We start from the raw sequence: 115,343 nt of genomic DNA on the forward strand, positions 1-115,343 counted from the left end.
CATCCACCGTCAGCTCGGTGATGGGCTCGCGGCCCAGGGCGGACTCGAACCAGGCGAAGAACGCGCACAGCGCCGCGCCGTCCTGCTCCATGGCGTCGCGGAAGTGCGCGAGCTCCGCGTCCGTCTTGCGCGACTTGGCCACGGTGGACGGGTTGAGCCCCTCCACCACGGTCACGCCCTTGGGCACCGCCTGCCGCAGGCCGTGGGTGATGCGCCGGGGGTCCACCAGGAGCCGCGCCCCGTCCGCCAACGCCCCCAGCGCGCGGGCCGCTTCGCCATACGGATGGAGGGTGATGCCATCCGCCTCCAGCGCCGTTCGCAGCGCGTCCGGCACCTTCCCCTCCCCGATGAACAGCCGGGCCCCACTGGGATCCACCAGCAGGTGCGCGAGGAACAGCGGGAGGTGATCCACATCCGCGCCGCGCAGGTTCATCAGCCACGCGACGTCATCCAGCGTGGAGATGAAGTGATGCGTCGCGCCCAGCACGCCCATCTCCGCGCGCACGGCCCGCAGCTTGTCGGTCCGCGGCACGGGTGACAGCGCGTGGGCGAACACAGGCGCGGAGGGAAGGGGCGGCCGGTCCGCCCACGCCTCCGCCACCACGTCCAGGTCCGTGCGCAGCACCAACCCCGCCGCGGACAGCTGCGAGGCCGCCGAGCGCGCCACGCCCAGGCCCAGCACCGCCCCATCCACCGCCACCGTCTGCCCCGGCGGCACGTTCGCGGCCAGCCAGTCCAGGTGTGACTGCCCGGGCGCATTCGTCGTCCGCACCGTCGCGATGCCGCTGCCCTTCAACTGGGCGTCCGCCTGATCCCAATAGCGGCTGTCCACCCAGAGGCCGGCGTAATCCGCCGTCACCACCAGCGTGGCCAGCGAGCCGGTGAAGCCAGACGCCCACTCCCGCCCCTTCCAGCGGGCCGGCACGTAGGTGGACAGGTGCGGGTCGCTCGTCGGGACCCAGACCGCCGCCACACCACGCTCCCGCATCACCTGCCGCACCCGCGCGATTCGCTCGCGCGCCGCGGCCCCCTGCGTCTGCTCAAGGCCCATGGCTTCCTCCGTCGTTGCGCCGTGCGTCCTCATGCCGGAAACAGCGCGCCTTTTCGAGGCCCCTCACGGGCAGGGGCACACCCGCCGGGTCAAGACCGCCGGGAATACGGCTGTTGCTCGGAAGACGCGATGCAGCATCCCGTTACGTCGCGGATGGACGATGTGTTGTCCATTGACGGGAAAGCGCCGCGTGGACCTGGGCCCATGGAACGAGGGTGCTTACCAAGCCGGTGGCCGTGGTGAGGAGCACGCGGCCGGGCTTCACCCGTCTCCTGAAGCAGGCCTGGATTCCCACCGTGCGACGCGTACTCGCCATCCTTCCCTATGTTCCGCTGCCTTCGGATACGGGCGGCACCCTGCGCACACTCGAGCTGGTGCGTGCCCTTGCCTCGCGCTTCACGTTGGACGTGTTCGCGGTGCACCGGACGGGCAACGACGCCGAGGGCTTCAAGCGCTGGCTGGGAGAGCTGGGCGTGCCGGCATCGAGGCTGCACCTGGTGGACCTGCCGCGCGTGGCCCCCGAGGAGACGTTGAACAGCACGAGGGCCTTCCTGCGGGGCACGCCGCTCACCTACGTCCGCTTCGCGCGCCAGGGCGTGCAGGACGCCTTGCGCCGGGTGCTGGCGGAGCGAGGCCCCTTCGACATCATCCACTTCGACCACCTGCACATGGCGCAGCTATTGCCGCTGGCGCGGCAGCTCAACCCGTCCGCGCACCTGGTCATCGACGAGCACAACGTGGAGAGCCAGCTGCTCGCGCGGATGGCGCCGCTGAGCCCGCCGCCGATGCGTCCATTCCTGAACTGGCAGTTCAAGCGGGTGGAGCGGTTGGAGCGAGAGTGCGTGAGTCAGGCGGACACCGTGCTGGCGTGTTCGTCCGTGGACGCGGAGCAGCTGCGCGCCATGGGAGCGAAGCGGGTGCAGGTGGTGCCCAACGGCGTGAAGCTGCCGGACTTCGAGCCACGCGAGAGCAAGGGCGACGACCTGGTCTTCGTGGGCTCCATGGACTGGTGGCCCAATGAAGACGCGGTGCTGCTGCTGGCGCGCGAGGTGTGGCCGCTGGTGTCGTCGGAGCTGTCGACCAGCAAGCTGATGGTGGTGGGCCGAAGTCCGCCCGCGTCCGTTCGAGCCCTGGAGAACGAGCGGCTGGTGGTGACGGGCTCGGTGCCGTCGGTAGCGCCGTACCTGGCGCGCGCGTTGGCGACGGCCATTCCGCTGCGAGCGGGCAGCGGGACGCGCCTGAAGGTGCTGGAGGCCGCGGCGGCGGGCGTGCCCGTGGTGGCCACGCGCCTGGCGGTGGAGGGGTTGCCGGTGGTGGAGGGGCAGCACGTCCTCCTGGCGGAGTCCCCCGAGGAGTTCGCCATCGCGCTGCGCCGGCTGCGCAAGGATCCGGACCTCTGCAGCCGGCTGGCGCAGAACGCCCGGCGCATGGCGGAGTCCTTCGCGTGGGACGGCATCGGGGCCGGGCTGGGCGAGCTCTACCTGAACGCGGTGTCCGTGAGCGGCGAAGGGAAGAAGCTCTCCGGAGCGGAAGCCAACTGAGCCTCCGGCCCGGTGCGGTGGGCCGCCACCGCACGTCCAGGCCCGCGGACATGGGTTCCGCGAGGGGCTCGCCCGCCGGGAGAGCACGGCACAAACCTGTCCGACTGTCGGACACGTTCTCGGAGGCCTCGGCCGACGGGGGCCTCCACCCACCCGAGCCGTGGAAACCTGTCCGACTGTCCTACAGGTTTTGAGCGGCCGAAGCAGACGGGGCCTCCACCCAGCCAGACCCTGGAAACCTGTCCGACTGTCCTACAGGTTTTGGGCGGCCGAAGCCGACGGGGGCCTCCTCCCATCCGGACCCTGGAAACCTGTCCGACTGTCCTACAGGTTTTGGGTGGCCGAAGCCGACGGGGCCTCCGCCCATCCGAGCCGTGAAAGCCGGTCCGACTGTCCTACAGCTTCTGGTCAGCCGAAGCCGACGGGGGCCTCCTCCCATCCGGACCCTGGAAACCTGTCCGACTGTCCTACAGGTTTTGGGTGGCCGAACCCGACGGGGGCCTCCGCCCATCCGAGCCGTGAAAGCCGGTCCGACTGTCGGACAGGTTTGGCCCGTCTCGGACAGGAGGGGTGCCGCGGCGATTTCCGGGAAATGAGGCCGTGACGCCTCGGTTGCCCTACCCGGCCGCGACCTGCTCTTCGCGTGGGTCCATCAGGGCGGGCAGGTAGAGGGACTCGATGTAGCGATTCGCCATCCGCTCCGGTGCGTGGTGGGCCACGACGTACTCACGCGCCGCGTGCGCCATCCGCGTGCGCCAGCCGGGCGCATTGAGCAATCCCGCGAGCGCCGAGGCCAGCGTGCCCGCGTCGCCCGGAGGCACCACGAGCCCGCGCCCCGTGCCCAGCACGTGGGGCAACTCCCCTACTCCGGACGCCACCAGCGGCCTTCCCAGCGCCATCGCCTCTAGCGCGACCAGGGGCATGCCTTCGCGCAGGGACGGCATCACCACCACGTCCGCCGCCGCGTACACGCTGCGCACCTCCGAACGGAATCCCAGGAAGCGCACCGGCAGCCCTTGAGCCTGCGCTTCCAGCGACTCGCGCAGCGGGCCATCACCCACCAGCAGCAGCGTGGGCACCGTGGCGCCAGGCGTCCGGGCCAGCCGGTGCATCGCGTCCAGCAGCACCTGAGGACCCTTCTCCACCGAAAGGCGTCCGACCAGCGCGATGACGGAACCCTCCGGCGCGAGCCCCAGTTCCTCACGGGCCAGGAGCCGCTCCTCCTCCGTGCACTCGTCCTCGAGCGGCAGCGCGTTGGGGATGTAGACCACCGGCGAGCGGTGGACGTACCGGCGCAGGCGCGCGGTCAGCTCGCGCGACACCGCCGCCACCGCGCGTGTGCAGTTGCCCAGCACGCGCGCGAATCCCTCATAGGCGATCAGCGCGGGCGTAGCGCCGGTGTCCCCGTGGTACGTGGCCACCAGCGGCACTCCGGCGAGCGCGCTCGCGGCGGCTCCCAGCGTGAGCGACTTGTAGTCATGCGCGTGCAGCACCCCCACGCCGCGCCTGCGCACCTCCGAGGCGAGCGTCGCCACGGCCATCGCACTGAAGCGGCCGGGCACCTCCAGCGTCAGCGCGTCCAGCCCCTGCTCCCGAGCCGCGCCCGACAGCACGTCCACCCGACCGGGCGAAACGAGGCTGCACACCTGCGCGCGCCACGGCGACGGCGTGGACGAGGCCAGTGACAGCAGCGCCCGCTCCGCGCCATACAGGCCGCAGGTGCTGCGCACATGGAGGATGGTGGAGTGCGGCACGCGTGGTCCTCCGTGCCCGCTCACGCCTGGGCGCGAGCCGCGGCACCCCGATAGAGCTTCGCGTACGTATCCACCATCGTGGACAGCGAGTAGCGCTGTGCCTCGCGCTTCGCGGCCTCGCCCAGGCGGGAGCGCAGCTCCGCGTCGTGGGCCAGACGCTTCACCGCGCCACCGAGCGCATCCACGTCTTCGGACTTCACCAGGAGCGCCGTCTGACCATCGCTGTGCACCTCGCGGATGGCCGGAATGGCGTGCGACACCGTGGGCAGCCCCACCGCCATCGCCTCCAGCAGCGACAGCGAGCGGCCCTCACGTCGGGACGGCTGCACGTAGACGTCGAACGCGGGCAGGAGCTTGCTCGCCTCCAGCAGCGCGCCCGTGAAGTGCACCCGTCCTGCCAGCGGAGACGCGGCGGCACGAGCGCGCAGCGAGGCCTCCATCGGGCCGGGGCCAATCATCACCAGGTGCGTGTCCTTCGCGTCCGCGAAGTGGCGCAGGAAGGCATCCACCAGCAGGTCCGGACCCTTCTCCTCGGAGAGGCGGCCCAGGTAGCCCACCACCTTGGCGTCCTGGGGAAGGCCCAGACGCTCACGCGCGGCCCGGCGGGCCTCCTCGCCCGTGGCCACCTCCAGCGGCACGCCGTTCTCGATGGTGACCACGTTGGAGAGCAGCTTCGGGCTCCAGCGCTCCAGGCTGGCGCGCACCTCGCTGCCGCACGCGACCAGGGACTGGGTGAACATGGCGGCGGCCATGGCCGCGGGGCGCAGCTTGCCCTGCGGCTCCACCGTCTGATGGAAGGTGCCCATCACGGGCGTGCGCGGACGCAGCGTCCGGGTGGCGACCGCGTTGAGCCAGGGCCCCACGTCGTGGCCATGGACCACGTCCGCGCCAAAGGCGTCCACCTCCTGGGCCAGTCGGCGGATGGCCGCGGGCGTCATGCCGGCGAGGCCTCCCAACCAGACCGTGGGGACGTTGGCGCGCTGGAGCAGCTCGCGCACCGGGCCGTCCGGCCCCAGGGCCAGCACCACGGAGTCGATGCCCCGCTCGCGGCCATGCTGGGACAGCCGGACCACCAGCTGTTCCAGTCCGCCCATCTCCAGGCCATACATCACGTGAGCCACGCGCGTCGGGCGCGCCGTCGGGTGCATTTCGTTCTTCATGGACGCGGCCAAGCTAGGCACGCGCCCCAGCCCCACAACCCCCCGAGCCCAGCCCGCGCCCCGGCGGATGTCCGACAGTGGAAGATCCTTCGCGGAGCGTGAAGGCGCGGTGCCTCCCAGAGGAGGAACGGCCCGTTTGCCCGGGGCTTCCGTCCTACGCGAGACTCGTGTGCATCCAATGCCTACAGGCCCCCGAGGGGCCCCACCGGAGCCCTTCTTGGGAATCCCCGATCGCGACTTCCAACTGCTCACGACCTGCGGCGATGAATCCGAGGCCGCGCTCGTGCGGGCGCTGCTCGAAGCGAACGGCATCCCCTGCCTCGTCCAGGGCGAGCAGCACCGCTCCATGCTGGGCGTGGCCGGGGCCTTCATCGAGCTGCGGGTGCTGATCCCCTCCGGGGAGCTGGAGCACGCCCGTGAATTGCTCCGGAGCGTGCCGCAGGAGGAGCCCGGCGGGACCGGTCCCACCGCGACGCCGGACCCCGATGCCGAGGAGGCGCACTGCGCGGTGCATGGCCAGCGCGCCACGCGGACCTGTGAGCGGTGCGGCACCTTCCTGTGCGCGAGCTGCGATGGCGCAACCACCGGTGTGTGTGAGGACTGCGCGGACCGCAAGGGTTCGGGCGCTCAGGTCCAGCGCGGCCGGAAGCGCAAGGTCGTCGCATGGCTGATCCTCCTCTTCCTCTTCGGACCGCTTTTCCTCCTCATGCTGGCGAGCACCCTCAACGCCCTGCTGAACTGAACCCAGAAGGTGTCTGGCATTGGGCCCTCGTGTTCGCTTCGCCGCCCTGACCCTGGCCCTGGCCACCGCGTGCGCCTCCGCGCCCCCCGTGCCTCGCACGCCCGGGGTGGCTGTCATGCCGGCGCGGACAGGCGCTCCCGCGAACGGCCTGCCCTACCGCCTCTTCGTCTCCGGAAAGGCCACCCCGGCGCACCCGCACCGGCTGGTGGTGTGGCTGCACCCAACGGGCACGGATGGCCTGGCGCTGGTGGAGCCCCTGGCCGACGCCTTCGCCGCTCGGGGATACGCGCTGCTGACGTTCCCCCGCGAGCACGTGCAGGGCTGGAGCGGCGCGGACGCGAACCGGATGATGCTCGGCACGCTACCGGAGGTGGCTCGCGTCCCCGGCGTGGATGCACAACGGCCCGTGCTGCTGGGATTCAGCGCGGGCGCGCAGATGGCGCTCGAGCTGTGGGCCGCGCGCCCTGACGCCTTTCGCGCGTTGGTGCTGATTGCGGGCGCACCCCGCTTGTCTCGCGGCGATGAATACAATCCGCCCCGGAGCTCCGCGCACGCGAGGATGCCCCTCCTGTCATTCATCGGAGAGCGGGATGGCAGCGCGCCCCTCTGGCGGACGGCGCTCGAATCCTGGCGTGCCGCCGGGCTGAGGTTGGATTCGCGCGAGGTCCCCGGCCAGGGACACACGTGGTTGCTGGTACGACCTGATGAATTAACGGTGTTGTTTCAATTCCTGGCGGAATTGTCTCGGGGACCCTGACCTTTTGTCGTCAGCCACGCGAGAAATGTCAACCACACATGAAACACTTGAATTCCATGTTGACGCCATGAGAAGCCACCGTCGGTTTTCTCATACCAGGAGTCCGACGTGCTTCGACATGCATCACGCTGGGTCACGACATTCGTGCTGGGTTTCACCTGGATTCAGGCGGGCTGTGCTCCCGCGGAGCCGCCCACCCAGGAGACACCGGAGGCAGCATCCGCCGAGCAGCCGCTGCTGGCCGGGGAGCGGTCGCTCCTGGGCACCACGGCGCTTCCGGCCGTGACGGCCGCGGACGACAGCGGCGCGGTGGAGCTGGGCGTTCGCTTCCGCAGCGACGCTCCGGGACGGATCATGGGCGTGCGCTTCTACAAGGGCGCGGGCAACACGGGCACGCACACCGGCAGCCTGTGGACGGCATCCGGTTCGCTGATGGCCACCGCCACCTTCCAGAACGAGACGGCGTCCGGCTGGCAGGAGGTGCGCTTCGCCTCGCCGGTCACCATCGCCGCCGACACGAACTACGTTGTCTCGTATCACGCGCCCGCGGGGCACTACGCCGTGACGGCCAACGGCTTCGCGTCCGCGCTGGATGCGCCGCCCCTGCACGCCGAGGCGTCCAACAACGGCCTCTACCGCTACGGCGCCAGCGGCTTCCCCACCAGCTCGTTCAACGCGAGCAACTACTGGGTGGACGTGGCCTTCCAGGCCAATGACACCACGGCGCCGCGCGCGCCCACCAACGTCACCGCCCTGCCCAGCTCGTCCACCGCCATCGACCTGACCTGGTACGCGTCCGTGGACGGCAGTGGTGAGGTGCAGGGCAACGCCCGCTGGCACCTGGTGTACCGGAACAACGAGCTCATCGCGGAGCTGCCCGGCACCACCGTGCGCTACCGCGACACCGGCCTGACGCCCTCCACCGGGTACAACTACGCCGTGCGCGGCCGTGACGCCGCCGGCAACCTCAGCGCGTCCTCCACGGTCATCAACGCCACCACGCTCCCGAACATGGCCTGCAACCCCTGCAGCCTGTGGAACAGCGTGACGGGCGACCCGCAGTTCGAGAACGCCGACGCCACCCCCACGGAGGTCGGCGTGAAGTTCCGCACCGACGTGGCGGGCACGGTGACGAAGGTCCGTTACTACAAGGGCAGCACCGATACCGGCCCGCACGTGGGCCACCTGTGGAGCGCCTCCGGCACGCTGCTCGCCACCACGGAGACGACGCCCGCGGAGACGGGCTTCGGCTGGCGCGAGCTGGCCTTCTCCACGCCCGTGAGCCTGACCGCGAACACGACCTACGTCGTGTCGTACTTCGCCACTGGCGGGCGCTACGCCATCACCCCGTACTACTTCAGCACCGCGGGCGTGGACATGCCCCCGCTGCACGCGCCCTCCACCCTGGAGGCCAGTGGCAACGGCGTTCGCAACCTCAACGGCAGCGCGTTCCCCACGGAGGCGTGGCTCAACACCAACTTCTGGGTGGACGTGACGTTCGTCCCCTCGGAGCCCAGCGGTCCCGCGACGGTGGACCTGGCCGTGACGCAGTCATTCTCTGACGGCACTGGCGCCAACGGTGACGTGCTCTTCTACGACATCACCGTGACGAACAATGGCCCGGCGACCGCCACCAACGTCGTGCTCGACGTCCCGATCCCCGCGGGCTTGAACTACTTCTTCTACTCGGCGAACGCTCCGCCGGTGAACGGTGGGCACTGCGGGTTCTTCAGTGACCTGCAGTGTGGCGCCCCCACCCTGGCGCCGGGCGCGAGCTTCACCGTCCACGTGGAGGCCATCCCCTTCAGTGCCGGGACGTTCACCAGCCAGGCCACCATCTCCTCTTCGGAGACGGACTTCGTGCCGGGCAACAACACGCACGCGCTGGCCATCCCCGTGGGCCCGTCCACGAACCTCGTCACCTTCGACTCCTTCCCCGGCGCCGACGAGACCTTCAACGGCCCGCACGGTCCCATCCACTTCGGCCTCAACCGCTGGTACATCGCGTCGCCGTGGGGCGGGTTCGACACGAAGAGCATCTCCTTCAACGGAGGTGGTCTCACCCAGGCCAACCTGTCCATCTTCGGCCAGCGCCGCGTCCTGGGCCTGGATGCCTTCACGTGGGACACGGGCGCCACGCTCACCCTGAGCTGCATCGACCTGCCCAGCCTCACCTTCCCGCTGACGGCGGGCCAGGTGACGCATGTGGTGCCCACCTGGACGCAGCCCTGCACGGTCTTCACGCTGACGACGTCCAACGGCTGGGACACGAACTTCGACAACCTGGAGCTGTCGCCCCGGCCCTGAGCACGTGACGCATGGGAGGGCGGGTATGCTTCGCGGATGCCCGCCGCTCCCCTGCTCCTGAGTGCAGCGACGTCCCTGTTCGCCACCACGTGGCTCCTCGCGGCGGCGCCGTTCTCCGTCGCGGTGGAGCCCTCCGGTTTCACCGTCCAATCCGACGGCAAGGCCGTGACCATCACGCAGGTGGAGCCAGGGAGGCCGGCCGACCAGGCGAAGCTGACGCCCGGCACGCGGATCCTGCGAATCGAGTCACCGGAGCGGACGTTCGCGCGGGGTCCCATCGAGAAGCTGGGCCAGACGGACCTGCACGACGCGCTCATCGCCACCTGGGATGAGCCGCTGCTGCTCTTCGTGGGGAACACGCGCGAGGATGGCCGCTACATCGGCCTCAAGCGCGATGAGCCGCGCCCCGACGAGGAGTTCCCCGGCTTCCCCCTCCCCCCGGAGAAGCGCGCCCGTCTGTCTCTCCTCCAGCAGCAACTGCACGAAGCCCGGCGCCTGCGGGAACTGCACCGGACGCCGCGTGAGAAGCCGGGCCTCGAGCTGCGCCACCAGAGCGAGGCCTGGGTGAAGGGGGGCCAGCTGCGGTTCGTTGACGGAGGCGGCTTCACCGGGCTGTGGATCCACCCGGAGCTCACCCTGGACGCGCGGTGCCCCGACCGGCTGGAGAAGGTGGTGCTGAGCGGCCCGAGCAAGGGATTGCCCCGAACGTTCCAGCCCGCCGCGGACTCCGCGTACACCGGGCAGGACTTCACCTTCGACCTGCCGCTGTGGTCCGTCCGCGACGTCACCCGGGCCTGTGCCTCGGGGAAGTCGTCGCTGCCGGTGACGCTGCGCGCGGAGCTGTCGTGCAAGGACGAGCCCGCCTTCCAACAATCCCTCCCGGTGAAGCTGTCTCTGAAGTGCGAGCAGACGCTCCCGGACGAAGACTCGGGCGGCCTCCGGTTGATCGGCCTTCGCGGAGCACCGGAGGAATACGTCACCGGAACAAAGGCCTCGCTGACAGTGGAGGCATCGGGGCTCGACAGCGTCGTCCCCCCGGTGACCTCGGTGACGTTCGTGGAGGTGGATGCACGGGGCAAGGTGAAGAAGCGCTTCCCCACGGTGCCCGTGCCCGCGGGCGCGGCGGAGGTGACGACGGAGCTGACGCTGGACACGTCCACCGCGCGCACCGTGCGGCTGTCCGTGGAGGCTCGCTTCGCGGACGGCAGCACCCGGGGCTCGGACACGCGCGAGGTCACCATCGTCACGCCGGCGTTCGTGGAGGCACGGCGCAAGGGCTACGAGGAGGGCAGCCGCCGGTGGCAGGCGTTGGACCAGCGCTTCACACAGGCGATTCCCACCCCCTGCGCCGACATCGCCGCCACCGTGGCCTGGCTCAGGGCTCAGCCCGAAGTCGAGTCCGCCCACGGCACCGGCCATCACAACTACGACTACCGCGTGAAGGGCTCCGGCATCACCAACCTCGTCAACTGCCACAACCCCTGACGCGCGGGACTACGACGGCTTCTCGCCGGCACACGCGGCGGCACGCGCGCGCAGCAGCGCCTGTTCCTTCGCGTTGCGCGTGAGCGACGCCGCCCGTTCGAACTCCGCCCGCGCCTCCTTGAGACGCCCCAGCTTCTGGAGCAGGTCGCCGCGCACGCTCGGCAGCAGGTGGTAGTGCTTGAGTGACGGCTCGGCCACGAGCTGGTCCACCAGCTCCAACCCCACCGCGGGACCGAACGCCATCGACAGGGCGACAGAGCGGTTCAACTCCACCACCGGTGACGGCGTGAGCCTCGCGAGCACCGCGTAGAGCGCCGCGATGCGCGGCCAGTCCGTTTCCTCCGGCGTGCGCGCCCGCGCGTGGCAGGCGGCGATGGAGGCCTGCAACGTGTACGGCCCCGCTGGCCCCACTTTCTCCGAGCGATCCAGCGCCGCGAGCCCGCGGCGGATGAGGAGCTGATCCCACTGCCCGCGGTTCTGCTCCAGCAGCAGCACAGGCTCACCCGACGGCCCCACCCGCGCCCGGGACCGCGACGCTTGAATCTCCATCAGCGCCACCAGCCCGTGCACCTCCGGCTCGCCCGGCGCCAGCTCCGCGAGGATGCGGCCCAGGCGAAGCGCGTCCTGGCAGAGCTCCGGCCGCATCCAGCCATCGCCCGCGGTCGCGGCATAGCCCTCGTTGAAGATGAGGTAGACGACCTCCAGCACCGACGCGAGCCGCGCCGCCAGCTCGTCGCCGTGGGGGACCTCGAACGGGACGCCCTTCTCCGCCAGCGTGCGCTTGGCCCGCACGATGCGCTGGGCCACCGTGGGCTCTGGCACCAGGAACGCACGGGCGATTTCATCCGTCGTCAGGCCGCCCAACAGCCGCAGCGTGAGCGCCACCCGCGCCTCCGGGGACAGCACCGGGTGGCAGGACGTGAAGATGAGGCGCAACAGGTCGTCGCCGACGTCGTCGTCCAGGGCCGCGTCCAGGTCTGGCACCTCCGCCTCCTCCAGCCCGTGTCCCAGCTCCTCGTGCTTGCGCGCGAGCAGCTTGTGACGGCGCATCTCGTCGATGGCGCGGCGCTTCGCGGTGGCCATGAGCCACGCGCCCGGGTTCTCCGGCACGCCCGACACCGGCCATTTCTCCAGCGCCACGACCAGCGCGTCCTGCGCCAGCTCCTCCGCCTGCCCCACGTCGCGCACCATGCGCGCAAGCCCGGCAATGAGCCGGGCGGACTCGATTCTCCACACCGCGTGCACCGCGGCCTGCGCCTTGGACATCGTCACGGCGCGAACTCAATCAAATGCACGTCGAATGGGCGCCCCGGAAATCGACATGGGGTTCGATTTCCCGCGAAGACAGCACGGCCCCGGGCCTCCCCTCGTCGGGAAGCCCGGGGCCGTCACCTCACGCCCTCGCCTCGGCTGCCAGGCCAGCGGCCGACTCCGGCACCGGCTCGTACGTCCCCAGGCGCATGCTGGCCTGGGCCCGCCCCTGCGTGCGGCCACGCAGCGCCGTCACGTAGCCGAACAGGCGCGCCATGGGCACGCGCGCGGACACGCACCGCGCCGTCCCCTTCGCCTCCATCCCCAGCACCCGTCCCCGCCGCGACGCCAGGTCACCCAGCACGTCGCCCAGGAACTCCTCCGGCGTCACCACCTCCACCTCCATCACCGGCTCCAGCCCCTGCACACCCACGCGCCGCGCGGCCTCCTGGAGCGCCAGCGAACCCGCCACCATGAAGGCCTGCGGCGTGGAGTCCTTCACGTGCGTGTCCCCATCCACCAGCCGCACCTCCACGTCCACCAGCGGCACGCCCTCCCGCATGCCCTTCGCCATGGCGCCTGCCACGCCCTTTTCAATGGCGGGCACCAGCTCGCGGGGGATGGAGCCACCCTTCGTGGCGTCCACGAAGACGAGCCCCGCCCCTCGCGGCGCTGGCCCCACGTCCAGCACCACCCGCGCGTACTGTCCGGGCCCGCCGGACTGGCGGACATGGCGGTACTCCTGGCGCACCGCGCTCCGGAGCGTGTCGCGGTACGCCACCTTCGGCTGTCCCACGCGCGCCTCCACGCCGAACTCCGTCCTCAACCGATCCACGACTACCTCCAGGTGCAGCTCACCCATGCCGGACAGCAGCACCTGGCCGCTCTCCGGATCCACGCCCAGGCGCAGCGACGGGTCCTCCGCCGCCAGCCGTTGCAGGCCCTCTTCCAACTTCGGCAGCTCCGCGGGGGAGCGCGCCTCCACGGCGAGCTGCACCACGGGCTCCATCACGTTCAACGCCTCCAGCACCACCGGCGCCTCCGGGTCGCACAGCGTGTCGCCCGTGCGTACGCCCTTGAGCCCCAGCGCCGCACACAGGTCACCCGCGTGCACCTCCGCCACCTCTTCACGGCGGTTGGCGTGCATGAACATCAGGCGCCCCACCCGCTCCTTCCGTCCGGTGACGGGGTTGAGCAGGACGGTGCCCGCACGCAGCGTGCCCGAGTACACTCGCAGGAACACGATGCCTCCCACGGCCTTGTCGCTCATCAATTTGAACGCCAGCGCGGTGGGCGGCCCCGAGTCGGACACGGGACGGCTGACGCGCTCGCCGGTGACGGGCGCAAAGCCGTCCACGGCGGCCATGTCCGCGGGTGACGGCAGGTAGCTGACGACCGCATCCAAGAGCATCTGCACTCCCTTCTTCTTGAAGGCCGACCCGCACAGCACCGGCACCAGCGTCCGCGCGAGCGTGCCCGAGCGCAGCGCGCGCTCCAGCTCCTCCGCGGTGATGTCCTCCACCCGCCCGTCCACGAACTTCTCCATCACGCCCGCGTCCAGGTCCGCGCACACTTCAATGAGGCGCATGCGGTACGGCAGCACCGCCTCCGCCAGCTCCGGCGGCACGGGCGCATCGTCGTCAAAGCCGCCGTCGTCGCCCTGGAAGCGCACCATCCGCATGCGCACCAGGTCCACGAGCCCCTGGAAGTCCGCGCCGTCGCCCACGGGCCACTGCACGGCCACCGGGCGCACGCCCAGCCGGTCCACCATGGACTGCACGCTCAGGGCGAAGTCCGCGCCCACCTTGTCCATCTTGTTGATGAACGCGATGCGCGGCACGCCGTAGCGGTCCGCCTGACGCCACACTGTCTCCGACTGCGGCTCCACGCCCTGGCTGGCGTCGAACACCGCCACCGCGCCGTCCAGCACGCGCAGCGAGCGCTCCACCTCGATGGTGAAGTCCACGTGGCCCGGCGTGTCCAGGATGTTGATGCGGTGGGGCACGCCCGCCTCCCGCCCGTGCCGGGGCTGCCAGAAGGCCGTCGTCGCCGCGGAGGTGATGGTGATGCCGCGCTTCTTCTCCTGCTCCATCCAGTCCATCTCCGTGGAGCCCGAGTGCACCTCTCCCGTGGAGTGGATGCGGCCGGTGAAGAAGAGGACGCGCTCGGTGAGCGTCGTCTTGCCCGCGTCGATGTGGGCCATGATGCCGATGTTGCGATACCGCTCGATGCGCGTGGTGCGAGGCATGGAAGACTCCCGTTCCCGTCCGGGCAGCGAGGCCCGCGGGTGTGTATTGGATTGAGACGCCGGTTGGATGCGTGGAAGGGACCGGTGGCTGTCTTCAGGCGCGCACGCGCACGAGTGGCCGGAACGGCACGTCAGGCCGCCACGGGAACGCGCGAGGACACACGAAGGCACCCCCAGGGAGGGGACGGGCGGAGACGGAACTCACGGTGCGCGGGCAACCAGCCACGCGCGCACCGGAGGACTCCGGTCCGCCTGCTCAAATATCGAGCAGGACCTCGTGACGGGGGGCGAGGCGCACGTCCGCCGCCGGCGCGAAGGCGCTCAGGACAGGCAGGGCATGGAGAGTGACGGGCCTCATGATGAGATAGGAGTAAGACAGACAGACCCCGCTGTCAACCCGACGGCCTCCCCCGTGTTCCAGGCCCGGAAATAAATCCCCGAAAGAATATCCGCCGCGGGCGCCGTAGATGTGGCGGTTGGCGACAGATGCCAACCCCTGGTTCCTCCGAGGGGGAAGTATGTCCACGTTCTACAAAAGCCTGCTGACGGCCTCCATGGGTCTCGTCGGCTTGAATGGGTGTGTCTACGGTTACATCTACGACTCCGGGACGGGCAGTTCCGTGGAAGGCGTGACGGTCATCGTCGCCTCCGGCACCTGCAGCGGCACCGGCTGCGGCACCGGGCTCGCGACCCAGTCCACGGACTCGTCCGGCCTCTACGTCTTCGACGCCTACGGCAACCGCCACGGCGAGAACAACGTCCAGCTGATCACCGCGGCGTCCGGCGAGGAGGCGGTGCGGCTCGTCTACAGCCGCACGGGCTATCGCTCCGTCACCGTCTACCACCGGCCCAAGTACACGACGATGACGCAGGACGGGAACGAGTACGAGGTCTCCGCCGTGCAGCCCGTGTACCTGTGCGCGCTCAACGCCGTGGACTCCGACGGCGACGGCGTCTGTGACGCGGCCGAGGCCCGTTACGGCACCAACCCCAACAGCTCCGACACGGACGGCGACCGCATCAGCGACTTCGCGGAGCTGTACGGCTACGGCGGCGTGGACCTGCGCTACTGGGGCGCGGATCCGCGCAAGAAGGACGTGTTCGTGGAGGTGGACTACTACGCGGACCGCAAGCCCACGCAGGCGGCGCTGGACCGCGTGACGACGTCCTTCGCCAACGCGCCGGTGTCCAACCCCAACGGCACCACGGGCATCGCGCTGCACCTGGTGCTGGACTCGCAGATCGCCGCCGCGGACGCGGACACGGACCTGACCCCCGTGTGGACGGACTTCGACGTCATCAAGGCCAAGTACTTCAAGTCGCGCCGCGCGCCCTTCTTCCACTACGCCCTGTTCGCGAACACGTACAGCGGCGGCACCTCCAGCGGCATCTCCCGCGGCATCCCCGCGCATGACTTCGTGGTGACGCTGGGCGGCTGGCCCGTGGCGGGCGGCACGGAGCTGCAGCAGGCCGGCACCCTCATGCACGAGCTGGGGCACAACATCGGCCTGCGTCACGGCGGCAACGACGACAGCAACTACAAGGCCAACTACCTGAGCCAGATGAACTACGAGTACCAGATGTTCGGCCTGCGCATGGACGGCGTGGACAACGTGCTGGACTACTCGCGCGTGCGCGTCGCCGCCATCAGCGAGGCGTCCGTCAACGAGGTCTCCGCGTTCGCTCCCGTCGCGCCCACCACGGAGGCGGACCTGGCCCACATCGGCGTGCGCATCAACGGCGTGCAGCGCGCCGGCACCGCGAGCGCGAACCTGGACTTCAACGGTGATGGCGTCATCCAGACCGCGTCCTACGCGTACAGCCTCAACCGCGACGCCGACACCACGGACCTCATCCCGGCGGCGCAGCATGACTGGCTGGCGCTGGTGTACGACGGCGCCGGGCAGATTGGCGACGGCTGGCTTGGCACGTCCCAGGGCCTGAGCCGCCAGCAGCCCTTCTTCGTCCTCCCGGAGAAGACCGAGTCCTGCCTCACGGTGGAGATGTTCCGCGCCCGGTAGTCCCAGGCCGTCCATCCTGGCAAGTCGTCCCCCGCCGGGTTCCTCTTCACGAGGGACCCGGCGGTCGTTTATCGACCGCGTGCCCGCGTAGACTCCGGCGCATGCCGCATGTCGCACTCGTGGGATACGGACGTTTTGGACGCGCGCTGGGAACGCTGCTGGAGGCGGTGGGCGTGGAGCACCGCGCCCTGGACCCGGTGGCGGACATCCCGGAGCCGCTCCGCGCGCACTCGGTACACGAGCTGCTGGAAGGGGCGGAGCTGGTGGTGGTGGCGGTGCCGGTGCCCCAGATGCGGGACGTGCTGCGCTCCCTGCGGCCCCACCTGAAGCCGGAGCACCTGGTGCTGGACGTGGGCAGCGTGAAGGTGAAGCCCGTGGAGGCGCTGACGGAGGTGCTGGGCGAACAGGTGCCCTGGGTAGGCACGCATCCCCTCTTCGGCCCCTTGAGCCTGGCCATGGCCGAGCGACCCATGCGCGTCGTGCTCTGCCCCAACCCGCTGCATCCGGAAGCAGCCCCGCGCGCCCGGCGCTTCTACGAGGGGCTGGGCTGCGAGGTGATTGAGCAGACGCCAGAGGGCCATGACCAGGTGATGGCGCGCACGCATGCGCTCACCTTCTTCGTGGCCAAGGGGATGGTGGACTCCGGCGCGGCGGCGGACGTGCCCTTCGCGCCGGCCAGCTTCAAGGCGCTGTCGCGCACCATCGAGACCGTGCGCGCGGACGCGGGCCACCTCTTCAACGCCATCCAGCAGGAGAATCCCTTCGCCACGCAGGCGCGAGGGCAACTGCTCGCGGCGCTCCAGGACATCCACCGCGACCTGGAAGCAGCCCCCACGGTGACGCAAGCACCGGAAGCTTCGGGCGTCGCCGTGCCCGGGCTGGAACCGGAAGCGCCAGCGCCCCGCGAGCCGCGTGAGCACATCGATGCGCTCGACCGCGAACTGGTGGAGCTGCTCGCCCGTCGCGAGGAACTGGCCCGCCGTCAGCGCCGAACCCAAGAGGCAGGAAACGAGCCCGCTCGCACGGAGACGCTGCTCGCCGTGCGCCGGGCGTGGGCCCGGGAGCTGGGCGTGGACGCGCAGGAGGTGGAGGCCGTCTTCCGCGCCGTACTGGGTAGCGGCCTGCGATGACGCAGCGCCAGGCCCGGAGGACCCAGGCCCAGCAACGTGAGGCCGCGGCGGTGAAGAACATCCTCGAACATGAAGCGCGGCTCGGAGGCACCTATGCGCTGGTGGCCGGTGAGAGTCAGCACTGGTCGCGCATGCCCCGCGACGGCGCGCTCGTGCGGGACTTCATGCTGATGGGTGATGGCCTCTCCATCCGCCTCTCCCATTACCTGAAGCGCCATGGCCGGGCGTACTCCACCCTGGAAGAGGCGGAGTTCGTGTTGTTCGGAGAGGAGTCCAGCGGCGTGCTGGACTGAGCCTCAGAGGTACTCGTCCAGCCAGTCGAACATCCGGTGGTTGGCCACGGCCTGCGCGCCCTCCTGGCAGTGCAAGAGCCCCGTGTCCTGGGTGGTGAAGAGCATGTAGTCCTTCGGGCACTCCAGCGCGTCGAAGAGCAGCCGGGCCTGGCCCTGGGAGAACGCCTCCGCGGTGCCGTCCATCACCAGCGTGCGGCAGCGGATGCGGTGGACGATGGGCTCGTTGTTGAACCGGCGCAGCTCGAAGAGCAGGGCTGACGGCGTGCTGACGCCGTGCTTGGACATCGAGTCCTTCATGTACCAGCGATACAGGAACACCTGCTCCATCAGCTGGGCCATGGCCGCGTCGAAGGCCTGGGGGTTGCTGTCCAGCAGCTGCATCAGCTCCGGGAAGTACATGTTGAACTGCTCGAAGGAGGACTGGCCCCAGTTGAGGACGCCGGGGTTGGGGATGAGGATCTTGATGCGCCGCTCGAACGCGGCGGCGCGCGGCACCAGCGCACCGCCCATGCTCCAGCCCAGGAGCGCGATGCGCCGCGAGTCCACGCCCGCGATGCACAGGGCGAAGTCCACCACCGGGCGGATGACCTGCTCCCAGTCGTGGCGGAAGGGCAGCCCCTGCTCGCGGATGGCCATGCCCTGGCCGGGCGCGTGCACGATGAGGCAGTGGTAGCCCCGCGCGAGCGCCGCGTCGATGACGTACTTGGACTCCTCCGGCCACGCGTCGCGGCCCTGCTGGAAGATGAGCAGTGGCGCGATGCTCCGGGCGCTCGGGGCGCGGAAGAAGTAGCCGGGCAGCGTGGTGCGCTCGTACGGGATGCGCACGGGCGTGCCCGGTATCTTCAACAGGTGGAGCGCCTTGTTGTAGGCGTCCACCGCCTTGCGCCCGGTGGCGACCACGCTCGGATGGGTGGGCTCGGGGTGGTGGATGAGCGCGGCGCGGTAGTAGTTGGCGGCGCGCAGGTAGGCATTGCCCGCGCTGATGGAGTGGCGGTGGGACAGGCTCACGTCGCCCATGGCGCGGATGCGGTCGGCGGTCCCAACCCACTCGTTGGGCCAGCTCCAGTCATCCCCCGCGACGATACGGGCCGCGGTGTCCAGCACCTCGCTGATGTCCGACTGCGCGCTGTAGGTCCCTGCCAGGAAGTGCAGGAGCTGGCTCTCCATGATGGGGTCCGCCATCAGGCCCAGCTCCCACCAGGGCCGGGGCTCGTCGGAGGACGAGGGGGACGACGAGGTCGTGGACGGCCGTCCGGCCGCCGCGGCGGGAGCGCCCCGGAGGAGCGCGAGCCCCCCGGTCAGCCCCAGGCTGGCTTGGATGAGGGAGCGACGGTCCAGTGTGATGCCCATGGTCTCTGGCCTCCAGCGAAGTGCTGGCGCTTCGAACACCGCGGGCCTCCACTTCTGTCACTCACCGCGTCGCCACCAGCGCGAATACGCGGTGCGGCACGGCGAACGGCGCCTGGGGGAACCGCTCCGCGAGGAGCTTCGCGTGTGCGACGTCGAAGCGGGCGGCCTCGTCCTCGGAGAGCACCGGGCCCACCTTGGCGCTGGCGCGCACCCGTCCCATCCAGGCCTCGTGGGAGTAGTGGACGACGGTGTCGAACGAGAAGGACTCCAGGCCGGTGAAGCCCGCGGTGGCGACGTCCTGGAACCAGCGCGGGTAGATGCCGGCGTCGTGTCCGAACTCGACGTAGGGCGCGACCTGCGAGGAATTGAAGGTGTCGATGAGCGTGTGGACCACCTGCACGACATTGCCCGGCAAAGGCAGCCAGTCGAAGTGCGCGATGACCAGCCGTCCTCCCAGCGCCAGCACCCGGAAGGCCTCGCGGGCCGCGGCGGCGCGGTCGAACCAATGCCAGCACGTGCCGGCGGTGACGAGCCCGAAGGACTCCGGCGGCAGACCGGTCCGCTCCGCCGGAGCCACGCGGAAGTCGATGGACAGCCCCTCGTCGCTCGCGAGCCGGCGCGCCGAATCCAGCATGGGCGCAGAGAGGTCCAACGCCGTGACATCGCCCCCGCGCTTCGCCAGTCCCCGCGCGAGCGTCCCCGTGCCCGCGCCCAGGTCGAGCACGCGCTGTCCCGGATGAAAGACGCCATCACGGATGAGTTTCTCGAAGAAGGCCTCCGGAAAGCCGGCGCGGTGCCGGGCGTAGTCCTCCGACGTGCGACCAAAGTCCACCTGCATGGCATGTCCTCCAGGGTTCAGGGCTCCACGCGTCCATCAGGAAAGACACGTCGACAGCGGCCGCGCGCCGCGCCGACACTCCCCTTCCAGGAGGTGGATGGAGCATGGATAGACGCCGCGGTGGACGCTCTCAATCTCGATTCGAACATCGACCTGAGCGCGAGGAAGCCCTGGTGTCGGCGAGCGAGGCCGCGGCGCTGCTCGGCGTGAAGCTCGCGACGCTCTACACCTACGTGAGCCGGGGACTGGTGCGGTGCGTGCCGGTGCAGGGAACGAAGGAGAACCGCTACGCACGCGCGGACCTGGAGCGGCTGAAGGTCCGCCACGACGCGAGGGCGGGACACGCGGCGGTGGCGGCGGGAGCGCTGCGCTGGGGCGAGCCCGTCATCGACTCCGCGGTCTCACGCGTGGAGGCCAGAGGCCTGGCGTACCGGGGAAGCCACTCCGCGGTGGAGCTGGCCACGAAAGGGCGCTCCTTCGAGGACGTGGCGGAGCTGCTCTGGTCCGGCGCGCTGCCGAAACACCGGGACACGACGTGGCCCGCGCCTCGAGCCCCCTTCCCGCCTTCCGCGCTGGCGGCGCTCCTGCCCCAGGGCACGCCTCCCGCGAAGGTGCTGGCGACGCTGGTGTCCCTGCTGGGCGCGAGGGACGCGGTGCGCTTCGCGGCGCCACCGGACCAGGAGCTCGTGCGGGCCCGGGGCCTGCTGCGTCACCTGGCGGCGTGGGTATGCGCGGCCCGGGCGCCGGAGCGCGTGGGCCCCGCGTTGAGGGAGCGGGCGGTGGCGGACTCGCTGGCGCACGCGTGGGACGCCCGCTCAGCGCACGCTGCGGCGTCGTTGAATCAGGCGCTGGTGCTCTGCGCGGACCATGAGCTGAACGTGTCGACGTTCGCCGCCCGGGTGACGGCCTCCTCCGGCGCGGACCTGTACTCGTGCGTGGGCGCGGCGATGGCGGCGCTCTCCGGAGCGAAGCACGGGGGCGCGTGCGATCGCGTGGAGTCACTCCTCACGGAGGTGGGCCGTCCGGAGCGAGCGAAGGAGGTGGTGGACACGTACGTCCTCCGGGGTGAATCGGTGCCGGGCTTCGGCCACCGGCTGTATCCCCAGGGAGACCCGCGCACGCCCCCGCTCATCCTGGCCGCGCGGGAGCTGCGCCCGGATGCGAGAGCGGTGCGAGTGGGCTCCGCGCTGGTGGACGTGATGCGCGACGCGGGACATCCCGCGCCTTCGATGGAGGTAGGGCTGGTGATGCTGGCGGAGGCGCTGGGGCTGCCGAAGGGCGCGGCGGCGACGGTGTTCGCGGTGGGGCGCTCGGCGGGCTGGGTGGCGCACGTGCTGGAACAGCGGGAGCAAGGGCACCTGCTGCGCCCCAGGGCTCGCTACGTCGGCCCCTCTTCACCAGAGACAGATTGAATTCATCGGCCGGGATTCAGGATGGGGGTGGCGATGTTGGTGGACCCATTGCGACTCTTCACCCTTTGGAGCCACTGCATGATGAAGAAGACCGCCCTGCTGACCTGCCTGCTCGGATTGCTGGGAGCTCTCCCGGCCAGCGCCGCTGAACTCAAGGACGTGTTCGGCAAGGAGGTCCCCATCGGGCAGGGCCGGCCCACGCTGGTGCTGTATGCCAACAAGGGCACCAAGGATGAGCTGCGCCAGCGAGCTTCCCAGTTCATCTACGACGTGCGTGAGAAGAAGCCCATCGTCGTCATCCACGTGGATCTGCGCGACGTTTCGGGCCTCTTCAAGGGCATTGCGCGCGGGGAGATCCGCAAGAGCCACAACGAGTCGCTCGCCGCCATGAAGGACCTGTACCGCCAGAAGGGCGAGGCACCGCCCGCCGAGCTGGACTCGTCGCTCTACATGGTCGCGGACTCCAAGGGTGAACCCCACAAGTCCATGGGCCTGGAGAAGGGGTTCGACCACGTGTTCGCCCAGGTGCTCGGCACCTCCGGGCAGGAAATCGCCCGCGGCGCCTTCTCGGAAGGTGCCCGGAAGCTCAGCCAGGCGATGACCGCCGCGCCTGCCGTGGCGTCCCGCACGCCCTGAGTTCACGGGGTGTGTCCCCCACGCTCCTGCACCGCGCGTGGGTGGACGGCAAGGGATGAACAGCCTTACCTTGCTGGCGCGTTAGTCACTGCTCACCTGGAAACCATGTTGATGCATGGGATTCAAACGGTGGGCGGTGGCAGCGCGTCAGGTTCATTTCCCCCGAGACACCCCACATGTTCAAGTTCAAGACGTGCAGCCTCGCCGTGGTGGCCCTTGCGTTCAGCGCCTGTGGCCCCGCGCCGGAAGCGACGGAGCCGGCCCCCTCCGGCAGCGACATCGCGCAGGTCCAGTCCCAGGTGACGAAGGCCATCCCCGGCACGACGTGCGTGGTCGAAGCGACGAAGCCCTACACGTATGACGTGGGGGGGCCCATCAGCGCCCAGGCATCTGCCTGGGATTGCGACCAGGACTACCCCATCATCTACATCTGCTCCACCGTGGAGCAGAAGTCGGTGAGCAGCACGGGCACGGTCACCTGGACGGCCATCCCGGGCAGCCGCAGCTGCTGGCCGGAGACGAACACGGACTTCGGTGGCCAGACGGCCAATCCCACGCCCTACGCGGCGGGCGTCTACCGTCAGCGTTCGCAGGCGGCCATCAAGCTCAACGCCACCACGTGGACCCCGGCGCAGCCGTCCACCTGCGCCACGCTCTCCAGCGACATCCCCTGCAAGTTCACCGAGGTGGTGTCCGGCAACGTGACGCTGTAACGCACGACGTCGTGGCGTGAAGAACCCCGGACCCCAGGTGCGAACCAAGGCAGGCGTTGGCTAGTCTGACGCCCTCCCGTTCCACCTGGAGTCTTTCATGCACAACGAATCGCCGCGCAGCGCCCGTTCCCCGAAGGCCGTGACGTTCCTCCGCATCCCGGTGCTGCTCGCCGTGGGCATGATGACGATGGGCAGCGGCATGGGGAACCCGGGCTGTGGAAGCAGCAGCAGCGGTGACGACGATTCACCTTTCGTCTGTGAAGGCGGCTGCGCCATCGCGGGCACCTATACAGTCCAGTTCGCCGACACATCGCCCCCGGATGCGGCCTGCGAGAAGATGGGGCTGGGCCTGCCCACGGGGCCGCTCATGTTGTCGCTGAGCGGTATCCGCGCCAGGGGCACGTTCGCGGGCGCGGAGCTGGAGGCCAACTACACGGGCGGGGCTTCGCGGGGCCTCGACCTGCTGGGCACGCGGCAGGTCACGGCGACGACCGCGTACAGCGTCCGGATGAACTCGACGGTGGCCGCGCCCGCACCCGAGTCGTCCACCGACCGCTCCGTCATCGAGGGCACGTTCGAGCTGAACGGCAGCACCTCCGACGACGGCGGCTCGACCTGCAAGATCCAGCGGAACTTCACCGCGACCCGATAGTGACTCCTCCGGGTGGGGCCTCGGCCCCACCCGGGGTGCGGTAGGTTCGGGGCCATGCGTACCCCCCTCATGGCCTCACTGCTGTTCCTGATGATGTCCGCGCCAGCCCGGGCCGCCGTACCGGCTGGCTTCGTGGAAACGAACTATTCATCCACCAGCCTGACACCCGCCACCGGCATGGCGTGGGCGCCGGATGGTTCAGGGCGCCTGTTCGTCACGCTGAAGAACGGCGTCGTGCGGACGGTGGCCATGAAGGACGGCGTGCTGGAGACGCAGCCGGGCACCTCCACGCTGGTGACGCGCACGTTCGCCTCGGAGCCCGCGGTCCACACCAACAGCGAGTGCGGACTCATCGGCATCGCGTTCGACCCGAACTACGTGGTCAACCGGTACGTCTACTTCTTCGTCACCGTCTCCGCCTCCGAGCAGCGCATCGTCCGCTACACGGACTCCAACGGCACGGGCATCGCGCGCACGGAGGTCGTCACGAGGCTGCCCACGACGGGCAACAACCATGACGGCGGCGGGCTGGGCTTCGGCCCGGACGGGAAGCTCTACTGGGCCATTGGCGATCTGGGCAACGGCTCCGGCGTGGACGCGGACCTGACGTCGCTGGCGGCCAAGATGAGCCGCGCCAACCTGGACGGCACGCCCGCCAATGACAACCCGTTCAACGACGGCGTGGGCCCCAACAACGAATACATCTGGGCGCGCGGCCTGCGAAACCCGTTCACCTTCACGTTCCAGCCCACCACCGGACTGCTGTGGGTCAACGGAGTGGGCGACCGCTATGAGCAGGTCTTCGTCGTGAGCCGGCGCAGCCACGCCGGATACAACGACTACGAGAACAACCAGCCCGTCGGGAACGACTACCTCACCCCCGTCATCAAGTACCGCACCAACACGATTGATTCGAGCACCGTCACCGCCACGGGCGCGGTGCGCAGCGGGGGCATCACCACCTTCACCACCGCCTCGCCGCACGGCTTCCGCAAAGGGGAGAAGCTCACGCTCGAAGGCGTGGGGGACGCGAGCTTCAACGGAGAGTTCTACGTCGCCAGCGCCAACAACGCGCCCTCGACCACCACCTTCACCGTGGCCCAGCCGGGCCTACCGGACACGACCAGCGGCGGGGGCACCGTCACGACGCAGGCGCTGGGCGGCTCCATCACCGGCGGCGTCTTCTACGACGCCACCCTCTTCCCGCCGGAGTACCGCGGCAACTACTTCTTCGGCGACTACAACAGCGCCCAGGTGACGCGCGCCACGCTGGCGGCGGACAACTCGGTGGCGACGGTGGACGAGTGGGGAACGGGCTTCTCCGCCAACGTGGACATGAGCGTGGGGCCGGACGGCGCGCTCTACGCGCTGGGGTACACCAACGGCGTGGTGCGCCGGGTGACGCCCACGGCCACCGGCCAGAAGCTGGTGGTGTCCGGACTCAACCTGCGCCTGATGGAGGGCGGACGCGCGGCCTTCACCGTGCGGCTGGCCCAGGCGCCCTCCGCGCCCGTGACGGTCAGCGTGGCGCGCGCCATGGGCGGCTCCGAGGATCTGCGCGTGCTGGGCAGTGGCACCCTCACCTTCTCCCCCACGAACTGGAGCGTGCCGCAGGTCGTGGTGCTCGAGGCGGTGGAGGACGCGGACGCGGAGCCGGACGTCGCCACCTTCACCGTGGCCTCCGAGGGGCTCACGACCGAGTCGGTGGTGGCCACCACCATCGACAACAACGCGACCCGGCTGGTGCTGTCCACTCCCCGGCTCGTCGTGCCCGAGGGCGGCACCGCCACCTTCGACGTGTCCCTGTCCCTGCGGCCCTCGTCGAACGTGACCGTCACCGTGGCATCCACCCAGGGGGATCCGGACCTCACCGTGGCCTCCGCGTCCACGCTCAGCTTCACGACGTCCAACTGGAACGCGCCGCAGACCGTCACGCTCCAGGCGTCGCAGGACGCGGACAACGTGGATGGCACGGCCACCATCACGCTCGCCATTCCGGGACTGGACGCGCGCACGCTGGAGGCCGTGGAGGCGGATGATGAACCGCTCCAGCCCACCCTCTCCTCCACGCCTGTCACCACCGCCGTGGTGGGCATCGAGTATCGCTACGACGTGGAGGCGGTGGGCCGGCCGCAGCCCACGTACTCGCTGGAGGGTGCAGTGCCGCAGGGCATGAGCATCGACGCGACCACCGGCCTCATCACCTGGACGCCGTCGGCGGCGGGCACCGTGGACGTGCTCGTGCGGGCGACCAATGGCGTGTCGCCGGACGCGGAGCAGTCCTTCACCATCACCGCGGAGGCGGAAATGGGCGAGCCGGATGCCGGCACCGACGCGGGCACGGAGACCCCGGATGCCGGCACGGGGCTCCTGGATGCCGGCACGGGGACTCCGGACGCGGGCACGAACAATCCCCTGCCCGAGGACGACTCCGGCTGCGGCTGCGGCGCGGCCCCGGTGGCGCCGCTCGCGTGGCTGGCGCTCGTCGCGCTGGCCACCCGTCGCAAGCGGTCGCGCGCGAGCTGAGGCCTCGCTGAAACAGAAACGGGAGGGCTCCCGTGCTGGACGCCCTCCCGTCCTTTTTCGCGTCAGCGCCGCATGAAGGCACTGGCGCGTGTCCGGAAGCGGGACGCGGATTCCCAGCGCCGGTCAGTTCCTCCGCCCTGTCGCATGGGAGTGACTGTGCTCGCTCCGTGGCATGGACCATGCTCAACGGCGTCCACCATGGCTCCCCTCCTCCAGAACCTCCTGCTCGCGCTGCGGCGGCTGCGTCGCAGCCCCACTTTCACGGTCGTGGCGGTGGCCACGCTGGCGCTGGGCATTGGCGCCAACGTCGCCATCTTCAGCGTGGTGCACGCGGTGCTACTGCAGCCGTTGCCCCTGCGCGACGACGCGCGGCTCGTGCGGCTGTTCAGCGTGGGCCTGCAGGGGCCGGGGCCGACGTCGCCGCCGGACCTGATGGACCTGAGCGAACAGACGCGGGCCTTCGAGGGGCTCGCAGGCGTGGCGCCCGCGATGGTGACGCTCGGGGCGGACCGGCTGGAGGCGTCTCCCATGAAGGTGCAGACCGCGATGGTGACGGCCGGGTTCTTCCATGTGCTGGGCCCTCGCGTGCAGTTGGGCCGCGCGCTCCAGGCCGGGGATGACGCACCGGGGGCGCCCCAGGTCGCGGTGCTGTCGCATGCGCTCTGGCAGCGCCGCTTCGGCGGCAGCCCCGACGTGCTGGGGCGCACGGTGAACCTGGGCGGCCCCCTGCCGTGGACGGTGGTGGGCGTGATGGCGCCGGGCTTCGACTTCCCGTCGCGCGCGGAGCTGTGGACGCCCATCGTCCAGGACGAGTCCATGACGAAGCCGGAGGCGCGCGGCGCGCACTGGCTGGAGGTGTATGGGCGGCTGGGGCCCGGCGTGAGCCTTGAGCGGGCGAAGGCCGACGCGGCGGCGGTCGCGCGGAGCCTGGCGGCGAGGTACCCGGCGACGAACGCGGACATGGGCGCGAGCGTGGAGCCCTTGCGCGACGTGCTGCTGGGCCAGGTGCGCCCCTCGTTGCTGTTGCTGCTGGGCGCGGTGGGGCTGGTGCTGCTCATCGCGTGCGCCAACCTCATGCACCTGTTGTTGGCGCGGGCCGCGTCGCGCGAGGCGGAGACATCCGTGCGGCTCGCGCTGGGCGCCAGCCGAGGGCGCATCGCGAGGGAGCTGCTGGTGGAGAGCGCGCTCCTGTCGGCGCTGGGTGGCGGGGCCGGGTTGCTCGTGGCGCTGTGGGCGCTGGATGCGCTGGCGGCGTTCGGGCCCCAGGACATTCCGCGCATCGAAGAGGTGTCGCTCAATGGCACCGTGCTGGCGTTCACGGCGGGCCTGTCGGTGTTCACCACGCTGCTCTTCGGGCTGGTGCCGGCGTGGCAGACGTCGCGGGTGGAGCTGGCGCGCGTGCTGCGAACCGCGGGCGAGGGCGCGGGCGGCGCGGCGCACCACCACCGCACCCGCGCGGCGCTCATCGTGGCGGAGACGGCGTTGGCGGTGCTGCTGCTGGTCAGCGCGGGGCTGCTGCTGCGCAGCTTCGTTCACCTGCGGCAGGTCGACCCGGGCTTCCAGCCGGAGGGCGTATTGACGGTGAAGCTGGAGCTGCCACCCATCCGCTACGCCATGGGCAGCGCGGCGCCCGCGGCCTTCTACGACGGGCTGCTCGAACGGCTGCGGGCCCTGCCCGGAGTGGCCACGGCGGGCGCGGTGAGCGGGCTGCCCATGGAGGGGAAGCGATGGACGATCGCGGTGCGTGACCCTCGGAGGCCGGTGGCGCCGGGCACGGAGCCCTGGCAGGCCAGCATCCGCATCGTCACACCAGGAGCGTTGGAGGCACTGCGGGTGCCCGTGCTGCGCGGCCGGGGGTTGCTGCCGGAGGACCGGGGCGCGGGTGGGCGCGCGGTGTTGATCAACGCGGAGGCGGCACGCCGCTTCTGGCCGGGAGAGGACCCACTGGGCCGCACGGTGGACACGGACATGGACCTGGGCAACGGCGCGTTCGGAGGCCGGGTGGTGGGGGTGGTGGCGAACATGGCCACGGAAGGACTGGCCGCGCCCGCCGCGCCGGAGGTGTACGTGCCCTATGAGCAGACACGGACCACGAGCATGACGCTGGTGCTCCGCACGACCGGAGAGCCGCTCGCGCTGGCCGGGGCGGTGCGGGCGGAGGTCCGGGGGCTGGACGCGAACCTCGCGGTGGGCAGCGTGCGGACGTTGGCATCGGTGGTGGATGGAACAGTGGCGCCGCTGCGCTTCTATCTCCTGCTGGCGAGCCTCTTCGCGGGAGTGGCGCTGGTGCTGGCGGCGGTGGGGCTCTACGGGGTGGTGGCCTACGCGGTGGTGCAGCGCACGCGAGAACTGGGCATCCGCATGGCATTGGGGGCGAGGGCGGGCCAGTTGATGGGCATGGTGCTGAGCCACTACCTGCGGCTCACGTCGGTAGGGCTGGTGTTGGGGCTGGGGCTCGCATGGGGAGCCAGCCGCGCGCTGTCGCACCTGCTCAACGGCGTGCGGCCCACGGATCCGCTCACGTATGGATTGGTGGTGGCGGTGCTCGGCGCGGTGGCGTTCCTCGCGGCGCTATTGCCAGCACGAAGGGCCGCGCACGTGCCCCCGGCGGTCGTGCTCCGGGCGGACTGAGCCCAGGCCTTTCGCTTGGGGTGAGACTGCACAGGCTTCCGGACAACCCGCTATCCTGCGGAACGATGGCCACTCCTCACGTCCTTCTCCTCACGCTCCTGCTGGACGGAGGCACGCCTCCCGCCTCTTCTGGCACAGCCGCGAGGGACGGGGGCAGCGTCGTGTCTCCGCCCGTGGTGACGAATGCCGACGGAGGCACCGCCGCCCGCGCCCCCCTCGTCGCGGAGGGGATTGAATGGCCTGACGAACTGCGTCCCCTGGCAACGCTGGACGGACCGGCGGTTCTCGCCGCCCATGCGGCCTTGCAGCGGCTGCTGGCAGGTTTTCCCAAGGAGTATGCGAAGGACTGCTCGTATACCGCCAAGGCCATGGAGGTCTCCGTGGCCCAACACGGCGGGCTGTACTTCGTGGAGATCAAGCGAAACGTCGCGAAGTGCGGCTGGGCAGCACCTGGATTCAATCCCTCCGCGCACTGGTACGAGCTGTATGCCGTGTCGGCGGACGGGAAGGTCCTGGCGCGCTATCCCTATCATCCCTGAAGGCGTCCCTCCGGCGCGGCCTGTGAACCAATGCATCTCCGCGTCATTCCATGCGCGCTTCGCTCCGACATCCCGCCCTGCCCCTGCGCGCAGTGAGCGTCAGGGCGCGAGGCGCTTGAAGTAGAGGACCGTGGGGTGCAGCTCACCATCGATGTGCCGCGCCCAGTCGGGAATCTCGCCGGCGCGCTGCCACTGGAAGTGCTGGTAGACGGACTCCGCCTTCGAGCCCGCCAGCGTGTCGAGCACCAGCAGCGTGCGCCCCGCACCCCGCGCGTACTGTTCAATCTCCTGGAGCAGCAGCGACGCGAGCCCCTGCCCCCGGGCCCGCGAATGCACGAGCAGCTTCTGCACCTCCGCGCGGTGCAGCCCGTTGGGACGCAGCGACGGCGCGAGCTGCACGGTGCCGTCGATGCGACCGTCCACCTCCGCGACCCAGAGCACCAGCCCCGGCCCCAGCGCCGCGAGCACGCCCCGCCAGTACTCCCCCGCCGCGTCCCGCGAGAGCGGCGGCAGGAAGCCCACCGACGCGCCGCCGTCGACGGAGTCGATGAGCACTTCGGCCAGCGCCTCCCGCTCCTCGGGGGTCGCCTGTTCGAGTCTCCGGATGGAAATCATCCCCACCAGTCTAGCGGCTCACGGCGTGGCGGGCTTCGGGGGCTTCGGCGCGGGGGTGACGCGGGCGCCGGTACAGCGCAGCAGCTCGTCCATGAGCAGGCGGCGGCCCCGCTCCGGCCGCTCCAGGTGCACGAAGTGCGTCGCGCCCGGGAGCACCACGGCCTTCACGCTGGCCGCGTGGTTCAGGTGCTCCTGGAGGCGCGTGACGTCCTCCGGCCGGCTCCAGAAGTCATTCTCCGCGCGCAGGATGAGCACCTTCGCGGTGATGGACGCTCCGTCCCACAGCTGCCGGCCCGTGGCCAGGTAGAAGCTGTCCTCCAGCGCCCCGGACGGCGCCCGGAAGGCGAACGGCGTGCGTGACGGCCCCAGCGGATCACTCGTCACCGCCTCGCGCTGGAACGACGCCGCCACCTCAGGGTCGCGCCATTTCACCCGCTCCTCTTCCGCCTCGGGCAACTGCCGGTCCCACACGGCCATCAGCGACGCACCCGTGTTCCACCGGTAGGAGCCCATGCCCTCCGCGTTGAAGTGCCCCGGCCGCTTCGGGTCCTCGAAGTCCGTGCCCTTCCCCAGCATCTTGTGCTCCGCGCTGCCCGCGTAGAGCGCGTTGAGCATCACCAGGTGGCTGACGTTGTCCGGGTGGAGGCTCGCGTACATGCCCGCCCAGTGCCCTCCCGTGGCCCAGCCCACCAACCCCACGCGGCGCTGCCCCGTGCGCGCCTTCACCCAGCCCACCACCGCGTGCACGTCCTGGACGACCTCGTGCGAGCCCACCAGGGGCCTGCCCTTCGCGGGCGTGCTCATGGCCAGGGGCCGCGTGGATCCGCCATAGCCGCGCGCATCCATGAGGTACACCGCATGCCCCGCGCGGGCGAGCTCCGCCGCGATGGAGCCGCCCTCGACGGGCAGGTCGAACGAGGCCCGCCCCGGCACCCGCGCGCCGTGCAGGAGGATGAGCGGCGGCAGGTTGGCCACCTGCATGCCCGTGTCCTTCACCTCGCGCACGGACACCTCGATGCCCTCCTCCGATGGCACCAGGAACTCCGCGCGCGTCACCTCCGCCCACGCACCGGCCCCGAACAGCGCGCCCAGCACCACCAGCGTCCTGACCACGGCCGCGCCTTCGCGATGCATGACCAACGTGCCCTCCCCGCTCCGTAGACTGATGGCGCGATCCTGCCAGGAGCCCCGCGCGGACACACCTCCCGGCCGCCCCGGTCGTGCAACTCTTGCCGTCCGTGCAAGCCTTGCCGGCCCGCACGCGGCGTGGACACGCAAGGATTGCCGTTCCCCACGCCCTCCCTCGACCCGCTCCCCCAGGACGCGGCGCTGGCATCCCCGTTGCTCATGTCCCGCCACGTTCCCCGCTGGCGACCCGGCCGGGACGAACCCCGGTCAGCGGACGCATCGCTGGCATTTCCAAACGACGAACGGAGAAGCGACATGCACACGAATCACTTCGCGCGGAAGCTGTTCCTGGCGGCCCCCCTTTGCCTCTTCGCGGTGGGCTGTGGCGGCGACCCCATGATGGACGAGACCCTGGCGGGCGAGGCCCCCGCGGGCGAGGCCGTCACCGACACCGCCGCCCCGGCCGCGCCCGACGACGCGGCCCTCGCGACGGCCGAGCAGGGTGTCAACCTGGGCGGGACCTACTGGTGGGGCACCTCCAACAACGGCCTGACCTCCACCTCCATCGGAACCTCCACGGGCCGGACCTGCTTCCTGACCGGCGTCCAGGGCAACCTGAAGGGCACCAGCTGGGCCGGCGCGGGCGTGTACCAGTACGCCGGCAACTGGCAGATCTTCGTCAACCACACCAACAGCAAGGCGCTGGGCACGGGCGTCCAGTGCCTCGACACCGCCACCAACCGCACCCCTGAGATGTCCTGGTACGACGGCCAGGCGGCGAAGCTCCTGGGCGCGGTCACCGCGTCGCGCCGCTGCTTCCTCACGCAGGTGGAGGCCGCGGGTGGCTTCACGGCCAACTCCGACTACGCCCGCGTCTGGAACGACGGCTACAACTGGTACCTGGGCGGCAGCCTGGGCGGCTCCGGCGGCGCGCGCGCCATCTGCGTGGACGTCCCCACGGCCCAGGGCGGCTGGCTGTGGATCGCGGGCAACCCGGGCACCTTCACGCACAACCTGGACTACAACCCGGGCGGCGTGGCCTGCCTGCTGTCCGGCATCGGCGGCAACTTCAACACCAGCAACTTCAATGACGGCGTCTCCATCGACTACAACAGCGGCACCCGCTACTGGGAGATGACGGTCAGCAACAGCAAGCGCGGCTGGAGCAACTGCGTCAAGTAGTCCCGCGGCAACTGTCCGTTTCGCGCGGGGAGGAGGGGGCCCGTCGCGAAACGGATGGCGCATCGCTCGCGCGTGTGGTGTCACCCTCCTGCCGGGCGCATGCACCGCCCGCGCGGGAGGTCACCCACGCCATGCAGGACGTCGACATCAAGACCGCGGATGGAGTGATGGACGCGAAGCTGTTCCAGCCGGAAGGCTCGGGACCGTGGCCCGCGGTCATCATGATTCCGGATGCCTTTGGCATCCGGCCCGTCTTCGAGGACATGGCCCGGCGTCTGTCGAAGTCCGGCTACGTCGTGCTGATGCCCAACGTGTTCTATCGGGACGGACACACCTCGAAGCTGGACCTCCAGGGCTCCTTCGCGGACGAGGCGTTCCGCAAACGCCTCTACGGCCTCATCGGCGCGCTGACGCCGGATCGCCTGAAGCTGGACGCGGGCGCGGAGTTGGACTTCCTCTCCCGGCAGCCCTCCGTGAAGGGCCCGAAGGCGGGCGTGGCCGGCTACTGCTTCAGCGGCGGCATCGCCGTGCGCATGGGCGCGGACTTCCCGGAGCGCATCGGCGCGGTGGCGTCTTCCCATGGCGGGCGCCTGGCCACGGACTCGCCCGACAGCCCCCACCGACTGGTGAACCAGGTGAAGGGCGAGCTGTACTTCGGCCACGCGGACCAGGACAACTCCATGCCCGCGGACGCCATCCGCACGCTGGAGGCGGCGCTGAAGGACGCGGGCGTGAAGTACCGCTCGGAGCTCTACCCCGGCGCGCAGCATGGCTATTCGGTGGCGGGCTCGGCCGCGTTCAACGCGGAGGTCGCGGAGACGCACTGGAAGAGGCTCGAGGACCTGTTCGGCCGCACGCTGAAGGCCTGAGCCCTGAGCCCGATGTCCCCTGTGCGGCAGCGGCTGCTCTCCATCTTCGGCGGCTCGGTGGGCAACCTCATCGAGTGGTACGACTTCTACGTCTACTCGGCGTTCTCGCTGTACTTCGCGCAGGCGTTCTTCCCGGACGCGGATCCGCTGGTGCAGCAGCTCAACACCGCCGGGGTGTTCGCGCTGGGCTTCCTCATCCGGCCGGTGGGCGGCTGGTGGATGGGGCTCTACGCGGACCTCCGGGGCCGCAGGTCCGCGCTGACGTTGTCCGTCACGCTGATGTGCCTGGGCTCGCTGGTCATCGCCGTGTGCCCCACCTACGCGCGCATCGGCGTGGCGGCGCCCGTGGTGCTGATACTCGCGAGGCTGCTCCAGGGCCTCTCCCTGGGCGGCGAGTACGGCACCAGCGCCACCTACCTGAGCGAGGTGGCCACCTCCCGCCACCGCGGCTTCTACAGCTCCTTCCAGTACGTCACGCTCATCATGGGACAGCTCTTGGCCACGCTGACGCTGCTGGTGTTGCAGCGGGGGGTGTTGACGGGCCCGCAGCTGGAGGCCTGGGGCTGGCGCATCCCGTTTGGCATTGGCGCGGCGCTGGCCATCTTCGGCTTCTACATGCGCCGCAACATGGTGGAGACGGAGGCCTTCACCCGCGAGGCCGCGAAGAAGTCCGAGCACCACCCCATGCGGGAGCTCTTGCGCCACCCGAAGGAGATCGCCGTCGTGGTGGGGCTCACCATGGGCGGGACGCTGGCCTTCTACACCTACACCGTCTACATGCAGAAGTTCCTGGTGAGCTCCGTGGGGCTGACGCGGGACGAGGCCACGCTCATCTCCGCGGGCTCGCTGTTCCTCTACATGTTCCTCCAGCCGGTGCTGGGGTTCGTCTCCGACCACGTGGGACGCAGGCCGGTGCTGATGGGGTTCGGCGTGCTGGGTACGCTGGGCACGGTGCCGCTGCTCACGGCGCTGACGCGGACGCGGGACGCCTTCACCGCGTTCCTGCTGGTGCTCGCCGCGCTGGTCATCCTCTCCGGATACACGTCCATCAACGCCGTGGTGAAGGCGGAGCTGTTCCCCGCGCGCATCCGCGCCCTGGGCGTGGGGCTGCCCTACGCGCTGACGGTGTCCCTCTTCGGAGGCACCGCGGAGTACGTGGGCACGCGCCTGAAGCTGGCCGGGCGCGAGGAGTGGTTCTTCTGGTACGTCACGGCCTGCATCTTCTGCTCGCTGCTCGTCTACACGGTGATGCCGGACACGCGGCGCCACAGCCGCATCGACGCGCCGTCCTGAAGCGCCCGGTTGGGCTGCCTACCCGGGGGCGGGACGTGCTAGACGCGCGCGCCCATGACGTCTCCACTGCTGACGCTTCCCCTGCTGCTGTGCCTGGGACAGGCCCCTGAAGCCACCCTCTCCGAACCGCCCTTCCAGGCGCGGCTGTCCTTCCAGGGCCTCGACGAGGACATCGATGCCGATGGCTCGGCCACATATTTCCATGCGGCGCTGGAAGGCCATACGCCGGAGCTCGCGTCGGGCCTGCGCGCGGAAGCCACGCTGTCGTTCTTCCTCTCCACGCCGGCCACCCAGGGCATTGCCTTGCAGGACTTCGGCAGCAACCTGCGGCTGCGCTACCGGCCCTCGGGCTGGGAGTCCGGAGAGGGACTCGCAGTGGCGGTCCACCCCATCACCACGTCGCGGCTGTACATGGGATTCACGTACCCGGTCACCTGGGAACGGCAGGCGTTTCCCCGCCGTTCGGGAAACGAGTCCGCGCTGGAACTGCGCCTGTCCCGGCGGCGATGGGATGCGTTCGTGGCCATCAAATCCGCCAACGTGCTTGATGACCTGAGCCTGGATTTCTCACGCCGTTATGCACTGCTCGCGGGCGGATTCCTGGACGTCACGCCCGAGCTGCGCCTGGCCTTGAAGGGCACGGTGCTCGACCGAGGCCAGGTGCCCGCCGCCGCGAACTTCGGCATCGAGATGCACGTCCCCATGCGCGGCGCCTCGCTGGGTGCAGTCTGGCACCGGGGCGCCCCCATCGGGAACAACGTCGACCTGAAGCTCTACCAGGGCGACCCGACCTTCTTCGAGCGCTTCTTCCAGCCCGAGACCTACCCCGGAGGCTTCGCGGCGTCGGTGTCGCTGGAGGGCAGCATCGTGTCCCAGGGGCTGCTGGATCCGGACGCCATCCTCCAACGGACCACGCAGACGGGAGGCGCGGGGGCCCTGGAGGCGCGGGTGAAGCAGGGCTTCTGGCGCGCGCACGCGCTGGCCTACGTCCGCACGCTCTCCTTCATCCAGGTCGACGCGCCCGGGCTCCCCCCGTTCCAGGCCTTCATGAACGACGCGGAGACGCGCGCGGAGGTGTCCGGCACGCTGAGCAGTGACTACCACCTCCAGGACTGGGGCCTGACGCCCGGGCTGCTCGTGCGCCTCACCCGCCCTGCCTCGCTCCGGAACGCGCCGGTGGGCCTCCCGGGCCGCAACTACACCGCTGTGTTCCAGGGGCCCAACGTCCTCAGCCTCCTGCCCGAAGGCGAGGACCCGGGGCTGGTGGTGACGGCGAAGGCCACGGTGCGCTGGGACCTGGGGACGATTGCCGGCGTGCTGGCGGAAGTCTCCTACACGCACGACCCGAACCGGACCATTTTCGAGGATGACGTCACGGGTGTCTCAGGGCCGGTCTTCCAGCCCGCGAACGCCGTGGGCTTCAACGTGCTGCTCCAGGCCCGCTTCTGACGCTGGGAGTCAGGAGAAGGTGATTGGCGTCCGCGCGCGACCGGGTGCGAGGATGCCGCTCCGCCCACCATGCGCAACGCATCCGCCCGACCCCTCTCCGAGGCCTCCTCGGTCCCCGAGTCCCCCGTCATCCCGCTCGTCCAGCCCGCGGCCCGGCTGATGGCCCACGCCGCGGCGTGGCTGATGCTGGTGGGCCTGCTCACCGGCGGCTACGTCTCCGCGGCGATGACGGGCAAGGTGCCAGCGGATCCGCAGATGGCGCTCGCCGCGCACCTGAACGCGCTGATGGGCACATTCTTCCTCCTGGGCGTCGCGTGGACGCTGCCCATGCTGCGCTACGGCCCCGTGGGACAGCGCCGCCTGGCCTGGGCGGTCATCGTCGCCAACTGGGCCAACTGGGGCATCACCTGCGTGAAGGCGTGGCTGCGCGTGTCCGGCGTGGACTTCATCGGACAGCCCGCCAACGACGCCGTGTTCGGCGCGCTCACGGTGTCGGTGGTGCTGCCCGCGCTTATCGCCGCGGGCGCATGGGTGTACGGCTTCCGGCGCGCAGACGCCCGCTGAAGTCAGAAGGCCGTGCGGGTGAGCGCGAAGTCCGAGCCCGCCCAGGCCGCCTTGAAGCGCTGATTCACGGCGTTGGCCTCCGCCGTGCGCCCCTGCCCCTTCAGCGACTGGGCGAGTCCGAAGAGGGCCCAGCCATTGCCGGGGTTGCGGCGCAGGTCCTCCCGGTAGACAGCCTCCGCGGCCTTGTACTGCTCCGCGTCCAGCAGCGCCGCGCCCTGGAAGTGGCGCACGGGGTAGTACCAGTCACTGGGCTCTGAATAGGCCAGCTGATCCGCGGCGCGCACCGCGTCCTCCCAGCGGGTCAGCGCGTCCGCGCAGCCCTGGCGCTCGGAGATGGAGGCATCGAGCACGCGGGCCGCCACGTCCAGCACGTCCTTCGCCGAATTGTTTCCAGCGGTCATCGTGTCGGGAACGTTCGCGGCCAGCTTCACCAGCTCCGCGTGCTCCGCGCGGGCCTCCTTGAACTCCCCATTCGCCGCGAGCGCCAGCCCGTGCGCGTGCAGCCACAGCCCCGTCAGCACCGGATACTTCGGGTCCGGCCGGGGCTCCGTGAGCAGCGCGTCGTAGCGCCCGAAGCGCACCATCGCGAGCAGGGGTTCTGACGCGAAGAAGTCCATGCCCGGCATCTCCTTCAGCATCTCCGGAGGCAGGACGTTCGCGGACTCGCGCGCGGCGCGGATGGACTCCCCAGCGCGTCCCTCCATGGACGAGGAGAACGACAGGAAGCCCCAGTTGTGGGCCAGGTACATCGGGTAGTACCCGATGGGCTCCACCTGGCGCAGATAGTCATTGTCCGCCTGCACGGCGCGGCGGTTGCTCTCCGAGGCATCCGCGTACCGGCCCACCCGCTGGTAGATGTGCGCCGGCATGTGCACCAGGTGGCCCGCGCCGGGCATCAGCCCTGGCAGCCGCTCCGCGGAGGGCAATGCGCGCTCGGGGTGCTCCGAGGCCTCGATGGTGTGGATGTAATAGTGATTGGCGCCCGGGTGGTTCGGCGCGCGCGCGAGCACCGTCTCCAGCCGCGAGACAATCTCTCCCGTCCCCGGCTCCGGCTTGCCCTCCAGTGTCCACAGCTTCCACGGGTTGAGGTTCATCAGGGACTCGGCGAAGAGCACCTGCACGTCGTTGTCCTCCGGGAAGCGCTTCGCCACGTCGCGCATGGCGTTGGCGTAGGACTGGGAGAAGGGCTTCATCTGTTCGGGCGTGCGGGGCTCCGGCCCACCGTAGCGCCGGGACAGCGCGCCGATGAGCGCCTGCTCCGTGGGGGTCGCCGTGGGGGCGAGCGCCTGGGCCTTCTGCAGGGCCGTCCACGCGGTCGCCGCCCGGTCCGGCAGCATGGGCACGTTGTAGTTGGGCCCGAGCACCAGGGCGACGCCCCAGAAGCAGCTGGCGCAGGAAGGATCCAACTGCGCGGCGCGGGCGAACGAGCGCGCGGCCTCGTCGTGGTTGAAGGCATACGTGAGCCGCATCCCCTGGTCGAAGAAGGCCTGCGCCTCGGGCGACCGGGTCGTCACCTTCCGCTGGAAGGTCCCCAGGTCATCGAAGAGCACCGCGCCCTGGGCGAGCGAGGTGAGGCTCGACAGCGCGGAAGGCTTGCCATGCGCCCCGTGCGCGGCCGCGCCAGCATCCGGCGGGCTGGCGTCCTGCGCTCCGGCATACGTCCCCGGAACAATCAAAGACGGGATGAGGATGAACAGGAGTTGCGCGCGCATGAGGTCCCCCCGGGCCTGCGATCTCCCAGGAACGGTGGGGGGACCTGGCGCATGCGGCAATCGGCTCCGGGCGGGGTGTCAATCCAACCGATGAACCCCTTGCCCGGGACGCGTCCGGCGGAACCGGCGCCAGTCATGACAGACATGCTAATTTGGTGCTCCCAGGAATCCCCATGCAGTGCCGCATGGCATCCCTGGGAGGAAAGAGCCCGCCGCCATGTCGTCCCGTCGAAGCCTGTCCTGGAGCGTCGCTGTCCTGCTGTCCTTCGCGGCCACCGCGGCCTTCGCGGAGCCGTCCGCGCCAGCCCTGGAGATGGCCACGCAGGCGGTATGCGCCTCCGCCGAGGCCATGTCGTCCGAGCCCACGCCCGAGGAGGCTGCGAGCCTGGTCTGTGTCTCCGTCCGGTGCTCCTCCGAGGATGACTGCTGGAACGCGTGTCCCAACGCGCGGTCCGTGACGTGCGCGCGCAACGCCTGCTCCTACCAACTCCCGGGTGGTGGCGGCGGTGGTGGCCCGACGTGCCCGTCCAGCCGCTGCATCGACGACTCGGATTGCGTCTGCGGCACGCGTCAGGGGTATTGCAACAACCGCGCTTGCACCTACTGACCCGGTCAGAAGTTCTCGGCAATGAGGGGGACGGAGGGGCGGGGCTTCAGGCCCCGCAACTCCGCCTCCAGTCGGGTCTTCTCTTCAAACAGATGCGTAATCAGAACACGCGATTCATGGGGATGCTCGTGGCGGCGTTCGCGTTCGTGGGCGCGGGCTGTGGTGGCGGCGCCCATGTGCGGGCAAGCGCCCCCCAGCCCAGCGCCACCGCGGAGTACCTGGCCCAAGCGCAGTGCGGCCCCCAGGATTCCACCGTCAGCTGCTGCGTGAAGAGGCACCCAGGCAATCCTGCTCGCTGTGGGGCCACGGAGTTGGAGGCCGAGGACATCCTCCTGTTCGCGCGGGCCGCCGAGGAACTCTCCCGCGAACTTCCGGAGTGGAAACGCGCCTGCCTGGAGACGCATGTGCAATGCCAGGAGGACCACTGGTCCGGCTCCTGCTACGACTGCTTCCGATACTGCGAAGGGCAGCGGGGCGAATGGCCGGACGACAGGTGCCGTCCGAAGAGGAAGAGGCGCTGAGCATGTCCGAGGACGTCAACTGGGATGAAGTGCGAGCCCTCGCCGCCCGCGTAGAGGCGGGTGAAGCGTTGGTGCTCACTCCGGACGTGCGCGAACTGCTGCTGCGCACGGCATGCGAGGTGGCCATCCCCGAGGCCGACGCCCAGGCAGCCATCCAAGACGTCACCACCGCGACGGCCCTGCTCCGCGAGGAGCGGGGGCGAATCCGAAGCAGCTCCATGCGGATGATGACTGCGAGGTCCGAGGTCCGTCGGCTCCGGCAGACAGGAGACACCGCAGGCGCTCGGAAGGTGATGGAGGACCTGCTCGCGGTAGAGATGGTGCCGCTCTACCGCGAACTGGCGGAGATAGCCCTGGAGGACATGGACTGACGGGTGCTCATCCACGCTTCGGGGCGGTTTAGAAGTTCAGGGCGAGAAGTGGGACGGAGGGGCGGGGCTGCCACTGGCGCGAGCGCAGACCATCGCGGCGGGCCTTGTTCTCCCGCGATGCGCCCTCCCCGGCTGAAGCCCACGAACGACCAGCACCCCCCCCCACGCGAGCCGTGGCACGCGGGCCGCGCTCGCTATAGTCGGACGCCCGATGAAGAAAGCACGCACCGCGAGCCTCACCCTCGATGAGTTCCTCCCCTATCGCCTGTCGGTCGCGGACAACGTCGTGAGCCAGCGCATCGCCCGCGTGTACGCGGCCGAGGACGGCCTCTCCACGCAGGAGTGGCGGCTCATCGCCGTCCTGGGCGAGGACGGGGAGCGCTCACAGCTGGAGCTCGTCCGGCGCACGCGCATGGAGAAGGTCCCGGTGAGCCGCGCCGCACGCTCGCTGGAGGAGCGCGGATTGGTGCGGCGCGCCACGAGCCAGAGCGACGCCCGCTCGCGGCGCCTGACGCTGACCGCCTCGGGGCGGAGGCTCTACCAGCGGATTGCCCCCGCCGCGCTCGAAGCGGAGGCGGAGGTGCTCGCGGAGCTGTCGTCCTCTGAACGCGAGGTGCTGCGCTCGCTGCTGGAGCGCGTGGAGCGCGCCGCCATCCGCGCCCTCAAGCCCGGCCCCTGAGCCTTGCCGGATTGGTTACATCTGTTACTATTTCGGGCGCCATGGAAAACGTCCGCCATCTGACAGGCTTTGGAAACGAGCACGCATCGGAGGCTGTCGCCGGTGCGCTTCCCGTAGGCCAGAACACGCCCCAGCGCGTCGCGTTCGGCCTCTATGCCGAGCAGCTCTCCGGCACCGCGTTCACCGCGCCTCGCGGCGTGAACCGGCGCACGTGGATGTACCGGCTGCGGCCCAGCGCGGGCCACCCAGCGTACCGGCCCGTGGAGGCCCGCACGCTGAAGAGCGGCCCCTTCCGGGAGGTGCCTCCCTCGCCCAACCGGCTGCGCTGGAGCCCGGCGCCCATGCCCACCACGCCCACCACCTTCCTGGAGGGCCTCTTCACGCTGGGCGGCAATGGTTCCCCGGCCGAGAACGCGGGCGCGGCGGTGCACCTCTACGCGGCGACGGCGTCCATGACGGACACGGCGTTCTTCAACGCCGACGGGGAGATGCTCATCGTCCCCCAGTCCGGGACGCTGCGCATCGTCACGGAGCTGGGCGTGCTGGAGGTTCCACCCGGCCACGTCGCGCTCATCCCTCGCGGTATGCGCATGCGGGTGGAACTGCCCGGCGGCCCCGCGCGCGGCTACATCTGCGAGAACTACGGCGCGCAGTTCCGGCTCCCGGAGCTGGGGCCCATCGGGTCCAACGGACTCGCGAACCCGCGCGATTTCGTGGCGCCGCACGCCGCGTATGAAGACGTGGAGCGCCCCACGCGCGTGGTGCAGAAGTTCCAGGGAAACCTCTGGGAGACGACGCTGGACCACTCGCCGTTCAACGTCGTGGCCTGGCACGGCAACAACGTGCCGTACACGTACGACCTGGCGCGCTTCAACACCATCAACACGGTGAGCTACGACCACCCGGATCCGTCCATCTTCACGGTGCTCACGTCGCCCAGTGACACGCCGGGAACGGCGAACTGCGACTTCGTCATCTTCCCGCCCCGGTGGATGGTGGCGGAGAACACCTTCCGGCCGCCCTGGTTCCACCGCAACGTGATGAGCGAGCTGATGGGCCTGGTCCACGGCGTCTACGACGCCAAGGCGGACGCGTTCCTGCCCGGCGGCGCGTCGCTCCACAACTGCATGAGCGCCCACGGCCCGGACCGCAAGACGTACGAAGCCGCCGTCGCCGCGGAGCTGACGCCGAAGAAGATCGACAACACGCTCGCCTTCATGTTCGAGACCCGCTGGGTCATCGCGCCCACGCTCCAGGCCATGGAGAGCCCCGTCCTCCAGAAGGACTACGACGCCTGCTGGGCGGACCTGCCCAAGGCGAAGATGCCCTCCACGGGAGGCGGCCAGTCGTGAAGCTCGCCTCGGTCGACGCAGGACGGGATGGGCGGCTCGTCGTCGTGACGAAGGACCTGTCCCGGCAGGCGGATGCGTCCGCCATCGCGCCCACGCTCCAGGCCGCGCTGGATGACTGGGACCGCCACGCGCCGGCCCTGCGCGCATTGTCGGAGCGGCTGGAGCGCGGAGAGGTTCCGGGAGCACCCTTCGACCCCACCCGGTGCGCGGCCCCCCTGCCCCGCGCCTACCAGTGGGCGGACGGCTCCGCGTACGTGAACCACGTGGAGCTGGTGCGCAAGGCGCGCGGCGCGGAGCTGCCGCCCTCCTTCTGGACCGACCCCTTGATGTACCAGGGCGGCTCGGACGGCTTCCTCGGACCCCGCCAGCCCATCCCGCTCGCCGACGAGGCGTGGGGCTGCGACATGGAAGGCGAGGTCGTGGTGGTGACACGCGACGTGCCGCTGGGTGCCACACGCGAGCAGGCCCTGGGCGCCGTCGTGCTGGTGGGCCTGGTCAACGACGTGTCGCTGCGCAACCTGATTCCGAACGAGCTGGCGAAGGGCTTCGGCTTCTTCCAGTCCAAGCCCGCGTCGGCGTTCTCGCCGGTGTTCGTCACGCCGGACGAGCTGGGCACCGCGTGGCGGGAAGGCAAGCTGCACCGCCGCCTGGAGGTCTTCCTCGACGGCGAGCCCTTCGGCCGCGCGGACGCGGGCGTGGACATGACGTTCGACTTCGGAATGCTGGTGGCCCACGCGGCGAAGACGCGCTCGCTGTGCGCGGGCAGCATCGTGGGCTCCGGCACGGTGTCCAACCGGGGTCCGGACGGCGGTCCCGGTAAGCCGGTGAGTGCGGGTGGGGCGGGCTACTCGTGCATCGCGGAGGTGCGCGTGGTGGAGACGCTCCGGGACGGTGCGCCAAAGACGCCGTTCCTGAAGCGCGGCAACCGGGTGCGCATCGAGATGCGGGACGACTCGGGCGCCAGCATCTTCGGCGCCATCGACCAGTCAGTCGGCGGGTAGGCGGAGAAGAAGGGGCCTCTTCCGTCAGGGCCCCTTGTTCCACCCGTCCGGCGCGCAGCAGGATTCACGCGCGCCCCCCCATGCTCCTGACCCTATCGACGACCCATTCGCCCGCGACAGACCTGGGCTACCTGCTGCACAAGAACCCGGAACGGCCCCAGTCCTTCGAGCTTCCCTTCGGACTGGCGCACGTCTTCTACCCGGAGGCCTCCGCCGGCCGCACCACCGCGGCGCTCCTCCTGGAGGTGGACCCCGTCGCCCTGGTGCGCGGCCGTCCGTCGTCCGGGGGCCAGGGCGGCACGTTGGACCAGTACGTCAACGACCGGCCCTACGTCGCGTCGTCCTTCATGAGCGTGGCGCTGTCCCGCGTCTTCGGCACCGCGCTGTCGGGACGCAGCAAGGACCGGCCGGAGCTGGCCGCGCAACCCCTGCCCTTCTCCGCCCGCCTGTCGGTGCTGCCCTGCCGGGGCGGAGAAACCTTCCTGCGCCGCCTCTTCGAGCCGCTCGGCTACACCGTCACCGCGACCCGCCACGCGCTGGACGAGACGGTGCCCGCGTGGGGTGACAGCCGCTACTTCACCGTGACGCTGGAGGGACAGGTGCGCCTGGGCGACCTGCTCTCGCACCTGTACGTCCTCATCCCGGTGCTCGACGACGACAAGCACTACTGGGTCGGCGACGAGGAGGTGGAGAAGCTGGTGCGCCACGGTGAGGGCTGGCTCGCCACGCACCCGGAGCGCGAACAGATTGCCCGCCGCTACCTGCGCCACCGCCACAGTCTGGCGCGCGAAGCCCTGGAGCGGCTCGCGGGCGACGAGGCCCCCGAGCCCGAGGAACGCCAGGAGGCGCGCAACGCCGAGGAGGCCGTGCTCGAGTCGCGCCTGAGCCTCAACGAACAGCGGCTCCAGACGGTGATGACCGTCCTCCAGGAGCACGGCGCCGCGCGCGTGGTGGACCTGGGCTGCGGCGAGGGCCGGCTGCTCAAGGCCCTGCTGAAGGACCGCCGCTTCACCGAGCTCGTCGGCATGGACGTGTCCTACCGCACGCTGGAGATTGCCCACGACCGGCTCGGCATCGAACGGATGCCGGACCTGCAACGGCAGCGCGTGAAGCTGCTGCACGGCTCGCTCCTGTACCGCGACCAGCGGCTCGCGGGCTTCGACGCCGCCACCGTCATCGAGGTCATCGAGCACCTGGACATGCCGCGCCTCGCGGCCTTCGAGCGCGTGCTCTTCGAGTACACGCGACCGGGCCTCATCCTCCTCACCACCCCCAACGCCGAGTACAACGTGCGCTTCACCTCACTCCCCACCGGTACCTTCCGCCACCGCGACCACCGCTTCGAATGGACCCGCGCCGAGTTCGAGGCGTGGGCGGCAAGCATGTGCGAGCGCTACGGCTACACCGTGAGCTTCCTGCCGGTGGGAGAGAACGACGCGGAGGTCGGCGCGCCGACGCAGATGGCGGTGTTCACGCGATGAACATCCACATTCCAGAGCTGTCACTCGTCGTGCTGATTGGCCCGTCTGGCTCGGGAAAGTCGACCTTCGCGCGCCGGCACTTCAAGCCCACGGAGGTGCTCTCCTCGGACACCTACCGGAGCTTCGTGTCCGACGACGAGAACAACCAGGAGGCGACGAAGGACGCCTTCGAAACACTGCGCTACGTCGCGGCGAAGCGTCTGGCGCGCGGCCTGCTCACCGTGGTGGACGCCACCAACGTGCAGCCGGAGTCCCGCAAGGCCTTCGTCGAACTGGCGCGCGAGTACCACGTGCTGCCCGTGGCGCTGGTGCTGGACGTGCCGGAGCGCACCTGCATCGAGCGCAACCAGCAGCGGCCGGACCGCGCCGCCAGCTTCCGCTTCGTGCGCAACCAGGTCTCGCAGATGCACCGCTCCATGCGCGGCCTGGAGCGCGAGGGCTTCCGCCACCTCCATGTCCTCAAGCCAGACGCCATCGAAAGCGTGGTGCTGGAGCGCCAGCCGCTCTGGTGCAACCTCAAGCGCGAGCGCGGGCCGTTCGACATCATCGGAGACATCCACGGCTGCCGCGAGGAGCTGGAGGCGCTGCTCGCGAAGCTGGGCTACCAGGTGCATCCGCGCGCGGACGGCACGCCGGGTGTCGAAGTGCGCCCGCCGGAGGGCCGCAAGGCCGTCTTCCTGGGCGACCTGGTGGACCGCGGCCCGGACATCCCGGGCGTGCTGCGGCTGGTGATGGACATGGTGGAGGCCGGCACCGCGCTGTGCGTGCCGGGCAACCACGAGATGAAGCTGCTGCGCAAGCTGCGCGGCAGCAAGGTCAACGTGTCCCACGGCATGGCCCAGACGCTGGAGCAACTGGAGAAGGAACCGCCGGAGTTCCACCAGCGCGTGGCGAAGTTCATCGACGACCTGGTCTCTCACTACGTGCTGGACGACGGGCGCCTGGTGGTGGCGCACGCGGGCCTGAAGGAGAGCATGCAGGGCCGGGGCTCCGGCCGCGTGCGCACCTTCGCGCTCTACGGCGAGACGACGGGCGAGACGGACGAGTACGGCTTTCCGGTGCGCTTCAACTGGGCGGCGGAGTACCGGGGCCGCGCGTCGGTGGTGTACGGCCACCAGGCCGTGCTGGAGGCCGAGTGGGTCAACAACACGCTGTGCGTGGACACCGGCTGCGTCTACGGCGGCCAGCTCACCGCCCTGCGCTACCCGGAGCGGGAGCTGGTCTCCGTCCCCGCGCAGCGCGTGTACTGCGAGCCGGTGAAGCCCCTGGCCGCTCCGGCCCCGTCCGGCCTGAGCGCACAGCAACAGGCGGATGACGTGCTGGACCTGGAGGACGTGCGGGGCAAGCGCGTCATCTCCACGCGGCTGGCCGCGAACGTCACCCTGCGCGAGGAGAACACCACCGCCGCGCTGGAGGCGATGAGCCGCTTCGCCATTGATCCGCGCTGGCTCATCTACCTGCCGCCCACCATGTCGCCGTCGGAGACGAGCACCGAGCCCGGCTTCCTGGAGCATCCCCAGCAGGCGTTCGACTACTACCGCAAGGAGGGCGTGGCGCAGGTCGTCTGCGAGGAGAAGCACATGGGCTCGCGCGCCGTCGTCGTCATCGCGCGCGACGCGGACGCCGCCCGCCGCCGCTTTGGCGTCACCTCCGGCGAGACGGGCGTCTGCTACACGCGCACCGGCCGGCGCTTCTTCACCGATGAAGCCCTGGAGGCCGCGTTCCTCGCGCGCGTCCGGGCGGCGCTGGACGCGTCCGGCTTCTGGGAGGAGCTGAAGACGGACTGGGCCTGCCTGGACTGCGAGCTGATGCCCTGGTCGCTCAAGGCCCAGGAGCTGCTGCGCGACCCGTACGCCGCCGTGGGGGCTGCCTCCCGCGCGGCGCTGACGGACGTTGTGTCCGTGCTGGGGCAGGCCACCGCCCGGGGGCTGCCGCTGGGCGAGCTGGCCACGCGCTTCACGGACAAGGCCACCGACGTCCAGCGTTACGTGGAGGCGTACCGGCGCTACTGCTGGCCGGTGACGTCGCTGGACGACGTGCGGCTGGCGCCGTTCCACCTGCTGGCCACGGAGGGCGCGACCCACGTGGACAAGGACCATGTCTGGCACATGGAGACGCTGGCGCGCGTGTGCCGTGCGGACCCGTCGTTCCTCGTGGCCACGCCCTACCGCGTCGTGGCGCTGGAGGACGCGGACGCGGTGGCCGGCGGCGTGCGGTGGTGGGAGGAGCTCACCGCGCGCGGCGGCGAGGGCATGGTGGTGAAGCCCTTCGGCTTCGCGGTGCGCGGACGCAAGGGCGTGGTGCAGCCCGCCATCAAGTCCCGGGGCACGGAGTACCTGCGCATCATCTACGGCCCGGAGTACACCACGCCCGCGAACCTGGACCGGCTGCGCCAGCGCGGCCTGGGCACCAAGCGTTCACTCGCGCTGCGCGAGTTCTCACTGGGTGTCGAAGGACTGGAGCGCTTCACGAGGAAGGAGTCCCTGCGCCGCGTGCACGAGTGCGTCTTCGGCGTGCTCGCCCTGGAGAGCGAGCCCGTCGACCCGCGACTCTGACTCAGTAATTGAACTGGAGCTGGAGGCGCGTCACGTGCCCCTGCTCCTGTTCATACGGGTAGCGCGACGAGGTGCGGTCCGCGATGACGTAGGCGGCCGTCAGCTCCAGCGCCTTCCAGATCTGCCACTCCGCGCCCAGCTCCAGCTCGCGCACGTCGTAGAGGGGGGCGTTGGTCTCGAACTTCTTGCCGCCCTTGTAGAGCGTGCCGCGCACGTAGGGGATGAGCGACACGCCCACCACGCCGTCCAGCTTGTACATGAGCTGCGCATAGCCGCCATGCAGGTTGCGGCTGTCGATGAGCAGCGCCTCGTCCGGGAACGAGCCCAGCGACGGCCCACGCCCGATGTTGTATTCGGCCTGGAAGCCCAGGGGCTGCGGGTAGATCATCAGGCTGACGATGGCGCGCGCATCCACCATGTTGGGGCCACGCGCCAGCGCATAGGCCGCGTCATCGCGAGGGGCCGCGCTGAGGTTGAAGCGGCCGTAGTAGGCGCCGGTGCCGACCTCCACGTACTGGGACCCGAAGAGGAAGGGATAGCTGACGCGCGCGACGGCGTGAGGGCTGTTGTTGCGCTCGGCGCGGTTGGCCGTCTGGCCGTTGTAGACGCCCAGGCCCACCACGCCGTAGTCGCCGGAGCCCTTGAGGCCGCTGTCGACGAGGTACTTGAAGCGCTCGCGGATGTGCGAGGGCGCCCAGTAGAAGAACACGCCCACGTCGCGCTCGTCCTTCAGCGCGCTGTTGATGGCGTCGTTGCGGTCCAGCGCGAGGCGGTTCTGGCTGGACTGGAGGTTCTCGAAGCCGAACGGCACCTTCGACTGGCCCACACGGAAGCGGAACTCCTTCTTCGCGTCCACGAAGATGTCCGCGTACCAGTCCCGCATGACGGCGACGTTGTACTGGTCACCGATGACGGAGGCGAAGTCCGGCTGCAGGTAGATGGACACGTGCGGGTGCACGTCCCCGAAGATGACGAGCCGCGCGCGGCGGATGCCGAAGCCGGTGTCCTTGCCCAGGAAGCGGTCGCCCTGGTCGTTGATGAGCGAGTCGTTCACCCGGAAGCTGGGCAGCCGGTTGTAGCGGACCTGCGTGTAGCCCCGGAGGCGGATGCTCTCGTACCAGGGCTTGCTCTTCTCCTTTTCCTTCTCCTTCTCCTTCTCCTCCGCGGGGGGCGGCAGCGCGGCGGGAGGCACGACCTCGCCCTGGGGTGCGGACTCGGGAGGAGTCTCCTGGGCCAGGGTGGAGGAGGAGAAGAAGAGCGCGGTACCAGCCAGCAGGGCCTGAAGGACGGAGCGGTGGGACGAGGCGAGGGTCATGGGTTCGTGGAAGACGGGCGGGGAGCAGGGAGGGACCCGCCCGGTCCCGTTGTGGCGCTCCCGTTACCGAAGAGCGCGTCCCTCCGCCATGCACCGACCCCTGTTGTTGCCACACCGTTACCGGCGACGCGGTCCTGTCACACGAACGAGCGGCCCGTGTCACACGCCCGTGACATGGCCCGGCCCCCCACCCCTGAACGAGTCATTCCCAGGGGTTGGCCTGGAATCAGCGGACCGAGGCAACCGGCGTCACGCTTTCGCGACAATCCCCTTCGGGCGGCATTCATCCGCTCCCCGGCAGCCGTCCGCCGGACCCGCACCGGGTGTCTCCGTCACCCGCGAGAAGCGACATGACCTCGATTGGCAAGCCTGGTTCGCGCCCCACCTCGTCCCCCGTGAGCACGCAGCCGGTGAAGGCTCCCGTTACGGCGAAGCCCAACGCGGTGAAGGCCGCTGTCGCGCAGCGGATGAAGGACGGCTTCGACTCGGCCCCGCGCTCGGGCGCCGCTTCCCGGCCGGTGCTGTCCGCGGAGATCCGCTCCGGTGAGGGGGCTGGGGGCATCGGGGGCGCCCTGGGCAAGGCCGCGGGCAAGGCGGCCGGTGGCATCGGCGAAGCGCTGGGCAAGATCGCGGGCCGCGTGGGCAGCGCCCTTGCCGGGCCCCAGGTGAGCACGAACGCGGATGGCCGCACCGTGGTGGACCTGGGCGCGGGCAACAACACCGCGACGGTGTCGCAGAACAAGGACGGCGGGCTGACCATCAAGTCCGGCAGCGACACGGTGACGCTGACGGCGGAGCAGGCCAAGGGCGCCATCATCAACGGCGGTGACGGCAACGACTCCATCACCGTGGACGCGAGCGTCACGCAGGACATCACCCTGGACGGCGGCGCGGGCGACGACAAGCTCACCGGTGGCAAGGGCAACGACACCCTCATCGGCGGCGCGGGCAACGACACCCTCATCGGTGGCGAGGGCAAGGACACGCTGAAGGGCCAGGACGGCGACGACTACCTGGAGGGCGGCGCGGGCGATGACCGCATCATGGGTGGCGAGGGCCGCGACGTGATGTACGGCCTGGACGGCAACGACTACATGTCCGGCGGCAAGGGCCGGGACTACATCGACGCGGGCGCGGGCAACGACCGGGCCTACGGCGGCGAGGGCGACGACCAGGTCATCGGCGGGCGCGGCAACGACACGCTGAGCGGTGGCGCGGGCAACGACGCGGTGGCGGGTGGCGAGGGCAAGGACACGGTCCGTGGCGGCACGGGCACGGACAAGCTCTACGTCGAAGAGAACGAGACCACCGCCGACGCGGCCGAGGGCGAGCGCGAAATCGTCGACATGACGAACGCAGACCAGCGCGGCCGCTCGGTGACGGTGTCGGGCAGCGCGGACTTCCAGGCGCGCGTGCAGTCGGACCTGGACGCGATGCGCTCGCTGCCTTCGGGCCAGGACCTGCTGCGCACGCTGGATGACAGCGGCCACACCACGACCATCAAGGAGACGTCCAGCGGCAACTCCGCGTCCGCGCAGAACAAGGACGACGCCTGGTTCAACGCGGACGGCACGCCGGGCAAGGGCACCAACGGCACGGTGAACTACAACACCACGCGCATCTCGCTGGGCAGCGAGGACTGGATGAACCGCCCGCCCGTCGTCGCGCTGTTCCACGAGATGGTGCACGCCTCGGACTACGCCAACGGCACGCTGGCGGTCGGTGAGAAGGACGGCGTGAACAACCGCGAGACGTCCGCGGTGGGCCTGCCCATCGACCTGGACCAGGACCCGTCCACGCCGGACGTGGTGCAGGGCGGCCGCCCCGGAGAGAACGTCCTCCGCGACGACCTGAACCTGCCCACCCGTCCGCGCTACTAGGCCCTGTCCCGGACGGCCTTCTGGATGAGCTCCAGCAGGGAGCGCAGGTGCGGCTCCGTCACGGGCTCCAGCATCTGGACCGAATGCCTCCGCCCGCCATCGTCCTCGATGGTGACGGTGTAGCGCGTCCGGTCCGCCCCCCGCTGGGGCGAAGCCCCCACGGTGGCCGGCTGTTCGAAGAAGCGGGCCTCGCGCACCTCCCGCTGGAGCGCCTCCGCCGTGGCGGGAGGCAGGGCTGCCAGGTCCACGGTGCGGGGCCTGGCGAGGCCCGGGAAGAAGGCGACGCCTCCCTCCCGTTTGAGCTCGATTCGCATTCCGTCGACCCCAGGGCCTAGTGCTTGCGCTGCACCGGCTGCGCGGCCTGCTTCGGCACCTGCGGCGTCCAGGCCGGCGCGCCCGCCCGCTCCTTGGAGACCTTGATGCCCACCTGGTTCCAGGCGTCGCGCACGATCTGCTCCTCGTCACCGCTGCCGTAGAGGCGAACGGCCGCCGTCACGGTGAGCCGGGCGAAGGAGAGGAACGAGGCGTTGGGCTTCAGCCGGGAGTCGCGCAGCGTCTCCAGCCAGATGAGGCCGGCCTTCTCCCACGCGAAGCCCTTCAGGTTGATGGCCGCGAGGCAGAACGCCTTGTTGGGGATGCCGGAGTTGATGTGCACGCCGCCGTTGTCCTCCCACGTGTTCACGAAGTCCTTCATGAGGGCCGGCTGCGGATCCTTGCCGAGCACCGGATCATCGAACGCGGTGCCGGGGTCCTTCATGGAGCGCAGCGACTTGCCCTGGACCTTGTCAGTGAGGAGCCCCGCGCCAATGAGCCAGTCGGCCTGCTCCGCCGTCTGGTTCAACAGGCGCTGCTTCACGAGCGAGCCGAAGCAGTCCGACATGTGCTCGTTGAGCGCGCCCGCCTGGGAGAAGTAGGCAAGAGGGCCCTCGTGTTCCGTCACGCCGTGGGCCAGCTCGTGCCCGATAACGTCCACCGAGATGGTGAAGCGATTGAACAGGTCCTCGTCGCCGTCGCCGAACACCATGCGCTCGCCGTCCCAGAAGGCGTTGTCGTAGCCGCTGCCATAGTGAACGTGCCCGTTCAGCGGCATGCCGTTGCCGTCAATGGAGTTGCGCCCGTAGACGTCCCAGTAGAGGTCGTAGGTCGCGCCCAGGCCGACATAGGCTTCGTCGACCGCCAGGTCGCTGACGTCGTCCGACCCCTCCTTGCGGGCCACCGCGCCCGGAAGGGCTTCGGTGTTGTTCACGTTGTAGATGGTGCGGAGCTTCTGGCTCTCCACGACCATGGGGCCGGGGATGAGACGCTTCGCCGCCTGGGGCGCGCCGCTGGAGGACAGGCGGATGGCGCGCAAGGTGGTGTCGACGGAGAGCGTCCGCAGGGCCCGCGTGCGCTGCTGCGGCGAGCCGTTCTGCGCGATCCGGCGATTCACGTACGGCGGCAGGATGCAGTGGTGGGAATGCCAGATTCGGGTGTTGCAGCACATCACCGTTCTCCTTCTGAAGGGGGTACCAGGAGACGATGGTGATGACGGCGGGCCGTGCTCGGGACACGGGACGGCAAGGGCCTCCCGGTCGCCAGGGGACGCTTGCGGCGACTCGCGCTCAGGCCTGCTCGCGTGGCGTCACGGCGAGCGCCGCCAGCGCGTCGCGCAGCCGGTCGGGCATGGCCACGGCCCTCCGCGTCCGCCGGTCCACGAAGACGTGCACGAAGTGGCCGTGCGCCGCCGCCTGCTCCTCGCCCTCCTTGAAGATGGCGATGCCGTAGGTGACCGAGCGGTTGCCCAGCCTGTCCACGCGCAGGCCCGCCCGCAGGCGGTCCGGATACGCGAGCGGGGCGCGGTAGGCGCACTTCGACTCCACCACCAGCCCGATGACCTCGCCCGTGTGGATGTCCAGGCCGCCCTCGTGGATGAGGTAGTGGTTCGCGACCGTGTCGAAGTAGCTGTAGTAGGTGACGTTGTTGATGTGGCCGTACACGTCGTTGTCCATCCACCGCGTGGTGATGGGCAGGAAGAAGCGGTAGCGGTCGGCCGTCTCTGCGTCGGACACGGGAGAAGCCCTCCAGGTTCGGATTACCAGTAGCGCAGCGCCTGACGGAACAGCTCCGTGAGGACGGGCCGGGTCATTTCCCGGGGCGCGTTCTGGAGCAGGCGCTGCTGCGGGAGGGCGCCCTCCGTGAGCGCATCCACGTCCGCCACCAGGTAGCCCACGCCCGAGAGGCCGTTGGGCACGCCCACCGCGCGCATGAGCTGGACCAGGCGGCCCGCCAGCACCTCGCCCGCGTCCCCGCTGCCCGCGCCGCGCACGTCCGCGCCCAGGAAGCCCGCGGCCTCCAGGTGGCGCTCGGGGTTCGCGGACGCCGTGTAGCGGAACACCGCTGGCGCGTTGACGATGACGGCCAGGCCGTGCGGCACCAGCGGTTCGTCCTGGGGATAGCCGGAGGGACGGAAGTCGCGCACGCGCCCGGCCACCGCGTAGGCCATGCCATGCGGCGCGTGCACACCCGCGTTCCCGAACGCGATGCCCGCGAGCGTGGCGGCCCACATGAGCTGCTCGCGGGCCTCCGTGTCCCGGGCGTCCTTCACGCCCCGCTCCAGGTACAGGCCCATCAGCCGCAAGGCCTCGCGGCAGCCCAGGTCGCTCCAGGGGTTGGCGCCCTGGCTCATGGGCCGGAGGCTGGGACGCGCCGGGGCGGGCCGGTGGACGAACGGCCGCGCCGTATAGGACTCCAGCGCGTGGGACAGCACGTCCAGTCCGCTGGCCGCGACCACTTCACCGGGCAGGGTCGCGGTGCAGTCCGGGTCGATGAGGGCCTCGGTGGGCCGCAGCGCCGGTGACGCGATGCCCGTCTTCGCGGACAGCGACAGCAGGTCGAAGATGGTGATGCCCGTCACCTCGCTGCCGGTCCCGGACGTGGTGGGGCACGCGATGTGCGGCTTGAGGGGCCCGGGCACCGCGCGCCCCTCCCCCACCGGCGCGTTCACATAGGCCAGGAAGTCCGCCGGATGCGTGGCGTAGAGGTTCGCCGCCTTGCAGGTGTCGATGACCGAGCCCCCGCCCAGCGACACGTAGCCATCCGGCCGGGACTCGGAGGCGAAGCGGGCCGCCTCCAGGAAGGACGCGTCCGTGGGCTCCACGTGCACGTCCGTGAAGACGACGACGTCCAGCCCCGCGGCGAGCAACGACTGGCGCACCGTCTCGAAGTGCGGCAGCCGCGCCACGCGCGCGTCGGAGAACAGCGCCACCCGCTTCATCCCGAGCGCCCGCGCCCGGTCGCCCACCTCGGAGAGACAGCCCGGGCCGAACGTGATGCGAGAGGTGTCCACCGTGAAGGCGCTGTCACAGCCTTCCTTCACGGCGGGGTAGTGACAGCAGCCCATGCGCGCTCCTTCCGGACGTGTCCCGCCCCAATCTACAGGACGGGACCGGGATGGGAGTCCCCGCGAAGGGCCGGTGTCAGGGTCTGTGCAGGACGGCCGTGTCCCCCACCAGCCACAGCTCCGACGAGGAAGGCGCCCACACGCCCCGGAGGACGCGGCGGGTACCGGTGGTCTCCGCGTTCCACTTGCCGCCGTCGAAGCGCAGCAGCGTGCCGTTGTCGCCCACCGCCCAGACCTCGTTGGCGGAGCGACCCATCAGCCCGTTGAGCTGGGACGAGGTGCCGCTGGCCACAGGGAGCCAGAGGGAGCCGTTGTAGCGCAGCAGCGTGCCTTCCGCGCCCGCCGCCCAGACGTCCGCCGGCCCGCTGCCCCACACAGCCTTCAGGGCCTTGTTGGTGCCGGAGGTCATGCTGCTCCAGGCGGTGCCATCCCAGCGCAGGATGGTGCCGGAGTCGCCCACCGCGAGGGCCAGCGAGGGCCCCTGCACCCAGATGGCGTTGAGCGTCGCCTGGACCTCCGTGGGCTTCCGCGTCCAGGTGGTGCCGTCGAAATGGACGGCCTGGCCGGACGCGCCCACCGCCCAGATGTCCGCCGCGGATACGCCGTGGATGGCGTTCAGCGCCAGCGACGACTCCGCAGTGTACTGCGTGATGAAGCGGGCCCCGTCGAACCGGTAGATGCGGTCATGGAAGGATGACGTCACCCAGACGTCTGTCGAGGAGGCCGCGTAGACGCCCGTCACGTCGTCGACGGGGGAGAAGTCCAGCTGCGGCTCGATCCAGCCGCCGCCGTTCCAGTGCAGCACGCGGCCCGGGTCTCCCACTGCCCACACGTCCGACGGCCCCGTGCCATGGATGGCCCGCGCGACCCTCAAGTTGCTCAGCGGAGCCTGGGAGGCCCACGCCTGCCCGCTCCACTTCTGCACCTGCCCGCCCGAACCGAAGGACCACACGTTGTCAGGCCCGCTGCCGGTGATGGGCCCCACGGCGTCCTCGTCCGTGTCCGTCCACTTCGTGCCGTTGTAGACGTAGCCGAAGTCCTCTCCGCCCGACAGCACCAGCGAGGGCGACGCGGCGTACACGTAGAACAGCTGATCCGACGAGCGCAGGGACTGCTCGATGCCCGCGGGCGTGGTGCGGAACACCTGGCCGTAGTCGTCACAGAGAATGCAGGGGTCGTCCGAGGCGACGGCCCAGACGTCGTTCGGACCGGTGCCCGTCACCTCGTGGAAGTCGATGGCCGTGGTGCCCGCGTCGATGCCGGAGACCGCGTTGCCGTCGTACCGGCGCAGGGTCCCGGACTGCCCCACCATCCAGACATCCGAAGGCCCGCTGCCCCACACGCCGTTGAGGTCCTTCGTCGTGGACACGTCCACGCCCTGGAAGCCGCTGCCCTGGTCGCGCCGCACGGTGCCGTTGGCGCCCACGGCCCAGATGTCGCCCGGACCGGAGGCCCACACGGAGTTCAGGTCGCGCGTCGTCCCGGAGCTCACGGCAGAGAAGGCCCCGCCCGTCGTGGAGTGGAGCACGGTGCCGCCCGCGCCCACCGTCCACACGTCCGTCGCGGAGAGGGCGTGCACGTCGCTCAGCGACGTCAGCGTCCCGCTGGCCACGCGCGTCCAACGCGTTCCATCCCAGTGCTGGATGAAGCCGTCCTCGCCCACGGCCCAGCCGTCATTTGCCGCGCTGAAGTGCGCACCCTTGAAGCTGTAGCCATGGGGCAGCGGATACTCCCAGCACCAGCCGTCGCTGCACTCGCGGTTCGCGGCGGGGATGCCACACGTCTGCTCCACGCCGCGCCCGCCACACACCTCCGGCGCCGCGCACGTCCCGCAGGAGACGGTGCCACCGCAGCCATCCGGCTCGGTGCCGCACTCGAGCCCGGGGCTGCACGCCGTCTTGATGTCGGGGCAACCACAGACATTGGCCTCGCCACCGCCGCCACAGGTAGCGGGCGCCGCGCAGGTGCCGCAGTCGAGATCGTGGCCACAGCCATCCGTCGTGTCGCCGCAGTTGAAGCCCCGCGACTCGCACGTCCTGGGAACGCAGTTGTCATCATCGTCCCCACAGCCGGCGGCGAAGGTCGCCACGCAGAGGAGCACGAAGGGGAGGGTCACCCTCCCCCACCGATGGGAGCTTGAACGCGGCGCATCCTGCAGGCGCGAAGTCCGCACCGCACCTACCGCGAAGGAGTCGTCACGGAACATGGGCATCTCCAGACCGGAGGCGGGACTGAACCCCGCGAAACCACGTGAAACGTGGCTCCGGTGCGGAAGTAAGGTTGCAAACGGCGGTCCGGTTGGATCGTCCGGACGTCCAAGCCCCCTCCTTTCGCGGCTGCGTCATGCTCGACGTGTGGCGTCAATCAATCCAAAGTCGTGCGTGACCTCGCGAGTGCCGCGCCGGCCACCGCGAGCACGAACAAGCCCAGCGCCAGCAGGTCGTTCCCCATGTCCGCCAGCACCTGGTCCTTGAGCAGCGCGCCCCGGACGATGCGCAGGAAGTGCGTGACGGGGATGATTTCGCCCAGCACCCGGGCCCACGGCGGCAGGCCCAGGAAGGGGAAGGCGAAGCCGGAGAGGAAGATGGACGGAAGCATGTAGAACATGGACATCTGCATCGCCTGGAGCTGGCTGCGCGCCACGGTGGAGATGAGGTAGCCCAGCGACAGGTTGCCCACGATGAACAGCACGATGCCGCACGCCAATGCCAACCATCCCGCGGGCGTGCGCGCCATGGGCACGGAGAACAACCCCCGCGCCATGCCCAGCACGACGACGGTCTGCACCAGCCCCACGACGACGTACGGCGTGAGCTTGCCCACCATGATCTCCGCCGGGGTGGCGGGCGTGGACAGGAGCGTCTCCATGGTGCCGCGCTCGCGCTCGCGGGTGACGGCCATGGCGGTCATCATCACCAGCGTCATGGACAGGATGATGCCCAGCAGGCCCGGCACGATGTGGAACGGGGAGCGGCTCTCCGGGTTGTAGCGCCGGTGCACCACCACCTCGAAGGCGGGCGCGGTGGAGCGCGGCGTCCCCAGCCCCACCCGTTCGTTCCGCAGCGCCTCCGTGGGCAGCACGCTCACCGCGGCGAGCGCCCCCGCCGCGGCCTGCGGGTCGGACGCGTCCGCCTCCGCGAGGATTTGAGCACGCTCGCCCTTGAGCACCCGCCGGCTGAAGTCCGGTGGGATGGTGATGCCGAGCATCACCTGTCCCCGGCGGATGAGCTGATCCAATTCCTCGTCGGAGCGCGGCAGGTAGCGCACGTCCACGTAGCCGGTGCGCTCCAGCGCGGCGACGACGGAGTTCGCCAGCGTGCTGGTGTCGTGGGACAGCACCGCGGCGGGCAGGTGCCGGGGATCCATGTTGATGGCGTAGCCGAAGATGAGCAGTTGCATCACCGGCATGACGAGGATCATCGCGTAGGTGATGCGGTCGCGCCGCAGCTGCGTGAACTCCTTGAGCAGCACGGCCAGGATGCGCGGAAGCGAGCCCGTCATGACGAGTACCGTTCGTCGCGCTCGCGACCCATGAGTTGGATGAAGACGTCCTCCAGGGAGGGCGTCACCTCGCTCCACCGGTAGGGCTCCTTGCGCCAGGTGACGAGCGCGGCCTCCAGGGCGTCACGCTTCAGCCCACTGACGTGCACGGCGGCGCCGAACGCGGAGGCACTGAGCACGCCGTCCACCTGGGCCAGCAGGTGCGCCGCGCGGTCGATGCCCGGCCCCTCCCCCAGGAACGTCACCAGCCCGGAGTCGCGGATGAGCGCGTCCGCCGTGCCCCGCGCGATGAGGCGCCCATACAGGATGTAGCCGATGTCGTGGCAGCGCTCCGCCTCGTCCATGTAGTGCGTGGACACCAGCACCGTGAGCCCGCCCGCGGCGAGCGTGTGGATTTCGTCCCAGAACTCACGGCGGGCCTTGGGGTCCACGCCCGCGGTGGGCTCGTCCAGGAGCAGCAGGCGGGGCTCATGCAGCGTCGCGGCGGCCAGGGCCAGGCGCTGCTTCCAGCCGCCAGAGAGCGCGCCCGCCAGTTGGCCTCTCCGGTCGAAGAGGCCCAGCCGGTGGAGCGTGTCCGCCACCCGCTCGCGCCGTTGGTCCAGACCGTGGACGCGCGCGACGAAGGCCAGGTTCTCCTCCAGCGTCATGTCTTCGTAGAGGGAGAACTTCTGCGTCATGTAGCCCGTCTGGCGCTTGATGGCGTCGCCCCGGGCGCGGAAGTCCAGGCCCAGCACGGTGCCCTCGCCGCTGTCGGGCGTGAGCAATCCACACAGCAGCCGCAGCGTTGTCGTCTTACCGGAGCCGTTGGGGCCCAGGAAGCCGGTGATGCGTCCGGCGTCCACGGCGATGGAGACGTCCCGCACGACGTGCCGGTCGCCAAAGGACTTGTTGAGCCCGCGCACGTCGATGGCCCGCTCGTTCATCGGTCCGCCTCCACGGGTGCCTGCTTCAGCGGTGTCACGTCGATGGGCTGCCCGGGCAAGAGGCGCGTGGGCGCGGAGGGCACCGCCTCCAGCAGGAACACCAGCTTCTGCCGCGTCTCCAGGCTGTAGATGATGGGCGGCGTGTACTCCGGGCGCGGCGCGACGTAGTCCACGCGCGCCGTCATCCCGGTGTCGCAGCCGTCGCAGGCGATGGCCACCGTGGTGCCTGGCGGAAAGGAAGCCACCCTCCCCTGCGGCACGTAGAAGCGCACCTTCAGCTGCGCGTCCGGGATGATGCTGACGACGGGGGCGTTGGGCATGGCCCACTCGCCCTGCTGGAAGAGGACGTCCTCCACCCGCCCCACGACGGGAGACACAGGCGCCAGCTCCACGACCTGCTGCTCCGCTGCGGTGACGCCCGCGCGCCCGCTGGCGAGTTGTGCGCGGACGACCTCCAGCTGCGCGCCCGCCGCCGCCACGTCCGTGCGGGCCGCGTCTCGCTGGGCATGAGCGCGCGTCGCCGTCGCGCGCAACAGGTCCAGTTGCTGGGGCGTCACGGCGCCCTCCACGGTCTTCTCGACGGCGACGAGCCGGGCCAGATCCGCGTCCGCGCGGTCCGCTTCCGCCTGCGCGGCGGCGAGCGAGGCACGCGCCCGGGCCACGTCCGACTGGCGTGCGAGCAACTGTGCTTCGATCTGCCCCACCTGCGCCCGCGCCTGGTCGGCCCGCGCCGTAAGCGACGTGGGCTCCATGCGGAACAGCGGCGTGCCCACCTCCACGCGCTGTCCGCGCACCACCGCCACGGACGCCACCATGCCGGCCACCGGCGAGGACAGGTAGACGTTGTCGCTGACGACGAAGCCGGTGAAGCGTGGCGGCGGTTCCGGGGCCGGCCGCCGCAGCCACAGGATGCCGCTGATGATGACGGCGACCAGCACCGCCCCCGCGACGATGCCCCGCTCCGAATGTTTCCTCTTCCTGCCCGGTCCCGACACCCGTGCCTCCTGGCGCGGCCTCGCCGCGATTGGAGCGCCCCCCAGCGCGGCACTTCCACGCTACGCCTGCCTCGCCTGGGGGTCCGCGTCTGGCTCACGGGCAGGTCCTGAACCCGTGTCCTGGCGTCACCTTGAGCACCCGGCGTGCCAACACTGAACGACAGGGGAGCCCCCGGGGGCAGGGCCTTCACCTGTTCGGAGTTCCGGCGCCGGACGCCGGGTCGCCGGAATGCCAGACGCACAGCGCGTCAAAACATACCATGCGGATTGTCCATGATTTACAGGGGAGTCGTGTAAAGAGCCTTTTCATCCACTGCACATGTTTCGCGGTGTCATGCGGCCATTGGCTGCGAGGGAGAGGTATGCGGAAGCTGTCCATGATGGGCGTGATGCTGTTCGGCGCACTGATGTCAGGGTGTCAGGGTGAGGACTGGGAGCCGCCCGCGCACGAACAGCCCGCCGGGGCGACCACACGGCAGGCGATCGTCTCCCCGGAGCTCGCGGCGTCGCTCGCGTGCGTCGAGACGTATGTCGGCGCGGGGACCTGCGACTGGGCACACTGGAGCGAGCTGTGGGAGACGTGCCAGACCTACGAGCACGCGGAGCTCGAGGACGGCCTCTTCCTGGATGAGGTGCAGGCCGAGAACTGCACGGCGGCCAACTGGACCGCGCTGCGCGAGCAGCTCATCGCCCCACGCGCGCCGCTCGTCCGCGTGCGTGAAAGCTGTAACGGTGTCTCCCAGGTGATTCAGGAAGCCGCATCCAACGGCTGCCACACCCTCCCGCAGGCCGCGGGCGCCTCCTTCGTCGACGTGCCCATCGGCAAGGCCGTGACGCTCCATGCCGCTGGGGACTGCACCGGCGACTCGGTCACGGTCGACACCGACACGAACCTCTGTGAGACCTCGTTCGGGAGCGGCGCGAGCGCGAACGACCAGGTGCGTTCGTTCCGCGTCCAGGACGTCGAGGTGCTCCCTTCGGCGCACCGCTATGACTGCGCTGGCAATGAGTCGACCTGCGTCAGGAACTACAACGGCGTCAGCAGACTGGGCGCCATCAACACGAAGCACACCGTCAAGGTCGTCCGCATCACCCTGGATGGCAGGACGACGCCCGCCCTCAGCACCATCCAGAACACCATCCGGGGTGTGTACCGCGACTTCGCCGTCGCGTCTCGCGGCCAGGTGAGCCTGGAGTTCACTGGCTCCCAGACCGTGCAGGTGACGAGCAGCAACTGCAACACCGCGAAGAACCAGGCCCGCCAGAAGGCCAACTCGAGCGCGTTCCTCACGGTCTTCGTGCTGCCCGGCGGGATGTGCTCCACCTCGAACGCCGGCTCGCGCAGCGTCTTCCTCAAGGGCACCCTGGCGCGGGACTATGCCCACGAGATCGGGCACGTCCTCGGCCTCGCGCACAGCAACGTGCGAGACCCCTCCACCGGCCAGGTCCGCTCGTCCGCGGACTCGAGCAGCTTCATGAGCACCTTCGCGTCGGACAACTACAACCTCCCGCAGCTTCACTGGCTGGGGTGGACGAAGAAGGAGGAGCTCGTCGGCATCAACCCGGCCATCGACAGCAGTGGCTCCACCGAGGTGACCCTCCGTCCGGTGGGCACCAACGACGACAGCACCAGCAGCCTCCCGCTGGGCGCGGTCTGGGAGATTCCTGGCACCGATCAGCGGCTGTTCATCGCCGTCCCGAAGCCGCGCCTCAATGGCACGAATCAAATCGAGGGCGGCACGGTGTTCGCGTACCGGGCCCCCAAGTGCGTGGGCTGCACGGGCATGGCCATGGGCACGATGCAGATGGCGCGGTTCGGTCCCAAGTCCGTCAATGAGCACGAAGCGAGCGGCCTCTTCCTCAAGCCGGTGGGCTACACGAGCAGCTTCGTCCAGGAGGGCGGGAAGAGCGTCGAGGTGTTCACCTCCGTCACGCTGCGCATCCGGAAGTAGCGGCCGTCCTCGGCACCGGGAGTGTTCGGATTTCCGACGCCCGGTGCCGGGTCTCCGAACACGAAGGGGGCGGAGAGGAGGAGGCCCCAGGGCACACGGGCTGGGGCATCCGCCTTGCTTGGGCATAGGGTAGCGCCCACGGTCCAGGAGGACGCGCCTTGCATTCCCTACCCCCGCCCACGTCCGCCGGAGTCGAGCAGGTCCAACGCGAGGCGTTCTCGCGGATGTTCCGGCAGGTGACGAAGGTGCTGTCGTTCCTGAGTCCCCTGCCGGTGGTGTTGGTGTCGCTGGGGCTCATCGGGGACACGTCGGCCTGGCGCCGGTGGTGTGTGGCGTTGGCGTTGGCGCTCGTGGTGGTGGGGGTGGGGGTCGTCGCGGTGTGGCGGCGTCAAGCCGTAGTGTCGCATGAGCCGGGCAGGCTGTTGCCGGTGGTGGCGTTCCCCCTGTTCACGGTGGTGAACCTGTCGCTGGGAGGACTGGAGAGCCCTCTCATTCCGCTGATGCTGCCTGCCTCCCTGGCCACGGCCATCCTCTTCACGCCCGCGCGGGCTCGCAGGTGGGCGGGCTACCTGCTCGCGCTGGTGGGCGTGCAGGCGGCGGTGACTTTGACGGGCGCGGTAGATGACCTGGTGCCCGTGCTCTTCGGTGGAGGCCCGCGCGCGGGACACAACAATGCGCTGCTCCTGACGATGCTCGCGGTGACGGTGTTCCTCGTCATGTGGACGAACTTCATTGGCATCCACCTGCGGCGCACGTTCCGCGGAATGGTGCGCACGGCGCTGGACGCGAGGGATGAGGCACTGAGCGCGCACGAGGAACGGGTGCGCTCGCTCACCACGCTGTCGGGAGAGATTGCCCACGAATTGAAGAACCCGCTGGCGAGCGTGAAGGGCCTGGCCGCGATGATTGCCCGCGAGGTGGAGGGCCGGCCCGCGGAGCGGCTCGCGGTGCTGCGCCGGGAGGTGGACCGGATGCAGGAGATCCTCGAAGGGTTCCTCAACTTCTCCCGGCCGCTGCTCCCGCTCAATGAAGCGCACGTGCCGCTGGATGGCCTGTGCCGGCAGGTGGCGGAGTTGCATGAGGGCATGGCGGGAGAACGGGGCGTGGCATTGAGGGTCGCGGAGGGGCCGCCGGTGGAGGCGTGGTGCGACGCACGCAAGGTGCGCCAGGTGTTGATCGACGTGGTGCAGAACGCGCTGGACGCCGCGCCTCGGGGCACCACGGTGGAGCTCCAGGCCTGGACGGCCCCGGAAGGTGGCGGCCGCGTGGAGGTGAGGGACCGGGGTCCCGGGCTCGCGGCGGAGGTGCGCGAGCGCGTCTTCGAGCCGGGCATCACCACGAAGCCCCACGGCTCCGGCCTGGGCCTGGCCCTGTCGCGAGCCCTGATGCGCCAGCACGGCGGAGAGTTGAGCCTGCGCGCCCGCGAGGGCGGAGGCTGCGTGGCGGAGCTGAGCCTCCCGGCCACGCCCAAGCTGGTCGAAACACCGCGACAGGAGGCCCTGCCATGAAGGCCCGCGTGCTGGTGGCGGATGACGACGCGGGCGTGCGCTACACGCTGCGCGGCTTGCTGGAGGATGACGGGCTCACCGTGGAAGAAGCGGTGGACGGCGAGGCCGCGCTCGCGCGCCTGGAGCAAGAGCCGCCCGTGGACCTGGTGCTCAGCGACCTGCGCATGCCGCGCGTGGATGGCATGGAGCTGCTCCGCCGCGTCGCCGCGCGCCCGAATGCGCCCCGGGTCATCCTCATCACCGCGCACGGCTCGGAACGCCACGCCGTGGAGGCCATGAAGCTGGGCGCGCTGGACTACTTCCGCAAACCCTTCGACGTGGACGACGTGCTGGCCGTCGTGCGCCGGGCGCTCGGGATGGTCCGGCTGGAGGCGGAGAACGAGCGGCTGTCCGGCGAGGTGAACCTGCTGCGCTCGCTGGTCTTCGTGTCACCGTCGATGGCACGGCTGGCCCTGCTCATCCAGCGCGTGGGCCCTCGCGACGTCACCGTGCTCATCACGGGAGAGAGCGGCACCGGCAAGGAACGCGTCGCCGAGGCACTGGTGCGAGCCTCTCCGCGCGCGGACAAGTCCTACGTGCGCTTCAACTGCGCCGCCCTCACGCCTGAGCTCGCGGAGGCGGAGCTCTTCGGCCATGCGAGGGGTGCGTTCACCGGCGCCGTGCGTGCAAGGCCCGGCCTCTTCCGCGAGGCCTCCGGAGGCACCCTGCTCCTGGACGAAGTGGGAGAGCTCGCCCTGCCCCTCCAGGCGAAGCTCCTGCGCGTCTTGCAGGAGGGCGAAGTCCGGCCCGTGGGCGAGGACCGCTCCTTCCCGGTGGATGTCCGCGTCCTGGCCGCCACCCACCGCGACCTGCCCCAGCGCGTGGCGGAGGGCCGCTTCCGCGAGGACCTCTACTACCGCCTCAAGGTCGTGACGCTCCAGGTGCCTCCGCTGCGAAGCCGCCCGGAGGACATCGCCGCGCTCGCAAGGCACTTCCTCGCCCGTCACACCGAGCGCTTCCACATGCCACCGGTGCCCCTGACGCCCGCCCTCCTGGAGCGCCTCACGGCCCACGCCTGGCCCGGCAACGTGCGCGAGTTGGAGAACGCACTGGAGAGCGCCGTGGTGCTGTCCGCCGACGGAACCCTGGACCTGGAGTTGTTGCCCGGGGGCACCAGCGCGGCCACGCCCCAGGCCAACACCGGCGCCACCCTGCGCGAGAAGCTGGATGCACACGAGCGCGAACTCATCCTCGCGGCGCTCGCTGCGTCCAAGGGCCAGCGCACGGAGACCGCGAAGGCGCTGGGCATCGGCCGCGCGACGCTGCACGACAAGCTCCGCAAGCACGGCCTCCTGAATGAAGGCGAGGAGCCGGAGCAATGAAGGCTCACGGCTCTGGCGGTACGGGCTCCGGCGCCGTCTTCACCTCGCAGGAGTAGCTGCCGGAGCGGGCTCCTGCTGTCCGGGGATGGCAGGCGAGGACAGGCAACGGCGGGGCGCCTGATGGAAAGGGGAAGCGGCCTTCGGCCAACTCACATGAGGGTGCGGAGGGGTTGAACCAATCGCACGCCCTGGCCGGCAGACGCTCCATCGGAAACCACTCCGACTTCCGGCTCCGTCGCTCGTCGCAGACCTCCTGTGGCTCGCCAGGGCCGACACAGTGGAAGTCAGACCCCCGAGGCGTCCTCTGACGGAGTTCCAACCTCGCGCACCAGCGGAGCTGGACCCGCCGCTCGCAAGCCCTTCGCTGGAGGGAGCACCCAGGGGCTTCGGTCAACTCGAACGCGCGTCCCTCTCTCGACACCCCGAGCATCACCAGGTGCTCCGAGTACCCCGCTGTGAAGAACGGTTGGCCCGCCTTCCACAGCGCCTCCGCTTCTGGCTGGAAGGCAGGTTGGGCGGGAGGCATCTCGGGAGGAACCAGCAGACGTCCCCCAACCGCATGGATGTCACACACTTCGCAGCTCACGGTCTCACGCTGGAGCGCCACGGGCACCGGCGGAAGGACGCCCGTGCGGAGCCATTTCAGTTCGCTGTCATCCGACGAAAGAACCCTGCGGCTCCGCGTGCACATCCAGACCGCCTCCGGGCTGCTCTTGTCGGCATAGAGCAACCATGTCTGGCCCCCAGGCAGGTTCAGGACGCAGTCACCGCTCCACCCGTAAGAGAGCTGCAACACATCACCCGCCTTGACGCTGCCCTTGAACGCCTCCAGGACGTCCACGGTGGCGAAGCGTTCGGACCGGCCCTCTGAGTCACGGACCCGCCCCAGGTAGATGAACCCGGCCTGTTCCCGAGCCCCCTCTAGCGAACCGGGAAGTCCCTGCGTGATAAAAGTACATGAACAGGCCCACCCGGTTGCCGGAACCGCCAGCCATCCCACGAGCACCGCGATCCACCACGCGTTCCTGACCATGGAAGGGATTCTAGCCACACATTGACCTGCGAGGCTGGAATGACAGTGAATACGCAAGGAGTGTGACGCAGGGAGGAGCGGAGCATGGAGCTCGACAGGTCCGACCACGAGTGCCTGGCCCATTGGGCCGCTGACTGCGCCGAGCGCGTCCTCCCCTTCTTCGAACAGGAGTTCCCGGAGGACCACCGTCCCCGCCAGGCCATCGAAGCAGCACGCGCGTGGCAGCAGGGACACCTGATGCTCACCGACGCAATCGTCGCCGGCTTCGCCGCGCACGCCGCTGCCTCGGATGCCACCTCACACGCCGCCGCATGCGCCGCGGCCCGCGCCGCTGGACACGCCGCAGCCACCGCACACGTCGCCAGCCACGCGGTACAGGCCGCCACCTTCGCGGCTACCGCCGCGGCCCATGACGCGGCCGAAGTTTCGGACGCCTCCGAAGCCACCGCCCGGGAACGCGCCTGGCAGCGCCAGCAGCTGCCGGAGCACCTCCACGCCCTGGCGCTTCCTGCCCGGAACAATCGCTGAACGCACTGCGCGTGCGCGACGCATCCCGCCCATGCCGCCCACCCGGCATTGGCTCGGCCGCGTCATTTGACAAAACCAGCAAAATCCGTTTTCCATTTTTACCATGAACTTCAGAAAGCCAGTGTTGTGCACGGTGGTGCTGGCCTCCGTCGCCTGTGGCGGCGAGGCCTTCGAGGGTGAATCGGTCACGGCGGAGGACCTGTCCACCACGCGGCAGGCGGCCTTCTCCGGCGTGAACGGGACGGTGTGCGAGGAGAGCGCGTACAACTGCAAGCTGCGGCCCTCCGGCGGCAACCGCGTGCAGACCAATGACCCGGACGACAATGACGCCTGGGGCATCACCACGGGCGTGCCCATCCGCGATGGCAACGGCACCGTGGTGGGCACGTCCACCCGGACCAGCTCCCTCTTCAACTACGGCCAGACGCGCACGTTCGCCGGCGAGCTGCACGCGTTCGCGACGTCGACGTCCAACTCCAGCTCCGGCTGGCTGCCCATGTCCGCCATCCTGGGACGCACCTCCTTCGAGGACAAGGTCGGCCACGTCTCCGCGCTGAGCTCCGGGCTGAGCAAGATGGCGTGCTACGCCGTGCGCAACTCGCACGACCCGGCGCTCGAAGTGAAGAAGGTGGTCTACGACACGACGTCGTCCAACGAGCGCGCGGGAGACTACCTGCCGCTCGTGCGGGCCAATGGCCTGCGCTCGGCGAACCTCACCTTCAACGTGCCGGGCTTCGGCCTGGGCGGCGTCGCGGTGGACCACTTCCCCGCGGGCACGAAGTTCCAGCGGCTGGACGTGCCGACGAACTCCGGCGCCCCCTCCATCGACATCCCGCTCTGGGTGCTGGACGGCGCGGGGCGCTATCGCCAGCAGTCCGGCACCATGAAGTTCATCTACGGCTACGTCATCGCCGCCACCAGCACCCGCCGCAACGGCTGGATGGCCTATGACGCGCTCGAGGTCAGCTCCGGCTGTCCTTGAGTCACGGTGCCCTTCAGCGAGGGTACGCCTCCAACCATGCGACGCCCCGGCGCAGCAGCCCGCGGGCGTCGAAGAGATGTGACACGGCCTGGGCAATGCTTCCGGAGCGGCCGATTCCCTCCGCGAGGCATTGCTCTCCAATGCGCGTGAAGGGATCCACGCTGGACGCGCGCAGGGCGTCGGTCACCGGCTCGCTGGTATCGAACTCCTCGAAGTCCACCCAGCGCCGCTCGCCGTCGACCTGGAGCGGCCGCTGGTAGCGGACCACGCGCTTGCCGGGGAGGTCCGCCAGATGCTCCGCGTGGTGCAGGATCGTGAGCGTCTCCAGCGGCGCCCCGAGCATCAGCACCTTGCCCTCCGCTTCCACCAACCGGGCCAGCGGCGAACGGAGGCCATAGCCATAGTGGAAGGAGTGGTCCGCGCAGAGCCACTCCGCCCGCGGGCCAATGGCGACCATGCCCGCGTCCGGATGGTCACTGCGAACCGCGCCAGGCCAGGTCCTGAGCGTCTCCGCGAGGATGCCGTGGTCGCGGGTGGCTCGCGCGGTGCGCTTGTCGAACGTGGGGATTTCGTCGCGGAGGCGCGCGTCCTCGAAGTCCTCCGGCTCCACGCCCATCTCCCAGTCCAGGTAGGCCATGAGCGTGCCCCGGCTTCCCACCGCGTCTTGCAGCGCCTGCACCACGGTGTTCACTCCACCCAGCACGGGGCCGAGGCTCCGGAGACCGGCATGGACCATCACGACGTCGCCCTCCTCCAATCCCAACCGCCGCAATGAGTCCCTCAAGTCGGTCCGGGTGGCAGGGGTCGTCATGGATCCATCCTTCCTGTCGCAGGGCTCTGGAGGATAGCAACCGCCCCGCCCCGTGGGGCGCTGTAGGTCTGTGCGTCTCCGCGCACTCGCCTGACACTGACAGACGGACTGGGGGGCACGAGGCGGTGTGAGCAGCCTCCCCGCTCGGGGGCGGACGTCCTCCGGCGAGGGGGAGGCAGCATGGGAAGAATTCGGAATGGGATCGTGACGTGGCCCCTGGCGCTGCTGCTCCTCGCGGCCACCACCGCGAAGGCCAGCACCCAGGAGAAGTCGGAAGCCTTCGAGGCCCGCGCCGTCCGGTGCGGAGATGTCCTGACGAGGAACACGCGGCTCACGCGCGACCTCATCTGCGCGGGCACGCCCATTCCCGCCCTGCGCATCGCCGCGCCGGGCGTGGTGCTCGACCTGGGAGGCCACACCGTGCGCCGGGCCGGGAGCGGACCGGGCGACACCGTGGGCATCGAGTCCCAGAGCGACAGCACCGTGCGCAACGGCACCATCCGAGGCTTCAACCGGGGCTACGCGTACAACGCCACCGTGCACCTGCACCAGGTCGCGCTCGTCGACAACCGGGTCGCCATCTTCCACACGAACGGCGGTGGAGGGTTCCTGCTCACGGATTCGCGGGTGAGTGGGAGCGTGGTGGGGTTCAGCAGTGAGTTCGACGCGACGTCCGGCTCCATCGACATCCGGGGGTCCCTGTTCACGGGGAATGGGCTCGTGTTGTACGTGGACTTTCACGACACCCGCATCTCCGGTTCGACCTTCACGGCGAACGAGACCGCCCTGTGGTGCTACTCCGGCAATGTCCTCATCCGGTCGAGCACGTTCACGGAAAACGCTTCCGTGGCGGAGCTGACGTGGGACAGCGGCCGCTTCGACAACTGCTACGAGTTGGTGTTCGAAAACTCCATCCTCGCGAACAACACCGCGTTCGGGACGCCTGAAGGTCCAGACTGGCAGGCGTTCGACTTCCAGATGCGCAACACGTGGGTGATGAACAATGGCGAGGGCCTGCGCCTGGCGGCCCAGACGCTCGACGTGCGCGGCAACCTCTGGTGGGACAACGCGGGAGGGCTGACGCTGTCCAACCTGCCCGACTTCCAACCCGTCCCGCAGGAGGGCCCGGTGCGCAACAACCGCTTCATGTCGAACCGAGGGGACGGCCTGCGCGTCCTTCCGGGCAGCACGCCCACCCTCTCCAACAACGTCTGCCAGGGCAACACGGGCTGGGGCATCCACGCGCCCACGGCCATTGACGGAGGAGGCAACGTCGCGCGCGGCAACGGAGCGGGCGGCTGCGTAGGGGTCGCCTGCACCCCGTAAGGCATTGAAGGGGTCTCCGGGGACCGCGAGGCTTTCCCGGAGGCGCCTGCCCATTGTCCTGCATTGAAGAGCAGCGCTATCCTGGCGGGGCAGCACCCATTCCCCCAAAGACCAGGAGAAGCGAATGCGCGTGGCAATCATTGCCGGACTGATGGCCGTTGGACTGCTTGCGGGCTGCGGCGGCGCCGAGGAGATGGAGCCGATGAGCACCGAGGAGGCCAACCGCGTTGTCGAGATGGCGGTCCCGAGCGCCTGTACCGATGCGTGCGACCAGAAGTACTACCAGTGCTACTTCGGCGGCGGCGACCCCTACTACTGCAACAGCTACCGCGCGTTCTGCATCTCGCAGTGCCCGTGATGGCGTGAGCCGAAGCGGCGTGCCTGGGTTGGGGCACGCCGCACGACGGAGGAGCCCATGCGAAAGACTCTCCTTGGAGGACTCCTGGCCGCCGGCCTCCTGATGGGCTGTGGCGGAACCGACGTCGGGGCGCCAACAGGCGTCACCGCGCAGGAGGTGTCCTGTTACGACGCCTGCAGGCAGCTCTACGGCCTCTGCATGCGCGCGGCGCAGGGAGACCTGGAGGAGCAGCAGCAGTGCGCGATGGAGTACGTCACCTGTAACGAGTTCTGTCCGTCCCCGAGGCGCGAGCCATCAAGCGCGCGTGGAACGCCCCAGGCAAGCCCGTAGGACTGGGATAATCATTGGGCGATGGATTGGCGGCTCCTTCAGACAGTGACTGGCGCCAGAGTTCTCGCAATTGAACACATCCAACGCGAGTGACTTGCGCGGCAGCCCGGTCCAAGCCTGTCGTGGCATGCGTTCCTCGACTCTCGGTGTTGCGGCGCTCTCGAAGCTACGATTCGCGTACTGGATGTTCGCCTGAACGTCACCCGGCCTCCACCGGGCAGTCTTTGGGGTTGTCCATGTCCTCGGTAATGAGTGACCGCGAGAAGAAGGTTCGCGGCATGAAGGTCTACGGGCGTGACTTCCGCCCGCAGGAACTCTGGAGCGGGTCATCGGGCTGTCGTTACGTCTACCTGCTTCGCGCTACCCGCGCGAATCAGAAGTACCTCGGCCTCGACCGTCAGCAGTTGGATGGGGTCTTCGCGGATCTAGGACTCCAGGCCCCTGACGTCATCGAGGCCGCGCAGCTCGCGGAGCGCCTGGTCGCGGCACCCTACAAGCAGAAGCCCAATCCCGCCGCCAGGCCGGAGGCCATCGCGCACCCGGCCCGGGGCGTGGACCTGGCCTCCTTGGTCAATGGCACCAGGCTGCAGAAGCTGATCTCGGTCGAGGCCTTCGGGCTGTATTGGCTCACGCCCCCCGGCGGTTATGCCGACCACATCGGCCAACCAGTGGCGCTCTTGTTGTTCAGCCGGGCCGGCGATCTCCGTGACTTCGCCAGTTGGAACCGGATGGCGCGGCGGCGGGAGGACTACACACTCCTCCGCTTCGACAGCTCCTCGCAGATTGACCGAGAGCAGGACATCCGGCGGCTGCTCAATCCATTGATGGCCGCCAGACCCCTGAAAGAAGAGTCCTACTACGGCTCCGTCCACTTCATCCGCAGCCAGCTCGACACGTGCCCGGACCACCCCTTTCCCAGAAAGGACATCGGCAGGAGCCGATACGATCCCGAAGGGCTCGCGGCCAACGCGGATCCTCCGCTGGACGCCAGACAACTGGCCCTCAACCTGGAGGCACGCAAGGCGCGGGAGGCGATTCGCCGCTCCGCGACCGAGGAGGGGCTCACGTGGCTGCGCCGGACCTATTTCACCCAGAGCATCGATCCGATGTTCATGGAGCCGGAGAACGGCCTGGCCTGGTTCGACGAGACAGGCGCCAGGCCGGTGCTGCGGATCGCGGCCGGGACCCAATCCCCCAGGAAGGACAGGGAGGCGATTGATCAGCTCACGGAGGTCGCGGTCAAGGGCGGCAAGCTGCCGAAGCACACGATCGAGCTGATGACCTTCCCGATTGGCGGCGGCTTCGGAGGGCGCGACCTCTCGACGTTCCCGGTCTACCTGGCCATGGCGGCCCTCTTCTCAGACACCCCGGTGCGCCTGGTCTTCGACAGATATGAGCAGTTCCTCTGCGGCATCAAGCGGCACGCCGCGGTGCTCCAGAACGAGCTCGCCTATAACGCCGAAACGGGCGACCTCCACTCGCTCCACTCCACCATCTACATGGATGGAGGCGGAGTCCTGAACCTCACCAAGCCCGTTGTGGAGCTGTGCGCGCTCCATGCCGCGGGCCCGTATGCGTTCAAGCACAACGCGATCAGCGGATATGCCATCAGCACGGACAGCGCGCCCGCGGGGTCCATGCGCGGCTTCGGCATTCCGCAGGCGGCCTTCGCCATCGAGTCGATGATCGACGAAGTCGGGACCACGGTCGGCACGAAGGATCCGATTGAATTCCGTCTCAAGAACAACCGGCTCCTCAAGACGGGGGATGTGGACGTCGCGGGCTTCCAGCTCCGTCACCACCTCGACACCGAGCGCATCTGCACAGAGGCCGCGAAGGAGCCCCTCTGGCTGGAGCGAGAGGCGAAGCGCAAGGAGTACGAAGAGCGCGGAGGCGGACTGGTGAAGTACGGCGTCGGGTTCGCCTGCGCGATGCAAGCCATTGGGACCAGTGGCGACGCGGTGTTCGCGGAGGTGAGCATCGACCCGAAGGGGGAGGTGACGGTGCGGTCCACCGCCATCGAGATGGGCCAGGGCTCGGATACATCGCTGGCCATCGCGACGACGAAGGTGCTTGGCCGGAGCGCCTCCCGGGTCGTGCTCGGAGTCCTGGATCGCTTCGACCATCCGAATGTGAGGCTTCAAAAGAACAACTACACCCAGGGCCAGCCGACGTACACACCGAAGCTCGACAACTCAATGAGCGCGTCGGTGACGGCGTTCTTCCACATCCATGCCGTTGAACAGGCGGCGCAGGTGGTCTTCGACCATGGGCTGAAGCCGTGCGCGAGGCTCATCTGGGGGGACGTGCCGGAGACGGCCACCTGGAAGGATGGCCAGCTGGTGGCTCCGGACCGGCAGCCCATTCCTCTTGAGCAGCTCGCCGCCCTGGCCCATGAGCAGGCGGCGCAACAGGACAAGCAGGTCTGCACCGGGGCAATCGTCCACACCTATTACCGGAACGCGTATGCCTGTTCGCCATACACGATCAACCAGACAACGTACGAGCGCTACATCGATGGGCTCTCCGTGCTCTACCGGGGCAATGGGGAGGACGTTGGAAACTACGAGCGGGTGCGCCGGGAGAGAGACATTCCCCTGGACCTGGTCGCGGCGGACGCGGAGCGCCACATCCGGAGCGTCTACGCCTCGGTGGGACACCTCATCGCGGTGATGGTGCACACGCGGTCGGGGGCGATTGAAGTCGTGGACGCCGTCACCCTCCTGGATGCAGGGGAGGTCCACCACCTGGAGAGCGTGGAGGGGCAGGCGGATGGTGGCTTCGCCATGGGTCTGGGAATGGCGCTGCTCGAAGAGGTTCCACCGTCGCCCGTGGGCGTGGACGGCGACCTCAACCTCCACCGCTATCCCCTCATCCGGGCCACGCAACTGCCGCCCGGAGGGCTCCAGTTGCGGATCCTGGAGCTGGCTCCTGGAGAGCAGATCCTGAAGTCCGGGCCACCGATCCGGAAGAAAGGCATCGCGGAAGCCGTGATGACCCCTGTGATGCCAGCCATCGCCAACGCGATCGCACACGCCACGGGAGCCCGGTTGACCGTTCTCCCCTTCACTCCCAAGCGCGTGTTGGAGGCGCTGAGTCCATGAGCCAGGGCACCCGACGCATGTTCACCCTCCACATCAACGGTGTGGAACAGAAGCCCGTCGCCGCGGGCGACGACCTGCTCGTGGATGTCCTGCATGAGCAGTTGGACCTCACCGGCACGAAGCTGTGCTGCGGCATCGGCTCGTGCGGAGCCTGCAAGGTCATCGTGCAGAAGGAGCCCGGAGGCCCGAAGATGGCCATGCTCGCATGCTACGCGCGCATGGACTCCATCGAAGCGCTGCACATCACCACCGTGGAGGGATTGAAGGGACCGGACGGGGGACTTCACCCGCTGCAGCAAGAGTTTCTCGACGGGTATGCGTTTCAGTGTGGGTACTCGACCCCTGGATTCCTGATGGCAGCCGACGTGCTCATGGACCAGCTCGCGCGGCGGCCGGTGCCGGTCTCCAAGCTGGACAATCAGATCCGGCAGGCCATCTCGGGCAACCTCTGCAGGTGCACGGGGTATGTGAAATATACCCAGGCAATCAAGAAGGTCATCCTCGCAGCGCCGGAGCTGACCTGCACCGAGGAGCCCGCTCCCGAGGCAGCCCGCTCCGTGGTCACCTTCCGGATCCGCAAGCAGTCCTCGAACGACCTCGAGGAGAAGTCGCTGGTCGGCTTCTTCGATCAAGTGGATGCGACGGTGCAGTTCGCTACGCCGTTCCGGTTGGACACCTGCATCGGAAAGGTGACCGTCAAGACGGACGCCCTGCGGACGGGGGAGCCGGTCCGCGACTTCAACCTCAGGCGGTTCTTCTTCCAGCAGCTTGACTCCATCGACTTCACCCTGGATTCGGCCGAAGTCATCGACGGGCGCTATCAGCTCGACGCAGTGCCCTTCGGGACGGCCATCCCGGTGAACATCCATGGCCGTCTGGGAGTATTCGGCATCAAGCTACCGGCGTTCGCCGACGCAGTGGTGACGGTGCTGGACGCCACCAACCTGCGAATCACCTCGCGCGCGCCGGTGATGGTCGACATGCGGGACTGCGGCTTCGCGGTCGACTCCTTCGCGAAGGACTTCTTCCTCAAGCTGGGGCGAGAGGTCGAAGTCACCTTCGACCTGCTTCTGGAGACGAAGGAGCAGCCTGGCCCGGCGCTCTGGCGCACCGGGAGCAAGGTCACCTGAGGGAGGCCTGTGAGTCGGCGGACCTCACGGTGAGGGCTGCGCCGTCACGCGGTCCTTCGACGCCACCAGCTCCTCGCGCCGCAACAACAGACGCGCATTCGTGTTGGGCAGGATGCGCACCTGGAAGCGCCGCTGGGCCATGTCGTCGGCCGTGAAGACGTTCCGGTCGCTCACGAGCAGCAGCGCGGTGGGCACCACGTACCGCGACGAGCGGTTGCCGTAGTAGTGCACCAGCACGTGGTAGGGCCCCGGCGCCGCCTTCCGTGCGTGGTACAGCTCCGGCCCCAAGCCGTCCGTGATGTCCCAGTACAGCTGCCCGCCCAGCGACGTCTCCTTGTGCTGGTAGAAGCACTTCTCCCCGTCCGGCTCGATGACCCACAGGTCGATGTCCGTGCTGTCCGAGTTCCAGTGCGTGGTGAGCTGGTAGTCGATGGGCCGGGCATCCGCGAACATCCCCTCGCCGTCAGGTCCTCGAAGCCCGGCACGGCGAGTCCTGAGCACGGAGGCCACCTCCGCGAGCCGGGGCTGCCGCTCCAGTCCCGCCAGCATCCGGGCGTAGTGGAAGCTCGCCACCGTCCGCATCTCCTCGGCATGCCGCTTCCAGGGACGCGCCAGGACGATCTCGTAGTTCCGGGCAGCCTCCGAATAGCGCCCGGCCGCATCCAGCGCGAGCGCCTCCTCCAGGAAGGCCTGCGCCTCGAAGGGACGGCTGAGGCGCACGTGCTCGAAGAGCTCCGCCGCCGCCGGGTACTGCCCCAGCGCCAGCAGGCCGTACCCCACCAACCGCAGCGCCTCCGCGTCGCGAGGCCGCAGCTCCACGGGCGACGACAGCGCACGCACCGCGCCCCAGGTGTCCCCGGAGAAGGCACGCCGGCGCGCCACGGCCTCGTAGATCATCACGTCGTCCCGGTTCTCCCGCCGCGCATTGCGATAGGCCAGCTCGGCCTGGAGCCGCTCGTCACCGCCCGCGTAGGGCGCGTCCTTCAGGGGCTGGCGTCGCAGGAGCGCGGGCAGCCCCTTCTGCTCGGCGAGCCGGGCCACGACCGCGCGGCCTTCGGCGGGCACTTCGTCCAGCGCGATGCCCAGGAGCTTGTCGCGGCGCTGGTCCTCTTCCTTGCGTCGCAGCGACTCCAGGTTCGCCAGGTCCACCTGCTCGTCACGGACGGCATAGCGCGTGTAGTCACCCTCGGACTCCAGGACGAGCATGGACGCGCGGGCGTTGGCCAACCGGTAGTGCTGGCTGAGCGCCACGATCATCCGGTCCAATCGCTCATCATCCAGGGACACCAGTTGGGACACGAAGAGCTCCGCCCACGCCCGGGGCGCGAACGCGCTGTTCACATCCACCGGCAGCGGGATGCGCAGCGTGCGCTCGGCCCCCGTGCCGGCCTGGGTCACCACCTCCAGCGCCGCGTCGCCCTTGCCCGGCAAACGCCCCGCCACCTGCAGCTCCTGCCCGGGGAAGACGAGCCGGGGCCGGCCCGCCACCACCAGGTCCTTCACGTCCGCGCCCACCACCGACACGCGGGACAGCACCACGGACGCCGCGCGGTGCGCCTTCGCGGCGGCATCCACCTCCGCCGCGGACAGGACGGTCACGACACGTCCGCCGCTGGAGCGAGCCAGCGCGTCGAAGAGCTCCGTGTTCACCGCCGCCTCGCCGAAGCGGTACGTCACCCAGCGCAGGGACTCCACGCACGGGTGACGGGAGAGGAGCGCGTCCACGCGGCTCTGCCCCCACGTGATGTTGCCGTCGGACAGCAGGAAGGCCGTCACCCGCTCTCCGGCGGCGGAGGGCTTGAGCCACTCACGCCCAGCCCGGTCCAGTTCTTCCAACGCGCCGTCCACGTGTGACGCGCCCTCCAGGAAGACGCGCTCCAGCTCCGCGAAGCTGGCCTGGCGGTTCGCCGCGTCGTTCGTGCGGAAGCCCGGTCCGTGCAGCCAGCGCGGACGCACGTCGAAGAGGAGGACCGCGTACTCCTTCAACGTCGGGTCCTTCTCCAGGAGGGCACGCAGCGTGGCCGCCTGGATGGCCCAGGCGTTGCCGTCCTCGGCGGACAGCGAGGTGTCCACCACCAGCACCGCGCGGCCCGTGGGAGGCCCCTCCGCGCCGGAGGTGAGCCGCTCCGGCAGCCGCACCCGCGCGTGGAAGGCGTGGCCCGGAAGTCCCGCGTCGTCCGCGCCCACCAGTATGTCCGCGTCCTCACCACGAGGCTTCAGGGCCACGCCCAGCGCGCCGTCCCCGGCGAGCTTGGGGAAGTCGTAGACCTGCCAGGCCTCCCCCTTGCTGCCCTTCGCGCCGGTCTCCGGCTGCACGGTGATCTCCGACGCCTGACGGGGATCCACGTGGATGCGAGCGGTGACGCGCAACTCCTTGCCCGCGTTCGGAGGCAGCGGCCACGTGTAGCGCATGCGGGTGCCGTCGAAGAGGAGCGTCTGCTCATACGCGATGACGACGCGCTTGAGGGACTTCGGAGGCAGGGGGAAGACGCGGGCGCTGAAGGTGGACGCGCCCGACCATTCGAGCAGCGCGGGGTCCACGTTGCGGCGCACGACGTCCTCGTACACCTCACGCGCGCGCTTCTGCTCCACGACGCGGGCCTCCTGGATGTCGCCCCAGGAGCGCTTCGCGCCACGGGCCGAGGGCGGCGCGGAGGCAGAGAGCCGCTCCGACTCCGCCGAATCATCCCCCAGGGGAGGCAGCAGGTCCGGCGACTGGAACAACGAGGGCGTGTCCACCGCCACCGCCCCCGAGTACAGCGCGAAGCCCGCGACCGTCGCGCCGCCGGGGAGCGGGTAATAGAACGTGCCTTCGAGGCTGCGGCCGGAGTCGTTCTCGAAGAGGTGATCGACCACGGTCCGCGCGCGGGAGCCCTGGATGTACGTGACGACGCGCACGGCGCGGGCCTTGAGGGGCTGATAGCGGCCGTCATCGCCCATCACCAGCACCTTGGCGGCGCGAGGCGCGGCCTCCACGCGAGGCAGCACGGGCTTCGGGGCTTCCTCCTTGGCGACCTGCTTCTTCGCGGGCATCCCTCCAGAGCTGGAGCCGAACATTCCACCGAGGGCCCGGCCACCGCCACCGCCACCGCTGCCCTTGATGATCTGGATGATCTCATGGCGGCGCTGCTCCGAAGGGGGGGGCAGGCCCGAGGGGGCTGGCGCCGCGAGCTGGCCGCCTACGACGCCTCCGATGACACCTCCGGCCACACCGCCCTCGACTCCATCCGCTTCTGGCTCGGAGGGAGCCTGCGCGGCGGGCGCGGCGGCAGGCCGTGCAGGCTCCGCGCGTGGCCTCATCTCGCGGCGTTCCGCGGCCCCGCTCTCCGCGACATCCAACACCTCCGATTCCCCCAGCCCGGGGGCCTCCATGGCGAGCGAGCTCGGCGGAGCAGCGACGCGCGCGCGAGCAAGGTCCCTCGTTGAGCGGGTGTCGGCTGGAGAGAGCGCCGCGACCTCCTGTTCGGAGAGCACCTTCGGATCCGCCACGGAGTCGCGCAGTGCCGCGAGGTCCACCTCGCCCGTGTCCGGTTGTCCCGCGACGGTGGCGGGGGCCACCAGCCCCGCCTGGATGAAGGGCGCGGGTGTTTCACTCGGGGCGGCGGCCTTGGGAGGAGGAGGAACGTCCGCGTCCCGTTTGCATCCCGAGGCGAGGAACCCCATCAGCAACATGACGGCGGAAGCACGATAAATGCGCATGATTGAACGCTAACCCATCCGCGAATGGCAGGCGCCTGCCCGCTGAGACATGGACAACCCATGACACCGCCATGACGCGGTAGGTTCCCAAGAAAAAAGGGGGGATGCCCATGGACTGGTCAGCGGCGCAGTACACGCGATTCGAGGACGAACGGAACCGCCCCATCCGGGACCTGCTCGCGCGGGTTCCCACGGCCGACGTGAAGCGCGCGGCGGACATCGGCTGCGGCCCCGGCAACTCCACGGAACTGCTGCGCGCCCGCTTCCCCAAGGCCGCCGTCACCGGAATGGACAGCTCCCCGGACATGCTCGCCGCAGCGCGCAAGCGCCTGCCGGACGTGCGGTTCGACCTGGGAGACGTCGCGACCTGGAGCGCCCCGGGCCCCTACGACGTCATCCTGGCGAACGCGGTGCTGCAGTGGGTGCCGGACCACGCCACCCTGATGCCCTCGCTCCTCCACAAGCTGGCGCCGGCTGGAAGCCTCGCCGTGCAGATGCCGGACAACCTGGACGAGCCGTCCCACCGGCTGATGCGGGAGACCGCCAGCGCGGGTCCCTGGGCGGACACGCTGAAGGGAGCCGCGAGCGCCCGGACGGAGCGCCACGATGCCGACTGGTACTTCCGCACGCTGCGCGACGCCGGAGCCACGGTGGACGTCTGGCGCACGACCTACTTCCACCCGCTGACCGGAGGCGCTGGCGCGGTGGTGGAGTGGTTCAAGGGTTCAGGACTCCGGCCCTTCCTCGACCCGCTCGACGCGGGGGAGAAGACCGACTTCCTTGGCCGATATCAGGCAGGGATTGAACGGGCCTACACGACCCTGCCCGACGGGACGGTCCTGCTGCCCTTCCCCCGGCTGTTCATCGTCGCGACGCGCTAGCAAGTCCGGAGGCGATGCTCCCCAACGTGGCGACAGCGGCCTCGATGCGCGGCGTCCAGGGTTGGCCACAGCTCAGCCGGACGAAGTTCCGGTAGGAGTCCGGCCGCGCGGAGAAGATGGAGCCGGGCGCGATGCTGATGCCCGTCTCCAGCGCCCGCGCGTTGAGCACGTGAGCATCCACCGAAGGGGGCAACTGCACCCAGAGCAGCAGCCCTCCCGAGGGCAGGGCCACGCGAGTGCCTGGGGGAAAGTGCTCGGCGACGGCGCGGGCCACGTGCTCCACCTGCGAGGCGAGGTGGCGGCGCAGGGCGCGCAGGTGTCTGTCATAGCCGCCGTTCTCCAGGAAGCGCGCGACCGCCTCCTGGGTCAGCAGCGGCGACGCCACGGTGTGCGCGAACTTGAGCAACTCCACGCGCTCCCGGAACCGGCCCGGGGCCACGTAGCCCACGCGGAAGCCCGGGGCGATCGTCTTGGAGAACGAACCGCACAGCAGCACCTGCCCGCGCGTATCGAAGGCCTTGCAGGGACGGGGACGCTCCGGACCGAAGTGCAGGTCGCCGTAGATGTCGTCTTCGATGAGCGGCACGTCGTGCGCGGTCACCAGGTCCACCAGCCGGCGCCGGTGTGCTTCCGGCATGCAGCTGCCCACCGGATTGCTGAAGCTGGGGACCACCAGCACCGCGGCCACGCGCCGCCGCGCCAGCGCGGACTCCAGCGCGTCCAGCTCCATGCCATGGCGAGGGTGGCAGGGAATCTCCAGAGCCTTGAGGCCCAGCGACTCGATGGCGAGCAGCGTGCCGTAGTAGGCGGGTGACTCGATGGCGATGGTGTCACCCTTGCGCGCGGCCGCGACGAGGCACAGGTGCACCGCTTCGGAGGCCCCGCTGGTGGTGACGAAGTCATCGGCCCCCAGCGCGCAGCCCCACTCCAGCGAGCGTTTCGCCAACTGCTGTCGCAGCAGCTTCGAACCGGGAGGCACGTCGTACATCACGCCCTCGGCCTGCCGCTCCCGCGCGAGCAGTCCCAGCTCCCGGGACAGGCGCCGGGTGGGAAGCAGCTCCGGCGCCGGCCACGCGGTGCCCAGCTGCACGACGCGCGGTTCGCGTGACGACCGGTACAGATGCGACACCAGGTCGCTGACGGTGACAGGCGTCGCGGAAGCGGGCGGCCGGGACACCGGAGGCTCGGCGAGGCGCAGCCGCTCCCGTTCGCGCACGTAGTGGCCGGACTGGGGCCGCGTCTCGATGAGCCCCTGGGACTCCAGATGCAGGTAGGCCTGGAGCACGGTGGAGACGCTCACCCGCTCACGGGCGCTCAGCTGCCGCACGGAGGGCAGCCGCTCACCAGGGCGGAGCGTGCCCGCGGCGATGGCGTCCTTCAGCCGCTCCGCCACGCGCTCATAGAGCTTCAGTGAATGCGCACGTGCGCCCATGCAGGGTCCTCCTCCGATCCTCAACGGATAGCGCCCGGCGCTCCCACTGCCCAGATACAGCTTCGCGGCGCCGTGACCAGCACAGTTCTCTGTCCTGGAACTGTACCGGTCACAATTCTCATTTCCTGCATCTGTTCTGGTCGAGCCTCCGGACGCATGGTGGGTCCATCACGGAGGACCGAGATGGTGGACCCTTTCACGTTGCTGAATCCCCCCTGGCTGCGCTCGCTGGCCCTGCGCCTGCGAGGAGGCCCGGCATCCGACGCCTGCCAGGAACGGGTGAACCTGCCGGAAGGCAGCCTGTGGAGCAGGCGCCTGCGCGGCCCGTCCCGCAAGCTCGTCTGCGAAGAGGGACAGGTGTGGCTCACGCTCGAAGGCGACCCGCACGACCACGTGCTCGTCGCGGGCGACACGCTGGAGGTTCACGCGGGGCACGTAGTGGTGCAGGCCCTGCGCGCATCACGCTTCAACTTGTCCGACTGCCGGACAGGTTCGGCGCGGGAGGCGGGAACGCCGTCGCGCAAGCCCTGGGTTGACAGCACTCGCGGGCTCGACTACCTCCACCGCTGATGCTCGTTCGCGCCGCCACGTTCAGGACCTGTTGTCACGGCATGTGTTGCCGTGTCGCGGCCGGTCCGTCCGTTCGCATGCGCTGAGCATCCCTCCGCGCATCCGCGCCCTGTCGGTCTGGCCTGTTCCCGTCATCCGGGGACGGGCCTTTTCATTTTCCCTCCACCCTTCCCTTTCGCATCCGGTGCCCGCTCTCCCGTGAGCGCGAGCGCCCCAGGAGCTCCCGATGTCTCACCGTCGTGACACAAGCCCACGCGCCCCAGGGCGCCCTGCCCGGAGCCGCGCGTGATTGAGCTGCGAGGCGTGGGCAAGGTGTTCGGACAGGGCGACCGGAAGGTGACGGCCCTGCACGACGTGTCGCTGCACGTGGCTCCGGGAGAGGTGTTCGGCGTGCTGGGGCGCAGCGGCGCCGGCAAGTCCACCCTCCTGCGCTGCGCCAACCTCCTGGAGCGGCCCACGCGCGGCGAGGTGCGGGTGGCTGGACAGGACCTGCTGTCGCTGAGCCCCCGGGAGCTGCGGCAGGCGCGACAGGGCATCGGGATGATCTTCCAGCACTTCAACCTCTTCGCCTCGCGCACGGTGGAGGACAACGTCGCCTATCCCCTGGAGGTGATGGGCCTGCCGCGCGAAGCCATCCGCGCGCGAGTGGCGGAGCTGCTGTCCCTGGTGGGCCTGACCGACAAGGCACAGGCGTATCCCGCGCAGCTGTCAGGCGGACAGAAGCAACGGGTGGGCATTGCCCGGGCCCTGGCGCCCCGGCCGCGTGTCCTGCTGTCGGATGAAGCCACGTCCGCGCTGGATCCGGAGACGACCCGCTCGGTGCTCGGACTGCTGAAGGACCTCCAGCAGCAGCTCGGGCTGACGCTGCTGCTCATCACCCACCAGTTGGAGGTGGTGAAGGCGCTGTGCGGTTCGGTGGCAGTGCTGGAAGGAGGAAGGCTCGTCGAGCAGGGACGCGTGCAGGAGCTGCTCGCACGTCCGGAGTCGCGGCTGCGCGCGCTGTGCTTTCCGCCCCTGTCGGCACGGGAGGCCCCCGCTCACGCTGGAGGTCAGCGCGTGGAGCTGTCGCTGACGGACGCCCATGCCCGGAGTCCGTTGATCAGCACCCTGGCCCGCCGCTTCGACGTGGATGTCCTGCTGCTGGAGGGCTCGGTGGAGCGCGTGGGCGAGTCACGCGTGGGACGGCTGCTCGTGGAGTTGCATGGCGCGCCGGGAGCGGTGGCGGAAGCGCGGACCTTCCTGCACGACCAGGGCCTGACCGCCGCGGAGGCCGCCCATGGGTGACCTGCCAAGAGCGCTGGGCGTGGCCACGCTGGAGACGCTCTACATGACGTCGGTGGCGTCGGTGCTGGTGGCGCTCGCGGGCCTGCCACTGGGCGTGTTGTTGGTGGCGACGGACCGGGGCGGTCTCTGGCCGGTGCCCGCGCTGAACCGGACGCTGGGGACGCTCGTGAACGTGGGGCGCTCCATTCCGTTCATCATCCTGATGGTGGCCATCGTCCCGCTCACCCGCCTGGTGGTGGGGACCACCATTGGAACGACGGCGGCCATCGTGCCCCTGGTGGTGGCGGCCATTCCCTTCATGGGCCGCGTGGTGGAGCAGGCCTTGAGGGAAGTGGATGCCGGCCGGGTCGAAGCGGCCGTGGCGATGGGCTCCACGCCCCTGCGCATCATCCTCCGCGTGCTGCTTCCGGAGTCCCTGCCGTCGCTCGTGCGAGGCACGGCGCTCGTCGTCATCAGCCTGCTCGGCTACAGCGCCATGGCGGGCGCGGTCGGCGGCGGCGGCCTGGGCGACCTGGCGGTGAAGTACGGCTACATGCGCTTCCGCGTCGACGTCATGTGGGGCTGTCTCGCGGTGCTGCTGGTGCTCGTGCAGCTCCTGCAATGGCTGGGAGAGCGCCTGGCCTCCCGCTTCGACCACTCCCGCGCCCCCGTCCTCCCTCCTGATCACCCCTGAGTTCCATGCGCACTTCATTCCGAGTCCTGTCCGCGTCCCTCCTGCTCCTCGCGACGTCCTTGCTGGGAGCGTGCAAGCCCGCGCCCTCCGAGTCCGCGAATGCGCCCCGTCCCCTGAAGGTCGGCGTCAATCCCGTGCCCCACGGCGAAATCCTCCGCGTCGCCGCGAAGGTCGCGGAGCGTGAAGGCGTGAGGGTGGAGGTGGTGGAGTTCACCGACTACATCCAACCGAACCTCGCGCTGGCGGACGGTCAGCTCGACGCCAACTACTTCCAGCACGAGCCGTACCTGGAGCGCTTCGCCGGGGAGCGCCACCTCGCGCTGAAGAGCGCGGGCGCGGTGCACCTGGAGCCGCTGGCGCTCTACTCCCTCCGGTTCCGGCAGCTCGCGGAGCTTCCCGTGGGCGCGAAGCTCAGCCTGCCGGCGGATCCCAGCAATGCCGCGCGGGCCCTGCACCTGCTCGCGAAGCAGGGGCTGCTGACCCTGCGTGAAGGCGCGGGAGCGGACGCCACGCTCCAGGACGTGGTGGGCAATCCGCGCAAGCTGGACCTGAAGGAGATCGACGCCGAGCAGCAGCCCCGCACGCTGGAGGACGTGGACGGCGCCGTCATCAATGGAAACTACTTCCTGGAGGCCCAGAAGCAGCTGCACCTGGACGCCCACGTCCTGGCCCGCGAGTCCGCGACGCGCAATCCGCATGCGAACGTGCTCGCGGTCCGGACGGGTGACGAAGCCCGTCCGGAGATCCGGGCGCTGGTGAAGGCGCTCCAGTCCAACGAGGTGCGCCGCTACATCGACGCCACCTACAGCGGCGCGGTCATCCCCGCCTTCTGAGCCGCGGAGTGCGCCGAGCAAGATTCCCCAAGTCTTCGTTTCCCCCTCCTGCTAGCCAGCGCGGATGCGCACCACCCTCCTGCACCGTTCGCGCTCCCTCTCCGTCGTCGACTGCCTGTGCGACGCGAAGCCGGGCGAACGCCAGTTCGAGGAGCGGCATCGGGCCTTCTCCGTGTCGTACGTCCGGTGGGGGAGCTTTGGGTATCACTCCCGCGGCGCGGAGCATGAGCTCGTGGCCGGAGCAACGCTCGTCGGGTACGCGGGAGACGCATTCCACTGCACCCACGAGCACCATCTCGCGGGCGATGAGTGTCTATCGTTCCAGCTCTCGGACGCACTCGTGGATTCGCTCGGAGCCGCCCTGGACGTGTGGCGCGTGGGTGCCCTTCCCCCGGTCCCCTCCTTGGTGATGCTCGGCGAGCTCGCGCAGCAGACGGCCGAGGGCAGGACGAACCTGGGCCTGGATGAGGTGGCGCTCGCGTTCGCGGCGCGCTTCGTGGGCACCGTCTCCGGGAAACGCGAGACACCCTTGAGGATGCATGCGCGGGATCGTCGGAGGGCCGTCGAGGCCGCGCTCCTCCTCGATGCACAGGCAGAGGAGCCGCTGACGCTCGAGGAGCTCGCGGCGAAGGTCGGCCTGAGCCCATTCCACTTCCTCCGCGTCTTCCGCGGCGTGCTGGGCGTCACGCCGCACCAATACCTGGTGCGCATGCGGCTTCGTCAGGCGGCGCGCCTGCTTGCCACGGATGCCCCCATCGCGCGCATCGCGTACGACGTGGGCTTCGGGGACCTGTCGAACTTCGTGCGCACATTCGGCCGCGCGGCTGGCGTTTCGCCACGCGCGTTCCGGAAGGCATCGCGCGGGGACCGCAAGATTCTCCAAGAGAAGATGGCGGCCAACTCCTAGAAGTGAGTCTCACTTCAGGAGGCATTCGTGTTCGACCACATCGGTCTGCGTGTGAAGGATCTCCCCCGCAGCATCCAGTTCTACCAGTCGGTGCTCATCCCCCTGGGCTACGTGCTCTGCCACCAGGACGCGACGAGCGCGGGCTTCGGCCCCAAGGGTCAACCAGCGCTGTGGCTCTATCCCGCGAGCGACGCCCGGAGCACCGGACATGTCGCCTTCCGGGCCAGCGAGCGCACCGCAGTGGACCGGTTCCACGCAGCGGGCATCTCAGCGGGCGGGAGCGACCATGGCGCGCCGGGCATTCGCGCGGACTACGCGGACAACTACTACGCCGCGTTCCTCATCGACCCGGATGGGAACAACGTCGAGGCTGTTTGCCTCACGTAGAAGCCTCCAGCCGCATGCACACGCATTCAACCCTGGCGCCAACACAACACGAGCACACACACCATGGCTTCAATTCGCAAGGACATCACGACGAGCGCCACGCCCGAGTGGGTATGGGATGCAATCCGCGACATTGGCGCGCTTCACACGCGACTGGTTCCTGGCTTCGTTGTCGACACACGTCTTGAGCCAGGAGGCCGCGTGGTCACCTTCGGCAACGGGATGGTGGTCAGGGAGCCCATCGTGACGGTCGATGACGAGGGACGGCGTCTCGTCTGGGGCGCGGAAGGCGGACCGATGACCCACTACAACGGAGCGGTCCAGGTCCACGCGGAGGGCACGGGGAGCCGGGTCGTCTGGACCGCCGATTTCCTTCCTCATGAGGCGAGCGCCATCGTCGGACCGATGATCGACGAAGGCCTGGTCGCGATGAAGAAGGCACTGGACGGAGGCGCGTAGAACAGCCGCCCGGCAGGTCCGGCTCCCGAGTCAGACGATGTCGAGCCCGTACTGCGCGGCGGTCAGGTACTGAAGCATGACGAAGTAGACACTGGAGGAGGCCTTGTGGCCCGAGGCCCCCTGGTAGGACTTGATCATCTCGTTGCGCAGGGCCCGCAGCTGCGTCTTGTTCTGTGAGCGGTTGTCCGTGAAGGGATTGCTCAACTCCGCCACCAGGCCACACGCATCGGAGAAGGCGTCGAACGAGGCCCCATCCGTGTCGTCCACGACCTCGTAGTCAGCCTTCTTCTTCCCACTGCCCTTGACCACGTCCGCCCAGAGCTGCGCGCGCACCCGCGCCCGCGACTCCGAGACACTGGTGACGAGCGCGACCTTCAGATGCTCCGCGAGCGCATCCGCGGCCCAATCTCCACCCGGCCGCACCGACGCTCCCCATGTGCCGGTGGGGTTGAAGGAGAACGTGGGCCAGAAGCCCAGATCCGCGGGCAGCCCCATCCTGCTCTCCTTCCGGATGAGCCCGACCAGCCCCTTGCGCACCTCCTCGGGCTCATGCGCGTCCGGGAAGGCCAGCGTGCAATCCTTCAGGGGAATCTCCACTCCCAGGTGGACAGGTGACGTGAGCGGATGCGTGAACACGCCCACGATTGAGTTCACGGCCGTCACTCCGGAGGTCTTCACCTTCTTGCTGTTGTGCACGGCGTCGTACGGCGAGAAGTGGTGGAACACCTGCGCGGGCCCGCCGATGTGCAGCTCCAGCTTCTCCTTCGACGACTCCCCCAGCACGACGGGCGGCGCGGAGATGGCGTAGCAGCAGACGCTCACCTGGCTCTTGATCTTCGCGTAGACCTTCGCCAGGAGCTCGCCGCCCGCGAGGTCCAGATACGCGCACTGCGCGAGCGCGCCGCCCAGGCTGTGGCCGGTGAAGATGATTTCCCGGGGAACGCGACCGTGCATTGCCTCCAGGCAGGCCGCCGCCAGGGACTCCTGACAGCTCGCGTAGGCGTACCAGAAGCCGGCGGACAGCTTCGCGTTGCTGAACCGGCCGACCTTCACCTCCTTCAGGTGATTCATGTCGGTGACCCAGTCCGGGCTCCCCGCGCTGCTGACCAGCGCCTGCCCCAGCGCGCGTCCGCCGCTCCCGCTCCGGCTGCCACGAAAGACCACCGTCAGCCGCTCGAGCTCGGGGTCGTAGATGGCGGCGCCCATCCAGCTGGCCCAGCCCGCCGTGGGATGCGTCTGCGTCATCCCCGTCTTGCCCTGGAAGTAACAGCACCGCTTCGTACCGGTCGCCTCGGAGTGCTCCAGGCCCAGCAGCGTCCTCTCCCCGAAGAGGTCCGGGACCTTGATGGTGATGTCCTCCCCTTCCAGGTCCACGCCCTTCGAGAAGGAGATGGAGCGATCCAACTCTCGCGGCTGGAAGAGGATGTACGGAGCGTCTCCCGTGCCGCCCCGGTACACGACTCCGTCCCGGGGGTTCGGCGGAGTCCTCAGGTCGTATTCGATGGGGTCGAACTTGTGGCTGTCCGCTTCGCTGCCGAGCAGCCTGTGCACCTGCGCCAGGACGCGATCCCTCGCGCCCTGCCACATCCCGGCCCCGTGGGATTCGTAGAACGGATCCATCGGGTAGACACAGCCCTGGGCGTACGCCTTGTAGGCGAAGCGGCAGTACTCCAGCATGTCCAGGGCCGTCTGGGCATTGGGATGAGGCATGGGGGGACTCCTGGGGAGCAGCAGCGAACGTCGAGAATCAAATGGGCGCTGGCGACATAGAGTCAATGGAGCGGGGCTGACCCACACGGGCCAGTTGCTCCATGAGCGCGGCACCCACCGCGTCAGGCGCTTCCAGCTGCGGGAAGTGGCCCACGTCCTCCAGCTCCAGCACCCGTGCCCGGGGCAGCGCCTGCTTCCACCGCGACAGGTGCTCGGGCTTCACGAGCTTGTCCGCCTTGCCCCAGACGACCAGCGCCGGAATGTCCGCGAGCCGGCCCAGGCCCTGCCCCTGTTCGTCCATCCACGGGCCTTCATGGGAGATGGAGCGCGCGAAGCCCCAGGTGCCCATCCGCGACGCCCGGTCCGGGAACTGTGACAGGAAGGACTGGTGCAGCTCCCGCGTCAGCTTCGTGCGGCGGCCCCAGGACATCTTCACCAGCGTCCGCGCGGAGAAGTTCCAGGACAGGTAGAGCCACCGCATCAGCGCGTTGTCGACATTGGGGCCCTTCAGGTCCCACAACCAGCTCTGCACCACGGTGAGGCTCAGCACCCGCTCCGGCGCCGCGATGGCGAGCGGCAACGCGATGGGCCCCCCGAAGTCATGCACCACCAGGTGGAACGGTCCCAGCGACATCTGGTCGAACCACGCGCGCAGGTTCTCCACGTGCCAGGGCAGTGAATACGTGCGCCAGTCCCCAGGCCGTTCGCTGTCACCGAAACCCAGGTGCTCAGGCGCGAGCACGCGGTACGACGGCGAGAGACGCCGGGCCACGTCCCTCCACTCACGCGAGGACGACGGCGTCCCGTGCACCAGCACCACCGGCGTGCCCTGCCCTTCCTCATGCCACGCCATCTCACCGCCGGGGACCTTCAGCCGCTTCATGAGCTGTCTGCCTTTCGCTTGCGTGAGGGAGTCGCGGGCCACCTTCGGGCCGCGGCACGAATCACCTCGGCGACGGGGTAGCCGCCATCGTGCTGCAAGTACTGTTGGGAAATGCCTTCCACCATGGCGAAGAGCACCCGCGCTTCAATGTCAGACTCGGGCACCGCGCGCGCCGCCAATGCCTGCGACAACCGCTGGTGCGTGGCCCCCAGGAAGTGCTCCAGCGGCAGCTTCAGCCGCGCCAGCACCTCCGGCTGGTGACGCAGGCCATGGCTCAGCCGCCAGAGGTCCCGGTGCGCGTCCATCATCTCCACGGCGGACGTGAGCAGGACCGTGACGAATCCCCGCGCGGAGGGTTCGCGGTCCGCGGCCTCCAGCGTGTGCGCGACGTCCAGCATCGACGACTGCATCAGCGCCGAGAGCACCGCCTCCTTCGATTCGAAGTGCGAATAGAGCAACCCCACGGCGATGTCCGCCTCCTGCGCGAGCGCGCGGACACTGCTCCCATCGAAGCCGTGACGGGAGAAGAGCCGCACCGCGGCCTGGAGCACGCGCTCCCGCGTCTTCTCCCGGAGGACTGCATTGGCGTCAGCCGTACGAGGCATGCCCCGCATCATTGAGTGAACGTTCGCTCAATGTAAAGAGCGGCCAGCAGACTCAGGGTTCCGCGCCGTAGGCCTCGGCCACCTACGCCAGGGGTCGCAGGTCCGGCTCGACGAACCGGGTCCTCGCCTCGGCTCCGAAGAGGACCTCGCGGGAGTAGTAGTCCTCAAGGAGGTCCTTGCGCAGGAATCGTGGACTGTCTTCGATGAACGCCGCGAAGTCTCGCCCTGGCTCCGCCGCTGCCCGCGCACTGACGAGCCGGACCCACGCGACCGTCATGGTCTCGTGGTACTTCTCCGGGACTCCAAGCCGCCCCGTCAGCGCCCGCAGACCCGCGCGGGTGAGCTCGACGGCCGCGTCACGCCCCGCCCTGAGCGTGTAGAGGTAGACCACCCGCACATGGTCGAGATGGGCGAAATCGCTCAGCTCTCCCCGTGAGAATCCTTCGAGAAACACGTCGTCATCCATGGCCATGCCTCCTCCACCTACTACGAAAACGTACTACGCTTTCGTAGTAGACGAAAGATTCAGGAGAGGCCAGAGAGCCGCTTCATCAGCGCGGTGTGTCCCCGGACGGCGTCACGGCCTGCTTCCGCGAGCTTCGCGTCGACCTTCGTGAAGGCCGCCTCCGCCGCCTCGCACTGGACAGCTCCGGAGTCGGTGATCGCGACCAGCAGGGAGCGTCCGTCCTCGGGGTTGCGGGAGCGCCGCACGTAGCCGTGCTTCTCCAACCGCGACACCAGGCTGGTCGCCGTGGACGCGCCAATGTGCAGCGCGGACATGACACCGGTCATCGTCATGGCGCCAGACGCCAGCACGGACAGCAGGACTGCTTCACCGGCGCTGAGACCGGTGGCGTCCAGCTCGGCCTCCAACAGCCTGGCCGCCTTGTGTCCGCCCACCAGGAGCCCCGCGGTCAATCCCACCATCGACTTCGATGCAGCCACCGTTCATCCACCTCCGTCCGGCTGCCAGTGTGTCAGCTTGTGCTCCCATGCGGGGCACCACGGGATTGACCGTTTATTCACGAAAATATAATTTCACTGCTTGTGCGAGGGCTTCCGTCCCGGTGCCCGCACGTTCCCTGAGAGGCCGAATGAAACTGAAACTGACCCAGGCGGTGAGCGCCATCTCCCTTCTGGCCGCGGCGTGTGGCCCGATGCCGGAGGGCCCGGAGTCCGACAGCGAGCAGATCGGTCAGACGGCGCAGATGATCCGCCGCGAGCGGGCCATCCCCAACGAGTACATCGTGGTCCTGCGCGACTCGACGCAGGAGGTCCGGCAGCAGGGAGCGGCGAACATCGCCCGGGAGCTGGTGTCCCTCACCAGCGGCCGGGTGCTGCGGACCTATGAGCACTCCATCCACGGCTTCCTGGCGAACATGAGCGAGGCCGAGGCCCGCCGCCTCCTGTCCGACCCGCGCGTGGCGTATGTGCAGGAGAACGGCCTCATCCACGTGTCCGCGACGCAGACCGGCGCGACCTGGGGCATCGACCGCATCGACCAGCGGGACCTGCCGCGCAACAGCTCCTACACGTACAACGTCGACGGCACCGGCGTGCACGCGTACGTCATCGACACCGGCATCCGGCAGACCCACACCGAGTTCACCGGCCGCATCGGCAACGGCTACGACTTCATCGACAACGACAGCGACCCGTCTGACTGCCACGGCCACGGCACGCACGTGTCGGGCACGGTGGGCGGCACGACCTGGGGCGTGGCGAAGAAGGTCACCCTCCACGGCGTGCGCGTGCTGGACTGCACGGGCTACGGCAACGACGCGCAGGTCATTGGCGGTATCGACTGGGTGGCGGCCAACCACATCAAGCCCGCGGTCGCCAACATGAGCCTGGGCGATGTGGCCATTCCCGTCATCGATGACGCGACGGAGCGGCTGATCGCCGCGGGCGTCACCACGGTGGTCGCCGCCGGCAACGACAGCGATGACGCCTGCGACTACTCGCCGGCCCGCGCGCCCAACGCCATCACCGTGGGCTCCACCACCAGCACGGACGCCCGCTCGTCGTTCTCCAACTACGGGACGTGCGTGGACATCTTCGCGCCGGGCTCGAGCATCACCTCCGCGTCCAACTCCGGCAACTCGTCCAGCACGTCCATGAGCGGTACGTCCATGGCGTCGCCGCACGTGGCTGGCGCCGCGGCGCTCTACCTGAGCGCGAACCCCACCGCGACGCCCGCGCAGGTGCGCGACGCGCTGGTGAACAACTCCACGCCGAACAAGGTCACCAGCCCGGGGACCGGCTCTCCCAACAAGCTGCTGTACACGCTCTTCATCACCGGCGGCGGCGGCAGCGACACCACTCCGCCCACCACGTCCATCACCTCGCCCGCGGGCGGCGCCACGCTGAGCGGCACCGCGAGCCTGAGCGCCAGCGCCACCGACAACGTGGGCGTGTCTCGCGTGGAGTTCTTCGCGGGCACCACGCTGCTGGGCACGGCGACGGCCTCGCCGTACAGCTTCTCGTGGAACACGGCGACGGTGGCCAACGGCACCTACGCGCTGACCACGAAGGCCTATGACGCGGCGAACAACGTGGGCACGTCCGCCACGGTGTCCGTGACGGTGAACAACGGCACGGGCAGCTGCTCCATCACCGAGCAGCTCCTCGCCAACGCGGGCTTCGAGAGCGGCAACACGGGCTGGACCACGTCCTCCGGCGTCATCGACGGAACCACGTCCGGCAGCGCGCCGCGCACGGGCACGTACAAGGCCTACATGAACGGCTACGGCAGCACGCGTACCGAGTTCGCCTACCAGGACGTCACCATCCCCGCCACGGCGTGCAGCGCCACGTTCACCTTCTGGGCGCGCATCACCACGGCGGAGACGACGACCTCGACGGCCTACGACAAGCTGGCCGTCCAGGTCCGCAACAGCGCGGGCACGGTGCTGGCGACGCTGGCCACGTACAGCAACCTGGACAAGGGCACGGCCTACGTTCAGCGGACGTTCAGCCTGGACGCGTACAAGGGCCAGACCGTCCGCATCTACTTCAACGGCACGGAGGACTCGTCGCTGCAGACGAGCTTCTTCATCGACGACACGGCGCTGACCGTCGTCCGGTAGTCCGCCAGCGGGAAGTCGATGTCCAGAGGCCCAGCAACCCCACCGGGTTGCTGGGCTTCTGCTTTCGTGCAGCAGGTGCTCAGGGCCAGGGCTGGCACTGGGAGGCATTGCTCACACAAGTCCCCGTGGTCAGGCAGCAGATCTGCGTTGGCTTGCAGTACACGAGGCTGGAGGCGGCCTCCGGGCCGAAATCCCACCTCTCGCAGGGAAACGAGCCTTCCGGCACGGTCTGACACCCCGAGTTGATGCAGACCTGACCGCTGGGACATTGATTGGTGTATTCGCAGTACCTCACGCCCTGCTCCACCGAGGCCAGCTCTGACACCTGGCCGTCATCCGCCACACCGCCACATCCGGCGAGCGCACCGAAGCCCAGAGCCGCGAACATCACCAGTCCACGCAACTTGCTCATCCTGCTCTCCATGAAATGAGTGGATTTCAAGCCTAGCGTTTGAACTCAGGCTCCGCCAAGGGACGCCTGTCCGCTCCCGGGATGACCTGGCAGTCATTGCTCATGCGGCCTTCTCCGAGGCCCCAATCACTGTCATCCTGATGACACCTCGGGTTGCTGCATGCCGTCACCTTGGAGCCGCACACATGACGTGGTGGATCTACGCCCTGGCCGCCGCGGGTTTCGCCGCGCTGACCGCCATTCTTGGAAAGGTGGGGGTGGAGGGCGTGCCTTCCACGCTCGCCACCGCCCTGCGCACCGTGGTGGTGCTCGTCTTCGCCTGGACCATCGCGCTGGCCCGGGGAGAAGGCGCCGCCCTTCCCACCCTCAGCCGCCGCACGCTCCTCTTCCTCGCGCTCTCCGGCGTGGCCACGGGCCTGTCGTGGCTGGCCTACTTCCGGGCGCTCCAGCTCGCTCCCGCCTCGCGGGTGGCGCCCATCGACAAGCTCAGTCTGGCCCTCACGCTCGTCCTGGCGTGGGGCCTGCTGGGCGAGCCCATGTCGTGGAAGCTCGTCGTGGGCGTGGGGCTGATGGTCTGCGGCGCGCTGCTGACGCTGGGCTGACGGCCAGCGTCAGACACCGGGGGCGCTTCGCCGCGAAGGGCGCAGGTGCACCGGGGGCCCCTCGGGTGCGGGAAGGATCCACGCCTTGGGTCCCAGGCTGTCCTCCTCCTTCGCCAGGTCCACGCGCGGATCCACCAGCGGCTCCGACATCCGGCCGTTCAGGGACACCCGCACGTCGGCCCGGACCTCCATGGGGTGGTGCGTGTTCGCCTCGAAGTCCCGGGCAATCCTGTGGGCCAGTTGCAGGATGAGGTCCGGCTGCACCGCCATCTCCCGCTCCTGCAACCGCGTGAGGTACTGGCTGGGCGGAACGTGCCACTCCCGGCCGGTGACGCTGTCACGCACCAGGAACGTCGCGCTCCCGTTCTTCTCCCGCGTCATCACCCGCCACGAGAAGCGCATCCCCTGCTCGTGCCAGAGCACGTTGCCGCCATACGCGTGCGTGCGCAGCGGCAGCGCCACCTGGAGGGCCGCGTAGGTCAACGCCGCTCCCAGCGCCAGGCGGCCCTTCCAACCCGGCACTACCAGGGTCGCGCCCTCGCCCACCCCGGAAGGACGCACGGCCGCGGGAAGGCGCCGCACCCGGGCCGCGAGCACGCGCGGCCACGACGGGTCGAAGAACACCAGCGCCGCCGTCACCATGATGAAGGGGAACATCCCGATGGGGAACAGCACGAACGTCACCGCGTGGAAGCCCAGCACCACGACGTACGCGAACGGCCGCGTGCGGCGCCACATGAGGAACAGCACGATGGTGGTGTCGAACAGCATCCCGCCCCAGGCCGCCGCGTACGCCATCCAGCGCTGCTCCAGGAGCGGGCCCACCCACGGCAGCCCCGTGCGGGCGGCCAGCCAGATGTTGAGCGGCTGCGCGTGCACCAGCCAGTCCGTGGTGACCTTCGCCAGCCCCGCGAACACGTAGACGACGGACACCTGGAAGCGCAGCAGCACCGTGCACCACGCCGGCAGCCAGTCCCGCCGCAGCGCGGGCTTGCGCCACGCGTCCACGGAGAAGGCCCGGTGCGCGGGCACGAAGCACATCAGCCCCAGCAGCAGGCTCACCAGGTAGTAGTGGTTGAGGTAGTTCGTCACGTCGAGCAGCTGCACGTAGGCGAACACCCCGAACAGCAGCACCACCGTCACCCGGTAGAACAACCCCACCATCAACAGCGCGCCCAGCACGCCCATCACCATGAAGAGCGCGGGCATCCCGTCACCGGGGAGGACCGGCACCCAGCCGAACCCCCAGTAGGTGAAGCGGAAGCGGGGCTGCGCGAACAACACGCCCACCCAGCCGTAGGCCAGGAAGCGCACTGCCGATACGGTGATGAGCAGCCCCAGCGCCATCCGGAACGCCGCCAGCGCGGCGATGTCCCGGGGCGCCAGCAGCCACGCCCACACCCGTGCCACCGGACGCGCGGACGGCCCGCTCCCGCCGCCAGCCACGTCAGTCATTGTCCCCCTCGAGGCCCGCGGGCGGCTCCAGGTCCAGCGTGGTGATGAAGTCCGTCTTGAGCGTGTCCGTGATGCCCTTGAAGTCGTTGTAGACCGTCATCACCGACGGCTTGTCCTGCACCAGCGCCTGAGCGAGGTCCGCTTCTTCCACCGCGACCAGCGCCGCGTCGGCCTCCACCACCTCCTGGCGCATCCGCGTGGCCACGCCTTCCGCGCCCACCGCCGCCAGCACGTCGTCGAAGCCCGGGCCCGTGAAGTCCGGGCCGCAGCCGTCCATGAGGCGGCGGAAGCCCACCAGGTTCTGACGCAGGTTCTGCTTCGAGCGGCCCGCGAACTGCGACTCCAAGAGCTCCGGGCAGATGGACGACGAGCAGTCGCGCAGCGCCAACGGCCGCGCCAGCTTCTGGTCCTTGCCCTCGCGCTCCACGTAGAAGAGCGCGTCGCTCATCGCGTTGAGCGCCACCTGCGTCGAGGGGAACACCGCGTTGCCGGAGCCCGCCGTCGCCAGCGTCTTCAGGAAGTTGCCCCCTTCCGGCGCCCACGCGGTCACCAGCGCCTGCGCGTGCTTTTGCACGTCCGCCGCCACCACCGCCGCGTAGGCCCGCTTGCGCGCCGCCCGGTCGTCCGCGGACAGCGCCGCCCACGTCCCCTGCGCCACGATGACGGAGTTGGGCCCACACGCCGTCTCCGCGCCCTCGTAGAAGAGCAGGTACTCCAGCGCCAGGAACCCGCGCCGCGTCACCAGGCTGGAGGAGAAGCTGGCCGACTCGTAGCCCTTGGACACGAGCTGCTCCTCGATGGAGCACCGGTTGTAGAGCGGGAACGAGTGGATGTTGTCGCGGATCTCCGCGCCGCCCGGGCTGCTGCGCGGCGCCGCCGGCCCCACCTGCATGGGCTCCATCACCTGCCAGACGTCCATCGCCTCGTGGAACGCCGTGCGCGCCGCCGTCTGCGCCGCCGCGTCCGGCGCGTCCCGCAACGCCGCCGTCGCGGTCTGGAGCGCCGTGGCCTTGGGCAGGAACTCCCGCGCCGTCCCCAGGATGCACTCACCCGCCGCGCTCAACAGCTGCGCGCGCACGTCCGTGCCGCCGTCCCCGGGGCCAGGATCCACCGGCTTGGGCTTGTTGTCGCTGCACGCCACACACAGCACCGCGGTGAATGCCAGGGCCCTCACTCCCAGCCGGGAGGGCGCATCAGGACGGGCTTTGAAGACAGTCATGGAATCCGCAAGTATCAAACCCAAGTTGCGAATGACAATTATTATCGAAACCGGGATGTCGTCTTGACTTCGAGGGACTCGCAGTCTACTCACCGCGCCGAAACGCGTCTGAAAATGAGAATCGTTCTCATATTCGCCACCACAAATGAGAAGCCTCTCATCTATGGCCGGCCAAAATGAGAATCCCTCTCATATTTCACTCACCCCCCACCCGAGGGTCGAAAATGACTAATCAGAGGAAGCACCGGAGCATCTCGAAGCTGCTGCCCAGCATGCTGGTCCTGGGCCTGACCGCGACCTACATGGGTGGCTGCGGTGAGGACGACGTAGAGCTCCCCCCGACGCCGGACGCGGGCAGCAACACCGACGCGGGCACGAACACGGACGCCGGCACCAACACGGACGCGGGCACGAACACCGACGCGGGCACCGGCACGGACGCCGGCACGGTCACGCCGGACACGGATCTGGCGTTCGTGCGGCTGAACACCAACGGCTCGGTGGACACCAGCTACGCCTCGAACGGCATCTCGCGCGTGAGCCTGGGCACGGGCGCCGGCACGGTGCGCGACGCCATGTGGGGCGTCAGCCGCGACTCGCAGGACCGGCTGGTGGTGTTCGCCACCAAGAAGGCGGAAGGCACGCGCACGGACACCGACCGCGTCATCGCCCGCATCACCACCAACGGCGCGCTGGACGAGACCTTCAACGCGTCCCCGGCCGCGAACGCGAAGAAGGGCTTCTACGCGCTGGACATCGGCGGCCTGGGTGACTCCGCCCGCCACGGTCTGGTGCAGCCGGACGGGAAGATCATGTCCGCCGGCTACCTGTCGCAGCCCACGGGCGTGGGCGCGCAGTCCGCCAATCGCATCGTGATGCTGCGCCTGGATGAGGCGGGCACGGTGGACAACACCTTCGGCTCCAAGGGCGTGGTGAACTCGGCGCCGTTCGCCACGAACGACCCGACCAAGGAGTGGGGGCTGTCCGAGGCCTACGCCGCGGTGCGCCTGTCCAATGGCTCCTACGTCACCACCGGCTACGGCCGGGCGGCGGGCGTGGCTCGCACCACGGTGGACCTCATCTCGTTCCGCTACACCGCGACGGGCGCGCTGGACACCACGTTCGGCACGAACGGCGCGTTCATCCTGGACCTGACCGGCGACAACGACCGCGGCCGTGACGCGGTGGCGCTGAAGGACGACCGCGTGTTCATGGTGGGCAGCGGCACCAAGACCGTCGGCAACATCGACGCCATGGCGGTGGTGGTGACGGCGGACGGCCAGCCGGCCACGCTGGACGGCTTCACCGAGGGCTACAAGCTCTACTCCTTCGACCGTCCGGACGAGGCCTTCTTCGACGTGGAGAAGGCGGACGTGGAGAACGAGGAGTACGTGGCCGCCGCGGGCTACCGCGCCGGTGGCAGCCAGGACGACGACGCCATCCTGCTCATCCGCAACATGACAACGGGCACGGAGTTCGTGGGCGCGGTGCCCTTCTCCGAGACGGAGAACGACCGCTTCTGGGGCGTGACGTTCGGCCCGGACAACAAGGTGTACGCGGCGGGCTTCGTCACCGAGGGCGGTGACAACCGCTTCGCCATCGCGCGCTTCAACCTGGACGGCACGCGCGACACCTCCTTCGGCACGGGTGGCATCGTCACGGTGAACGTCATCGCCGGCAAGCTGGACGAGGCCGCTCGCGCCATCGCCGTGCAGGGCGACGGGAAGATCGTCATCGCGGGCGCCGCCGAGGCGCAGTAGTAGGCGTTCACGCAGTCGCGGTCGGCGGCGGTCTTCCGAGGCCGGCGGGGATGCTCCACTCCCCCGCTGGCGCGGTCGACCGCCGCATCTCTTCGCACGTTCCTCCGGGAGTCTTCGTCCTCATGGGTGCACCGACCTGGGCAGTCGCCGTCGTTTCCTTCGTTGTCTCCTCGTCGGCCCCGGCCCAGACGCCGCCGCCCCCACCAGAGTCTCCGCAGGCTCCGGCCGAGGCTCCGCTGGCACCGCCGCCGGCCGCGTCCGAGCCCCCTGCCCCGCCCACCGAAGAGCCCGCTCCGGCCACCGCCGGTGAGCCGTCCGTCTCCGCCCCCGTCACCGAGCCCGCGCCGTCAGAGCCCGCGCAGCCGGAGCCCGCCGTGGCGGGAGCCGTTCCGGCCGATGCGCCCCTCGACGGGACGCCGCCCGTGGACAACCGCCGCTTCGAGAGCGTCGTGGTGGGCACGTCCGAGGCGAAGACGAGCGGATCCATCCACATCCTCACTCCGGAGAAGCTCCAGCGCTACGAACTGGACGACCCCCAGGCCATCCTCCAGTCCGTGCCGGGCGTGTACGGCCGTGGCGAGGACGGCTTCGGCCTGCGGCCCAACCTGGGCCTGCGCGGCGTCAACCCGGACCGCAGCAAGAAGGTCACCCTGCTGGAGGACGGCATCCTCTTCGGGCCGGCGCCGTACTCCGCGCCCGCCGCGTATTACTTCCCCCTGATGACCCGCATGCAGTCGGTGCGCGTGCTCAAGGGCCCGTCCTCCGTGCAGCAGGGCCCGCAGACGGTGGGCGGCTCCGTGGACCTCATCACGCGGGACATCCCCGCGCAGGAGGCGTTCGGCCTGGACGTCGCGGGCGGGCAGTACCTCTATGGCAAGGCGCACGGCTTCTTCGGCGCCAGCACCGAGCGCGCGGGCTTCCTCATCGAAGGCATCCACCTGCGCAGCAGCGGGTTCAAGGACCTGGACAACAGCGACGCCACCACCGGCTTCCACCGCAACGAGTGGATGGCCAAGGCGCGCTACCGGCTGGTGCCGGACGGCGACCTGCGCCAGACGCTCCAGCTCAAGCTGGGCTACTCCGACGAGGGCTCCAACGAGACGTACCTGGGCCTGTCGGACGCGGACTTCGCGGCGAACCCGCTGCGCCGCTACAAGGCCAGCCAGTTCGACCACATGCGGTGGCACCGCACCCAGGCGGTGCTCAGCCACGTGCTGGAGGGGCGCGACATCACGGTGACGACGTCGCTGTACCGCCAGGACCTGGACCGCAGCTGGCGCAAGGTGAATGGCTTCCGCGGCATCAGCATCTCCGACGTGCTCGCGGACCCCACCAGCGCGCGCAACGCCATCTACTACAGCGTGCTCACCGGCGAGCAGGACTCGTCCACGCCGGGAGAGACCATCCTCATCGGGCCCAACTACCGCGTCTTCGTGAACCAGGGCCTCCAGAGCGTCGCCCGCTGGTCGGCGCGGACGGGCGCGCTGTCGCACAACGTCGAGTTCGGCGTGCGCTACCACTTCGACAGCATCGACCGGCGCCATACGCAGGACGGCTTCCGCATGGTGTCCGGCGAGCTGGTCGCCGAGGGCGGCGCCACGGAGGTCACCGCCGACAACAAGGACTCCACGCACGCGCTCGCGCTGCACGCGACGGACGCCATCGCCTGGGGGCCCCTGGTGGTGACGCCGGGCGTGCGGCTGGAGGTCATCCGCTCCAAGTCCGTGGACAAGCTGGAGAGCACGACCCAGAACGGGTCGCTGGAGGCGCTGATGCCGGGCGTGGGCGTGTACGGCGCGCTCAACCCCGCGCTGGGCCTGTTCGCCGGCGCCTACCGGGGCTTCTCTCCGCCCGCGCCGGGCCAGCCCCAGGCCGTGGGCCCGGAGAAGAGCATCAACTACGAGGCCGGCGCGCGCTGGTCGCGGCGCAGTGAACGCTTCGAGGTGGTGGGCTTCTTCAACGACTACTCCAACCTCACCGACGTCTGCACGTTCTCCAACGGCTGCTTCAACGACAACCTGGACCGCCAGGTGGACGCGGGCGAGGCGAACATCTACGGCCTGGAGGCCTACGCGGAGAAGACCTTCCGCCCGGGCGGCGGCATCACCTTCCCGCTGACGGTGGCGTACACGTTCACGCGCACGAAGCTGCTCAACGACTTCCGTTCGGCGGATCCGCAGTTCGGCAACGTGGTGGCGGGAGACGAGCTGCCGTACGTGCCCAACCACCAGCTCTTCGCCTCGATTGGCGTGGAGGGCGCGCGCTGGGGCGCCTTCATCAGCTCCACCTTCCTGAGCAGCATGCGCGAGCAGGCGGGCCAGGGCGAAATCCCCGAGGGACTGAAGACGGGAGCCCTGTTGACGTTCGACGTGAACGCCAACTGGAACATCACCCGCTGGGGGCAGCTCTACGTGAGCGGCCGCAACCTCCTGGACGAGGCCGTCATCGTCGGCCGCCGGCCGTACGGAGCGCGCCCCAACGCGCCCCGCATGCTCATTGGCGGCTTCAAGGTTCAGCTCTAACGCGGGCGGCGGCTCCCCTCCCGAAGCGCAGGTACAGGGAGGGGACGAGCAGCACGTTGAGCACGGCGGAGGAGAACAGCCCTCCGAGGATGACGACGGCCATGGGGTGTTCAATCTCCTGCCCGGGCTTCAGGCCTCCCATCACCAGTGGGACGAGCGCCAGGGCTGTCGTCAGCGTCGTCATCGCCATGGGCTGGAGCCGCTCCAGCGTCCCGCGCAAGACGAGCTCGCGGCCGAACGGGACGCCCTCGCTGGCCTCCAGGTGGCGGTAGTGGCTCACCAGGAGGATGCCGTTGCGCGCGGCGACGCCCAGCACGGTGACGAACCCCACGAGTGAGCCCAGCGAGACGATTCCACCGGTGAGCAGCACGCCCACCACTCCGCCCACCAGCGCGAAGGGCAGCGTCCCCAGCGTGAAGGCCACGAGCCTGCCCGACTGGAAGTCCAGGTAGAGCACCAGGGCGATGCCCAACACCGCGAGCATGGAGAAGCCCAACAGCTGCGTGCGCGCACCCTCGCGCTCCGCGTACTCGCCCAGGACCTCCGCGTGGTGGCCAGTGGGCCAGTCCAGGCCGGAGAGCGCGGCCCGGATGTCGGTGACCACCGCGCCCAGCGCCCGTCCCTGGGCATCGCAGGTGATGTCCAGCCGGCGTGAAGCGCCCTCGTGCTGGATGATGTTGGGCACGGACACGAGCTCCACCCGCGCCACGTCGCCCAGCCGGTAGGGCATGCCCGAGGGAGCCCGCAGGCGCAGCGCCTGCACCGCGGCCACGTCCTGGCGCACGGAGTCCTCGCCCCAAACGACGACGTCCAGGGTGCGCTCGTCGCGGTAGACCTCTCCCACCTTGGTGCCTTGCAGCAGCGTGGACACCGCGCGCTGCACGTCACCCGGAGTGAGTCCCAGCCGGCGCCCCGCCTCCGGATCCAACCGCAGCTGGACCTGCGGCACCAGCACCTGCGGCTCCACCTTGAGGTTCACCACGCCGGGGATGCCTCGCAGCTTCGCCTCGATGTCGCGCGCCTTCGAGCGCAGCACGTCCAGGTCGGGCCCCGAGGCGCGCACCACGATGGAGCCGCTGGCGCCGCTGAGCACCTCCTTGATGCGCTCCTGGAGGTACGTCTGCACGTCGCGATAGAGGCCGGGGTAGCCCTCCACCACTTCATGGATGCGCTGCACGGTGGCCGGGTAGTCGTCGACGGCGTCCAGGCTGATCCACAGCTCCGCGAAGTTGGGGCCCACCACCTCGTCGGCCACCTCCGCTCGGCCGATGTGCGCGCCGAAGTGGCGGACGCCCGGGATGGCCCGCAGCTCCTCGCTGGCCCGCAGCGCCGTGCGGAGGACCGCGTCTCCGGACGTCCCCGGCTTGGCCACCCAGTGCATGAGGAAGTCGGACTCCTGGAAGTGCGGGAGGAAGCCCTCGCCCAGCATCGCCGCGAGGATGCCTCCTCCCAGCAGCACGGCGATGACGCTTCGCACCGCCACCCGGGGCCGGTCCATCATCCAGGCGACGAGCGGGCGGATGCGCTCGCGCAGCCAGCCGCCCAGCCGCGGCGTGTGCTCCTCGCCCTTCCCTGTCAGGAACAGCAGACACAGCACCGGGGTCAGCGTGAGCGCGACCGCCATGGAGGCGCCCACCGCCAGCACGTACGCCACCGCGAGCGGACGGAAGAAGGCGCCGCTCACGCCCTCCAGCAGGAACACCGGCAGGAAGACGAGGACGACGATGATGGTCGCGTAGACGACGGCGCTGCGGACCTCCAGAGACGCGTCGAGCACCACCTGGAAGGCGGAGCGCGGATGGCCCAGCGCCCGGTTCTCCGCCAGGCGCCGCTGCACGTTCTCCACGTCGATGATGGCGTCATCCACCACCTCGCCCAGCGCCAGCACCAGGCCCGCGAGCACCATGGTGTCCAGGGTGGCCCCCACCAGCCGCAGCGCGACGATGGCGCCCACCAGGGACAGCGGAATCGCCACCAGGCTGATGGCCGCCGTGCGCACGTCCTGGAGGAAGGCGAAGAGGACGACGATGACCATCACGCAGCCCACCAGCACGGCGTGCCGGAGGTTGCCCACCGCGGTCTCGATGAAGGTCGCCGGACGGAAGATGCCCGGCACCACGGTGACGCCCTGGAGCGCCGGACGCATCTGTTCGAGCGCGGACTCCACCTGCTCGGTGACCTCCAGCGTGTTGCCCCAGGGCTGCTTCTCGATGATGAGGAGGATGCCGGCCGTGTCGTCGACGATGCCCTCGCCGATGGGCGGTGGATGTCCCTCCTGCACCGTGGCCACGTCCGCAAGCCGGATGGAGGCTCCGTTGCGGAAGGCCACGGGCACGTCCTCCAGCGCGGCCAGCGTGGTGGAGCCCGGCAGGCTGACCGCCAGCCGCTGGTTGGGCGTGTCGATGAAGCCTCCCGAGGACGGAAGGCTCGCATCGCGCGCGACGCGCAGGACGTCGTCCAGGGTGACGTTCGCGGCGCGCAGCCGTTCCGGATCCACCTTCACCTGGAACTGGCGATCCCGCTGTCCCCAGATGGCGACGTTCGCCACGCCGGGGATGCCCATCAGCCGGGGGCGGAGGGTCCACCGCGCCACGTCCGACAGCGCCATCCGATCCAACGTGTCGGAGCGCAGGCCGACCTTGAGGACGCGGCTCGTCGCCGACACGGGGGAGAGCATCACCGGCGGGCGCGCCACCGAGGGCAGCGTGGTTGCGATGCGAGCCAGCCGCTCCTGCACCAACTGCCGTGCCCGGAACAGGTCCGAGCCCCGCTCGAAGATGAGCACCACGGACGACAGGCCCAGCACGGACTTGGAGCGCAGCGTCTTCAGCGCGGGGACGCCCGCGAGACCGTTCTCCAGGGGCGTGGTGATCAGCTTCTCCACCTCCAGGCTGGAGAGGCCGGGGACCTCCGTCTGGATCTCCACCAGCGGTGGAGCGAACTCGGGGAAGACATCCAGCGGCATGCCGCGAAGGCTCGCGTAGCCCAGGATGAGCAGCAGGACCGCCGCGGCGATGGGGATGATCCGGAAGTGGAGGCAGGCGGAGATGAGCTTGTGCATGTTGGAATCAGGTCTTCCTCAGTGGCCCGCACCGAACTCCGTGCCGAACAGTTCCGCCGCGCCCACCGTCACCACGGGGGTGCCCTCGCGGGGTCCCCGTCCGAGCAGCAGGTCCGTGCCCTCCTGGCGCACGACGTCCACGCGACTGCGGGCGTAGACGTGCTCCGCCTCCCGCACGTAGACCCAGGCGCCGCCCAGCGCGTCGTAGACGACGGCGGACGCAGGCACGGCGAGGAGCGCTTCTCCCGCGTCGAAGCGCAGCGACACCCCGACACGCTGGCCCGGCGCGAAGCGCGCGGACGCGGGCAGTTCATAGAAACGGTCCACCGTGGCGGAGACCGGATCCGCGCTGGGCGGTCCCATCACCGGCAGCGCCTCCACGCCCTCGTCCTGGCCGGACAGCAGCGCGTGCACGCGCACGGGCACGTCCGGTTTCACGCGGTGGACCTCGTCGACGAAGAGGGGCACGCGCACCCAGTTCGCGGTGACGCCCACGACCTCGAAGAGAGGCGCTCCCGCCGTAACGGTCTGCCCGGGCGCGACCGACACCTGGCGCAGGACGCCGTCGCGCGGCGCGAGGATGCGCATGCTGACGTCCGACTCCAGCGGTGAGCGGCTCACCAGCTCCAGCCGCGTGCGCGCGGCCGCCAGCTCCGACCCGGCGACGGCGCGCTCGGCCCTGGCCTCCTCGACGGCGCGCGCCGTGCCCGCGCCATCCGCGAGCACCCGCTCCGCGCGGGCGAGCCGTTCCGCCGAGACCTCGTCGCGGGCACGGGCCACGTCCGCCGCCCTGCGCGCCTGGGCAAGCAGGTCCCGGTCCACGGTAGCGAGCGGCACCAGCCGCAACAGCACGTCGCCCCGCTTCACCGTGGCCCCGGGACGCAGCGCGGTGCCGCCCTCCGCCACGACGCCGCCCGCCACGGGCGCGGTCACCACCAGCGCATTGCCAGACGGGACGACGACCTCGCCGCCCAGCATCCGCCGCCGCTCCGCGCTGCGCTTCTCCACCGGCTGGACGCGCAGGTCCAGCCGCGCCTCCGCCTGGGGCTGGAGCGTCACCGTTGCCAGCGAGGCCTCCGTCACGTGGGAACTCACCGCAGCGGCGGGCGGTGGCGCCGCGGGCTTCTGCTCCTGGCAGGCGAGCGATGGGGCGACAAAACCGGTGACGGCCATCAGCCGGACAAACCTATTCATGAGCCACTCCCTGTTTGCCCAGACCCCGGTCCAGCTGGGCGAGCGCGCGGCGCAGGTCCGCGTCGAGTTCAAGGGTGCGGAGCCTCGCGTCGGCCAACCGGCGCAGGGCATCCAGCACCAACACGTACGGCGCATCCCCGGCGTCGAAGGACTTCCGCGCGCCGTCGCTCGCGGCCGTCAGCGCCGGGAGGATGTCCGCCTGGAATGCATCGAGTGACGTGGACGCCTGGAGCACGCGCTCACGGGCCACGAGGACCTCGTTCGCGACCTGCTGCCGCAAGAGCACATAGCGAGCAGAGGCGCGCATCAGCTCCGCCTCCGCGCGTCCGACGCCCCCGGGGTTCCAGTTGAAGATGGGAACGTCCAACTGCGCGCCCGGCACCCACAGCGCCTGGGGCGAGCCGTTCGCGGACGTCGACGGCTTCACGTCCAGCCGCGCGAGCAGGTTGACGATGCGCGCCTTCTCCCAGCCCAGCCGGCTCCCCGCCATCTGGATGCCCAGCTCCGTGGCGAGCACGTCCGGCCGGGCGGCCTGCGCCAGCGCCATGAGCTCAGGCAGCGGACGCAGGGTGCGGGACTCGCGGGGGGATTCCTTCGGAAGGGCCTGCGCGAACAGCGGGCTCTGCACCACGCCCATCAAGAGCCGCAGCCGCTCCCGGGCCAGCAGCACCTCCGTGCGCGCGCGCCGTGAGGCGTCCTCCGCCAGCAGCTTCTCCGCGCGCAGCGCATCCACCTCCACGCGGCTGGCGTCTCCCGCGGCCAGGCGCGCCTCGGCCAGCTCCAGCGTCCGCCCCCACAGGCCCGCGAGTTCCTCCAACGCTCCGCGCCGCCCTTCCGCGAGCACCCAGTCCGCGTGCGCGACACGGACATCCCGGGCGACATCCAGGCCGTTCTGCACGAGCCCGCGAGCGACCTGCTCCACCTGCGCCTTCGCGGCGGCGACACGGGCCGGCCGCTGCCAGAGGGCGAAGAGCGGGAGGAGCAGCGAGGACTCGATTGTCCGGGGGCCCACGGGCAGCAGCAGGGAGAACGTGGGATTGGGCAGCGCTCCGGCCTCGGCCAAATCGGCCCGCGAGACGCCGAGCTGGGCCATGTCCGCCTGGAGCGCGGCGCTGTTCCAGAGGGCGACGGCGACGGCCGTGCCTTCATCCAGGGTCGCCGCGTCCGTGAGCCCTGGCGGGAGGGAGGGGTTCCCGTCCGCGCCGGGGCCCAGAGGGGCGGCACGCGCCGCGAGCTCCGAGGACACCCACGCCCGGTCGTAGGGCGAGGTGGCACAAGCAGTGGCCAGCAGCAGCCACGCGAGCAGCATCAAGCGAGCGTCGGGTCTTCGGGGCCTGCACCGGGAAGGCATGCGGCGACCCTGCCAGCGCCGGTTGAACGGCGGCTGAACGACGCCGGGAGCCTCCGGCCGGAGCCTTCCCGCCAGTGGTATAGCTCCGACTCGAAAGCCCGCCATGCGAGTCCTCGTCGTCGATGATCATCAGGAGTTGCGCGCCCTCGTCACCCAGGCGCTGGAGCGCGACGGCCATGTCGTCCGGCAGGCCGGCGACGTGGAGCAGGCGCGGCAGGCGCTCATGGACGCGGTGGACGTCATCGTGCTCGACATCGGGCTGCCGGACGGCTCCGGGCTCTCGCTCTGCCGCGAGCTGCGCGAGGACGGCATCCAGACACCCATCCTCATCCTCACCGCGCACAACCGCGTAGCCGAGCGGGTGGAGGGGCTGGACGCGGGCGCGGACGACTTCCTGGGCAAGCCCTTCGCCATCGCGGAGCTGCGGGCGCGGGTGCGCGCACTCGGACGGCGACGGGAGCGGGCCAGCACCGTCCGCGTCCAGTTGGGTGACGTGGTGCTCGACTTCGGCCGGCGGGAGGCGCTCCGCGCTGGCAGCACCGTGCCCGTCACCGCGCGGGAGTGGGCCATCCTGGAGATGCTGGCCGCGCACGGAGACCGCGTCGTGGGCCGGGACGCGCTGCTGGAGTCCGTCTGGGGCGAGGTCACCAGCGGGGCCGCGAGCAGCCTGGAGGTCCTGGTCGGGCGAATCCGCCGCAAGCTGGGCGAGGACGTGGTGCGCACGCTGCGCGGCGAGGGGTATGGCCTTGGAAGCGGCTGACACCGGGCACCCCAGGGACTCGATGGTGCGCAGGCTGACGCGCGCCATGCTGGTGGTCACCCTGGCCAGCAGCGCGCTCACGGCCGGAGCCACCGGGCTGATTGCCTATCGCCTGCTGCTCGCGGGCGAGGACCGGCGCCTGCGGGACGCGGCGGTGGACATGGTGGAGGAGACCGCCGGGATGGGAGCCGCGGATGCAGCGGCCGCGGCCCATGATGAACAGAAGGAGTTGGCTGCCTTTGGCATCCACATCGCCCTGTTCTCCGAAGACGAATGGCTGGGCGGCGCAACCGGCATCCCCGTCCATGATGGATGTGACTGGTCCCAGCTCCCGGGCGACTCGGGTGTGAGGCTTTGCGGCGTCAGGGGCCACGGGCATCTGGCGGTGGCCATGGAGCGGCTGGAAAGCATTCCTCTCTTGCGGCTCTCCCTCCCGCTGGCCGCGTTGATCGCCGCGGGCTGCGCGGCCCTGTTGAGCCTGGGGGTGAGCCGGCGCGTGGCGCGCTGGGCGGCCCGGCCCCTCACGGAGCTGAGCGAGGCGCTCTCACGCATCCAGCCCGGCGGTCCCCTCCCCGCCCCCCTCCATGCCCCGGCCCGCTACGGAGAAGTGAACGCCGTGCGCACCGCGCTGGTGGACCTGCTCACGCGCCTCCATGAAGCCCTGGACCAGTCGCGCCGCTTCGCCGCCAACGCCGCGCATGAGCTGCGCACGCCCCTGACCACGCTGCGGGTGGAGCTGGAGCTCCAGGCGGAGACTCCACAGCCCCAGGACACCGCGCTGGCGCTGGAGCGGATGCTCCGGACGGTGACGTCGCTGGGCGTGCTGGTGGAGCGGCTGATGGTGCTGGCGGACGGAACCCAGGGCGAGCTCGCGCTCTCCGAGCCGGTGAGCCTGTCGGACCTCGTGGAGGACGTCGTGCGCGCCCTGCCCGAAGGCGAGCAGCGCCGCATCGACGTCGACGCCGGGACCCGGGGCATCATCCCCGGGGATGGCCACCTGCTGCGACAGCTCGTCGACAACGCGGTGGAGAACGCGCTCAAGTTCTCCAACGGCGGGCGCGTGCGAGTGTCCCTCCAGCAGAGCGGGGACGCCACGCTCCTCGACGTGCGCGACGAGGGACCGGGCATCGCACCCGAGGACTCGATGCGCGTCTTCGAACCCTTCTACCGCACGCCGAGCGCCCGCGCAGGGAAGCAGGGCCATGGCATTGGCCTGTCCCTGGTGGCGCTCGTCGCCCGGGCCCACCGGGCCCACGCGGAGTTCCTCCCCTCTCCGAGGGGAGCCCACCTGCGGTTGTCATTCCCCCGTGCCACCGGGCCGGGCTGATAGGAATCCCATTGTGTCCATCCTCATCGTCGAAGACGAACTGCGGGTCCGGGCCTTCATCTCCCGGGGCCTCACGGAAGAAGGCTTCCGCGTGCGCGAGTGCGTGGACGGCGCGCACGCCCAGGAGCTGATGCGCCACGAGCGCTTCGCGCTCATCATCCTGGACTGGATGCTGCCCGGCATGTCCGGACTGGACGTGCTGCGGGCGCTGCGCGCGAAGCAGGACATGACGCCCATCCTCATGCTCACCGCGAAGGACGCGGTCGCGGACCGCATCAGCGCGCTCAATGCCGGCGCGGACGACTATCTCATCAAGCCCTTCGCCTTCGATGAGCTGCTGGCGCGCCTCCGCGCCATCCTCCGCCGCGTCGACAACCGCGCCACGCCCCTGCTGAGCCATGCGGACCTGACCCTGGACCCCAGCACGCGGAAGGTGATCCGCGCCGGAGTGGAGATTCCGCTGACCGCGCGGGAGTACGCGCTGCTGCAATTCCTGCTCGAGCACGCGGGCGAGGTCGTGTCCCGGACCCGCATCGTGCAGGCCGTGTGGGAGCACGACTTCGAGACCTTCTCCAACGTCGTGGAGGTCTACATCCGCTACCTCCGGGCCAAGGTGGACACGCCCTTCCCCACCAAGCTCATCCACACCGTGCGCGGCGTGGGCTACGTGCTCCGGAGCCGCGCATGAAGCGCCCGCGTTCACTCCGTGCCCAGCTGACGTACTTCTTCGCCGGCTCCGTCCTGGGGACCACGCTCCTCTACGGCGTGCTGGTGACGGTGGTGCTGGCCACCAGCGAGTACTTCCAGCACGCCGAGAACCCCAGCCTGTGGTTGCACGAGGGAATCTTCGACGAAGCGCTACAGGCCCTGGGCGCCATCGTCTTCAGCATGCCCATCGCGGTGGTGGGGTCCATCGTGATGGGCGGCGCGCTGGCCCGAAAGGCGTTGGCGCCGCTGCGTGAAGCCCGTGACCGGGTCCGCGCCGCGCGGGCCTCGGAGCTGGACCTGTGCCTGCCCGACCGGGGAACCGGAGACGAGTGGGACACGCTGGCGGGGACCCTGAACGAGCTGCTCTCGGACGCCCGCGCGTCGCTCGTGCGCATCCGCTCCTTCACCTCCGACGCGGCGCACGAGCTGCGCACGCCCCTCACCATCATCATGGGCGAGACGGAGGTCAGCCTGCGCAGGGACAGGACGCCAGAGGAGTACCGCCGCACGCTGGCCATCGTGCTCGATGAGACCCGCCAGCTCAGCCTCCTGGTGGACGCGCTGCTCCAGTTGGCGCGCGCGGATGCCGGCACGCAGGTCATCACCCTGGAGCCCGTGGAGTTGCACGCCCTGGCGCGCCAGTCCCTTCAGCGCACGGAGCAGCTGCTGGCGGCGCAGTCCCGGAGCCTGACGCTGGAGCTGACGGGCGACCCCACGCAGGTCCGGGGCAATCCGGTCCTGTTGACCCATGTGCTGGACAACCTGCTGTCCAATGCGTGCCGCTACGCCCGCGAGCGCATCCGCCTGGAGCTGGCCGCGACGGACACCGGCGTCCTCGTCACCGTGGGGGATGACGGCAAGGGGGTGGACACAGGCTTCGAGGCCCGGCTCTTCCAGCGCTTCGCCCGGGCGGACGCATCGCGGCAGGGCGAGGGCACCGGACTGGGGCTCGCGGTGTCGCGGACCATCGCCGAGGCGCACGGCGGCACGCTCGACTACTCGAGGGTCGACGGCGAAAGCCGCTTCATCTTGCGCCTCCCGAAACCGGCGGTGTCTGACGGGCCGCCACTTCCGGCCGAGCATGCCAGCGCTGACATGACCACAGCCTGAAGGTCGTCACCGTCCGCTCTCCGCGGTGGACCGTCACGGAGGGCAGCTCGCGCACCGCCGCGCAATGCGCGTCCAGCCGCGCCGCCGCGTCACGCAGCGGCTGGCGCAGGTCCGCGACGATGAGGGCGTCCGCGCCGGGGCGCACCCGGTCCATCCAGAAGCCATACGCCAGCCCGTCTCCGCCCAGCGCGGAGTCGGACTGGGTCTCCGGATGGTCGGGCAGGTAGTACGCCAGCTCGCTCGCCGTCTTGTAGCCCCAGCCCACCACCATGGGCGCGGGGGTGCCGGCCGCCTCGCGGTGCCGCTGCACGGCGTTGGCCAGCTCATGCCAGCCGCTCACCAGGTTGTCGCGCTCGCGAAAGGGAATCCACGGGCAAAGAGGCATCAGATACATGCCCGTCATCAGCACCGCGCCCACGGCCACGCTCAACGCCGCGTAGCCGCGCACGGCCCGGTGCTCGCGCAACGCCCATGCGCCCGCGGCGGCGGCCACCATCACGCCCAGGTACGAGGGGGCCACCCAGTTCATCTTCACCCAGTGCAGGGGGCTCACCAGGGTGAACAGGGCGAGTCCCGGCACGCTGGCGAAGGCCAGCAGCCGCGCGCGGTCATCTCCCCTCCACGCCTGGCGCACGAGGACGCCCGCTGTCAGCAGCAGCGCCAGGTAGAGCAACGGCCCCACGGCCACCGCCTGCAGTCCCAGGTAGCGGCCCACGAGGTAGCCATGGAAGCCATCCACCGTCCGGGCGCGGCCTGTGGTCTGGAACGCGAAGGAGGCCCAGGCATGCGCGTGGTTCCAGAGCAGCACCGGTGAGAACACCGCGAGCATGAGGAGACACGCGGCGTAGGGATGCGGAGTGCCCAGGGCCTCGCGGCCCCGCCGTGTCACCAGCGCCGTGCCCAGCACCTGGAGCGGCAGCAGCGCGGCGGTGTACTTCGACAGCAGCGCGCCCCCGCAGAACACGCCCAGCAGATACCAGCGCCAGCCCAGGCGCCCGGGGCCCTGTCCATCCGGCAGCACCAATTCACAGAGCACGCGCAGCGCCGCGGCCCAGAACAGCACGAGCGGGACATCCGGCGTCATCACCACCGCCCCCAGGCCGAAGAGGACCGTGGCGTTCGCGGCGACCGCCGTCAGCATCCCGACAGCGGGTGAGTACAACCGCTTGCCGAGTGAATACAGGACACCGCCAAGCAATGCCGAGGACAGGATGGCGGGCAGGCGCAGCGCGAACTGCGAGTCCCCCAGGAGCCGGACGGACAATGCCATCCACCAGGCGCACATCGGAGGATGGTCCAGATAGGACAGGTCCAGGTGGCGCGTGTATTGCCAGTAATAGGCTTCCTGCGGCGCCAACTCCACCTGCCCCGCGTAGAGCAGCCGCACGAGCACGAGTATCAGGGTCGCCCCCAGGCCCCATGACCACTCACGGCGATGCATCTGGCATCCTTTTCACCCCGAGGGCACACGGACGGCGCGGGGATGTATTGATTCATGCCTGATGCGAGAGGGCCGTGTCCGCAAGCCAATGTCTCTCTGAGAGACTTTTCATCCTCGCCTCAGAATGAGAAACGCCTCATCCCATCCCCATGCGGCTCTCATCGGTGTTCATCAAGATGGCACCCATGCATGAGGTGGAGCTCAAGAGCGTCGTGGACGACCTGCGGCTGCGCCGCGGGTACGTCGAGCGCGCGGGCGGAAGACTGCGCTTCGCGGGAACGATGGTGGACCGGTACTACACGCTCGGTACACGTCCAGACAGCGGCGCCGGACGGATGCGGGTCCGTACCTATTGGGCACCCTCCGAGGGATGGACGGAGTTGACGTGGAAGGGCAGCGCCCGTCTGGAGCGTGGCTACAAGGTGCGAGAGGAGTTGGACACCCGAGAGATCGCCTGGTACGTGCTCGTCGAGGTGGAAGGCGCCCCCGAGGCCATCGAGCACGCCATCCAGGCCACGGGGATTCCCCGCGAGCAGTTCACCGCCGAGCCGCTGAAGGAATTCCTCCGCCGCTTCGAGGCGCGGACCAGCACGAAAGCCTTGCTGGAGTGAGGCGCGCCTGAAGCCTCAGGTGGGGGGACAGTGCTGGCCGACGAGCCGCAGCAGATTGTCGAGGTCCAGGGGCTTGTGCAGCAGCCCCAGCGTCTCCGGCGGCGCCCGGAAGCCGGCGTCGGCCGTCATCATCAGCACCGGCAACTCCCGGTAGGTGGGATCGCCGCGCACCTGGAGAAGGAACTCGTACCCGTCCATCACGGGCATCATCTTGTCGAGCAACACCATCCCGGGCTTTGGGGTGGCGGCAAGCAGCTCCAGGGCAGCCAGCCCGTTGGCGGCCTGCGCCACCCGATAGCCTGACATCTCCAGGAGCTCGGCGATGCAGTCTCGCAGGTCCCTTTCATCATCGACAATGAGGACGGTCTTTGAACGGTTCGGCACGGCGTGAATCCCCCCACCGCCGGGTCCTAGCGGAAACGCCCCACCCCGACAAGACACGCGAAGTACAGGCGGGCGGCCGCGACTCACCGGGCATTCTCGACTCCTGGCGGCTGGAAACGGTCCGTTCAGGGAACCCGGACTCCCGCGGGAGAGGCTTCCGTGCAACCTCCGAATCCCAGGAGGCTGCATGAAGATGCTGAAGGGAATGCTCAAAGGTGGGGTCCTCGGAATCCCCTACGCGGTCGCCGCGACGACCCTCGCCTTGATGATGTTCTTTGGCTTTCAGGGATGGATGCCTTTCTTCGAACTGACCCTGTTCGTCGCGGCGCACTCGGCGCCCGCGGGAGCCGCGGTGGGAGCGGGCATCGTCCTCACCGGGGCATATCAGCGGGGATGCACATGGCGAGCGCAACTGGTGATGGTTGTCATCTATGTGTTGGTAGGCTTCGTGGGCCTCAGGACCACGGACATCTGGACCTTGGAGTGGATCGTGCGAGTGGCGCCGGCCTTTCTCCCGCTGGGCCTCCTCGCCACCTGGGCCGCGACGCGCTGGATCAAGCGGTAACCGGCGTCGGGGCGTACTCCGACCCCATGGCTCTCGCCCGCGTCCGTTGGATGCATTCCTCCATCAGCCGCCCCAGCTCCGCCTGGGGCAACACGCCGTTGCGCGCCAGGAAGGACTCATCGACTCCCGGGATGCTGGGGAGCGAGGGCGTCCTTTGCGTCTCCAGCGCATCCAATGCCTGACGCAGTGCCTGCTTCGCCTTGCCGCCGCCCCGCTCCAGGGCGAAGGCAATGACATCCCAGGCCAGCTCCGCGTGCCGTCCCTCATCCTCCGCGATGACCGCCAGGGTCTCCCGCACGACCGGGTCACTGGCCCGCCTTGACGCTTCAGCGGCGACGCTGGCTGCAAGTCCTTCACCCAGGCACCCATCCAGCAGCGACCCGCGCACCAGCCGCGACCACTCGTCGCCTTCGCCTGGGCTGGGACGCTGGGGGCGTTCCTGGCCCAGCTCCGGAATCATTCCCGCGCTCCAGGGCAGCCCCGAGTAGGCCCGGGCGAGCGCGAAGCACCGCCGGGCATGACGGACCTCGTCCAGGGCCGCCAGGTGACACGCCTCCAGCAGCTCCGAGGGCGCGCCCAGGGCGGAGAGCTTGAGCGATAGCTTCGCGAAGGCAGGAACCGACGCGTGCTCCATGCCCGCGGAGTACAGCCACGCCTCCCCCAGCACGGTCCGCTGCCAGGGCGTGAGCCCTTCGAGTTCTGGAGCGGCGTCGTCCGCCCAGCCGTCTCCCAGGGCGCGGCGGGCCACGCGAGCGCGCCCCTTGAGACGCAGCACGCGTCCCTTCGAGAAGTTCATGTGACTGATTGCACTGTAGGCCCAGTACACGAGCCCCATCGTCGTGGCGCCCAGGATCGTCAGGACGCGCCCACGGGTCCCAGAGCCCTTCATCATGACGACGAGTCCCGACACGAAGAGCATGGGCCCCAGAAGGACGATGAAACACACGAACACCGCGATGAGCTCGACCATGCCCTCGTTGGAGCAACGCATGTGCCAGCGCGTGCAACCGCCCCCCAGGGGAAGGACGAGCGCCCCGGTGTGCAGGAGGGCGCGCACCTGTGCATCGTGCTGCACGCTGTTCCGGATTGGAGCCCGTGCATGACGAGGCGGGCCGCGGCGACGCACGCGGCGAGCATTCGACGGATGGCGGGCGGTGCCCGGACCCGACCTTCGCCATTCTGCTGGGGAGCAAGGCAGCGAGGCGAGTGGATGAGCGGACGGGGCCAAGGAGCCGCGGCCATCGGGTGCGGCTGAAGAAAAGTCCGCCAAGACTTTTTTCTCCTGCTTACGCAGAAACACCTCCGATGGCCCGTTGCCGGAATCACCTGCCGACAAGCGCGTTTGTTTTCACGGCCCCGAGGGAGAATTGGAATCGAAGCGCGCCCGGAAATGTCAGACCGGCGCGGTATGAATCTCCCTGCGCGGCGCCATTCTGGGCGTCGCCGAAAGGGCTCCCTCCACAATGAATATGTCATTGGTTTCCCTCGGACTTCTGGTTGGCATGACCGGCGTCGGCTGCGCGGGTCTCGACGAGGCCGAGGCGGTGGACTCCGCCGTGTCCGCGGACACGACCTCCCAGCTCACCCAGGGCCTGATCACCCAAGTCACCGGTACCAGCCCGGTCACCTTCGTCGCCTCGTCGGGCAACACGACGAAGCCGTACGACCAGTCCGCCACGTCGGTGGTGGCATACACGCGGGACTCAACCACTGGGGCGTTCACGGCCTACCCGGGCACGGGCTCCGCGGACGGCACCCTCTCCGTGCCGAACGTCCCTTCCGGCCGCATCTACCTGAAGCTGGGCTCGCGCTACCTGGTGAGCACCGGCCGCGCGTTCGACCTGGGCTCCACGGAGTGGGGCCGCGATGGCACCTTCGTCTCGCTGCCCACTCCCGTGACGGTGTCCGCCACCGGCCTGTCTCCCTGGCATCCGGGGGACTACCTGGAAGTGTATTCGTTGAACGCGGGCGCGTTCGGCTACGTCAACACAGGCGTCACGGGATTCCCCCTGACGGGCGCCACGTCGCTCTCCGGGATGAGCTTCGATTACTCCAACATGCTCAACCCGGTGCTGCTCGACAGCGGCCTCGGGGATGTGTTTTCGCTGGTACAGATGCGGTGGCAGACGAGCGCGAATGGAGTGCCCTACCGCGCGATGCACAAGGTGCTCGACGCGAGCATCACGCAGGTGGAGGGCCAGCCCGCCTCCGTCAGCGGAACCTTCACCCAGCCCACCGCGACAGGCACCTTCGCGGTGGACTGGAGACGCTCGGCCTTCGAAGCCATGCGCACCCAGGTGAACCCGGGCGCGGTCAGCACGTACAACGAGATCTGGATGTCCGCCCGGCCGGCCGCGCTGGGCACGGCGCTCGCGTCCATCAGCGGGCAGCCACTGCTCGTGAAGCTCAATCCTGATACGCAGCGGACCGACATCGTCACGGGGAGCATGACGTACAACAACGCGCTCCCGGCGACGTGGCAGAAGGTGGCGCTCGCCGCCGCGGGCTTCACGAAGAGCTACGCGCTGGGAACCGCGACGCCCTACACCATGGGCGTGGACATCCGCGTGGATCAGGAGGCAAGCGCATTCACCGCCGCGCCCGTGCAGCCCCTCGTCGGACCGGTGCAGGCGCCCCTGGTGAATACGCGAGGCGCGTTCCAGAACCTCACGGGCGTGGGGACTGACGCCTCGCTGCGCTGGTCGAAGCCGCTGGTAGGCACGGCCACGAACTACGTGGTGAACATCTTCCGGCTGGGCACGAGCAACGGTTCCACCACCGCGACGCGCGTGGCGGCGCTGCACACGGATCTCCAGAGCGTGTACCTGCCCCCGGGCGTGTTGCTGTCGGGCCAGACGTACTTCGCTGAAATCCAGAGCTGGTACCAGCCCGGCTCGGACCTCGCGACGAGCCCGTTCAAGCGCGCCCTGCCCCGAGCCCGCGCCAGCGTGCTGACTGGCACGTTCAGCCCGTAGCCACTGAAGTCCAGGGAAGGAGGGAGCCCGCTCCCTCCTTCCCCACGAGCCAATGGGCGGAAGTCGAATCAGAACTCGTAGCCACAGAGGATCACGCTCGCGTTCCAACCCGAGCCGTATGCACCGTTCTTCTCTCCCGCTTCGAAGCGGATGGAACGCACGGGTTGTCGGTTGAGGCTGAATCCGGGGACGTGACTCCGTGGAGCGGGTGCTAGTTTTCCCGAGACACCCCATGACAATCCGCCCATTGCCCCTTGCCCTCCTCGCGCTGTCTGTCTCACTCAGCGCCTCCGCCCAGACTCCCGCGTCCCCGTTGGGGCCCATCTCTCCCACCACCGGACTGGTGCTTCGGGACGACGTGGTGCGCGCCCTCATCCAGGAGAGCTCGGGCGACCGGATCCATGACGGCGTGCAGCGGCTGTCCCTCATCGCGAGGGACAGTCTCGATGGCTACTCGGAGGCAGCCGCCTGGACGAAGGCCGCCGCCGAGGCCGCGGGGCTCCAGGACGTCCGTTTGGAGGCCATGAAGGACGGCCCCCAGTGGCGGGCCACGCGCGGCGAGCTGTGGGTGGCCGGTCGCCACCGGTACCGGGTGACGTCCTACGCCGACCTGCCCATGGCCCTGGCGACCGGCAGCGGCAGCTTCGAGGGCACGGACCTGGAGCTGGTCGACGTGGGCACGGGCACCCAGGACGCGGAGTACGCGGGCAAGGACTTGAAGGGCAAGGTGGTGCTCACCCGGGGGCACCCCACGTCCGCGCTGCGCAACGCCGTGGTGAAGCTGGGCGCGGTGGGCGTGGTCTCGTCCTACTCGACGCCGCCGTGGAACGCGCCCCACCGCATGGACGGCGACTTCCCGGATCAAGTGGGCTGGGCCACCGTCCCCCGGAGCCTGATGCCGCAGGGCGCGCGGACGCCCTTCCTGTTCATGGTGTCCGACCGGCAGGGGCGTGAGCTGCGCGCCCAGCTGCGGGAGGGGCCGGTGAAGGTGGACGTGAGCGTCGCCACGCAAGCGCCCACGGGACACCTCAGCATCGTCAGCGGCGTCATTCCCGGGACGCTCGCGGGAGAGGAGGTCGTCCTCACCGCCCACCTGGACCACTACAAGCCCGGGGCCGACGACAACGCCTCTGGCTCCGCCACGGTGCTGGAGCTGGTGCGCACGTACACCACGCTCATCCGCAAGGGCGTGCTACCGCCGCCGGTGCGCACCCTGCGCGTGCTGTGGCTGCCGGAGTTCGAGGGCACCCGCGAGTGGTTCTCCCACCACGGCGCGGATCCGGTGCGGCGGGTGGCGCAGTTCAACTTCGACATGCTCGGCGCCAGCATGACCCGCGTCCATTCGCGCTTTCAGGTCTCGTACACGCCGGACTGGAATGGCAGCTTCGTGAACGCGGTGTCTGAATCCACGGTGGCCTTCATGAACCGCTTCAACGGAGTGGCCTACCCGCCGAGGAAGGACTTCCGCATCGGGTCGGTGACCGGCTCGCAGGACCCGATGGATGCGCACATGGAGCGCTACGGCCGGGGTTCGGATCACCAGCTCTTCAACGACCACGGCATCCCGGGCGTCGCCTACTCCACGTGGCCCGATGACGCCTACCACACCAGCGGCGACCGGCCGGAGAACGTGGACCCCACC

95 protein-coding genes (2 of these 95 running past the window's edge) are annotated in these 115,343 nt (G+C 69.7%); 58 read left to right on the top strand and 37 right to left on the bottom strand.

Going from position 1 to position 115,343, the window contains the following annotated elements; translation table 11 throughout:
* Positions 1-1,051: the 5' portion of an aminopeptidase P family protein gene (locus D7Y04_RS18250; protein WP_121760140.1), read on the bottom strand. The gene continues 770 nt to the left of window position 1, outside the view; 1,051 of the gene's 1,821 nt are visible here — the first part of the coding sequence; it begins with the start codon at positions 1,049-1,051; the stop codon falls past the left edge of the window.
* Positions 1,052-1,347: 296 nt separating this feature from the next.
* Between D7Y04_RS18250 and D7Y04_RS18255 the strand changes: the two genes are divergently transcribed.
* Positions 1,348-2,592 carry a glycosyltransferase family 4 protein gene (locus D7Y04_RS18255; RefSeq protein WP_158627540.1) on the top strand — a complete coding sequence of 415 codons (1,245 nt, stop codon included), beginning with the start codon at positions 1,348-1,350 and terminating at the stop codon, positions 2,590-2,592.
* A 617-nt stretch (positions 2,593-3,209) separates the two neighbouring features.
* Here the strand turns inward: D7Y04_RS18255 and D7Y04_RS18260 are convergent.
* A complete protein-coding gene (locus D7Y04_RS18260) occupies positions 3,210-4,346 on the bottom strand; it encodes a glycosyltransferase family 4 protein (protein ID WP_158627541.1) in 1,137 nt (378 codons plus the stop codon).
* A gap of 20 nt (positions 4,347-4,366) precedes the next feature.
* On the bottom strand, positions 4,367-5,506 hold the full coding sequence (locus D7Y04_RS18265) for a glycosyltransferase family 4 protein (protein ID WP_147454850.1): 1,140 nt from the start codon (positions 5,504-5,506) through the stop codon (positions 4,367-4,369).
* Positions 5,507-5,723: 217 nt separating this feature from the next.
* Here D7Y04_RS18265 and D7Y04_RS18270 point away from each other — a divergent pair, with 217 nt between their 5' ends.
* The 4 genes from D7Y04_RS18270 to D7Y04_RS18285 all read left to right on the top strand — a co-directional run bounded on the left by D7Y04_RS18270 (position 5,724) and on the right by D7Y04_RS18285 (position 10,797).
* Positions 5,724-6,248 carry a DUF2007 domain-containing protein gene (locus tag D7Y04_RS18270; RefSeq protein WP_158620731.1) on the top strand — a complete coding sequence of 175 codons (525 nt, stop codon included), beginning with the start codon at positions 5,724-5,726 and terminating at the stop codon, positions 6,246-6,248.
* A gap of 19 nt (positions 6,249-6,267) precedes the next feature.
* On the top strand, positions 6,268-7,005 hold the full coding sequence (locus D7Y04_RS18275; protein WP_121760144.1) for a hypothetical protein: 738 nt from the start codon (positions 6,268-6,270) through the stop codon (positions 7,003-7,005).
* Positions 7,006-7,113: 108 nt separating this feature from the next.
* Positions 7,114-9,312 (top strand): DUF4082 domain-containing protein, encoded by a 2,199-nt coding sequence (locus tag D7Y04_RS18280; RefSeq protein ID WP_121760145.1) that lies wholly within the window; start codon positions 7,114-7,116, stop codon positions 9,310-9,312.
* A gap of 36 nt (positions 9,313-9,348) precedes the next feature.
* On the top strand, positions 9,349-10,797 hold the full coding sequence (locus tag D7Y04_RS18285; protein ID WP_121760146.1) for a hypothetical protein: 1,449 nt from the start codon (positions 9,349-9,351) through the stop codon (positions 10,795-10,797).
* 9 nt (positions 10,798-10,806) lie between these two features.
* Here D7Y04_RS18285 and D7Y04_RS18290 read toward each other — a convergent pair whose 3' ends face one another.
* Both D7Y04_RS18290 and fusA read right to left on the bottom strand, forming a co-directional pair.
* Entirely contained in the window at positions 10,807-12,063 is a 1,257-nt protein-coding gene (locus D7Y04_RS18290; RefSeq protein ID WP_121760147.1) for an RNA polymerase sigma factor, read from the bottom strand.
* A gap of 127 nt (positions 12,064-12,190) precedes the next feature.
* Entirely contained in the window at positions 12,191-14,296 is a 2,106-nt protein-coding gene (gene fusA / locus D7Y04_RS18295; protein WP_121760148.1) for an elongation factor G, read from the bottom strand.
* A 518-nt stretch (positions 14,297-14,814) separates the two neighbouring features.
* On the opposite strand from fusA, the gene D7Y04_RS18305 reads away from it, so the two are divergent.
* From D7Y04_RS18305 to D7Y04_RS18315, 3 genes are all read left to right on the top strand, one after another.
* A complete protein-coding gene (locus D7Y04_RS18305) occupies positions 14,815-16,317 on the top strand; it encodes a hypothetical protein (protein WP_120597439.1) in 1,503 nt (500 codons plus the stop codon).
* 101 nt (positions 16,318-16,418) lie between these two features.
* Positions 16,419-17,447, top strand: a complete 1,029-nt coding sequence (locus D7Y04_RS18310) for a prephenate dehydrogenase/arogenate dehydrogenase family protein (RefSeq protein ID WP_120597440.1) — start codon at positions 16,419-16,421, stop codon at positions 17,445-17,447.
* Positions 17,444-17,740, top strand: coding sequence for a hypothetical protein (locus tag D7Y04_RS18315; protein WP_121760150.1), 297 nt, complete (start codon positions 17,444-17,446; stop codon positions 17,738-17,740). The genes D7Y04_RS18310 and D7Y04_RS18315 overlap by 4 nt, the downstream gene beginning before the upstream one ends.
* Positions 17,741-17,743: 3 nt before the next feature.
* Here the strand turns inward: D7Y04_RS18315 and D7Y04_RS18320 are convergent, their stop codons facing one another.
* On the bottom strand, positions 17,744-19,090 hold the full coding sequence (locus tag D7Y04_RS18320; RefSeq protein ID WP_121760151.1) for a S9 family peptidase: 1,347 nt from the start codon (positions 19,088-19,090) through the stop codon (positions 17,744-17,746).
* Between the two features lie 61 nt (positions 19,091-19,151).
* The gene (locus tag D7Y04_RS18325) at positions 19,152-19,928 is read right to left on the bottom strand and encodes a class I SAM-dependent methyltransferase (protein WP_121760152.1); all 777 of its coding nucleotides are present in this window, start codon (positions 19,926-19,928) and stop codon (positions 19,152-19,154) included.
* Positions 19,929-20,101: 173 nt separating this feature from the next.
* On the opposite strand from D7Y04_RS18325, the gene D7Y04_RS18330 reads away from it, so the two are divergent.
* The 7 genes from D7Y04_RS18330 (at position 20,102) to D7Y04_RS45710 (ending at position 29,037) form a co-directional block, all read left to right on the top strand.
* Positions 20,102-21,340 (top strand): citrate/2-methylcitrate synthase, encoded by a 1,239-nt coding sequence (locus tag D7Y04_RS18330; RefSeq protein ID WP_233601480.1) that lies wholly within the window; start codon positions 20,102-20,104, stop codon positions 21,338-21,340.
* Positions 21,341-21,418: 78 nt separating this feature from the next.
* Entirely contained in the window at positions 21,419-21,976 is a 558-nt protein-coding gene (locus D7Y04_RS18335) for a hypothetical protein (protein ID WP_233597333.1), read from the top strand.
* 176 nt (positions 21,977-22,152) lie between these two features.
* Positions 22,153-22,689: a hypothetical protein gene (locus D7Y04_RS18340; RefSeq protein ID WP_121760154.1), complete on the top strand. Its 537-nt coding sequence runs from the start codon at positions 22,153-22,155 to the stop codon at positions 22,687-22,689.
* 97 nt (positions 22,690-22,786) lie between these two features.
* Positions 22,787-23,341 (top strand): hypothetical protein, encoded by a 555-nt coding sequence (locus tag D7Y04_RS18345; protein ID WP_120597446.1) that lies wholly within the window; start codon positions 22,787-22,789, stop codon positions 23,339-23,341.
* 54 nt (positions 23,342-23,395) lie between these two features.
* Positions 23,396-25,867: a PQQ-dependent sugar dehydrogenase gene (locus D7Y04_RS18350; RefSeq protein ID WP_121760155.1), complete on the top strand. Its 2,472-nt coding sequence runs from the start codon at positions 23,396-23,398 to the stop codon at positions 25,865-25,867.
* 198 nt (positions 25,868-26,065) lie between these two features.
* The gene (locus D7Y04_RS18355) at positions 26,066-28,498 is read left to right on the top strand and encodes an ABC transporter permease (RefSeq protein ID WP_121760156.1); all 2,433 of its coding nucleotides are present in this window, start codon (positions 26,066-26,068) and stop codon (positions 28,496-28,498) included.
* Between the two features lie 65 nt (positions 28,499-28,563).
* On the top strand, positions 28,564-29,037 hold the full coding sequence (locus tag D7Y04_RS45710; protein WP_233601481.1) for a hypothetical protein: 474 nt from the start codon (positions 28,564-28,566) through the stop codon (positions 29,035-29,037).
* Positions 29,038-29,136: 99 nt separating this feature from the next.
* Here the strand turns inward: D7Y04_RS45710 and D7Y04_RS18365 are convergent, their stop codons facing one another.
* A complete protein-coding gene (locus D7Y04_RS18365; protein ID WP_121760157.1) occupies positions 29,137-29,652 on the bottom strand; it encodes a GNAT family N-acetyltransferase in 516 nt (171 codons plus the stop codon).
* Between the two features lie 18 nt (positions 29,653-29,670).
* On the bottom strand, positions 29,671-30,786 hold the full coding sequence (locus D7Y04_RS18370) for an alpha/beta fold hydrolase (protein WP_121760158.1): 1,116 nt from the start codon (positions 30,784-30,786) through the stop codon (positions 29,671-29,673).
* 309 nt (positions 30,787-31,095) lie between these two features.
* Here D7Y04_RS18370 and D7Y04_RS18375 point away from each other — a divergent pair, with 309 nt between their 5' ends.
* The 5 genes from D7Y04_RS18375 (at position 31,096) to D7Y04_RS18390 (ending at position 36,137) form a co-directional block, all read left to right on the top strand.
* A complete protein-coding gene (locus D7Y04_RS18375; protein ID WP_120600159.1) occupies positions 31,096-31,962 on the top strand; it encodes a hypothetical protein in 867 nt (288 codons plus the stop codon).
* Between the two features lie 131 nt (positions 31,963-32,093).
* Positions 32,094-32,831: a dienelactone hydrolase family protein gene (locus D7Y04_RS18380; protein ID WP_121760159.1), complete on the top strand. Its 738-nt coding sequence runs from the start codon at positions 32,094-32,096 to the stop codon at positions 32,829-32,831.
* A 12-nt stretch (positions 32,832-32,843) separates the two neighbouring features.
* On the top strand, positions 32,844-34,124 hold the full coding sequence (locus tag D7Y04_RS18385) for an MFS transporter (protein WP_121760160.1): 1,281 nt from the start codon (positions 32,844-32,846) through the stop codon (positions 34,122-34,124).
* A 54-nt stretch (positions 34,125-34,178) separates the two neighbouring features.
* A complete protein-coding gene (locus D7Y04_RS44485) occupies positions 34,179-35,573 on the top strand; it encodes a hypothetical protein (protein WP_158627542.1) in 1,395 nt (464 codons plus the stop codon).
* Positions 35,574-35,642: 69 nt separating this feature from the next.
* Positions 35,643-36,137 (top strand): hypothetical protein, encoded by a 495-nt coding sequence (locus D7Y04_RS18390; RefSeq protein ID WP_233601482.1) that lies wholly within the window; start codon positions 35,643-35,645, stop codon positions 36,135-36,137.
* Positions 36,138-36,139: 2 nt separating this feature from the next.
* On the opposite strand, the gene D7Y04_RS18395 is transcribed toward D7Y04_RS18390, so the two are convergent.
* A complete protein-coding gene (locus tag D7Y04_RS18395) occupies positions 36,140-37,849 on the bottom strand; it encodes a hypothetical protein (RefSeq protein ID WP_121760161.1) in 1,710 nt (569 codons plus the stop codon).
* A gap of 217 nt (positions 37,850-38,066) precedes the next feature.
* On the opposite strand from D7Y04_RS18395, the gene D7Y04_RS18400 reads away from it, so the two are divergent.
* Positions 38,067-38,456, top strand: coding sequence for a hypothetical protein (locus D7Y04_RS18400; protein ID WP_120598618.1), 390 nt, complete (start codon positions 38,067-38,069; stop codon positions 38,454-38,456).
* Positions 38,457-38,461: 5 nt separating this feature from the next.
* Here the strand turns inward: D7Y04_RS18400 and D7Y04_RS44490 are convergent, their stop codons facing one another.
* The gene (locus D7Y04_RS44490) at positions 38,462-38,632 is read right to left on the bottom strand and encodes a hypothetical protein (protein WP_158627543.1); all 171 of its coding nucleotides are present in this window, start codon (positions 38,630-38,632) and stop codon (positions 38,462-38,464) included.
* A gap of 302 nt (positions 38,633-38,934) precedes the next feature.
* Here D7Y04_RS44490 and D7Y04_RS18410 point away from each other — a divergent pair, with 302 nt between their 5' ends.
* From D7Y04_RS18410 to D7Y04_RS18435, 6 genes are all read left to right on the top strand, one after another.
* Complete coding sequence (locus D7Y04_RS18410) at positions 38,935-39,348, top strand: DUSAM domain-containing protein (protein WP_233601483.1); 414 nt, start codon at positions 38,935-38,937, stop codon at positions 39,346-39,348.
* 211 nt (positions 39,349-39,559) lie between these two features.
* Positions 39,560-40,027 (top strand): MarR family winged helix-turn-helix transcriptional regulator, encoded by a 468-nt coding sequence (locus tag D7Y04_RS18415; RefSeq protein WP_120598616.1) that lies wholly within the window; start codon positions 39,560-39,562, stop codon positions 40,025-40,027.
* Between the two features lie 41 nt (positions 40,028-40,068).
* Positions 40,069-41,379 carry a homogentisate 1,2-dioxygenase gene (hmgA, locus tag D7Y04_RS18420; protein ID WP_121760162.1) on the top strand — a complete coding sequence of 437 codons (1,311 nt, stop codon included), beginning with the start codon at positions 40,069-40,071 and terminating at the stop codon, positions 41,377-41,379.
* Positions 41,376-42,380 (top strand): fumarylacetoacetate hydrolase family protein, encoded by a 1,005-nt coding sequence (locus D7Y04_RS18425; protein WP_121760163.1) that lies wholly within the window; start codon positions 41,376-41,378, stop codon positions 42,378-42,380. Before hmgA ends, D7Y04_RS18425 begins: the two co-directional genes overlap by 4 nt.
* Before the next feature lie 80 nt (positions 42,381-42,460).
* A complete protein-coding gene (locus tag D7Y04_RS18430) occupies positions 42,461-43,861 on the top strand; it encodes a 3' terminal RNA ribose 2'-O-methyltransferase Hen1 (protein WP_121760164.1) in 1,401 nt (466 codons plus the stop codon).
* Positions 43,858-46,416 (top strand): polynucleotide kinase-phosphatase, encoded by a 2,559-nt coding sequence (locus tag D7Y04_RS18435; protein WP_121760165.1) that lies wholly within the window; start codon positions 43,858-43,860, stop codon positions 46,414-46,416. The genes D7Y04_RS18430 and D7Y04_RS18435 overlap by 4 nt, the downstream gene beginning before the upstream one ends.
* Before the next feature lies 1 nt (position 46,417).
* Here D7Y04_RS18435 and D7Y04_RS18440 read toward each other — a convergent pair whose 3' ends face one another.
* A complete protein-coding gene (locus D7Y04_RS18440; RefSeq protein ID WP_121760166.1) occupies positions 46,418-47,731 on the bottom strand; it encodes a porin in 1,314 nt (437 codons plus the stop codon).
* A 350-nt stretch (positions 47,732-48,081) separates the two neighbouring features.
* On the opposite strand from D7Y04_RS18440, the gene D7Y04_RS18445 reads away from it, so the two are divergent.
* Positions 48,082-49,611, top strand: a complete 1,530-nt coding sequence (locus D7Y04_RS18445) for a M91 family zinc metallopeptidase (protein ID WP_121760167.1) — start codon at positions 48,082-48,084, stop codon at positions 49,609-49,611.
* Here the strand turns inward: D7Y04_RS18445 and D7Y04_RS18450 are convergent.
* The 8 genes from D7Y04_RS18450 to D7Y04_RS18485 form a co-directional block, all read right to left on the bottom strand.
* The gene (locus tag D7Y04_RS18450) at positions 49,608-49,925 is read right to left on the bottom strand and encodes a protealysin inhibitor emfourin (RefSeq protein WP_120593247.1); all 318 of its coding nucleotides are present in this window, start codon (positions 49,923-49,925) and stop codon (positions 49,608-49,610) included. The two genes, D7Y04_RS18445 and D7Y04_RS18450, sit on opposite strands and share 4 nt — an antisense overlap.
* Positions 49,926-49,942: 17 nt before the next feature.
* Positions 49,943-51,094 carry a M4 family metallopeptidase gene (locus D7Y04_RS18455; RefSeq protein ID WP_120593248.1) on the bottom strand — a complete coding sequence of 384 codons (1,152 nt, stop codon included), beginning with the start codon at positions 51,092-51,094 and terminating at the stop codon, positions 49,943-49,945.
* A 118-nt stretch (positions 51,095-51,212) separates the two neighbouring features.
* The gene (locus D7Y04_RS18460) at positions 51,213-51,659 is read right to left on the bottom strand and encodes a thioesterase family protein (RefSeq protein ID WP_172815970.1); all 447 of its coding nucleotides are present in this window, start codon (positions 51,657-51,659) and stop codon (positions 51,213-51,215) included.
* Between the two features lie 23 nt (positions 51,660-51,682).
* Positions 51,683-52,990, bottom strand: coding sequence for a hydroxyacid-oxoacid transhydrogenase (locus D7Y04_RS18465; RefSeq protein WP_120593249.1), 1,308 nt, complete (start codon positions 52,988-52,990; stop codon positions 51,683-51,685).
* A 76-nt stretch (positions 52,991-53,066) separates the two neighbouring features.
* Positions 53,067-55,106 (bottom strand): hypothetical protein, encoded by a 2,040-nt coding sequence (locus tag D7Y04_RS18470; protein ID WP_121760168.1) that lies wholly within the window; start codon positions 55,104-55,106, stop codon positions 53,067-53,069.
* Positions 55,107-55,354: 248 nt separating this feature from the next.
* On the bottom strand, positions 55,355-56,491 hold the full coding sequence (locus D7Y04_RS18475; RefSeq protein ID WP_121760169.1) for an ABC transporter permease: 1,137 nt from the start codon (positions 56,489-56,491) through the stop codon (positions 55,355-55,357).
* Positions 56,488-57,414 (bottom strand): ABC transporter ATP-binding protein, encoded by a 927-nt coding sequence (locus D7Y04_RS18480; protein ID WP_121760170.1) that lies wholly within the window; start codon positions 57,412-57,414, stop codon positions 56,488-56,490. Before D7Y04_RS18480 ends, D7Y04_RS18475 begins: the two co-directional genes overlap by 4 nt.
* Entirely contained in the window at positions 57,411-58,409 is a 999-nt protein-coding gene (locus D7Y04_RS18485) for an HlyD family secretion protein (RefSeq protein ID WP_147477133.1), read from the bottom strand. The genes D7Y04_RS18480 and D7Y04_RS18485 overlap by 4 nt, the downstream gene beginning before the upstream one ends.
* Before the next feature lie 362 nt (positions 58,410-58,771).
* On the opposite strand from D7Y04_RS18485, the gene D7Y04_RS18490 reads away from it, so the two are divergent.
* From D7Y04_RS18490 to D7Y04_RS18515, 5 genes are all read left to right on the top strand, one after another.
* Entirely contained in the window at positions 58,772-60,361 is a 1,590-nt protein-coding gene (locus tag D7Y04_RS18490; RefSeq protein WP_233601484.1) for a hypothetical protein, read from the top strand.
* 158 nt (positions 60,362-60,519) lie between these two features.
* The gene (locus tag D7Y04_RS18495) at positions 60,520-61,869 is read left to right on the top strand and encodes a HAMP domain-containing sensor histidine kinase (protein ID WP_147477134.1); all 1,350 of its coding nucleotides are present in this window, start codon (positions 60,520-60,522) and stop codon (positions 61,867-61,869) included.
* Positions 61,866-63,230, top strand: a complete 1,365-nt coding sequence (locus D7Y04_RS18500) for a sigma-54 dependent transcriptional regulator (RefSeq protein ID WP_121760173.1) — start codon at positions 61,866-61,868, stop codon at positions 63,228-63,230. Before D7Y04_RS18495 ends, D7Y04_RS18500 begins: the two co-directional genes overlap by 4 nt.
* Before the next feature lie 1,117 nt (positions 63,231-64,347).
* Complete coding sequence (locus tag D7Y04_RS18510) at positions 64,348-64,791, top strand: putative immunity protein (protein ID WP_121760175.1); 444 nt, start codon at positions 64,348-64,350, stop codon at positions 64,789-64,791.
* A 103-nt stretch (positions 64,792-64,894) separates the two neighbouring features.
* Positions 64,895-65,773, top strand: a complete 879-nt coding sequence (locus D7Y04_RS18515) for a hypothetical protein (protein WP_120593258.1) — start codon at positions 64,895-64,897, stop codon at positions 65,771-65,773.
* Between the two features lie 13 nt (positions 65,774-65,786).
* Here the strand turns inward: D7Y04_RS18515 and aac(3) are convergent, their stop codons facing one another.
* Positions 65,787-66,584 (bottom strand): aminoglycoside 3-N-acetyltransferase, encoded by a 798-nt coding sequence (gene aac(3), locus D7Y04_RS18520; protein ID WP_120593259.1) that lies wholly within the window; start codon positions 66,582-66,584, stop codon positions 65,787-65,789.
* A gap of 204 nt (positions 66,585-66,788) precedes the next feature.
* On the opposite strand from aac(3), the gene D7Y04_RS18525 reads away from it, so the two are divergent.
* The 5 genes from D7Y04_RS18525 to D7Y04_RS44500 all read left to right on the top strand — a co-directional run bounded on the left by D7Y04_RS18525 (position 66,789) and on the right by D7Y04_RS44500 (position 72,832).
* Entirely contained in the window at positions 66,789-67,910 is a 1,122-nt protein-coding gene (locus tag D7Y04_RS18525; protein ID WP_120593260.1) for a NosD domain-containing protein, read from the top strand.
* A 202-nt stretch (positions 67,911-68,112) separates the two neighbouring features.
* Complete coding sequence (locus tag D7Y04_RS44495; protein WP_158627544.1) at positions 68,113-68,268, top strand: hypothetical protein; 156 nt, start codon at positions 68,113-68,115, stop codon at positions 68,266-68,268.
* A gap of 57 nt (positions 68,269-68,325) precedes the next feature.
* Positions 68,326-68,598: a hypothetical protein gene (locus D7Y04_RS18535; RefSeq protein ID WP_199749691.1), complete on the top strand. Its 273-nt coding sequence runs from the start codon at positions 68,326-68,328 to the stop codon at positions 68,596-68,598.
* Positions 68,599-68,834: 236 nt separating this feature from the next.
* Positions 68,835-71,702, top strand: coding sequence for a xanthine dehydrogenase family protein molybdopterin-binding subunit (locus D7Y04_RS18540; RefSeq protein WP_147477135.1), 2,868 nt, complete (start codon positions 68,835-68,837; stop codon positions 71,700-71,702).
* Positions 71,699-72,832, top strand: coding sequence for a 2Fe-2S iron-sulfur cluster-binding protein (locus D7Y04_RS44500; RefSeq protein WP_158627545.1), 1,134 nt, complete (start codon positions 71,699-71,701; stop codon positions 72,830-72,832). Before D7Y04_RS18540 ends, D7Y04_RS44500 begins: the two co-directional genes overlap by 4 nt.
* 24 nt (positions 72,833-72,856) lie before the next feature.
* On the opposite strand, the gene D7Y04_RS18550 is transcribed toward D7Y04_RS44500, so the two are convergent.
* Entirely contained in the window at positions 72,857-76,531 is a 3,675-nt protein-coding gene (locus D7Y04_RS18550; protein WP_121760177.1) for a VIT domain-containing protein, read from the bottom strand.
* 110 nt (positions 76,532-76,641) lie between these two features.
* Here D7Y04_RS18550 and tam point away from each other — a divergent pair, with 110 nt between their 5' ends.
* Complete coding sequence (gene tam / locus D7Y04_RS18555) at positions 76,642-77,412, top strand: trans-aconitate 2-methyltransferase (RefSeq protein WP_121760268.1); 771 nt, start codon at positions 76,642-76,644, stop codon at positions 77,410-77,412.
* Here tam and D7Y04_RS18560 read toward each other — a convergent pair.
* Complete coding sequence (locus D7Y04_RS18560; protein WP_120593263.1) at positions 77,393-78,844, bottom strand: PLP-dependent aminotransferase family protein; 1,452 nt, start codon at positions 78,842-78,844, stop codon at positions 77,393-77,395. The two genes, tam and D7Y04_RS18560, sit on opposite strands and share 20 nt — an antisense overlap.
* A gap of 183 nt (positions 78,845-79,027) precedes the next feature.
* Between D7Y04_RS18560 and D7Y04_RS18565 the strand changes: the two genes are divergently transcribed.
* The 7 genes from D7Y04_RS18565 (at position 79,028) to D7Y04_RS18595 (ending at position 83,957) form a co-directional block, all read left to right on the top strand.
* Positions 79,028-79,414, top strand: coding sequence for a DUF2917 domain-containing protein (locus D7Y04_RS18565; RefSeq protein ID WP_158627546.1), 387 nt, complete (start codon positions 79,028-79,030; stop codon positions 79,412-79,414).
* A 285-nt stretch (positions 79,415-79,699) separates the two neighbouring features.
* Positions 79,700-80,698 carry a methionine ABC transporter ATP-binding protein gene (locus D7Y04_RS18570; RefSeq protein WP_121760179.1) on the top strand — a complete coding sequence of 333 codons (999 nt, stop codon included), beginning with the start codon at positions 79,700-79,702 and terminating at the stop codon, positions 80,696-80,698.
* Positions 80,691-81,371 carry a methionine ABC transporter permease gene (locus tag D7Y04_RS18575; RefSeq protein ID WP_121760180.1) on the top strand — a complete coding sequence of 227 codons (681 nt, stop codon included), beginning with the start codon at positions 80,691-80,693 and terminating at the stop codon, positions 81,369-81,371. The genes D7Y04_RS18570 and D7Y04_RS18575 overlap by 8 nt, the downstream gene beginning before the upstream one ends.
* Before the next feature lie 5 nt (positions 81,372-81,376).
* Complete coding sequence (locus tag D7Y04_RS18580; RefSeq protein WP_120593267.1) at positions 81,377-82,204, top strand: MetQ/NlpA family ABC transporter substrate-binding protein; 828 nt, start codon at positions 81,377-81,379, stop codon at positions 82,202-82,204.
* A 64-nt stretch (positions 82,205-82,268) separates the two neighbouring features.
* Positions 82,269-83,111 (top strand): helix-turn-helix domain-containing protein, encoded by an 843-nt coding sequence (locus D7Y04_RS18585; protein WP_121760181.1) that lies wholly within the window; start codon positions 82,269-82,271, stop codon positions 83,109-83,111.
* Positions 83,112-83,138: 27 nt separating this feature from the next.
* On the top strand, positions 83,139-83,498 hold the full coding sequence (locus D7Y04_RS18590; protein WP_120593269.1) for a VOC family protein: 360 nt from the start codon (positions 83,139-83,141) through the stop codon (positions 83,496-83,498).
* Between the two features lie 63 nt (positions 83,499-83,561).
* Complete coding sequence (locus tag D7Y04_RS18595) at positions 83,562-83,957, top strand: SRPBCC family protein (protein ID WP_120575242.1); 396 nt, start codon at positions 83,562-83,564, stop codon at positions 83,955-83,957.
* A 30-nt stretch (positions 83,958-83,987) separates the two neighbouring features.
* Here D7Y04_RS18595 and D7Y04_RS18600 read toward each other — a convergent pair whose 3' ends face one another.
* The 5 genes from D7Y04_RS18600 to D7Y04_RS18620 form a co-directional block, all read right to left on the bottom strand.
* Positions 83,988-85,667, bottom strand: coding sequence for a hypothetical protein (locus D7Y04_RS18600; RefSeq protein WP_121760182.1), 1,680 nt, complete (start codon positions 85,665-85,667; stop codon positions 83,988-83,990).
* A 37-nt stretch (positions 85,668-85,704) separates the two neighbouring features.
* On the bottom strand, positions 85,705-86,550 hold the full coding sequence (locus tag D7Y04_RS18605; RefSeq protein ID WP_121760183.1) for an alpha/beta fold hydrolase: 846 nt from the start codon (positions 86,548-86,550) through the stop codon (positions 85,705-85,707).
* Positions 86,547-87,155: a TetR/AcrR family transcriptional regulator gene (locus D7Y04_RS18610; protein WP_158627547.1), complete on the bottom strand. Its 609-nt coding sequence runs from the start codon at positions 87,153-87,155 to the stop codon at positions 86,547-86,549. Before D7Y04_RS18610 ends, D7Y04_RS18605 begins: the two co-directional genes overlap by 4 nt.
* An 82-nt stretch (positions 87,156-87,237) precedes the next feature.
* Positions 87,238-87,621, bottom strand: coding sequence for a hypothetical protein (locus D7Y04_RS18615; protein WP_147454387.1), 384 nt, complete (start codon positions 87,619-87,621; stop codon positions 87,238-87,240).
* A gap of 59 nt (positions 87,622-87,680) precedes the next feature.
* The gene (locus D7Y04_RS18620) at positions 87,681-88,100 is read right to left on the bottom strand and encodes a MarR family transcriptional regulator (protein WP_147477136.1); all 420 of its coding nucleotides are present in this window, start codon (positions 88,098-88,100) and stop codon (positions 87,681-87,683) included.
* Between the two features lie 149 nt (positions 88,101-88,249).
* On the opposite strand from D7Y04_RS18620, the gene D7Y04_RS18625 reads away from it, so the two are divergent.
* Positions 88,250-90,244, top strand: coding sequence for a S8 family serine peptidase (locus D7Y04_RS18625; protein WP_121760186.1), 1,995 nt, complete (start codon positions 88,250-88,252; stop codon positions 90,242-90,244).
* Positions 90,245-90,323: 79 nt separating this feature from the next.
* On the opposite strand, the gene D7Y04_RS18630 is transcribed toward D7Y04_RS18625, so the two are convergent.
* On the bottom strand, positions 90,324-90,656 hold the full coding sequence (locus tag D7Y04_RS18630) for a hypothetical protein (protein WP_147454389.1): 333 nt from the start codon (positions 90,654-90,656) through the stop codon (positions 90,324-90,326).
* A gap of 185 nt (positions 90,657-90,841) precedes the next feature.
* On the opposite strand from D7Y04_RS18630, the gene D7Y04_RS18635 reads away from it, so the two are divergent.
* Positions 90,842-91,258: an EamA family transporter gene (locus tag D7Y04_RS18635; protein ID WP_120593277.1), complete on the top strand. Its 417-nt coding sequence runs from the start codon at positions 90,842-90,844 to the stop codon at positions 91,256-91,258.
* A gap of 9 nt (positions 91,259-91,267) precedes the next feature.
* Here D7Y04_RS18635 and D7Y04_RS18640 read toward each other — a convergent pair whose 3' ends face one another.
* Together D7Y04_RS18640 and D7Y04_RS18645 are read right to left on the bottom strand one after the other, a co-directional pair.
* On the bottom strand, positions 91,268-92,713 hold the full coding sequence (locus D7Y04_RS18640) for an HTTM domain-containing protein (RefSeq protein WP_121760187.1): 1,446 nt from the start codon (positions 92,711-92,713) through the stop codon (positions 91,268-91,270).
* Positions 92,706-93,932 (bottom strand): imelysin family protein, encoded by a 1,227-nt coding sequence (locus D7Y04_RS18645; protein WP_121760188.1) that lies wholly within the window; start codon positions 93,930-93,932, stop codon positions 92,706-92,708. Before D7Y04_RS18645 ends, D7Y04_RS18640 begins: the two co-directional genes overlap by 8 nt.
* A 224-nt stretch (positions 93,933-94,156) precedes the next feature.
* Here D7Y04_RS18645 and D7Y04_RS18650 point away from each other — a divergent pair, with 224 nt between their 5' ends.
* Positions 94,157-95,692 (top strand): hypothetical protein, encoded by a 1,536-nt coding sequence (locus D7Y04_RS18650; RefSeq protein ID WP_121760189.1) that lies wholly within the window; start codon positions 94,157-94,159, stop codon positions 95,690-95,692.
* Positions 95,693-95,814: 122 nt separating this feature from the next.
* On the top strand, positions 95,815-98,214 hold the full coding sequence (locus D7Y04_RS18655) for a TonB-dependent receptor domain-containing protein (RefSeq protein WP_121760269.1): 2,400 nt from the start codon (positions 95,815-95,817) through the stop codon (positions 98,212-98,214).
* Here D7Y04_RS18655 and D7Y04_RS18660 read toward each other — a convergent pair.
* Genes D7Y04_RS18660 through D7Y04_RS18670 form a run of 3 tightly spaced genes read right to left on the bottom strand, consistent with a single transcriptional unit; the run spans position 98,198 to position 103,778 of the window.
* Positions 98,198-101,275, bottom strand: a complete 3,078-nt coding sequence (locus D7Y04_RS18660) for an efflux RND transporter permease subunit (RefSeq protein ID WP_121760190.1) — start codon at positions 101,273-101,275, stop codon at positions 98,198-98,200. The two genes, D7Y04_RS18655 and D7Y04_RS18660, sit on opposite strands and share 17 nt — an antisense overlap.
* Before the next feature lie 18 nt (positions 101,276-101,293).
* Positions 101,294-102,469 carry an efflux RND transporter periplasmic adaptor subunit gene (locus D7Y04_RS18665; RefSeq protein WP_158627548.1) on the bottom strand — a complete coding sequence of 392 codons (1,176 nt, stop codon included), beginning with the start codon at positions 102,467-102,469 and terminating at the stop codon, positions 101,294-101,296.
* Positions 102,462-103,778, bottom strand: a complete 1,317-nt coding sequence (locus D7Y04_RS18670; protein WP_233601499.1) for a TolC family protein — start codon at positions 103,776-103,778, stop codon at positions 102,462-102,464. The genes D7Y04_RS18665 and D7Y04_RS18670 overlap by 8 nt, the downstream gene beginning before the upstream one ends.
* A gap of 145 nt (positions 103,779-103,923) precedes the next feature.
* Between D7Y04_RS18670 and D7Y04_RS18675 the strand changes: the two genes are divergently transcribed.
* Genes D7Y04_RS18675 through D7Y04_RS18695 form a run of 4 tightly spaced genes read left to right on the top strand, consistent with a single transcriptional unit; the run spans position 103,924 to position 107,725 of the window.
* Positions 103,924-104,580: a response regulator transcription factor gene (locus tag D7Y04_RS18675; RefSeq protein ID WP_120593284.1), complete on the top strand. Its 657-nt coding sequence runs from the start codon at positions 103,924-103,926 to the stop codon at positions 104,578-104,580.
* Positions 104,567-105,907, top strand: a complete 1,341-nt coding sequence (locus D7Y04_RS18685) for a HAMP domain-containing sensor histidine kinase (protein ID WP_158627550.1) — start codon at positions 104,567-104,569, stop codon at positions 105,905-105,907. Before D7Y04_RS18675 ends, D7Y04_RS18685 begins: the two co-directional genes overlap by 14 nt.
* Positions 105,908-105,920: 13 nt before the next feature.
* Complete coding sequence (locus tag D7Y04_RS18690; protein ID WP_121760194.1) at positions 105,921-106,595, top strand: response regulator transcription factor; 675 nt, start codon at positions 105,921-105,923, stop codon at positions 106,593-106,595.
* Positions 106,592-107,725, top strand: coding sequence for a sensor histidine kinase KdpD (locus tag D7Y04_RS18695; protein WP_121760195.1), 1,134 nt, complete (start codon positions 106,592-106,594; stop codon positions 107,723-107,725). Before D7Y04_RS18690 ends, D7Y04_RS18695 begins: the two co-directional genes overlap by 4 nt.
* On the opposite strand, the gene D7Y04_RS18700 is transcribed toward D7Y04_RS18695, so the two are convergent.
* The gene (locus tag D7Y04_RS18700; protein WP_121760196.1) at positions 107,640-109,166 is read right to left on the bottom strand and encodes a glycosyltransferase family 39 protein; all 1,527 of its coding nucleotides are present in this window, start codon (positions 109,164-109,166) and stop codon (positions 107,640-107,642) included. The two genes, D7Y04_RS18695 and D7Y04_RS18700, sit on opposite strands and share 86 nt — an antisense overlap.
* Before the next feature lie 185 nt (positions 109,167-109,351).
* Here D7Y04_RS18700 and D7Y04_RS18705 point away from each other — a divergent pair, with 185 nt between their 5' ends.
* Positions 109,352-109,777 (top strand): hypothetical protein, encoded by a 426-nt coding sequence (locus D7Y04_RS18705; protein ID WP_147454391.1) that lies wholly within the window; start codon positions 109,352-109,354, stop codon positions 109,775-109,777.
* Positions 109,778-109,792: 15 nt separating this feature from the next.
* Here the strand turns inward: D7Y04_RS18705 and D7Y04_RS18710 are convergent, their stop codons facing one another.
* A complete protein-coding gene (locus D7Y04_RS18710) occupies positions 109,793-110,161 on the bottom strand; it encodes a response regulator (RefSeq protein WP_233601485.1) in 369 nt (122 codons plus the stop codon).
* 187 nt (positions 110,162-110,348) lie between these two features.
* On the opposite strand from D7Y04_RS18710, the gene D7Y04_RS18715 reads away from it, so the two are divergent.
* A complete protein-coding gene (locus tag D7Y04_RS18715) occupies positions 110,349-110,726 on the top strand; it encodes a hypothetical protein (RefSeq protein WP_121760197.1) in 378 nt (125 codons plus the stop codon).
* Here the strand turns inward: D7Y04_RS18715 and D7Y04_RS18720 are convergent.
* On the bottom strand, positions 110,716-111,783 hold the full coding sequence (locus tag D7Y04_RS18720; RefSeq protein ID WP_233601486.1) for a ferritin-like domain-containing protein: 1,068 nt from the start codon (positions 111,781-111,783) through the stop codon (positions 110,716-110,718). The two genes, D7Y04_RS18715 and D7Y04_RS18720, sit on opposite strands and share 11 nt — an antisense overlap.
* 406 nt (positions 111,784-112,189) lie before the next feature.
* Here D7Y04_RS18720 and D7Y04_RS18725 point away from each other — a divergent pair, with 406 nt between their 5' ends.
* Positions 112,190-113,701, top strand: a complete 1,512-nt coding sequence (locus D7Y04_RS18725) for an ABC transporter substrate-binding protein (protein WP_120593292.1) — start codon at positions 112,190-112,192, stop codon at positions 113,699-113,701.
* 232 nt (positions 113,702-113,933) lie between these two features.
* On the top strand, positions 113,934-115,343 hold the 5' portion of the coding sequence (locus D7Y04_RS18730) for a M28 family peptidase (protein ID WP_121760198.1). Its footprint extends 732 nt past the window's final position; only the first 1,410 of its 2,142 coding nucleotides appear in the window; it begins with the start codon at positions 113,934-113,936; its stop codon lies off the right edge, out of view.

The sequence above is a fragment of the Corallococcus sp. AB038B genome (genome assembly GCF_003668955.1).
Taxonomy (GTDB): domain Bacteria; phylum Myxococcota; class Myxococcia; order Myxococcales; family Myxococcaceae; genus Corallococcus; species Corallococcus exiguus.

Coding starts and splice junctions, on each gene's coding strand:
- D7Y04_RS18265 (WP_147454850.1), bottom strand. CDS start 5,506: ATGAAGAACGAAATGCACCCGACGGCGCGCCCGACGCGCGTGGCTCAC.
- D7Y04_RS18285 (WP_121760146.1), top strand. CDS start 9,349: ATGCCCGCCGCTCCCCTGCTCCTGAGTGCAGCGACGTCCCTGTTCGCC.
- D7Y04_RS18290 (WP_121760147.1), bottom strand. CDS start 12,063: ATGTCCAAGGCGCAGGCCGCGGTGCACGCGGTGTGGAGAATCGAGTCC.
- fusA (WP_121760148.1), bottom strand. CDS start 14,296: ATGCCTCGCACCACGCGCATCGAGCGGTATCGCAACATCGGCATCATG.
- D7Y04_RS18305 (WP_120597439.1), top strand. CDS start 14,815: ATGTCCACGTTCTACAAAAGCCTGCTGACGGCCTCCATGGGTCTCGTC.
- D7Y04_RS18310 (WP_120597440.1), top strand. CDS start 16,419: ATGCCGCATGTCGCACTCGTGGGATACGGACGTTTTGGACGCGCGCTG.
- D7Y04_RS18315 (WP_121760150.1), top strand. CDS start 17,444: ATGACGCAGCGCCAGGCCCGGAGGACCCAGGCCCAGCAACGTGAGGCC.
- D7Y04_RS18320 (WP_121760151.1), bottom strand. CDS start 19,090: ATGGGCATCACACTGGACCGTCGCTCCCTCATCCAAGCCAGCCTGGGG.
- D7Y04_RS18325 (WP_121760152.1), bottom strand. CDS start 19,928: ATGCAGGTGGACTTTGGTCGCACGTCGGAGGACTACGCCCGGCACCGC.
- D7Y04_RS18335 (WP_233597333.1), top strand. CDS start 21,419: ATGATGAAGAAGACCGCCCTGCTGACCTGCCTGCTCGGATTGCTGGGA.
- D7Y04_RS18340 (WP_121760154.1), top strand. CDS start 22,153: ATGTTCAAGTTCAAGACGTGCAGCCTCGCCGTGGTGGCCCTTGCGTTC.
- D7Y04_RS18345 (WP_120597446.1), top strand. CDS start 22,787: ATGCACAACGAATCGCCGCGCAGCGCCCGTTCCCCGAAGGCCGTGACG.
- D7Y04_RS18350 (WP_121760155.1), top strand. CDS start 23,396: ATGCGTACCCCCCTCATGGCCTCACTGCTGTTCCTGATGATGTCCGCG.
- D7Y04_RS18355 (WP_121760156.1), top strand. CDS start 26,066: ATGGCTCCCCTCCTCCAGAACCTCCTGCTCGCGCTGCGGCGGCTGCGT.
- D7Y04_RS45710 (WP_233601481.1), top strand. CDS start 28,564: ATGGCCACTCCTCACGTCCTTCTCCTCACGCTCCTGCTGGACGGAGGC.
- D7Y04_RS18365 (WP_121760157.1), bottom strand. CDS start 29,652: ATGATTTCCATCCGGAGACTCGAACAGGCGACCCCCGAGGAGCGGGAG.
- D7Y04_RS18370 (WP_121760158.1), bottom strand. CDS start 30,786: ATGCATCGCGAAGGCGCGGCCGTGGTCAGGACGCTGGTGGTGCTGGGC.
- D7Y04_RS18375 (WP_120600159.1), top strand. CDS start 31,096: ATGCACACGAATCACTTCGCGCGGAAGCTGTTCCTGGCGGCCCCCCTT.
- D7Y04_RS18380 (WP_121760159.1), top strand. CDS start 32,094: ATGCAGGACGTCGACATCAAGACCGCGGATGGAGTGATGGACGCGAAG.
- D7Y04_RS18385 (WP_121760160.1), top strand. CDS start 32,844: ATGTCCCCTGTGCGGCAGCGGCTGCTCTCCATCTTCGGCGGCTCGGTG.
- D7Y04_RS44485 (WP_158627542.1), top strand. CDS start 34,179: ATGACGTCTCCACTGCTGACGCTTCCCCTGCTGCTGTGCCTGGGACAG.
- D7Y04_RS18390 (WP_233601482.1), top strand. CDS start 35,643: ATGCGCAACGCATCCGCCCGACCCCTCTCCGAGGCCTCCTCGGTCCCC.
- D7Y04_RS18395 (WP_121760161.1), bottom strand. CDS start 37,849: ATGCGCGCGCAACTCCTGTTCATCCTCATCCCGTCTTTGATTGTTCCG.
- D7Y04_RS18400 (WP_120598618.1), top strand. CDS start 38,067: ATGTCGTCCCGTCGAAGCCTGTCCTGGAGCGTCGCTGTCCTGCTGTCC.
- D7Y04_RS44490 (WP_158627543.1), bottom strand. CDS start 38,632: ATGGGCGCCGCCACCACAGCCCGCGCCCACGAACGCGAACGCCGCCAC.
- D7Y04_RS18410 (WP_233601483.1), top strand. CDS start 38,935: ATGGCCGGACGACAGGTGCCGTCCGAAGAGGAAGAGGCGCTGAGCATG.
- D7Y04_RS18415 (WP_120598616.1), top strand. CDS start 39,560: ATGAAGAAAGCACGCACCGCGAGCCTCACCCTCGATGAGTTCCTCCCC.
- hmgA (WP_121760162.1), top strand. CDS start 40,069: ATGGAAAACGTCCGCCATCTGACAGGCTTTGGAAACGAGCACGCATCG.
- D7Y04_RS18430 (WP_121760164.1), top strand. CDS start 42,461: ATGCTCCTGACCCTATCGACGACCCATTCGCCCGCGACAGACCTGGGC.
- D7Y04_RS18435 (WP_121760165.1), top strand. CDS start 43,858: ATGAACATCCACATTCCAGAGCTGTCACTCGTCGTGCTGATTGGCCCG.
- D7Y04_RS18440 (WP_121760166.1), bottom strand. CDS start 47,731: ATGACCCTCGCCTCGTCCCACCGCTCCGTCCTTCAGGCCCTGCTGGCT.
- D7Y04_RS18445 (WP_121760167.1), top strand. CDS start 48,082: ATGACCTCGATTGGCAAGCCTGGTTCGCGCCCCACCTCGTCCCCCGTG.
- D7Y04_RS18450 (WP_120593247.1), bottom strand. CDS start 49,925: ATGCGAATCGAGCTCAAACGGGAGGGAGGCGTCGCCTTCTTCCCGGGC.
- D7Y04_RS18455 (WP_120593248.1), bottom strand. CDS start 51,094: ATGTGCTGCAACACCCGAATCTGGCATTCCCACCACTGCATCCTGCCG.
- D7Y04_RS18465 (WP_120593249.1), bottom strand. CDS start 52,990: ATGGGCTGCTGTCACTACCCCGCCGTGAAGGAAGGCTGTGACAGCGCC.
- D7Y04_RS18475 (WP_121760169.1), bottom strand. CDS start 56,491: ATGACGGGCTCGCTTCCGCGCATCCTGGCCGTGCTGCTCAAGGAGTTC.
- D7Y04_RS18480 (WP_121760170.1), bottom strand. CDS start 57,414: ATGAACGAGCGGGCCATCGACGTGCGCGGGCTCAACAAGTCCTTTGGC.
- D7Y04_RS18490 (WP_233601484.1), top strand. CDS start 58,772: ATGCGGAAGCTGTCCATGATGGGCGTGATGCTGTTCGGCGCACTGATG.
- D7Y04_RS18500 (WP_121760173.1), top strand. CDS start 61,866: ATGAAGGCCCGCGTGCTGGTGGCGGATGACGACGCGGGCGTGCGCTAC.
- D7Y04_RS18510 (WP_121760175.1), top strand. CDS start 64,348: ATGGAGCTCGACAGGTCCGACCACGAGTGCCTGGCCCATTGGGCCGCT.
- D7Y04_RS18515 (WP_120593258.1), top strand. CDS start 64,895: ATGAACTTCAGAAAGCCAGTGTTGTGCACGGTGGTGCTGGCCTCCGTC.
- D7Y04_RS44495 (WP_158627544.1), top strand. CDS start 68,113: ATGAGCACCGAGGAGGCCAACCGCGTTGTCGAGATGGCGGTCCCGAGC.
- D7Y04_RS18535 (WP_199749691.1), top strand. CDS start 68,326: ATGCGAAAGACTCTCCTTGGAGGACTCCTGGCCGCCGGCCTCCTGATG.
- D7Y04_RS18540 (WP_147477135.1), top strand. CDS start 68,835: ATGTCCTCGGTAATGAGTGACCGCGAGAAGAAGGTTCGCGGCATGAAG.
- D7Y04_RS44500 (WP_158627545.1), top strand. CDS start 71,699: ATGAGCCAGGGCACCCGACGCATGTTCACCCTCCACATCAACGGTGTG.
- D7Y04_RS18550 (WP_121760177.1), bottom strand. CDS start 76,531: ATGCGCATTTATCGTGCTTCCGCCGTCATGTTGCTGATGGGGTTCCTC.
- tam (WP_121760268.1), top strand. CDS start 76,642: ATGGACTGGTCAGCGGCGCAGTACACGCGATTCGAGGACGAACGGAAC.
- D7Y04_RS18560 (WP_120593263.1), bottom strand. CDS start 78,844: ATGGGCGCACGTGCGCATTCACTGAAGCTCTATGAGCGCGTGGCGGAG.
- D7Y04_RS18565 (WP_158627546.1), top strand. CDS start 79,028: ATGGTGGACCCTTTCACGTTGCTGAATCCCCCCTGGCTGCGCTCGCTG.
- D7Y04_RS18575 (WP_121760180.1), top strand. CDS start 80,691: ATGGGTGACCTGCCAAGAGCGCTGGGCGTGGCCACGCTGGAGACGCTC.
- D7Y04_RS18580 (WP_120593267.1), top strand. CDS start 81,377: ATGCGCACTTCATTCCGAGTCCTGTCCGCGTCCCTCCTGCTCCTCGCG.
- D7Y04_RS18585 (WP_121760181.1), top strand. CDS start 82,269: ATGCGCACCACCCTCCTGCACCGTTCGCGCTCCCTCTCCGTCGTCGAC.
- D7Y04_RS18595 (WP_120575242.1), top strand. CDS start 83,562: ATGGCTTCAATTCGCAAGGACATCACGACGAGCGCCACGCCCGAGTGG.
- D7Y04_RS18600 (WP_121760182.1), bottom strand. CDS start 85,667: ATGCCTCATCCCAATGCCCAGACGGCCCTGGACATGCTGGAGTACTGC.
- D7Y04_RS18605 (WP_121760183.1), bottom strand. CDS start 86,550: ATGAAGCGGCTGAAGGTCCCCGGCGGTGAGATGGCGTGGCATGAGGAA.
- D7Y04_RS18610 (WP_158627547.1), bottom strand. CDS start 87,155: ATGCCTCGTACGGCTGACGCCAATGCAGTCCTCCGGGAGAAGACGCGG.
- D7Y04_RS18615 (WP_147454387.1), bottom strand. CDS start 87,621: ATGGATGACGACGTGTTTCTCGAAGGATTCTCACGGGGAGAGCTGAGC.
- D7Y04_RS18625 (WP_121760186.1), top strand. CDS start 88,250: ATGAAACTGAAACTGACCCAGGCGGTGAGCGCCATCTCCCTTCTGGCC.
- D7Y04_RS18630 (WP_147454389.1), bottom strand. CDS start 90,656: ATGAGCAAGTTGCGTGGACTGGTGATGTTCGCGGCTCTGGGCTTCGGT.
- D7Y04_RS18635 (WP_120593277.1), top strand. CDS start 90,842: ATGACGTGGTGGATCTACGCCCTGGCCGCCGCGGGTTTCGCCGCGCTG.
- D7Y04_RS18640 (WP_121760187.1), bottom strand. CDS start 92,713: ATGACTGACGTGGCTGGCGGCGGGAGCGGGCCGTCCGCGCGTCCGGTG.
- D7Y04_RS18645 (WP_121760188.1), bottom strand. CDS start 93,932: ATGACTGTCTTCAAAGCCCGTCCTGATGCGCCCTCCCGGCTGGGAGTG.
- D7Y04_RS18650 (WP_121760189.1), top strand. CDS start 94,157: ATGACTAATCAGAGGAAGCACCGGAGCATCTCGAAGCTGCTGCCCAGC.
- D7Y04_RS18655 (WP_121760269.1), top strand. CDS start 95,815: ATGGGTGCACCGACCTGGGCAGTCGCCGTCGTTTCCTTCGTTGTCTCC.
- D7Y04_RS18660 (WP_121760190.1), bottom strand. CDS start 101,275: ATGCACAAGCTCATCTCCGCCTGCCTCCACTTCCGGATCATCCCCATC.
- D7Y04_RS18665 (WP_158627548.1), bottom strand. CDS start 102,469: ATGAATAGGTTTGTCCGGCTGATGGCCGTCACCGGTTTTGTCGCCCCA.
- D7Y04_RS18670 (WP_233601499.1), bottom strand. CDS start 103,778: ATGCTGCTCGCGTGGCTGCTGCTGGCCACTGCTTGTGCCACCTCGCCC.
- D7Y04_RS18675 (WP_120593284.1), top strand. CDS start 103,924: ATGCGAGTCCTCGTCGTCGATGATCATCAGGAGTTGCGCGCCCTCGTC.
- D7Y04_RS18695 (WP_121760195.1), top strand. CDS start 106,592: ATGAAGCGCCCGCGTTCACTCCGTGCCCAGCTGACGTACTTCTTCGCC.
- D7Y04_RS18700 (WP_121760196.1), bottom strand. CDS start 109,166: ATGCATCGCCGTGAGTGGTCATGGGGCCTGGGGGCGACCCTGATACTC.
- D7Y04_RS18705 (WP_147454391.1), top strand. CDS start 109,352: ATGCATGAGGTGGAGCTCAAGAGCGTCGTGGACGACCTGCGGCTGCGC.
- D7Y04_RS18715 (WP_121760197.1), top strand. CDS start 110,349: ATGAAGATGCTGAAGGGAATGCTCAAAGGTGGGGTCCTCGGAATCCCC.
- D7Y04_RS18725 (WP_120593292.1), top strand. CDS start 112,190: ATGAATATGTCATTGGTTTCCCTCGGACTTCTGGTTGGCATGACCGGC.